Below are 114789 nucleotides of genomic sequence, written 5' to 3'. Positions count from 1 at the left end.
GCATCGACACCGCGACCTTCAAAAAACTGCCCTGGTACACTGAATGCCTCAACTGGCGCATTCCACGTCACCGACAACATATATTGCTTACCTTGCAGCAAGCCGCCCGAACCATAATGGCGCCCTGGATTAGTACGCGAGCGCCCGTCATTGGCATACAGCTTGCCATGACCGTGGGTAAATACTTCATCAAAATATTTTTTAAGCGTCCAAGGCGGCCCCATCCACCATGCGGGCATTTGGTAAATAATCAGATCGGCAGCCAGAATCTTAGCGACTTCTTCATCCAGATCGTAACCCGCTTCCAGTTGGGTCAGCGCTACTTCATGACCTTGCTCCAGCAAAGTTTGCTGTGCCAGCAGGGTTAATGAGTCATTAAGTCGTCCTGCTGAATGCGCCATTTCTTTTGCCGCATTGATGATTAGAATATTGGACATCTCAGGCCCCTTAGTCGATTGAATGCAAACAGCATATCGATTCGGGGTGAGAAAACGTAGTAAATATCCCCATTATGGCGGTGTAATTATCACCACTGGGCAAATCTGGCCGAAGGGGGAAAAGCACGGCGCAATACCTGCACCAGTATTGCCTTGTAATCACCGCTGAGTAATATGGCCAAGGCTATACCCCTAGTCTTGAAAGAAGCTACTCGGCGCAATACCGAATTGTCGTTTGAACATGGCGCTGAAGGCACTCGGGCTGCTATAACCGCAATCGAGCGCGACATCCAGCACTCGCTCTCCCAGTGCAAGGCGTTCCAAAGCATTAAGCAAACGAGCTTGGCGACGCCAGTCACCCAAGGTCATCCCAGTGGCTTTGGCAAACCGTCGCTGGAGCGTACGCGCATCAACGCCTACCTCCGCCGCCCAATCTTCGGTCGTGCGGCTATCATCTGGCGCGGCGAGCAAGGCTCGGCCAATATGGGCCAGCAGCGGGTCATTTGGCATTGGCAATTGCAGTGGCAGCGTTTCCAGCGTTTTCACCTCATTGAGTAAGAGCTGGGCGATAAGCTGACTGCGGGGCGGAATCGGCTGCTCTTGGTAATCGATGTTAATGGCCGCCAAAATCAATTCACGCATCAACGGTGTAATCGCGAGTACACAACAATGCTCAGGTAACCCACCAATCGCATCGGGGCGTACATATATCGAGCGGACTTCAACGTGACCAATCATTAACACTTCATGCCATACCCCAGGTGGCACCCAGATCCCGCGATTGGGCGGCACGATCCACTGCCCCAGCGGGGTAATGACCCGCATCACACCACTAATCGCGTAGAGCAATTGCGTCACCTCGTGCCAGTGGCGCGGCGTCATGGAGCCGGGCTGGTGGTCGGCGGCCTTGCCGTGTAATAGCGCCCCCTGCATATCACGCAATGGGCCAACTCGTTCAACTAGCATGTCGTTTTCTCGATAGTAGATGCCGGATTTGCGTCAGACAGGCATAGCTTAACGCCATAAGATGAGCTTGTCTTGCGCTAGACGCCGATCAAATTACACAGGAGCATCCACCATGAGTACCGCCGCCACCGTGCGGGCCGCAGTTAGCGATGCAGCCCAGCGCACTCAATATCGCGTGCTAGCTGCCATTAGCTGCGCGCATTTTCTGAATGACATGATGCAATCGCTGATTCTGGCCTTGTATCCGCTGCTCAAAGGCACCTATCACCTGAGTTTTACCCAGCTGGGTTTGCTCACGCTCACCTATCAGTTGGCGGCCTCGATCTTGCAACCGCTAGTTGGGCAATTTACCGATCGCCGCCCGCAACAGCATGCCCTTGTGCTGGGGATGGGTTTTACTTTATCGGGCTTGCTGCTGCTATCGCAAGCCAATACCTTCCCTCTCCTTCTGCTGGCTGCCGCCTTAGTGGGCACGGGTTCATCCATTTTTCACCCTGAAGCATCGCGGATTGCCCGACTGGCTTCAGGCGGGCAGCATGGCTTAGCACAATCCTTATTTCAGGTGGGCGGCAATGCCGGTAGTGCTTGCGGGCCACTGCTGGCCGCGCTGATTGTGATTCCATTGGGGCAAGCTAGCCTAGCTTGGTTCTCGGTGGCGGCCTTAGTGGCCATGGGCGTGTTACGCTGGATTAGCCAGTGGTTTGCCAATCAACAGCCACGCAGCAGTCACAAAAGCAGCCATCACAGCGCACCGTTTTCTCGCCCCAAAACCATGTGGGTAATGGCGGTACTGCTTACCTTGCTGATGACCAAATTTGTCTACATGGCCAGCTTTCAAAGCTACTACACGTTTTACCTAATCGAGCGCTTTGCACTGGCACCACAACAAGCACAATTATTGTTGTTTGTGTTTCTGTTTGCCGTCGCGTTAGGCACCTTGCTGGGCGGGCCAATTGGCGATCGCATCGGGCGCAAGGCAGTCATCTGGTTTTCGATTCTGGGTGCCGCACCATTTGCCATGTTGCTGCCCTATGTTGGCTTAATGGGCACCGTCGCGCTGAGTTTTATCGTGGGCTTGATTATGTCCTCGGCCTTCTCGGCCATGTTGGTCTACGCGCAAGATTTATTGCCGGGTAAAGTTGGCACAGTCGCAGGCCTGTTCTTTGGTTTGGCGTTTGGGATTGCCGGTCTGGGTGCCGCATTAGTGGGGCGCATGACCGATCACTACGGCATTGTGAATGTGTATCAAGTCTTGGCCTACCTGCCTTTACTGGGCATCGTGGCAGGGCTGCTACCCAAAATTAAACATTAATGCACTAAATGCGGGCTTGGCCCGCATTTAGTGCAGAAACGACCGCTCTGCGCCATATCAAGCGGCAACTACGCCTGCATGCGATAATTGCCGCTTCTCGTTACCTAAAGCCAAGCCATTTCAAATACTTGCCAAGGTATTTAACCCCAAGCCAGTATATGATTTGGTTAGCGTGCAATACCCCATGAGCAAACCTAATTACTGCCAACTTACCGAGCAACATCGCCGACAAGCGTATCAAGCGGTTAATGACATTGTCCGTATTGCGATCGGCCATACGCAAGATGAAGCGGCACTGATTATTTATGATACCGAATGCCCGTTGGCACCATTACTGGCAGAGGCGTATCAGGCGACCTTACCGCAAGCTCAGGTGATCGAAATCAGCAGCGTAGATAACGAAACCGTAATGGCGGCATTTGCCGCCCAAGCGGCGGGCACGCTGATTGTACTAATTCAATCGACGCACTTCCGGCTGGATGCTTATCGTTTGCGGGTACAGTTGTTTGCGCAGGGTTTGAAAGTCATTGAACATGTGCATCTATCGCGCATGATCAATGACGAGGCCCCGCATTATATTGCTTCACTAGCGTACGACGCCGACTACTACCGCGGAACTGGCACCGCGCTTCAAGCCAAGATTGCTGGCGCACCTGACGCCAAACTCATCAGCGGCCGCGGCGATGTGCTGCACTATGCCTGCCCGCTAGAGCCCGCCAAACTTAATGTGGGTGATTATCGCGCACTTAAAAATATCGGCGGGCAGTTTCCGATTGGCGAAGTCTTTACCGAGGCCGTCGATCTAACTGCAGTACACGGTCGGGCACAGATCTATGTTTTTGGCGACACCACTTTTCATTGCAATTTCCCGCCGGAGCCAATCACGATCGTGGTAGACGGCGGCCGTATTACCGACGTAGAGAACAGTACACCGGAGTTTGACGCTGTACTGGCACGAATTCGCGAGGTGGAAGGTGAAGTTTGGCTACGAGAATTGGGCTTAGGGCTAAACCGTGCTTTTGATCGCCAGCGCACCGTTAGTGACATTGGTACTTACGAGCGCTTATGCGGTGTGCACCTTTCACTGGGCGCCAAGCATGGTAGCTACAACAAGCCGCAATTCAAACGTAAAGACACCCGCTTTCATATTGATGTATTTATCGATGTCGATGGCGGAGTCATGCTCGGTACCGACAATGTTTACCACGCAGGCCGCTGGCAGCTAGCCCCCTGCAATGCTGCCAATAGTCAGCTCACTACTGCCGCTAAACTGTAGCAAATCAGCAAAGCCCAAAATCCCAGCCATACTGTAGCCAGCGGGTGCCAGCTTACGGCACCCAAGATATTAATCTGGCGAGGAAGGGTTTACTTTGGATACGGCGCTCAGACGAATCGACCGGATTTCCCGTGATCATCCCCATTTAGCGTTCAAGCTAGCGATTCACTTTGCCGATCAGGCTGAGCAAAGTGGTCGCAGCGATTTATTGCTCGATAGCTGCTATGTGCGCTATCTAATCCACGAACGGCGCGGCGAAACCAATCTGATTGCCAATGAGATCGAGGCCGGAATCCAACAAGCCCATCAGTTAGGATTAACCGCCCAAGGGGCGCGTTTATTACAGGCACGTGGACGAATTGCACAAATAGAAGGCCGCTACCAACAAGCCATTGAGGCCTGGATGCAAGCTTTGGAGCTCGCCCACGTTTGTGAAGATTATGCCACCGCCGTGGAAGCCCGCATTGGCTTAGCTCAAGCCAATACCGAGCTTAAAAACCCTGACGAGGGCTATCGCTATTTACTGGCTGCCAAATCCGACGTTGAACATTCTGGCGATGATTATCTCGCTGCCAAATACGCCATCAATCTGGGAGTCAGTGCGATTCAATACGAGCAGTGGGATCGCGCATTAAGCTATTTTCAAACTGGTTTGCACTATTCAATTCAAGGTCATATTCGCGAATACATTGCTGAATCCTACTGGCACCTAGGTCACACTGAAATGGAGCTGGGGCAACTACCGATTGCAGAGCAGCATTTAGCTCAAGCGATAGAGCTAGCGCAAAAATTTCATTATCTGTGGTTAGAAAGCGTATGCCTCGATTCACAGGCCGAGTTATATCAACGGCAAAATAATCCCCGCGCGGAAATCGAATGTCTTTGTCGGGCGTATCGCCTTGCCGAACAAACCGGCTCACTCGCCCGCCAGCTGGATTACGCGATTGACCTTGTCGATGCCAACGAGCGAGAAGGGCAATTTGCTGCCGCATTGCATTGGATGCACATCGAACGGCGGCTCAATACCGAACATTTTCGCCGCAGCCTGGAGCCAGTACATCGCAATATGAAAGCACTGGATATCTCTGAACAAGATGCCCATGAACAATTACTCACGCTGTCTTTACAAGACGATGTGGGGCTTGCACCACTACTCGCCAAGGCCAAACCATTACTAAATGTAGATTGGTTGGGCTTATGGTTTAGCAATCCTTATCTCGATAGCGGCGAACTGGCCGCTGAAGCACCCCCTAGCCAAAATACTGCGCGGCTAATCACCCGGAGTGAATTTCCCGCCAGCCATCGCTTGCTCAATCAACTACTCAGCCCGCTCCCCTTATCGCGCGCCACCTTGCATGAAGCCGCCAGCGAATTTGCCCGTTTATTGGGACATCCGATTTCATCGCTAATGTTTGTGCCAATCCGGCAAGCCAATCGCATCGGCTTACTGCTATTGAGTAATGGTCAGGGCGAAGGACATCACAACTGGTCGCGTGACGATGTATTTCGTGCCAGCCTATTGCAGCAGTTAATCGAGCGCTGGCTGGCTAATGAGGAACGGCAACAATTACAACAAGAAATCGAACGTGGCGAACGAGTCAGTGCTTTGGGCTCGCTGGTTGCAGCGGTCGCCCACGATCTGAATACCCCAACCGGCATCTGCATCACTACGGCCAGCATTTTGGAAAACAATGTCGCCGAGCTGAATGCACAGTTTGAATCCGGCAAAATGGCCAAATCGACGCTAGCGAGCTTCATCGAGCAACAAAGCTCAGCCTGCGACACCATCAATCGCAATTTGCAACGTATCGTTAGCCTGATCGAACGCTTTCGCGATATTCCAAAACAGCAGTATTCCGATCACTGGCAAATGGTTAATCTGGCACAATTAATCAGCGGCTTAAGCCATGAACAAGCGCATTTATTTGCCAAACAAACAATCCAAATCCAGCTACAAGGTGATGACCGCTTACACACCGCAGTGCCCATCATGACCTTGGCACAGATCATCACTCAATTGTTTGAAAATGCCGCCAAACATGCCTTTATTGGCCGGCCAACCGGTACCATCACGCTGGCTTGGGCACGCAAGGCGCAGCAGATTCAATTGAGCTATCAAGATAATGGCTTGGGGATGCCAGCGGATTTGGTCCGGAAAATTTTTGACCCGTTTTTCACCTCGAAATTTGGGCAAGGAACCAATGGTTTGGGGATGACTCGCGTGTATCAATTAATCACCCAACAGATGCATGGTACGGTACGTGTCGAGAGTGAAATGGGGCAGGGGCTAAGTATCAATCTAAGTTGGCCAGAACCCGATAAAACCGAAATTAAGCCGGAATATAGCTGAAATTCACGCATTTTGACTGAAACTACGGAAATACCCGACTGGCAAGCTCGGCTATTTGCCGTATGCTGCCATTTTTTCAGAAGGGGTAGTCGCATGCCAAAACGCCATACTTGGCTAGAGGATGCTCAAGGTCTGTTCTCAGGCGTATTGTTGATGGCACTGGCGATTCAGTTTTTCAAACATGCCGGTTTACTCACCGGCGGGGTGACTGGTTTAGCATTTTTACTGCACTACGCAACGCATTGGGCCTATGGGCTGATTTTCTTTGCCATCAGTATCCCATTTTACGTTTTCGCCTATCGGGTCTTAGGGCGCGAATTCACCTTAAAAACATTCTGTTGTATTGCGCTTTTGTCACTACTCGCCGATTGGCTGCCGCGCTGGATTAGTTTTGCCCAGCTGGATCCCTTATTTGCCAGCGTGATTGGTGGACTGCTTGCTGGCGTGGGTATTTTGATGTTGATTCGCCATAAAGCCAGTTTAGGCGGCGTAACCGTACTAGCCTTATTTACCCAACAACGTTTCGGTTGGCGTGCCGGACATGTGCAACTGGGGTTTGACCTTGCCATTCTGGCCTGCGGGATGGCCATGGTTAGTGGCCCAAAGTTGCTGTACTCAATTATTGGTGCACTGGCACTCAATCTGGTGATTGCAATCAATCACCGCCCTGGCCGTTATATGGGTATGTAAATCACCGGCCGGCCTATACCCAATAAAGGTATGCAGCCAAAACCCAATATTTTCGGAATTAAAGCCAATATACCCATCGAATTATTAGCATCCATAGCTCAAACATCTGCTGCGCGTAGGTTTTAGCTACGTCATTTCGCCACTCGTCAGCTTGCTAGCCAATGCCAATAAGCCATACCAGTGTACGGTATAGCAAGGCAAACCCAATCGCTAAAATCACCGCCTAGGCTATACCCCGATCGGGGGTAAAACGCTAATTTTTGATGCGCAAAATCATCTATGACAAGCAGATTTGCATGGTCTTTACTCAAACCATAAATCAAAAAAAATTGATCCGAGGACATGAAAATGCAGCTATCGATGAAAATGTGCGCACTCCCCATCCTCGCAGGGATGGTCTGCCTACTCTCGTTTGGTATTTTAAGCAGCCTGTTAGGGGCCGAGTTTCAAACCATCTTATTGGCCTTGCTGCCAATAGGCTGGATGTTGATTATTGCGGGTATTTATATTGGTCTGATGTACCTCAGCCAAGTCACGATCCAGCCGATACGCTTTAAACAACATCGACATTAATTATGCCGTGCCCTAGTCAAACAGCCGCCCAGTAAGGCGGCTGTTGCTTTTATTACTCGGCAATCACCCTATTTGCATACATTTTGACGCAACGCATAATCAAACCTTGTTCCAGCCTTGCTATGCACTATTCTGAATAGCAAATCGTCCCCCTATCTTTGGATCTGCGCTATGAAAATCTCGCAAAAATTAATGGCCCTAATTGCCTTGGCCGCACTCGCAATCGTCCTGCTTACCGCAGTGAACTACAGCAAATTTCAAGATGTTCAAATGCGTTCACAAGAAATTAGCGACGATGCGGTACCTTCAGTCGTGCTAATTGGTGAAATCAGCCTAGGTTTTGCCACCGCTCGCCGTGATGTGCTGGGTCACATCATTGAAACCGACACCGAGAAAATGAAGGTTATTGAAGCACAGCTGAACGAAGAAATCACTCAAGTACACACCAAGATTGATGCCTACCGTAAATATGCGGGTAGCGACGCAGGGAAACAAAACATTGCCGAGCTAGAAAAACAATTAGCTACATGGGAAAGCAGCATCAAAGAGGTGATCCACCTTTCGAATGGCGGTAGCCAAGACGCAGCACAAGAAGTTGTTCGCAATAAAGTAACCCCAATTGCAATGAAAGTGTTTGAGCAGCTCAACATTGCAACTAAGCGTAATCTAGAAGGAACCGATGCGGCCAAAGCCGCCATTAACAACTCAATTTCAGCCGCCATCAGTATTTCAGTCGGGCTAGGAATTGCACTAATCATTGCCATCATTGTGATCGGTTTGTTCATTGCTCGCAGCATTACCAACCCGCTCAATGAAATGCGCAGCTTCGTGGTACAACTCGGTAATGACTACGATTTCACTCGCCGCCTGCGGATTCAAAACCGCGATGAAATCGGCGAATCACTGACCGCCCTGAATGGCCTGATTGATACCCTGCAAAATAGTCTGAAACAGCTAAGCCGCATTGGCCGCGATGTCACCGGCACCGCCACGGGCCTCTCCACTGCCAGCCACCAGCTTTCCGCAACTTCACAAGATGTCAGCAGCGCAGCATCGAGCATGGCCGCGGGGTTGAAGAAGTGACCGTCAGCATTAGCCACGTCGCCGATCGTGCCGGTGAATGCGATCGCACCGCACGCGAAGCTGGTCATATGGCAGCCACAGGCGGCTCGGTCATTGAAAGCACCATCACCAGCATTAATCAAATTGCGGATGATGTGCGCAATTCTGCTCAGCAAATTGAATCATTGAAAGAGCGCACCGCCAGCATTAATGCCGTAGTGAATGTGATTAAAGAAATTGCCGATCAAACCAACTTACTGGCGCTTAATGCAGCCATTGAAGCGGCTCGCGCTGGCGAGCTTGGGCGTGGTTTTGCGGTGGTGGCGGACGAAGTGCGCAAACTAGCCGAACGCACCGGCTCTTCAACGCAAGAAATTATTGGCACCGTGAGTGCCATTCAAAATGAAGCGAATGCCACGGTTCACACCATGCAGCAAACCGTACGCCGCGTAGATCTGGGTGTGGAGCAAGCACATGAAGCCAGCGATGCGATTAGCAAAATTCGGCATAACGCCGATCTGGTAGTCGATCAGGTTAGTGAAATTACTAGTTCAATGCGCGAACAAAGCTCGGCTAGTTCGATGATGGCGCAGCAAGTTGAGCGGGTAGCGCAAATGTCGGAAGAAAGTAGTTCAGTCGCGCAGAACACGGCCTCTGAAGGTGCGCGCTTACGGCAACTTAGTCAGGAACTCGATGCGGCGATTACCCGCTACCGCGTCTAAGCGGCCCAATACCTTGCCGCAACAATGCGGCAAGGTATTGGGGAATCAGATTATTCCCCACAACGGCAGTGCGTTTTAAGGTGATTCTTTGTCGTAAGGAAAAGCCGAGATGAGCCAATACGCTGCCGATTATTTGCATAAAGTCATTGCGCTGATCACGCGCGTACACGACGAACAACTCCCCCAACTCAACCAAGCAGCGGTGCATATTGCCGATACCTTGCAGGCCGGTGGCTTGCTGCATGTCTTTGGCAGCGGCCACTCGCAGCTATTGGCCGCCGAGTTGTTCTACCGCGCTGGTGGCTTAGTGCCCGTCAATGCCATCCTCGACTTACCACTCTCTGTGATGCAAGCGGCACGCCGCTCAACCTGGCTAGAACGTGTGCCTGGCTATGCGGCCCAACTATTGCAGGACGAGCCAGTTCGGGCAGGGGATACCCTCATCGTTATTTCCAACTCGGGCCGCAATGCAGTACCGATTGAAATGGCACTGGCGGCGAAAGCACAAGGTGCCACCGTCATTGCCCTGACCTCGCTGAGTTTTTCCCAAAGCATTAGCTCACGGCATAGCAGCGGGCAACGCTTGTTTGAAGTGGCCGATTTGGTGCTCGATAATTACGGCGTTGATGGTGATGCGCTGGTGGCAGTACCCGGTTGTCCGGTTAAAGTGTCGGCCTCATCCACCGCCGTCGGCAGTGCCTTACTGCAAGCCGTGGCTGCCGCTACCGTGGCCGAGCTCGCCGCCCGAGGCATCGAAGCCCCGGTCTGGCAAAGCGCGAATGGCGATGAAGGTGAGGCTCGCAATGCCGCACATTGGCAAGCCATGCATCAGCGTATAAAGCGCTTATAAGCAGCGCGCTTAACTGGCCTCAATTTGGAATATCGGTATGAACTGGCTGTATCTGGCAATTGCCATTATTGCCGAAGTCATCGCGACTTCGGCGCTCAAAGCCACGGCAGGGTTTAGTCGTTTGCTTCCCTCGCTGCTGGTCGTGGCGGGCTATGGCACCGCATTTTATTTCTTATCACTCACCTTGCGCAGTATTCCGCTCGGGATTGCCTATGCCTTATGGTCAGGAGCAGGAATTGTCTTGGTCAGTATGGTGGGGTGGTTTTTTTATCGCCAGCAACTTGATTGGCCTGCGCTGCTGGGCATTGCACTGATTATCAGCGGTGTACTGGTGATTAATTTGTTTTCCCAATCAGCGGGGCACTAATCACCCCATTTGTGAGCCGCGATGACATAAAAAAACCCCGCCATGCGGGGTCTTTTTATGGGTATTGCCATATAAGCCAATTTAAAATTAGCCTACAAGCCAATACTCCATCACCGTTTCTCACTATGCACCGGTGCCTCATTGGCATCTGCAAAGCTCATTTCATGGTTTTTCACAAAACGAGTTTTGTATTTCCAACGATAACCAAACCAGATGGCAAAGAACATTGGAATACCGATATAGGTGGCAATAACGCCGATCCAATCAATATTTCCAGCCATAAATGCCTGATAGTTCTGCCCCAGCATCACCAGCAAACACAAGGCAAAGGCAAACAATGGCCCGTACGGGAAAAACGGCGATTGGTACGGCAATTCTTCCAATGAATGCCCTTGTGCCAAAAAGCCTTGGCGGAATCGGTAGTGGCTGATTGCGATCCCTAGCCAGGCGATAAAGCCGGTCATCCCCGACATATTCAGCAGCCACAAATACACCGTTTTATCTTCACCCAAGGCGGTTAAAAAGCACAACATTCCGACTGCTGTCGTCGCGTACAGCGCATTACGCGGCACGCCGTTATCCGCCAACTTAGCAAATACTTTGGGCGCCAAACCCTGCGCAGCCAAGGTGTAAAGCATCCGCGTTGACGCGTACATCCCCGAGTTACCGGCCGAAATAATCGCCGTCAAAATCACGGCATTCATCAATGCGGCCGCAAATGCTAAACCCGCATTTTGGAATACCAAGGTAAACGGGCTGACGCCAATATCGGCAATATCGTTCTTCAACAGATGCGGATCGGTATAGGGAATCAACATACCAATCAGGAAAATAGCGATCACATAAAACAGCAGGATACGCCAAAACACTTGGCGAATCGCACGGGGAATCGCGCGGTGCGGGTTTTCCGCTTCGCCCGCAGCCACACCGATCAGCTCAGTGCCTTGAAAAGAAAAACCGGCCACCATCATCACACCAATCATGGCGGGCAAACCACCCACAAATGGTGCATCACCAGTAGTGAAGTTATGCCAGCCCGCTTGTTCACCACCGTGCATGATGCCAGCCACCATCAGTAGGCCGGTGACAATAAACACAATCACCGTCACCACTTTGATCAGTGAGCACCAAAACTCAGCCTCGCCAAAGCCACGCACCGAAATGTAATTGAGTGCGAACATCACCGCCAGAAAACCTGCACTCCAATAAATGCCGGGCACATCCGGAAACCAGAACGCCATAATCAATTGCGCCGCCACCAATTCAACGGCAATCGTCACCGCCCAGTTGTACCAATAGTTCCAACCCAGCGCAAAACCAAAGCCAGGGTCAACAAAGCGCGCGCCATAGGTGGCAAACGAGCCAGAGACCGGCATATATGCTGCCAGCTCACCCAGACTGGTCATCAAGAAATACACCATCAAACCAATCAGCAAATACCCTGCCATTGCACCGCCCGGCCCCGCCTGGGCAATGGTCGCGCCCGAGGCGACAAACAGCCCAGTACCGATCGAACCACCAATCGCAATCATGGAAAGATGGCGCGCTTTTAAATTGCGCCGCAAAGTATTCGGAGGAGAAGTTGTACTCATCGTTTTGCTACATCCAGCGATCTGATTAAAAAATGATCAGTCATGATGCCTGAAAAGGCAAAAACTGTCGTTTGTGGCTATCCCCTAGCTGCGCTTGTAAATCATCCATCGGCTAACTATATTGCAAGCCAAACATAAGCTAGCTCTAGTTAATTGATTCAGCTGAATTTTTGGGGATCAGCATGCCATGTCAGGGTTTTCTGCAGAGCGCTTATTGCAACGCCCTCTGCGCGATCACAATGAGCTGGCTGGCTGCGCCAACTAGTGCCCACGCGGCAATAGCTGATCAGCTCACCATTTATACCGAGCATGATCCACCCTATGTCAGCGTAGACGAGCAAGGCAAAATCGGCGGGCTCACTCAACCCCGGCTGGCACGTTTTTTACAAGCCATTCAATTTCCTGCGCAACAGATCAAGATTCAGCCTTGGGTGCGTGCTTACAAAGAAGCCATGAGCCAACCCAATGTGCTGATCTACCCCATCGCTAAAACCCCCGAGCGCGAAGCAAAGCTGACATTTTTGTATCGCCTCTACGATACCAATGTGAATTTTTACCGACTCAATGAGCGCAACGACATACAAGTGAATAATCTGTATGCCGCCAAACGCTACCGTGTCTGTGCCGTACGAGGAGATTATCGCGCTGAATTTTTGCAACAGAACGGCTTTCCTGCCATCGATCTGGCCCCAGACTCCAGCACCAATCTGAAGAAATTCATCGCCGGACGTTGTGATTTAGCGATTCTGAGCGAAGTGGGTATCAAGGCAAAGCTGACGCAACTCAATGAAAAACCAACCCGTGTTCGCATTGCTTACCCTTTACCTGAGCTAGATAGCAATCTGTATATTGCGATCAACAGCAGCACTAAACCGGATATTCTGCGCCAGCTCAAAAAGATAGCGACATCCATTCAGTAAGCTCAGCTATGAGTCGATTATTATCGGCTTGCCTGACATTAAATAGGACAAATAAATAATTAGACTGACGACTTTATTACTTCACCCCACTTACATATTCGACTATCCTGAAGCAGCTCAGGAAATTGCAAACAAATAAGGTTAGTAAATGCCGTTGGACGTCGTGCCCGCTCTGCTCAGAGCTCAAGCCGCCTTTTTAAGCGAAATGCTGGATAGCTCGGTGTGGGCGCAAGCTTTGCATGATCTGATACTACTTAGCGATAGCCAAACAGGCATACTGGCCGAAATCAGCGAAGCCAATAGCGGTGCTTTGCAAATACTGGCAACGCATCGGCCTGAAGGCTCACTCAAGGGCACTGCAACGTCAGGCATCAAGCTAACCGCAGAACAATGGAAAACCCTGAAGCAGCAGCATTACCTGACACTGCCATCGCTGGCCCAAGAGCATGTTCTGATCAATAGTCCAACGACGGATTCAGGCAGTGCAGCAACCCCCTTACATACTACAATTCTGGCCTTGGAACACAAAGGCAAAGTAAGGGGTATCGCCCTGCTTGCCAGCGCAGAAAAGGCTTTAGATGCAATACATCGCCAAGAATTACAGCCGTTATTGCAAACTATCGCCCAATTGATTTTATTCCAGCGCCGCTGCATCGTGCGCCAAGCGATTGATACTGCCCATGATCGGCAGCAAGCGGCATTACGAACCTTGAATCAGATTAACGCGCTAGCACACCAACAAGAGCACGAGCTGCTGATCGAAGCCTTGTGGCTAGCCTGCCAGTATCTGGAAATGCCATTTGGTGCTATCGGTGAAATTATTGGTGATCAGCACCGAATCGCTGTGCAATACTCACCGAATCAGGAGCTGCAGGAAAACGCCCTGTACGATCTAGAGCAAACCTATAGCAGCATTACCTTGGCGAGTGATGATGTACTGGCCATTCGTAAAATGAGCGAGTCACCATGGGCACAGCACCCATGCTTTGCCCGCTTTGGTCTCGAAACCTATCTGGGCGTAACGATCTGGGTCGAAGGTCAGCGCTATGGTGCGCTCAGCTTTTCGTCCCCCGAGCCACACAATCGTGATTTTGATGCGGTCGATTTTGAATTTATTCACTTGTTGGCCCGCTGGGTTGGCGGTGCGCTGGAGCGGGAAAAAACCAGCAATGAGCGTAATGCGCTGATCGAGCGGTTCCAGAAAATCGGTGAAGAAGTCCCCGGCCTGATTTTTCAAACCCGCATGAATCTGGATGGTAGTAGCAGCTATTTATACGCCAGCGCAGGCATTGAAGCCATTTATGGCTTGCGGGCCGAAGATGTGGCAAATGATGCATCCAGAGTGCTCGGGGCAGTTCATCCCGACGATATGGCCGGGGTTGTTACCAGCTATATGCGAGCACTGGAAACCTTAACGCACTGGGATACCGCCTACCGCGTTAACCACCCAACCAAAGGGTTGATTTGGGTGGAAGGGCACGCCAAACCCGAACGCACGCCGGAAGGCGATACCATCTGGTACGGCATTGCCACCGATGTTACCGAGCATAAAATTGCCCAGCAGCAACTTATGCAGGCCAAGCAAGCCGCCGAAGCGGCCAATCAATCCAAAAGCCTGTTTCTGGCCAATATGAGCCATGAAATTCGCACGCCCATCAATGGTGTGCTGGGGATGACGCGCCTGCTGCTCGATACCGATCTCAGCCCGCAGCAGCGCGAATATGCCGAAACCGTACGCTACAGCGGCGATGTCTTACTTAGCGTGATCAACGATATTTTAGATTTTTCTAAGATCGAAGCGGGCCATCTTGCACTGGAATGTATTGATTTTGAGCTGGCAGCCATCTTGCATGAATTAGGCTCGATGATGGCCTTGCGGATCAGGGAAAAAGACTTATTTTACCGAGCCGATATCGCCCCCGACGTGCCGCCGCGCCTGCGCGGTGACCCCGGCCGACTACGGCAGGTACTGCTCAATCTGATTGGCAATGCCGTGAAGTTTACTGATAGCGGTGGCATTACATTGCAGATCAGCGTACTAACCCAGCAAGCGGAGCAGGTCACGCTGCAAGTGAGCGTCCAAGACAGCGGCATCGGTATTCCTGCCGACAAAATTCCGCATTTGTTTACCCGCTTTTATCAACTGGATGACTCGACCTCCCGCCGTTACGGCGGTACCGGCTTGGGCTTGGCCATTTGCCAACAATTGGTCAGCTTAATGGGCGGTGAAATTAGCGTGCGTAGCATTCCGGACGAGGGCGCCGAATTTATTTTCACACTGCCATTGGGCATTGCGGGGCCCGCCGCCGAGCAAGAGAAACCCAGCACCAGCTCGCTGCATACCGAGCGTAGTTACCGAGTGCTACTGGCCGAAGATAATCCGGTGAATCAGCGCGTAGCAGTACGTATGCTGGAAAACTTGGGCTGCCGCGTCCATACCGCCAATAACGGCCGCCACGCGCTTGCGGCGCTCGCTGGAAACGATTTTGATATTGTTTTTATGGATTTGCAGATGCCCGAAATGGATGGCATTGAAGCTACGCGCGCCATCCGTGCCGGCGAAGCCGACCCGCGCAATACGGATATTGCCATTGTCGCGCTAACCGCCAATGCACTGGCCGATGAAAAAGCCCGCTGTTTTGCCGCAGGAATGAATGACTTTCTGGTCAAACCTATTCAACCCGAAGCATTAGCCGGGGCGCTCAAACAATGGGCTTAAGGCCTCGCACTTCAGCGACAGGATCAGCCTAGCCACCGTTTCAAATTCTACTCTCCGCCAAACAGGGAAGATTTTCAGCATGACTCTACAAGAACGTTTAGGCTTTAGCGCCACCGACCGGGTATTGATTGTGCATGCCGACGATATCGGTATGTGTGAAGCCACCGTCAGTGCCTGGCGTGATTTACATGGCGTTAGCAATATGAGCTCGGCCTCTGCAATGGCGCCCTGCCCATGGTTTCCCGCCGCAGTCGAAGCGATCCAAGCAGCAGGTGACAGTGCAGATGTGGGGCTACACCTGACCTTAAATTGCGAATGGCGCAACCGCTATCGCTGGGGCCCGATTACCGGGCTAAATACCCCTGCCCAGTTAAGCGATGCAGCTGGCTATTTCTATCCGCTAGCAGCGGATACCTATAGCAACGCACAGCTTGAGCTCGCCTACGCAGAATTAGCGGCGCAATTACAGCGCGCCCAACAACTGGGCCTGACGCTCAGCCATCTTGATACTCACATGATGACGGCGCTGCATCCAGACCTGTTTGCCCATGTGTGCCGTTTAAGCAAGGAGCATCAATTACCGGTGCTGGTGCCGCACTACCGCGACCCGCAATTGCTGGCCAATGAAAGCAAAATGTCCTTAGCATTGAGCGAACGCACCGCAGCACAAATTGCCGCCGACGCAGAGCACATCAAACCAATTGATGCCTGGGCCGTCTTGCCCTTTGGCCAATATCTTAGCGATGAAGAACGGCTGCTTTGGGCGAGCCAGGTGCTGAAATATTACTTTGCGGCACCGGGTGTTTATGCGCTGATTGGCCACCCGGCTAACGATAGCGAGGAATTACGCGCAATTGCACCCGATTGGCAAACACGCGTTGCAGACCGCCGACTATTTGCCAGCGCTGGGCTGCGTGAGCTGATTGCCCGAGAAGGTTTTCATCTGGTAGGCATGAAAGCGATAGCAGCACTGGCTCGCTAAGGTGCCACGGCGCACATGAATTGTCATCTCCCCTCGCTAAGCTGCGCGGCATTACACCAAAGGAATTGTTATGAATAATATCGCATTGTTATTACAAGGTGGCGGCGCACTAGGCGCGTATGAACTAGGGGTATTGCGCCGTATGCAGCAACAGAGTTTGCTTCCAGTCAGGATGGTAGCAGGGGTATCAATTGGTGCGGTCAATACTGCGGTGTTGGTCGGCAGTAAAAGCGCCGATCCGCTGCCGGCACTGGAAACGCTGTGGCAAAAACTCACCGTGCCGAATATTCCATTTGCACCGCAGATCGTTGAGCAAAATTTATCCCTATTTGGCAACCCGCATATGTCGCGGCTGCGCACCGATGTGTGGAATATGAATCAATGGACTTCGGTCTACTCGGCCGACCCGCTGCGCGAGCTGATCACCGAGTTGGTCGATTTTGACAAACTCAACGACTCGGCCACCATTGTGCAACTGTCGGCGGTGCAAATCGAAAGCGGCGAAATCGCCACTTTTAGCAATCGCGATGGCCAGCGCATCACCATAGATCATGTGATCGCATCACTATCGATTCCACCGATGTTCCCGCCGGTACAAATTGATGGGAAACATTACTGGGATGGCGGCCTGTTTGATAACGCCCCGCTGGGCGCCATGATTAATGGCTTGCCAGCCGACAGTGATGCGCACTTTGTCATCGTCAATTTATTCCCGCTCAAAGGCCAAGTGCCACGCAACCTAACCCAAACCCAAGACCGGATGCTGGAGATTATTTTCTCGAATAAAGTGCTCGGCGATATGGAGCGCATGGCCGATTACAATGGTTTAGCCGAGCTATATTCTGCCTTGGATAACAGCCTGCCAGCCACTTCACCGATTCGCCAGCTTGATGGGTTTAAAGACATTGCGCGGCTACGTATGCTGCTCTCGCCCACCGTGATCACTAATCAAATGCCCGAAGAGCAAAGCACCACGCTGGATTTCTCGCCCAAATCCATCGCCGCACGCATTGAGGCGGGCTACCGCGATGCTTGCCAACACTGGTAATACGCTGCGGCACGCCGCTTAGGTTTGTTTTTCAACCATCACGGATATCAATCATGCACAAAGCACTGAGTGCAATTATGACTGGCTTAATATTCACCGCCTGCAGTCAGACGGCATCGACGGTGAATCGTCCATGCCAGCCAAGTAACGTAGCGGGAGGCTATCGCCTGCAGGAGCAGATTAGCCCTGAAGCCAAACAAGCGATGGAACTCATCCTCAAGCAACTCAATAGCAGCAGCAAGCTAAAGCAAATTTTGGAAGTACGCACGCAAGTCGTGGCTGGCACCAACTACGCGATCAAGTTCGAGCTGGCCAATGGAGAAATCTGGTACGCCATTGTATGGCATGATTTGCAGGGTAATTTCACGCTAAGCCAAGCTGCCAGCCAAACCCCGTTTCCCGCGCTGTGCAATTAAGGCATACCCAGCTGCGGCAAGCGGTGCAGCTGGGGTATTGCCAAATTTCCATCACTCGTACTGCAATTGCAGCTCATACCGACACAGGTATAGCAATTAACTGGCTAGTTTCAAACCCATTACGCCAACTACAATCAAACTTAAACATGCCAAGCGCGTGGCGTTCATGGGATCACCAAACCAGATAATCCCGCCTATCGTCACCCCCACCGCACCCAGACCCGTCCAGATTGCGTATGCAGTACCCGCCGGAATATCGCGCATCGCCCATGACAACAGGCCCATGTTTAAAAACGATAGCAACACTGAGCCCACCATCAACCAACGGTTGGGTGACACTTGCACCAGTTTGAGCGATAAGGCCCAGATAATTTCGGTGAAAACAGCTACAGCTAGAATAAGCCAGCCAGACATCGTAGATCTCCTTTCCGAGTCAACATCGGGCTCGTGAAAAGAGGCTGCCGGAAACCCGCAAGAGGCAGCGGGTGGATTATCAGCGACGCTGCCTTATGCTGCAAGCATGAGGGCTTGGTAAAAATAACGCCCCTAGCGGGGCACCTTAATAACCCAAATTTTTCATACAGACTTCATGATCAGCCGAGGTATGCGCCTGCCCACAGAGACGCTTGGCTTCTTCGTATGAAGTTGATTTGCGCTTATAGCGTTGCTCATCATCCCGGCGCCATTCATTATCATCTCTGCGATGATCTCGATCATATTTATGTTCGCGGCATTCTCGACGGGCACTTTCACTGCGAAACTCACTGCAATCTACATCCCGAGAACGAGCCAAAGCGGCGGTCGACAGGGAAATGCCGATCAGGGCGAGAACGACAAAGTTGCGCATAACGATTACTCCCTTAAATAGGTGAAGTCATCGGCAGTATAGAAGCTAACTTATTGCATGACGATGGTATTGTTCCACTTTAACGCAGCAGTATGACATTGTACCCATGCGTATTGCCGCTACTGCAAACTGGCTTTGAACTCTTGCTCCAGCTGGGCGTACTGGCCATTGGAGTGAATCACATGCAGGCCTTGCTCGAAAATCAGGGCGAGGCGAGCGCCGTCGGGGTGGCTTTTGCTAAAACCAATATAAAACAACGCTTTATTAACCAAACCAACTTCAACAATTCGGTTTTTAAAGGCGGGGGTTTTCTGCATTAGCAATTTTGCGGGCGTGGTATTTACCAGCGCAAATTCAGCCCGCCCTGCCAATAGCTTTTTAAATTGCACCTCATCACTGGGCGAGGCATCTTTTTTGATTTTTGCGTTATTCATAATCAGCGGCGGGTAGGTGTAGCCATTGGTAATGGCCACCGTGTGCCCGGCCAGATCGGCCACTTGCACCGTTCGCGGCTGCGAGCTGCTCAGGGCAAAAATCGATAAGCCTTCGGAAAACAGTGGGGTGCGATGAAAGAAATACTGCGACTGATTTTCTTCATTTTTCTCAATATCAAAACAGCCGACCAGCTCACCGCTGAGGGTCTCTTTTAAACATCGGGTGAAGGGCACTGCGCGAAACTGCACATCAATACCCTGCGTTTGGAACGCGGCAGTAATAATGCGCGGCGCAAAACCGCTGATTTTTTTCTCTCCGGGCTTAAGATAAGAATATGGTGCCCAATCATCTTCGGCCCCCAACGTGATGACCTCACCGGCCCATAATTTGGAGCAGCAAAACACAAGTATGCACAGCCATTTGAGCATGGCGATTACCTTCGTGACCTTTATTTGTTTATATGAAATCGGGCTTGAAGTGCAACGTTGTCAGAATCAGCCAGCAGGCTCAACGGTCATTGGCGCACCAGGCCACAGCGGTATTGATGCGAAATTGGCGAAATGGATAACCCACAACCGATGGGTATTATCTTAAAAACCAAGCTGGACAATACCTACAGCGCAATACCCAGTAGTTATTCACTTTAGTCCAATGTTCAGCTGCTCGCGCGACATGCTAAACGGGCGCGGGAAAGACTTTTATCCCCGCCGCAGGCCCGCCCAGCAGTGCAATTATCCGGCGATCGCCGGGATTGGGTATATTGAGTGCAAGACTGGCACCAAGGAGTAATCATGCCCACCCACCATCCTTGGCTATTGCGCTGCGCGCTCATCCTGCGCCGTTGGCTGCCCGTGTTATATGCAGTGGGGCGTTACCGATCTGGTGGTCATTTTATTTTTCTGGTCGCGAGATGTGGGCGGCATTCTGGCTGTATATCTACACTTTGCCAGTGTCGATGTTAATGAATATCTGGCTGATGCCCGGCGAGTTTCCATTTTTTACCGGCGATTACTTTCTAGCGCACAGTCTGTATTTCGGCTGCGCCGTGCTACTGCTAACGGCCTTACTTTGGCTCATATTGCAACTATGGGTGGGCTTTCTCAGGCGTTGCCCAGCACGCGCCGAGCCGCAATAATGCCCACCATCACACCGCCGGTTAGCATGTCTATTTCACGCAGGATGCCCCATGTCCAACTCGAACCATACGCCAGCCGTGCCGTCATTTGCGCGCGGCAACTTATATGCCAACGCTGCGGCCCCTGCCACGGGCGAACGATTTGAAGCCCTGCATAGCCAAGATGGGCTATTAATTGAACGGATTGTCAGCTCACCACGCATTGCGCATGAAACTTACTGCCAAGCTCATGCGGAATGGGTGCTATTGGCGCAAGGGCAAGCCACGCTGGATATTGCAGGCGATCGCATTACGCTGCACAGTGGCGACTATGTGTATCTACCGGCTCACCTGCCGCATACCGTTACCGAAGTAAGCGATGGGGCCATCTGGTTAGCAATCCATATTGGTATCACACCCTAAGCCTCTGTTGGGCTTGGTTTCGCAGCTATACCCTACGGGTTTAATGTGGAGCAGATCACAGTCAATTGAAAACAACGCTCGGCATTACAAAAAATAACCTTGGCGCGGCCTAGACCTTGAATAATGCAATACTCCAGTCCCCAAGGAATCGAGCATGAAACTCTGGTCTCTCACCTTACTGGCGCTCAGTAGCCTATGCCAAGCCAGTATGTATAAATGCCAACAAAATGGCAGCGTGGTTTACCAAGATCAGCCCTGTGCCAGTGCCGGGCAAACACTAAAAACGACCATCAACGCCAACACCAACAGCGCAACGGTGAACCCCACCGAAATCCGGCAAGCGCCCAGTACCCCCACGGAAGCACTGTATCGCGAGCTAGTTGGTAGCTGGTGTGAAGATACCGAAGGCATGTTCCAGATTCTCAAGGCGCTACAACCCGCTGGTGGCACCTCACCTAGCTATCAGGCGATGCTGAGCAAAACCCAGCGTGAAGACCCTGCGGCCTATGCCGAAATGAAGCCCGTGCCCCTAGTTACGCTGTACGCGAATCACACCGCCCGCGAACCCAATAGCACCGCGCTGCTCAATGTCACTTTTGGCAAGGAAGGCTTTGCCATCGGCAACGAAGGGCTGACTATTTATCGCCACGGCCAGCATTTTTATCGCGGCAGCACGAATTTCATCGCATTCCGCTCAAGCGTTGCACCATCAATAACTAACCGCCTGACTTATGCACGTCATCGAGCAGGGCTATGCTGCCAAGGCCAGCTGGCGTGTGTTCCCACATGGCATTGTGGATAGATGAGCGATGAAAAGACTATTATTTTATTGAGCGGCTTGGCGCTGCTACCTAGCGCCCATGCCCGCACCGTCGGGATATTTACGGGCGCAGGAACATGCAATGGCTGCGGCGAAACAGTGGCTGAATTTTTCCAGCGCCGAAATGACAAAGTCATTTATCTAACCGAAAAAACGCTGAATGCCGCTACGCTGGCACAGATTCAGGTGTATGTGCAGCCGGGCGGCTCGGACGATATCGACGAAACCCTGAACGCACTCTCCACCAGCCAGATTAAGGCCTTGCAGCAGTTTGTGCGCCACGGCGGCAGCTATCTGGGTATTTGCGCAGGCGCGTATCTAGCAGGACGCTACAGTGATAAACAGCGCAAGAAACCCGCCTTTGCACTGATTGGCATCGATGAAGTTGACGCTGAAATCGCTAGCGCGCAAGCCAATCTGCTACCTGTGAATTGGCAAGGCCAAACCCGCTGGCTCTACAATCAGAGCGGCCCGCACCTTGGCAACATGGCGCCTGCTGGGGCTGAAGTATTAGGCCGTTATCAGCGCAGCGGCCGCATTGCAGGGCTGATTAGCTACTATGGTCAAGGCAAAGTGATGCTGCTCGGCCCGCATCTGGAAGCGGGGCGTGATTGGTATCGCGCCGATGGCATTACGCTCAAACACGGCACCGCCGAAGCCAGCTTTGCCCGTTTGCTCGATCGCCTATAGTTCTGCCTGCGATGGCAAAGTCAGCCTCGATCAACCACACCAGTATATTCAGCAAAATCCAGTGGCATATAACATTGAAAGGCATACCTCCCATGGGTTCTTTTACAAATTGCGGATACCAATTCACGGCAGCGGCAGTATCACCGTAAAACAGCAGCCCCGCCCCAGTAGCCCGCTCGTCAATTCGATCGTACCGCCCAAGCGCGCGACAGCCTGCGCCACAATCGCCAGCCCCAAACCTGTGCCAGCCACATCATGCCCGGCGCCGCGATAAAAGCGCTCGAAAATACGGGCTTGATCGGCCTTCGCGATGCCCGGGCCGCTGTCGGCCACCCTCAGCGTGAGATGCTCGCCCGTCTGATTGAGCGTGACTTCAATTTGATCACCATCGTGAATATACAGAACCGCATTATTGAGTAGATTTTGCACAATGGATTGCACAGTATTCGGATCAATCCGCGCCAGCAGCGTATCGGGTGAATCGAGCGATAACTCGATTTGCCGCCCCATCGCCAGTGGCGCGACCCGCGCCAATTCTTTTTGCAGCAAGCTGGCCAGATCAATCTCGTCCAGCGTGGATAAACGGTCATTATCGATGAGATAAGGCCAACAGCTGGGCGATCAGATGCGAGGAGCGTGAAATCGCCAATTCGAGGTTTTTTTCTGCTGCCAGACGTTCAGCAGGCGTAGTGGCCAGCGACAAAACATGCGCCTGCGCTGAAATCACGGCTATCGGGTGCGTAACTCATGGGCGGCATCCTGCACAAAAGCATGTTCACGCTCAATTTTGCTGCGCAATTGATTCAGCAAGCGATCCAACGCGGCCGACAGTGGTTTAAGCTCGGCGTAGGGGCTGCCAAAATTAAGTGGCGTTAGATCATCTTTATCTTTGTGCGCAATCAGATCGGAGAGTTGGCGCAAGGGCAGCAAACCACGCGCAACAACCAGCCAAATAATTACCGCCATAATGGGTAGCGCAATCAGCATCTGGAGCGTCATTTCGGGGATGACCATATTGAGCAACACCAAAGTACTAAACTTGGGGGCCGCCAGCCTTACTTCCCAACGTGCTGTTTTGGCATAAAACACGCGATAGGAATACCCGTTGATTTCGAGATTATAAAACTGGCTCTGCTTGCTCCTTAGTTGCGCGCCACGACCTTCGGGCGACAAATACAGGCTCGCCCCTGCAAATCGTTCAGCTGCAATATCATCACGCTCTGGATATCCGAAGCGCGCAGACCGGTATTGAACATCTCGGAGGCCGTTGCCATCACAATCATGGCCTCGCGCTCGCTCGAGGTCTTGGCCAGCTCAGTGAGCACCGCATTACCATACACCTGCAAGCTGCGATCACGCTCGGCAGGATTGGTCATTTGCCAATAGCCATAGATCGCCAACGCTACCCAGACCGCAGCAAAGGCCAGCAATAACGCCAGCATCACACGCCGAATCAGGCTAGGGCCAAATATTTTAAATAGCGCTTCATGGCAGCAACATATAGCCAACACCGCGCACGTGCGGATGCGCGCGCGCCAATTTTGCGCGTAAATTCGACAGATGAACCTCCAGCGCACCAAAATCCACCGCATCGCCCAGCGGCTCTAGTCGCTGCGCCAACGCGCCCTTGGGCACCACCACCCCAGGCTCGCGCGCCAATTCGAGCAAGAGCTGAAATTCACGCGGCGACAAATCAAGCGGCGCACCATTGAGGCTGGCCAGATGGCGGCGTGGCTCGATTTGCAGCTCGCCCAATTGCCAAATATCGCTGGCCTGCTGCGCATAACGGCGCAACACCGCCCGCATACGGGCGATCAGCTCGGCGGTCGCAAACGGCTTGATGATGAAATCATCAGCCCCGCCATCAAGCCCTGCCAAGCGATCATCCAGCGCCGAACGCGCCGTAATCACAATAATTGGCGTGGCAATCCCCGCCTTGCGCCAACGTTTGAGCAAATCAAACCCAAGGCCATCGGGCAGAGTGAGATCGAGCAAAACGCAGTCAAATTCCATATCCTGCGCACCACGCGGGGCATCGGCAATATTGCGCCGCCACTCACTGCTGATGTCTTCGGCTTTGAGCGCCTGTTGCAGCGCGAACCCCAGATCGAGGTCGTCTTCAATAATCAATATATGCATGCCGTCACTCTACCTGAAGAACCTTAAGCTTTCCTTAAGGTTTGCTTTGTCATACTGCTCACCACGAAATGACTGCGGCATATTCAGCACACGTCTGCGCCTCGGTCAATTAACTACGCAGTGAAGGAGACAGACGATGTGGGGCCTTAACCAGCAAATACCACTGATTGTCGAGCGCGTACTCGCGGCTACGCCCATCAGCCATCCCTTACCGGCTGCACTAAGTGCCAGCCTTGCGAAGCAGACCTCATCCGTCGCAGCAACGCAGCTCCCCCCTCAAACCACTACAGCAGCAAGGATTATTTAATGCGCTATTTTATTGCTTTGTCATTACTTATACTCCACCACACAGCATTGGCCGAGACCAGCAACTCATCCACCGAACAAGGTCTCTCTCGCCTACAAAGCCTATGGGAAGAAGCCAGCGACAGCCAAAACTGGCAAGTGGCGGCCGGCTTGGGGCTAGGCTATGCGCCTGAAATTATGGGCAGCGAAGTCTACAAAGCCAGCCCTTTACCTAGCGTTGAAATTGCCCACCGCTCAGGTTTCTTTCTGGGGACGAGCAAAGGACTAGGCTGGAGCTATGTCGTCAATCCTGATTGGCAAGCCGCCGTATTTATTGGCCTGAGCCCGGAACGCAAAGAAAAAACCAAGCTGACCAACCACAGAACATTCAAAGGCATGGGTGATATCAAAGCAGCCGCCCAAGCGGGGATACTGCTCAATTACAGCATGGCCGATCTAAATCTATCCATGCTCGCCAGCACGGGGCTCGAAAGCAAAAACCGCGGCCAACAAATTACGCTCGGTGCCGACTACACCGTGTATAGCAGCGAGCAATTTGCGTTGATCATCAATGGCGCACTGACCGCCAGCAGTGCCGATTATCAGCAACGCTGGTACGGAGTGAGCACAGCGCAAGCGAAAAACAGTGGCTTTAAGGCCTATCAAGCTGGCAGCGGTCTCACCCAAGGCAGCATGGGACTCATCGGCATTGTGCCGCTGAGCAAAACGCTGCGTCTAATTAACGCCGTTAGCTACAACCAGTTACTGGATAACGCAGCTGATAGCCCGCTGGTGAAAGCCAAAGGCAGCTACGCCATCATGAGCAGCCTGCAATACACCTGGTAAAACATTCGCACGAAGGAACAGCCATGCCATTCTTATTACGTCATGCCCTCACCCGGCTATTGGAGGCCACGCAGCTTGCGTCCAGCGAATCAGTGCAAGCCACCGCGAGCAATGTGCCTGCGGAACCGTTTCAACACCGCAGCCGAGCCTTTGAATTTGAAGCTCCGACCATTGAACAAAGGTTACCGCGGCGCACGAACTCGCGCGTTATTATTCCGCCGATGAATTATCAGCTATAGCCAAGGGCGGGCCATGACGCATTTTCAATGCGAAATGAGCCCGCGCCGCAGGAGCTAATGCCCTGCTGCAGGTAGCCCGCACTGACAATGTCATGTTGAACATGTAAGATCGCGGCAAGCAAAATGCACCGAACTACATCGAGTCGACATAATGGCCTTCATCCTGAGCAAGCAAGAAAAATTCCGCATTAAACTGATTTCGATCTTGCTCTTGCTGATCGGGCTGGCGCTCATCTTTTTCACCGAAGCCTACCCCGTCATTCTGGCTGTAACGCTCTTTCTGCCAGCCGTCATCTCGTTTTTCTATGTAAAACACCTGCTCACCCACAAGGCCGAGCTGTTTAATTTCCACCGTAGCTGCATTGACTACTATTCATCACTAATGAAACTGGGATTGTATTTATTAACGGCGGTGTATTTTGTGCTGGACGTGTATTTCTCCGCCGAAAACATCAACCCTGATCCCATCATCTCAGCCGAAGTCTCGCAGTGGATCAACAAATTTTTGCTAATCTACCTCGCCTCGACGTATCTGGGCATGGATGCCGCGGCGAAGTATTTTATCCGGCGGCATGAAGCGGCAAAACTGAGCACGCAGTAATCGGAAAGCCGTGGCAAACACATTATGTTTCTGCATGTATATGCACACAAACTAACCAAATCATAGCCTCTATAGCAATACCGTCACCAGTATATAAAGTTATCAACGTAAATTTGTACCCACCAAGATCAGTGTACGCACCGAGGCTGACACACCAAAATTACAAAAAAAATTGACCAGACAAATTTTCGCGCAACAAATAATTAAAGATTTGGTAAGCTATCAGCCCGATGATTTGGGTAAGCGCACCTGCGCCCGCCTTATGGTTTTTTACTAGCCCATCCCGTTCAGCCTCTTTTGCTTTGTCCATACCGCTAGCCGCATAGAAAAATGGGCTGAAGATTATTTAACTTCTGCATATTTCGGATTTTGGAGTTACTTGATGTCGTTTTTCCGCCCCACCCTAGTATTAAGTCTGCTGATACCGCTAACGCTAATTGGGTGCGCTCAGCCTAATGGCAAACCACTGATTACTTTTATGAAAAATGCCCAGCCACTATCCGGCAAATGGTATGGGCAAGTGAGCTGTGCCAATGGTGAAACTGACCAGCTAACACTGGATTTAAACGGCATGACCACCGGTAAAATTAGTGGTGCTATCGCAGTGCAAGGGCGGAAAAATAGCGGGCTTTACAGCGTAAACGGTCAGTTTGAACAAGATGGCACGCTGCGCCTAAGCCCAGCGCAATGGCTGCAAAAAACCGGCACCCCATCATCATGGAACCTAAGCGGTAAAGCCGACGATATCAACGCCCCCAGTACCATCCGTGGCAGTATCCCTGAATGCAACGGCACCTTTGAGCTAGCGCGTACTCCTGTGGGAAAAACCAGCAGCGACAAAACTGCCGCGGCCGCCACCAAAACCACCGCAATGGCCGCCGAATCGGCAGAATTGATCCGCTCTATCATCGGCAAACGCGTACAGGTATTCACCGCCGCCGCAGTACCCGCAGATATGCAAGCCATCGCCATCCTGCCGCAATTTGGCTTTACCGAGGTCAAACGCAAAGGCAGCAAAGGCTTCCCTAGCGGCCAGATTTTAGATATTGGCGAGCGTAAAGATGAATACGCCAACTTCACCCGGCTGCATTACGAAGTGGGCAAATTAAATAATGACTACTGGGTGCTGATCTTTAGCAATGAATGGACTTACTCGCCAAAATGGAAAAACATGCAGCCCAGCAAATACGGTGAAATTACCGATCTGGTGAAAATTGGCCCAATTGATATCGAGCGCAACCAATTCTGGCCGATCGCTAGCGTTGGCAATACGTATTGGAATGACAATTTAAACGGCAGCAAGATGCTATTGAATGGCCAATCTTGTGGCATGGATTGCGGCATGTTCGCGGTATTGCCAAAACCAATCATCAAGCGGCCCAAAAAGAAAAACAGCGACATCAACGCCAGCTATCTCTGGGATGCCAAAATGCTCAACGGGCACACTTGGAAACTGAGCCCCAAAGGCAAACTAACACCGATGGTGGCAAATTCGTTCCAAATCATCGATGAAAATATGGACGACATCGATTAATTGCCGCACCCCCCAACAAAACCAGCCCCGCCCAGCGGGGCTTTTTAATTGGTGTATTGAACTGCAAATGAAAGCACTGATCGAGTGAATCGCCTACCCGAGTAAGCGGTAGTTTTGATACCACTGCAGATACTCCCGGCAGCGGCGGCTATTGCGTTGCAAATAAGCTAATTATTTCAATGGCATACTATTTCGACTTCGCTACACCATGTTAGACTGGCTCGCTGAACAATAATCATATTCAACATGGGATAGCACGAAATGAAAAACCTTATACTTGCATCAGTATTCGCAGCAACGGCATTTGCAGCTAATGCACAGGTCACTGAACTAGTTACCAATGGCAATTTTGAAACCGGCAACTTTACTGGCTGGACAAAGTCAGGCAACACTAGCTTGTCGGATGTTATTTCTAATACAACCACGTCGAATCATACTTTCCTGTGGCGTAGTGGTGCGACAGGCTCTCCTGCCTATATCAGCCAGAATTTGAACACCCAGATCGGTGGCAAATACACATTATCGTTTGATATTTTCAGCGCAGGCACTTCAGCTGTTAAATTCGATGCGTTTTTCAATGGTGCTTCGGTCTACAGTTTCAGCAATATTAGCCAAGCTTGGACTCATGTGGTGATTAATAACTTGCAATCAACCAAGCCCTTAACAGAGCTGAAATTTGGCTCACGTAATGATCCAAGTTTTACACGCCTTGATAACGTGAGTGTCGTTGCTGCCGTACCAGAGCCAGAAACTTACGCTTTAATGGGTATCGGTCTGATCGGCTTAATGGCTAGTCGCCGCCGTAAAAATAAGTAATACCGCGCATTTACCAAAACAAACCCGTTCTGCTTCAACAAAGCGAACGGGTTTATTTTTGCGCGGGTAAAACAGAGTATCAATAGCGGCTTTTGGTGCGCCTTTGTCTGTACGGTATTGCCTCCGCGAATTAAATATCCACTCGCAGAGGCATTACCTAGGAACAATTTGAAGCGATTAATACTGAATGTGGGTTGGAATACCGAACTTATAAGCACGCAGCAGCGGTGACGGGCGGCAGAGATCGCCATTACATAACCAAACACTCAGATAATTGCCTTTGGCTTGCTCACTCGTCAACCGAGTCGAAGCTGCGACAACGCCCCCTTTCACCGAGCTAAAGCTAGCCACCACAGTACCTGGCGCCACTGAGCAGCTTTGATCTGCATTACGCGCAATGATGGGCGGAGGCGGTGGCATCACTGCCGGCACAGACATTAAATAGGGCCCTTGCTGGCTTGCCACCACTTTACCGTCTAGATGGATTTCCCAACGTTCGGTGCGCGGTGGCACCATATTGGCGGGTTGCTCGCCTTCGATGCTTAAAGTGCTAGTGCACGCGTCGGTAGCACGATACACATACTGCACCGGGTAAATATACGAGCCTAAATCCACAGAAACATCCATTTCACCGCTGGTTTGCTTTGTGACCTTCGCGGTAAATTGCACTGGGCGATTTGCGCTAACGGGCGCAACACCCTTGTCTTCCCACGGACTGCCGGCTTGATCGGGCTGATTATTTTGTGTCCACCAGCGCGCTTGATACAGACGATCATTCCAGATGACCAAGTCACCCGCGTTATACACTTTGCTACGGCTCCATACCTGTGGGCCAGACAATGCAGATTGTGCCTCCCATGCGCCCCATGCTTGGCCCGGCATTTCATTTTGCGTCCACCACTTCGCCTTGTAACTAACACCTTCAAAGCTCACGATATCGCCCAGATTGTAAATCGCAGACGCGCTCCAAGCCGCCGGGGCGGGTGTGCTGGCTACGCCATACACTTTATCGGTATCTGCATTATTGAGCGCAGCAAGGGTTGCGGTATTGCTAAAGTAGGTCGGGGTAACAGGGCAGCCACCCGGAAGTGTCGGCGTAGGCGTTGCTGTAACGATAGGGAGAGGCGTAGGCGTAATGGTTGAAGTAGTAGATTGTGGCGCTGGGGTTGGAGTGATGGTAACTGGCGTGGGGCTTGGTGAGGGTGGCGTGTTTACATCTGGGTTCACTGTCGGCAACTTACCATCCAGACCGGCGGGTAAGGTTGGGGCCGGATAGGGGGCGTAACAGGCTTGGGCCACTTGGCCGGTAAATACCGCACCAAAACAAAGCATTAGCAAAGAAAGTTTCATCGTCTACTCCATCCTGCATGAATTATTGAGCTGCACCTATCTTGGTGCAATCGCTGCGACGCAGCGTTTCAAACTATCAAGCAGTTAGTCAGCAATGGTCAATCTCGCGGATATGTTTGTCGCATAAATTAGTAAGCCGAGCCGATAGCGCGTGGCCATGGATTAGCCCGCTGCGCAAGCGGTAAACCGGCGGTTTCGCCCGCCGGACGACGTGACGGGCGACAGGGGATTAAAGCCCCAGATCACCGAGCGTGGAAAAAATAAGCATGGGTATACCCACCAAGCCCAATTCAGCAAAAGTCTTCAGAGCAACACCATGGCATGTATATACCGCCATCGTCGGGCTGCGCGGTTTCCCCTGTCATCAAGCCGAGCGAGGAACAAGCGGCAAGGGAATTCGGCGGGCTCTGTTTTGTTAAAGCCCGCCGCCTTGCCGATTGTCCGCAGCGAGGGCATTTTGCGTAGCAAAACTTGATGAGGGGTCGCCTTTGGGGTGAAGGGGTATTTGGCGAAGCAAATACCCCTTCCCGTCTGCGCGGCGGCACGCGCACCCAAACCCCGCGGCGCACAGCCGCCAATCCCGCTCAAACGCAAAACCACCGCACGCCATACCGTGATCATTCGAACAGGGTATACCTGCCAAATCCAATCTAAAAACAATCTTCAGAGCAACACCACGGCATGTATTTACCACGATGGTCGGTCTGGGGCTTGAATTCCCGTGTAGCGAAAACCGGGAGACGAACGGGTTTATCGTTTGGCTCACGACGAAGCAAGGGCAGCGCGGAGCGCTTTTCGCCCGGGTCGCCTTCTTTTGCTCACTTTTCTTGGCGAAGCAAGAAAAGTGAGTGCCGCGGCGCACAGCCGCCAATCCCGTTAAAACACAAGACCACCCACCACATTCGAGCGCCGATAACACGACATACGCAAACCCCAAAAAAAGAAGATTTAAGCGTAGGGCGGGTTAGCTGAAGGCGTAACCCGCCAATCAGTATGGAGATGTTGAACGGTCAAAGAGGGGAGTGGTTACACAGGCGGCAGTTTAGCTCGGGTTGATAAAACCAACCCGCCCTACAAGGCTGCTCCGCACACAAGCATGCGATAGTTTTTTGGAAAAAAAGTACAGGAATGTTAAAGTGAAGCTAGTTACTAGGGTGTGCAAGCATACTTATGCATATTTTATGTAAGCGCTTATTGCAAGAAATAACATTCTTGAATCATGATTTACTTAGAGGCCATTTATGAGAATCAACTTAGAAAATATAGGACCACTAAAAAATATTTCTATTGATCTGGCCAACTTAACTGTAATTGCTGGGGAAAATGACTCCGGGAAAAGCACGATTGGGAAAGTCTTATTCGCAATCACACAAGCATATAATAATTATCCTAATGCACTACGCAGTCAGCTACAGAACAATATAAAACACAGATTAAGCAGCATACTCATTCAACTGCGGCGAAATTTTGATTTACGCGAAAAACCAGAACTCTTGGAGTTAATGCGCCCATCTTTTCAAAGGGTCATCGAAAGGAATTTTGATGATGGCGTTTACGAACTAAAACAAACACTAGAGCAATTGAAAAACGACCACCCTGAAAAACATGACCTGCTTGAACACTTACAAAAACGAGCTTTAACTTTAGAAACGGAAGTCCGTAACGCAATAGAAAAAGACAAGATGATTTTCAGCCTTATTCATCAACTACTGAAATCTGAGTTTAATCAAGAAGTTTCTCGTAAAGAAAGCAATAAGCAATCATTCATTTCCATACAAGACGGCGCAACTAAAGTACTAGAAATGGGTTTTGACGACCATGATTTTTACTCTGGGATAAGCGTTGGAGAAATTGGATTTACTGATTCCACACTAGTGGATGGACCATCAATACTTCAGTATTACAACCTTATTGGCTCATTCGATATTGAAGACAATAGATTCCCATATCACCTCAATGACTTGGCTATTAAACTAAGAGGTGGAGCATTTGAAATATCGGGAATTAGGCCCGCAGTAGATAATGATTTAGGTGATATTTATAAAGGGAAAGTCATATTCGACAAGAGTGAACGCGACTTTTTCCTACTTAAGGGCGGACAGAGGATCAAGTCATCGAACATTGCAAGCGGGATCAAAGCCCTTGGAATTATTGATATCTTGATTGACAGAGGAAATGTTGCAGACAACAGCTTATTAATTTTAGACGAACCAGAAACAAACTTACATCCAAAATGGCAAGTGGAACTAGCAAAGACAATATGCCAATTAACAGAGTTAGGCGCAAACATCCTAGTGACAACACACAGCCCCTACATGCTAGAAGCATTGAAGGTTTTTTCAGAGAAAGGAAAAAAACCAGCTAGATTTTACTCAGTACATAAAGACCAGCAGAATGATGTAAATTTTGTAGACTGCACTAATGACATTTCAATAATAATTAATGAGCTATCCGAACCTTTAATAAATATCTTGAGAATGGACGATGAGTTTTAATTACGCCAATGCAATATATCAAGAGTTATTGTCTGTTTATCCAGATGCCATGCAGAGCATATCTACAATTAGTAAGAACACTTCAGATGATAGGGAGTTTATCCTATCAGACGAAATTGCATTCAACTTTGACATAATAACCAATCAGGCACCGGCGCACCCCAATTGCAAAGAAAAAACACCTGATGCACTTTTTTGCAAAGACGATATCTTATACTTTGTCGAATTCAAAGAAGCAAAAGCGGATAAGCATGATATCCGCCTAAAAATCCATGAGGCTGTTATTGCTCTATACCACTTTGCAAGCAACAGAGGAATTATTGACAAAGAAAACTTCATTAAACTGAAAATAAGGTATGCAATTATCATGCGAAGTCCTATTACAAAGGGCACCCCGCATCCATCTATTCTAAATACTCTTGAGTTAACATCAACTCATTTCAACTTAAAAAATATGGAAGGCTTTTTGATCGAAAAAACCAAGGTTGCATTTGTTGGTGCATCAATTCTTGATTTATTAAGCAACATAAGCTCAGGCACGATAAAATCAATTCAGCTTAAAAGCCCTGACCAAACAACAGTAGAGCAATTTATATTGAACCCCCAATAAAAAGCCCCGCATCCGCGGGGCTTTTTACATAGGTATGACTACCAAACCTTCATCTAACAGTGCCTCACGCCACATACCCCAAATTCGGCGCCAAATCCCGCTCGGCCTGAGCCAAGCTCACCCCACGCCGCTGGGCATAATCTTCCACCTGATCCAGCGTCACTTTCCCCACGCCAAAATAGCGTGATTCTGGATGGCTGAAGTAGAAGCCGCTGACTGCTGCGGTCGGCAGCATCGCGTAGCCTTCGGTTAGCGTCATGCCGATGTTCGGTGCGTTCAACACCTTAAACAATTCCACTTTTGGCGTGTGATCTGGGCAGGCTGGGTAGCCGGGGGCTGGGCGGATGCCGACGTATTTCTCGTCGATCAGCTCGTCGTTACTCAAATTTTCACCGCCCGCATAGCCCCACAGCTCGGTGCGGACGCGGTGGTGCATGTGCTCGGCGAAGGCCTCGGCGAAACGGTCGGCCAGTGATTTGAGCAAGATCGCGCTGTAGTCGTCGTTGGCGTCTTCAAACGCTTTGACTGGCGCGTCGATGCCGATGCCGCCGGTGACGGCAAAGGCGCCGATGTAGTCTTTGATGCCGGTTTCTTTTGGCGCGATAAAGTCGGCCAAACACCAGTTGGGTTTCACATCGCCGGTTTTCGGCTTCGGTAGCTGCTGGCGCAGATTGTGCCATGTCATCGCGACTTCACCGGTAGCCGGATCATACAGCTCGATGTCGTCGTGATTGACACTATTGGCCGGGAAGAAGCCAATCACGCCGGCGGCGGCGATCCATTTTTCGTCGACGATCTTTTTCAACATTGCTTGCGCGTCGGCGTACAGATGGCGGGCGGCTTCGCCGACCACTTCATCTTGCAAGATCGCCGGATAGCGGCCATGCAATTCCCAGCTTTGGAAGAACGGTGTCCAGTCGATAAATGGCTCGATGTCTTCGAGTTTATAGTCGGTATATTCACGCACACCAACAAAGCTCGGAGCTGGCGGCGTATACGTCGCCCAATCGGGCGCGAACTTGTTGGCACGCGCTTCTTCAAGGCTGACGAGTTTGGTGCGATCTTTGCTCTCGAAAATCTCACGCGCCTTGGCGTATTCGGCTTTTACTTCGGCCACAAAAGCGGGTTTCAGATCATCGCTGAGCAAGTTCGAACACACGCCGACGGCACGGCTGGCGTCGGGGACGTAGATGACTTGATCGTTCTGATAATGCGGCTCGATTTTCACCGCGGTGTGCACTTTCGATGTCGTCGCGCCGCCGATCAGCAGCGGGATATCAAAGCCCTGGCGCTGCATTTCTTTGGCGACGTGGCTCATTTCTTCCAGACTAGGCGTAATCAGGCCCGATAGACCGATGATGTCGGCTTTGACCTCGCGGGCTTTGTCCAAAATCGTCTGGCACGGCACCATCACGCCCAAGTCGTGCACTTGGTAGTTATTACAACGCAGCACGACGCCGACGATGTTTTTACCGATGTCGTGCACGTCGCCTTTCACCGTCGCCATGATAATCACGCCTTTGGCGGGCTCGTCTTGCAGGCCCATGGCGATTTTTTCGGCCTCGATAAACGGCTCCAGATGCGCGACGGCGGCTTTCATCACGCGCGCGGCCTTCACCACCTGCGGCAAGAACATTTTACCTGCACCGAATAGATCACCCACGACGTTCATGCCGTTCATGAGATGACCTTCGATGACGTGAATCGGGCGCTCGACGCTGGTACGCGCTTCTTCGGTGTCGTCGACGATGTAGGTCGTAATGCCCTTCACCAGCGAGTGCGTAATGCGCTCTTGCAACGGTAGTTCGCGCCAAGCGAGGTCTTCACCCTTGGCAACATTGGCGTCGCCTTTGAATGATTCGGCCAGCGTGATCAAGGCTTCGGTGGCGGCGAGCGCGTCATCTGTTTGCATCAGCACGACCGATTCAATCGCATCGCGCAGCACGACCGGTACGTCGTCGTAGTTTTCCAGCGCACCGGCGTTGACGATACCCATCGTCATGCCTTGCTTGATTGCGTGGTAAAGGAACACGGCGTGGATCGCCTCGCGCACCTTGTTATTGCCACGGAAACTAAACGACACGTTCGATACACCGCCGCTGACTTTGGCGTGCGGCAGGTTTTTGGTAATCCAGCCCGTCGCTTCGATAAAGTCGAGGCCATAACGCGCGTGCTCGTCGATACCGGTGGCCACGGCGAAAATATTCGGGTCGAAAATAATATCGGCCGGGTTAAAGCCGATTTCATCAACGAGGATGCGGTAGGATTTTTCGCAAATCTCGACTTTACGTGCGTAGGTGTCGGCCTGACCGACTTCGTCGAACGCCATCACAATCACGGCGGCGCCGTACATTTTCAGCAAGCGCGCGTGGTGTTTGAATTGCTCCACGCCCTCTTTCATCGAAATCGAGTTCACGATGCATTTGCCCTGCACGCATTTCAGACCGGCTTCGATCACGTCCCATTTCGATGAGTCGATCATGATCGGCACGCGGCTGATGTCGGGCTCGGCGGCGATCAGGTTCAGGAAGGTCGTCATCGCCTTGGTGGCGTCGAGCATGCCTTCGTCCATATTGATGTCGATCACTTGCGCGCCGTTTACCACCTGCTGGCGCGCCACGTCGAGCGCGGCGCTGTAGTCACCCGCCAAAATCAAACGCGCAAAAGCTTTCGATCCGGTGACGTTGGTTCGCTCGCCGACGTTGACAAACAAATCCTTGTCGCCGATGTTGAACGGCTCCAAGCCAGATAAACGGCATTTGGGCTCGATCTCTGGCAGTTTGCGCGGCGGTAGATCTTTGACTGCGGCGTACATCGCGGCGATGTGCGCTGGCGTCGTACCGCAACAGCCGCCCAAAATATTGACCAAGCCCGATTCGACCCATTCGCGTACTTGCGGCGCCATGTCTTCGGGCAGCAAATCGTAGCCCGTCGGCGCGAGCGGATTCGGTAAACCGGCGTTGGCGTGCACTGACACGAAGCAATCCGAAATGCGGCTCATCTCTTCGACGTAAGGGCGCAGCAGATCAGGGCCCAGCGCGCAGTTTAAGCCGAAGGAAATCGGGTCGGCGTGGCGCAGCGAGTTGTAAAAAGCTTCGGTCGTCTGGCCGGTGAGCGTACGGCCCGATTGATCGGTAATCGTGCCGGAAATCATGATCGGCAACTCTTCCTGATCAGGATGCTCGGCGAAGTAGCGCTTGATCGCGAAAACGGCTGCTTTGGCGTTTAGCGTGTCGAAAATCGTCTCGACCAGCAGAATATCGGCGCCACCTTTCACGAGGCCGTCGATGGCTTCTAGGTAGGCAGTCACCAGCTCGTCAAACGTGACATTGCGGTAGCCGGGGTCGTTCACATCGGGCGAAATCGAGCAGGTACGGCTGGTGGGGCCGAGTACACCCGCACAGAAGCGGGGTTTGCTCGGGTCTTTGGCCGTTTGCGCGACGCACAGGTCTTTCACCAATTTGGCTGCGGCGAAGTTCAGCTCCCACACCAGCTCTTGCATTTCGTAATCGGCCATCGCTGGCGCGGTACCGTTAAAACTGTTGGTCTCGATAATGTCGGCGCCAGCGTCGAGGTATTGCTGGTGGATTTCGGCAATGATTTGCGGCTGAGTCAGCACCAGCAAATCGTTATTGCCTTTCACATCGGTATGCCAATCGGCAAAACGCTCGCCACGGTATTGCGCTTCGGTCAGCTTGTATTGCTGAATCATCGTGCCCATGCCGCCGTCGAGCATCAGAATTTTTTCAGACAGCAGTTTTTTCAGGTGTTCGGTGCGGGTCATGGTGTATCCAGTTTTGATTCAGATAGGCTAAGCAGCTCGCGATTTTATCACGCCCAGCCGCAGATGCCGCACATCCAATTTTTGCGCCAAATTGGTACTACTTTGACGCTGATCATAAAACCAATCGATAGCAATGAACTTTACAGTGTGACTTATTTACTAAGTCATCAAATCTTAACAAACTCCCTTTACTGCAAGTCACATCTGGAAGATTTATGCTGTCGAACCTAGCCACCCGCACCAAATTATTCATACTCAGTGGTATTTTGTTATTGCTGATGGCGTTACAAATTGGCTTTGCACTATTGGAGCTCAATCAGACTGGCCAAAACATTGATACCTTGATCGGGGATCGCCAACCCAAGATCGAGCAGCAAAATGGCATTATCCAAAACACCTTGCTGATCGGCATGTTATTGCGTGAAGCGGTAATGGACCAAAATAGCGGCGAAATTGAAGAAAATATCCGCCAAATCGGCGAGCTGCGCGCCGACAGCACCAAGCGCATCGCGTATCTGCAAGAAAATAGCAGCAGTGCAGAAAGCAAAGCGTTGCTGACTGAGATTGAAACAGCACGTGCGCCATTAGCTCCGTTGTATGACAAACTATTTGCGATGGTACGCGCCAATCAAGATGCCGAAGCCACCGAGCTGATGCGGGCTGAATACGACCCCGCGTATAAAAATTTCCAGCTCAAAGTGCAAGCAATGATGGATTCGCAAAAAAATAAAATGCGCCAAACCAGCGTGGAAACACAGCAGAGCTTCACTTTTACCCGCACGCTCATGCTCACCAGCGGCGTATTGGCCACGGTGCTGGGGCTGATTGCCGCCACCTGGATCGCGCGCTCGATCAGCCATCCGCTCAGTAACGCGCTACGCGAGGCTGAGCGTATTGCGCAGGGCGATCTACGCACCAACCCTGAGTTGCAACAAATTCGTGGAAGCGACGAACCAAGCCGCCTGTTGCAGGCATTGCAGCAAATGCGAGCCAGCCTGCATGAAATGACCACGCTGATTCAGCAAAATGCGCAAGAGGTCAATCGTGCGGCACGTGGGCTGGCTGATTCGGCACAAGAAGTTGCCAGCAGCGCACAAAGCCAGTCAGCAGCCACCAGCGGTGCGGCCGCAACGCTGGAGCAGCTTACCGTGAGTATTCATCACGTCGCAGACAGCGCCGAAAATGCCGCCGAGCAAGCACGCACGGCAGGTGAAACAGCCTTGCTGGGCGGCAAATTTGTAGTTAAATCCTCGGGCCAGATGAATACCGTGGGTGAACATATCAGCCAATCAGCCACCCAAATGGCTGGGCTGGAAAATGAAATGGGCGAGATCGGTAAAATGGCAACCATCATCCGCGAGGTCGCCGATCAAACCAATTTACTGGCACTCAATGCCGCCATCGAAGCGGCACGCGCAGGCGAAACCGGCCGCGGTTTTGCAGTAGTGGCCGATGAAGTCCGCAAGCTGGCCGAGCGCACCACCAAATCAGCGCACGAAATTAGCGCCATGATCGGACGAATCCAGCAAGGCAGCGCGACCGTGAACGAATTTATGCACCAAAGTGTGCAAAGCGTGCAGCAAGCGACGGTGAGCTCGGATTCAGCCGCGATGGCAATGCAAGAAATCGAGGGCAATGCTGATGCCGTGGTAACGGCGGTGAGCCAGATTAGTAACTCGCTGAATGAGCAAAAACTGGCAGGGCAGGATTTGGCAGCCCGGATGGAACAAGTATCGCAAATGGCCGAAGAAAACGGTGGCACAGTCCAGCATCTGGCGCATACCGCCACCCAGCTATCCGAACTTGCCACGCAATTGCAAACTGCGGTTGGACGCTTCCGCGTTTAAGCCAACCATCCGCGCGTGCTGGTCAAGCTAACTTGGCTAGCACGCGGCTCATGATGAACACGAACAGCATAAAAAATAGGCACCGTGCATTAAAGTTCCGTAGAAAATTACCAGATGAATGAGGCACTTGTTAATTTTTTGCGCGCCAGCTCGGCGTTAGGATAAAGCGATCTAAAATTATCCTGCACGAGGCCGTTATGCACATCTCCCGAATCAAATCGGCGAGCTATAGCCATATCAGCCGCCCTAGTACGGCTAATTCATCGCGCCAAACCAGCAGTAGTGATAGCCATGGTTTATGGCGTGAAGATATTCAGCAAACATTGCAGCACATGGCCACGCAGCAGCCCAGCTACTCAGCTCGACCCGCCGCCATGGCACAACAAGCCATTGCTGAAGTTTTTGCCCGCGCCAGCATTAGCACTACCCAGAGCAATCTGAAACGCGATACCAGGCCAGCACTCACCAGCAGTAATACCGAGCAGCGAAATGCCCAGCGTTTAGCAGCCTATCAGCCAGAGCCAGCTGCGCAAAACACAGGTAGCCGACTCGCTATTGCGGCGTAATACGCGCCATTAATCGGAAAATATAAAAGCTATATTGATCAATGATTTAATCGTAGTGACTACCCATGCTAGGATTAAATCACTCACTTACGGTTGCAGATGATCATGAACATCAACTCCAGTAGTAGTCTTACCACCAGCAGCGCCCCTGCCAGCAATGCGGTTGTGGTAAATGTTTCCGAGCTACAAAAACAAGCCCAGCAACAGCGCACGCAAACCTTAGAGCAAGTTAAGCCCGTTGCCGAGCAGGTGTATATCTCGCAACAAGCGCAAAAACAGCTGGAAACTTACCAACGCAGCGCCAACAATGCCGCACAGCAAACTAGCACCCCGGACAACACCAGTAACACCCAGGCCACCAGTGCTGAGCAAGCAGTCGATACGGTAAAAACCCTGCAAAAGCGCCAAACCGTTGCGGCGATTGCATCCTATGCGCAGCAGCAGGCGCAAGCCAGCCCAGCAGAAACGAAACCTACAGCAGAGCCGAACCGGCCAGCCGCAAGCAATTCAATCAGCATTACTGCGTAATCGGCTCATTAGCCGCAACACCGCCGCAGGCTTCGGATATAGACTGGCAAATAAAAACGGCGCAATGCGCCGTTTTTATTTAGGTATCTGATTCAAGCCCTAATAAATGCTGGCTTTCATAGCTATACCCGAGAAACTATCAAACGCGGTATAGCGCAATTGCTTGATCTAGCTCCTTGCCCAGCGACCCCAAGCGGTTACTTTCCTGCGCGGTGCTTGCGGCGGCTGAGCTGCTTTCTTCCGACATCTGTGCCACGCGCTCAACCTGCTGCGCCAAGACCATACTGGCAGAGCTTTGCTCACGCATGGCATTCGAAATTTCGCTCACCTGATGAACCACCGAATCGGCACTTTGCCGAATATCCGCAATAGCCACACTGGCCTGATGGGCGTGATGCACGCCTTCATCCACCTGCTGCACCGTGTGCTGCATGGTATGCACGGTATTATTGGCTTCATTTTGAATCGCGCTGACAGTGCTAATAATTTCCTGTGTCGAGTTTGCGGTGCGCTCAGCCAGCTTGCGCACCTCATCGGCCACTACGGCAAAACCACGGCCTAAATCACCAGCCCGCGCCGCTTCAATCGCGGCGTTCAGCGCCAGCAGATTGGTTTGATCGGCAATATCCTTAATCACATTCACAATGGTGTTGATATTGGCAGTGCGATCTTTGAGCGACGCAATTTGCGTGGCAGAAGTGCGTACTTGATCGGCAATTTGATTAATACTGGCAATGGTACTTTCGATCACCTCGCCACCGGTAGCGGCCAAACGCCCAGCTTCACGGGCGGTGTGATCACATTCCTGCGCCCGATCGGCCACATGACCAATACTCACCGTAACTTGCTCAATCCCTGCGGCCATTGACGAGGCCGATGAACTCACCCCACTGGAAGCCTGTGACATGGTCTGGCTGGTACTGGCCAAACCTGTTACCGAGCTAGATACCTCGCCACCAACCCGATTTAATTTGCGCAAACTGGTTTGCAAGGTATCCAGTAATTCGTTTAACGATTTTAGCGAAGCCCCCACTTCATCATTGCTATTGGCTTCCAGTCGCCGCGTGAAATCGTTATCGCTGGCCAAACGATGCAGAAAATCTTGTAGCTGGGTTAATGGCACCGTCACACTGCGCCCCACCAGCCAGCCAATCGCGCCAATCGCGGCCAGCAGCAATACACCAACAATCACACTGGCACTGATGGTTGACTGAATGTCGTCAGTGACTTTATCGCCTGCCTCATCAGAAAGGCGTTGTTTATCTTTTTCCAGCTGCGCCATCGCGGCGTACACCTTGGCCGCTTGTGGGGCGCATTTTTCGCGGATTAATTGCTCGGCCTGCGCCACATCATTGGCAGCGGACACCTGTAAAATTTTGGCAGTCCAAGGCCGCCACGTATCGATTTCCTGCTTCAAGGTTGCCACGTCTGCTTTGTCGGTATCCGTTAGCGCCGCTGCTTCCGAGCTAGCCACACTCTCGTCAAGCAACTTCACATAGGCTTGAAACTCGGCCTCGACCTTTTGTTTGGCGGCGGCATCCGACTGCACAATATGAAACAACACTGCATAGCGGGCCTGTGCAAAGCTGCGCTGCATATCGCTCATTTCTACTAAGCCGGGAACCACCCTTTCTGTAATGCCAATCGCTTCCTGTTTGACATGGCTAGTTTTGTAATAAGTAATCCCGGTTAGCAGCACAATGGCTAATGCTGCCAAGGCCACTAAGGCCATCATTTTATGAGCAATTTTCATTTGGAACTCCATCACAGGCCGAGTTGGTGCAATACGTGCTTACCAGTTAGCTTTCATGAGAGCAGATAATTTTGAGCGTTTCTGACTAAATCTAGCCTGCAATAACGGCAAAATCTACTAAAACCCTAATTTATTTATGGGATTAAAGGATGCGCACGCGCAATGATTTTGACGGCGGAAGACGCATTTTAAGAGCGAAAAACAAAAAAAGAGCAGGCTAAACGCCTGCTCTTTTTGCCCAACAATATGGGTATATTCATACCAACAACATATAACAATGACTGGATGGCAATACCCTACACCATTTCCATCGCTTGAATTGCGGTCAGGGCGATCGTGAACACAATATCGTCCACCAATGCGCCACGCGACAAATCGTTTACCGGTTTGCGCAAACCTTGCAGCATCGGGCCAACCGACACAACGTTAGCGCTGCGCTGCACCGCCTTGTAGGTGGTATTGCCGGTATTCAAATCTGGGAATACAAACACCGTTGCTTGGCCGGCCACTTGGCTACCCGGCGCTTTTTGCTGACCCACTTCAAACACCGACGCGGCATCGTATTGCAATGGGCCGTCGATCGTGAGTTGTGGATTGCGGGCTTTGGCAATCTCAGTGGCGGTACGCACTTTATCGACATCCGCACCCGTACCAGATTGGCCGGTTGAGTAGCTGATCATCGCCACTTTGGGGTCAATACCAAATGCCTTAGCAGAGTAGGCACTTTGCGCGGCGATTTCGGCCAATTGCTCGGCGCTCGGGTTAGGATTCACCGCACAATCACCGTACACCAACACTTGCTCTGGCATCAGCATGAAGAATACTGACGATACAATCGAGCTGCCCGGCGCGGTTTTGATCAACTGCAAGGCTGGACGAATCGTATTGGCGGTGGTGTGGATCGCCCCCGATACCAGACCATCAACCTCATCAATCGCCAGCATCATCGTGCCAAGTACGACGTTATCTTCCAGCTGGCGCAATGCTTGGATCTCGGTCAAACCTTTTGATTTACGCAACTCAACCATCGGTGCCACATAGCGCGCACGGATTTCTTCGGGGTCCATAATCTGCAAGCTAGGCGGAATCGTCACACCTTGAGTCGCCGCTACGGCTTCAATCGTGGCGCGATTACCCAGCAAGATACATTGGGCAATGCCTTTTTCTTCACAGACAATCGCCGCGCAAATGGTGCGTGGTTCTTCGCCTTCGGGCAGCACAATCCGCTTGTTGGCCGAGCGTGCTTTCTGAATCAGTTGGTAGCGGAACGCTGGCGGGCTCAAATGCTGTACGCCTTTGGTATTCACCCCCACCATTAAGCCTTCGACATCCAATTGCTCGGCTACCGCATTCATCACGCGGCTCATGCGGTCTTTGTCATCAGCAGGCACCGCGGTTGGCACCTGACTAATCGCCAGCGCCGTACCAAAACTATCACCATCAGAACGCAACACGGGCAAACCAGTGTGGAATGCCATTTGGGTGAATTCACGCACCGTGTCATTCAAATGGGTATTGTGTGTCAGCACCAAACCGGCCAGTTGCACGCCATTACTGGCCGCCAGTGCTGTCGCCAGAATGACATCATCACGATCACCCGAGCTCACAATCAAGGCACCCGGTTGCAGACGACGAATTACTTCAGGCACAGCTCGTGCGGCAACCACAGTTTCGGTAACGCGGCGTTTGCTCAACTCGCCCTTAATTACCACTTCTGCATTCAAATGCAGTGCCACATCCATGGTACGCGGCGCCAGCAAATGCGGGTCAAACTCAATCACGCCCCAGATTGGCAAATCGCCAATCGCAGCCTTCATTGCATCGCTGTCGAAATTCACGGGCGCTTTATTGAAAATCACGCCCCCCACTTGTACGCCTTCATTACGAAATTGACGCTCGGCTACTTTGACTTCTTCGGCCACATTGCGTGCGCTGGCATCGGTCACCAAAATTACTGTCGCTTGTAAACCCAAGGCCATTTGAGTGTTGAGCTGAGTGGTAAACGGGTTGGCTGGATCGGGGTGTAAGCCCTCGACCACCAAAACATCCGCTCCAGCTCCAGCGGTCATACTCATGGTGACGATTTCTTCGAGCAAATCATCGGTTTCATCAATAGATACTTGCTCAATTGCATAATTGGCAGGCAAGGCATCAGGCACATCCAGCTGGCAAATCCGGCGGGCAAAATGGCTAGAACGCTCGATTTCACTGGCGGTCTGGTCTTGGGCAACCGGTTTTACAAACCCTACTTTCAAGCTCTGGTTTTGCAGGCAGCGCACCACGCCCAATGTCACCGAGGTCAGGCCCACATTGTGTCGGGTTGGCGCAATAAAAAAGGTTTGCATGATTAATATCCACTTCGTTGAGCATACATGCCGCTACTATAAACAATCTGCGTGCAGTGCAGCATGACAAAACTCTAAAAACCCCGAGAAAAATGCCTGAATGGAAATATTACCGTGGCATTGTTTGGCAATGTACCAGACACATTCGGCAGGGCTAGGCAAAATGTCTATGCTCAAATGAACTCTGCTTGGAAATCGACCGCATGACCGCAACGCAAGCCACTTACATCTGCATCGAACAACACGGGGACGAGCAGCAAATGCAGCTGCAGTTCGGCCCTATTCCATCTCCCGGCTGCGGTGAGGTGCTGTTACGCCAAACGGCCATTGGCGTAAACTTTATCGATACCTATCATCGCTCGGGTTTGTACCCGCTGGCATTGCCCAGTGGCCTAGGCATGGAAGCCTGCGGGCTTGTCGAAACGCTAGGTGCTGGCGTTAATGACCTGAAAATTGGTGATCGCGTCGCTTATGCGGGCGGGACGGTTGGGGCGTATACCACCCACCGTATCATGCCAGAGAGCAAGCTGGTTCTAGTTCCTGACTCCATACCCGACAATATGGCTGCAGCAACCTTGCTACGCGGAATGACAGCACAGTATTTATTGAAACAGACTTTCCCCGTTGCAGCTGGGCAGACCATTCTGGTGCATGCCGCAGCGGGTGGCGTTGGGCAAATTTTATGTCAATGGGCGCAAAGCCTAGGGGCGAAAGTCATCGGCACAGTTGGCGGCTCAAGCAAAATGGCGTTGGCGCAACAGTGGTGCGACTGGGTGCTCGACTACAATAATACGGACTGGGTTGCCCAAGTGCGTGAAATTACCCAGCAGCAAGGAGTACCCGTGGTGTATGACGGCGTTGGGGCGGCGACGTTCCTGCCTTCACTCGATTGCCTGGCACCACGTGGCTTGATGGTGAGCTTTGGGAACGCATCGGGTGCAGTGGACGCCTTCAATTTAGGTCTTTTGGCCAGCAAAGGCTCACTCTTTGTCACCCGTCCCACCTTAGGGCATTACACCAGCAACCGCGCGGCTTTATTGGCTTGTGCCAATGATTATTTTGCCGCACTCGAAGCGGGTCTGGTTAAACCGGAAATCGGCCAGCGCTATGCCCTAAGCGAAGCGGCGCAAGCCCACCGAGACTTAGCTGCACGTAAAACCACCGGAGCTACGGTGCTGATCCCATGACCCATCTCGTCTATTTACATGGATTTCTCTCCAGCCCGCTCTCCGAAAAAGCACAGCAGACTATCCGCTGGATGGCGGAGCAAGGCTTATCAGAACAATTGATCTGCCCACAGATCCCGATGCATCCGCAAGCTGCCATTGCTTTGCTGCGTGAATTGCTTGAGCCGCTGCAGGGTGATTTTTGTGTAGTGGGTAGCTCATTGGGTGGCTTTTTTGCGACCTGGGCGGTGGAAGAATATGGTGGTCGAGCCGTGTTGATTAATCCCGCGGTTCAGCCATACGCCTTGATTAATCAATACCTTGGCCCGCAACAAAACTATCAGACCGGTGAAATACACGTGATTGATGCGTCGTTTGCGCACGATTTGCGCGCTTTCGAGCGCCAACCTACGCAAGTTGCACGCTATTGGCTATTATCGCAAACAGCCGATGAAGTATTGGATTATCGGGCTGCGGTAGACTATTACCAAGGATGCCTGCAAACCATCGAGCCGGGTGGCGATCACAGTTTTATTGGCTTTGAACGCTGGCTACCTGCCATTTGGGCCTTTGCGAATCAGCATACTGACTTTCTAGCGAGAAAATAAAATATGACCACACCCCAGAGTGGCATTTTGCCTGCCGCCTCCAGCAATGGTTTGTTTATGCTATTTCGTCGCCGACTCGGACGCCGCGCCGATCAAGCTTGCAAGCAGTGGCTGGCACAATGGCCGGAGCAAGTTGCCCAGCTAGCCAGCGCTAACCCAGATGCCCAATTTGTAGCGGCACTAGGTTTTGGCGCTGATTTGTGGCCCGAGCTGTATGGCTTGGATAAACCCGCTAAATTACGCGCTTTCCCGCGCATAGCTGGCGCTATCCATCCAGCACCAGCCACTCAATGCGACATGATTTTGCACTTACGGGCTGAGCGCTTTGATGTCCTGTACGAATGTGCTGATCAATTCACTCAGGCAATGGGAGAATGGTTTGATGCGATCGAGACCATTCATGGGTTTCGCTACCGTGACCAACGTGACCTGACGGGTTTTGTGGATGGCACTGAAAACCCAGAACAGGCAGAGCGCGCCAGCGTCGCCCTTGTTGGCGCAGAAGACCCGACCTGGATTGGTGGCAGCTATCTACACATTCAACGCTATGTACACCGCATGGAAAGCTGGAACAAGCTGCCAGTCAAACAACAGGAGGCGGTGATTGGCCGCACCAAAGAAAGCGATGAAGAGCTAGCTGACGATGACAAACCACTCACCGCACACATTAGTCGGGTGGTCATTGAAGAAGACGGCGAAGAGCTGCAGATTTTGCGCCAATCCCTGCCCTATGGCTCACCCAGCGGCGATAAAGGTTTGTACTTTACGTCCTACTGCAAAACGCCCGATATTTTTGAAAAAATGCTGGCCCGGATGGTGGCACCTACCGCAGATGGCCGAGTTGACCATCTGCTGAACTATAGCCGCGCCGTAACGGGTGCCGCTTTTTTTGTACCCAGTGTTGATGCGCTCAAACGCCTCGGGGATGGTGCTTAAATCGGCGAACTAAACAGCCGCTCGGCATAGAGACCTTCGGGAAAGACATTTCGCCACCACAGACCTTTGGTGTAGAAGTCTTCATTACGGGTACAACGCTCGGCAACTGCATTAAAAAAGCGGCTATTTTGCCCAGTCTGCCGCGCTAAGCTGGCAGGCAAGCAAAATAGCGGCTTCTGATCTAACTCATCGGCGATTGCTTGCGACTGCCCCGAGTGGCTGGACCATACATACAGTGGCACATCACCCCGCAAACGCTGCTCAGGGCCGCTAAGCTCGGTTTTGAATGCCAGCGTACCGCGCTGATCTAATTCGAACATCGATTTGGGTAAAATCTGCCGCTGTACAAATTCTTCATTCAAGGCGGGTTTATGGTCACCAAACACCACCAAAATCACATTGCGTTTCCGCTGCTTGGCCGCTTGCTGCAAACCTCGGCTAAAGGCAAGTAAATCATCAATGGCCAGCGCCAGACGCTGCTGATATTGCCCAATACCGCTATCGCTCCCGTTAGGAATAAACGGGCCATGCGTTGATACCGTCACCAGAAACATCATCTGTTTCTGGTTTTTGGCTGCAGCCCGATATTGCGCCAGCGCCACATCGTACATCGCGGCATCTTTTGGCCAGCCCGCCTTGCGATTCCAGACCATTTTGTCGACAAAGCGGGTTTGCTCAAAACCAAATTTAGGATAGACATCCGCGCGATGATAAAAGGAGCCGAAGTAGTTATGCATCCCCGTGGTTAAATAGCCGGCCTGCTTCAACTCACTGACCAAAGTAGAGCTGTGCTGATCGTAACGGGATGAGAAATTCTGAAAATCAATCCCTGGCAGCGCCAGCGAAGATAAGCCCGTGAGCGCCTCAAACTCGGCATCTGCAGTGCCCCCACCATATACCGGGCTCACCGCCCGCGCAGCCACAAAGCCCTGTGCGCTCAATTGGCTCATTGAGGTAACTAATTTGTCGTCTGCGCTGGAATAACACGATTCACACATCACCACGACAATATCGGCATCACTACTCTGTGCCAGCGGTGGCAACTGGCGGCTATAGAAATCATGCTCACCACTTTTTGGCAAATGCATGGTTTCGGCACTCAGAACTAAATGCCCCAAAATACCGTTTTGGCGTACATTTTCGCGAAAGTTATAAAACACATAATTGGTGCTAAGGGTTTTACTGAGCACCGCTTGTGATTGCGCCGCGTATTGGCCAGTGCTATCAAATTGCACACCCACAATGCCGCACAACATTAAACCCGGAGCAAGGCGCTTGGCTTTAAAACGCGGGCGAAACCAAATACCCAGCCCGATAGCGCAAATCAGGCCGAGCACGCACAAAATAATATCGATATCTATATAAGACGTTAGCGCCAAACCTTGGCCGACTTCCAGCAAATCACGCCCTAATAAAGGCTCGCCAGTCGCCTTATTTTTGACATAGCTGACGTTATACAACAAGGCTTCGAGGCTCAACGCCGCCCAGACGGAAGCCCAGCGATTGAGCAGCATCGCAAAAAAGAAAAACAGCAGCGCTGAAAACCCAAGCCGCGGAATATTCCAGTGTCCATCTACAAAATAGCGGCCGGCAATCAACAATAAGGGGATCGCAACGATGGGAAACCATCGTTCGAACAAAGGCTTAGACCACTTCACGCGCGTACGAACTCAAGCAAAACCGCGATTATGAACGATTTATGATGGTGCTGCAGCCCTACAAATACCGAGCTGATATGCGGACAGGCTAGCCGCACATACCCTGACACCGTATTGCCATACAAGATCTCACTAAAATAGCCTACAACAAGATACCCGCTTGTTAATGCTTGAAGCGTAATGATTGTGGATAGGGATAGAAGTCTTCCACTATGCCTTGTTTGATTCTGGCTTTGCAGTCTTGCCAAAACTTCGGGCTTAGTAAATCGGCATGATAACGATTGAATGCCGAACGGACATCGGGCCGGGTGAGGAGGAAATTGCCAAACTCTTCCGGATAAACTTCATTTTTATTGCCACTAAACCAAGTCTCGCCACTCATCTCAAACTCGGGTGAGGGCGGCGGTGGGATACGGCGAAAATCGCAATCCGTCATGTACTCGATCTCGTCGTAATCATAAAACACCACTCGGCCCGCGTGCGTCACACCAAAATTTTTGAACAACATATCGCCGGGGAAAATATTGGCAATCGCCAGCTCACGCAAGGCATTACCATAATCGCGGATCACCGCTTCGACCGCATCGCCTTGGCGGTTTTGAATGTATAAATTCAATGGTTTCATGCGGCATTCAATAAACAAATGCCGGATCACAATGCTGTCACCATCTTCTTCGATCGCATTGGGAGCCAACTCACGCAATTCGGCCAATACGTCTTCGGCAAAACGCGCCCGAGGTAGTGCCACATCAGAAAATTCCAATGAATCGGCCATCCGCCCTACCCGATCATGTTGCTTCACCAGCAAATATTTGGCTCGTACGGTGGCGTGATCGACTTCTTTCGGTGGTGCAAATACATCTTTAATAATTTTGAACACATAGGGGAACGAAGGCAGCGTGAATACACTCATCACCATGCCTTTGGTGCCGGGCGCAAAAACAAATTGATCAGACGAATGTCTTAAATGATGAAATAGCTCGCGGTAAAACATGGTTTTACCCTGCTTACCCAAGCCCAACATGGTGTACAACTCAGCGCGTGATTTGTTGGGCAGCATATTGTGCAGAAACTGCACATACGCCGATGGCACCTCCATATCGACCAAAAAATAGGCACGTGACAGCGAAAATAAATGCCGAATATGCGCGGCTTTAAATAAAGCCGCATCAATAAATAGCTGCCCGTGTTCATTGCGACAGATCGGTAGCGTAAAAGGAATTTTCTTGCGCCCGTAGGTGGCTTGCCCGATCAGATATGCGGCTTTATTGCGATAAAACGGCGATGCCAACACCTGAATGTAGCTATTGAATTTGGCTTTAGGGGTTTTACCCAAATGCTGGCGCAACGCCACCAACACCCGCCGCACATCACGCGCCAAATTCACAAATGGCAATGTAAACCCAAAATCAGTAATGATCTGAGCTACAGTCGCAGCCAAACCAGCTTCATTAGGATAGTAGGTTCGAAACGCCGGGCCATCCGATTCGATGTACTCGGTTGAGACTGCTGGCCGGTAAAAAATAAAATCGTTGTGAAAATAGGTGCGATGCAGGATCCGGCAGCAGACAGAGTTAAAAAATGTCTCGGCTAACTCCATCTGATGGTGATTGACCAATAAGCCAATGTATTGCTGCTTGACCTTTTGCCACACACTATCGGGTAAGGACTCCGCATTAAAATCATCTTTGAGCCGCTGTACACATTCTTTGACCCGTAAATCGTAAAAGGCGATCCGATCCCGCACCAAGTTTTGCTGGGCGTGAATATTAGCGGCCTCAAAATTGGTTTGCGCAGCCCGGCTCGCCTCACGAAATAAGGCATAGTGGTGATTAAAGCCTTCCAGCAAGGTTTGAGCGATGGCATGGCCAAGCTCCAGATCATTTTGGACAAGCGGCGCATTCATAGTGGTTCTCGCAATGATGTTTCTACCAGTGTAGGCAGAACACGTAAATTTGCTGCATTGCGATGAAATGCTTGGGCATTTTTAACTGGGAAAAAAGTTGTAATTGAGGGTATCTGCTGCCAGCATATAAATATTGCTTCGGGTGGGGACACCATGTCTGCTCGCATAGGCTTATCAGGGCTGGTTAGTGGCCTATTTGTGCTCAGTATCGCGCTACTGATCTGGCAACACTTTGGCATGAATAAATCGCTACTGATCGATGTAAACACCACCCTACCAATTAGCACTTCGGATGATCGTTTTGACGGTGGTGGCTCGATCGCAATGGTGCGCAAAACCGAGCAATCGCTGCAGCTGAACTGCCAAATGAGCGAGAAATACGAATGGCCTTATTGCGAAATCGGTATTCTACTCAGCCCAGCCCCCAACGGCATCGATCTACGCAGCTTTGACAATATCCGCATGAAGCTAAGCTATAAAGGGCCAGGCAAACATCGAGTACGGCTGTTTCTACGCAATTACAACCCTGCCTACAGTACGCTCAAAGAAAGCACTTCTTGGAAACTGAACGAGATCCAATTTATCGTCGAAGACGGTGTGGATTTATCCTTGCCATTGCATAAATTTAACGTCGCTTCTTGGTGGCTGGCTGATAAAAATATTCCACTGGATCACTACGGCGTGGATCTAAGTAATGTGCCGCTGATGATTATTTCCACAGGTGGCAATAAGGAAGCGGGCTCGCACCAGATTGATGTGGAATACATCGAGTTTCAAGGCAAAACGATTCGGCGCGAAGATCTGCTGATGGGCATTCTGGTTTTGTGGAGCGTGCTGGCCATTGGCGTGCTAATCAATATGCTCTACCAACTACACCAACGGCTCAATTTGATTCGCAGCGAAGCGTCGCAATTGGTCGTGGCCAACGCGTCACTTAAAGAAGAAAAACAACGTATCACCGATCAGGCCAAGCTTGATCCGCTCACGCAGGTGCGCAATCGCTCTGGAATACGCAACGACATTGCCCGTGAAATGGCCAATGCCACGGAGTTCTCACCCCTATCGATGATTATTTGCGATATTGACCATTTCAAAGCAATCAACGATACCTTTGGTCATGGCGTAGGCGATGAAGTCCTAATGAAATTTGCCAAAACGCTCAGCAGCCACGTGCGGCACGGTGATTATGTAGTGCGCTGGGGCGGAGAAGAATTCGTCTTATTCCTGCCGCACACCAAACCGGAACAAGCACTGCAAATCGCCGAAAACCTGCGGCAAACCATTGAAGAAAGTCGCTGGCCATCCAAAACTACGCTCACCGCCAGCTTTGGTGTCGCCGTGATTGGCCCCGAAGGGTTTAGCAAAGCCATGGAAGCGGCTGATATGGCGTTATATGCAGCCAAAAAAGCTGGCCGGAACCGGGTTGAGCTGGCCAAACCTTAGCGCTCAGCGCGCTTAGCAGCTTACGCTCCCCAAGGCGGCGCCAAAGTCTTACAATACGCAGCTTGTTGAATAAACACCAACCACGGAACCTTCATGCTACGTATCACCGAACTCAAACTGCCGCTCGATCACACCGAGGCAGAGCTTAAAACCGCCATTGCCAAATATCTGGGGATTGCCGAGGCCGATATCGCGTCTTATCTGGTTTACAAACGCAGCTTTGACGCACGCAAAAGCCAGATGCAATTGGCTTACATCATTGATTTGGATATTGGTGGTCTTGAGAAAAAGCTGCTCACCAAGTTTAAAGACGACAGCCACGTCCTGCCTACGCCCGATACCAACTATCACTTTGTCACCCAAGCGCCAGCCCAACTGAGCCATCGCCCGATCGTCGTTGGCTTTGGCCCGTGCGGCATCTTTGCGGCGCTGATTTTGGCACAAATGGGTTTCAAACCGATCGTGTTAGAGCGCGGCAAGAAGGTGCGCGAGCGCACGCAGGATACTTGGGGTCTGTGGCGCAAAAACACGCTCAACCCCGAATCGAATGTGCAATTTGGTGAAGGCGGTGCCGGGACATTCTCCGACGGTAAGCTGTATAGCCAGATTAAAGACCCGCGCCATTTGGGCCGCAAAGTGCTCACCGAGTTTGTGAAAGCCGGCGCGCCGGAGGAAATCCTCTACATCGCCAAGCCACACATCGGTACGTTCAAACTGGTCGGCATGGTCGAAAAAATGCGCGCCGAGATCGAATCGCTCGGCGGCGAGATTCGCTTTCAACAGCGCGTGGATGATTTGATTTTGGAAGATACGCCCGACGGTAACAAACAAATTCGCGGCGTACGCGTCACCGAATTGGGCGTTGAAGGCCATCCGAGCAGTGAAATCCTCAGCGAACATGTGGTAATTGCACTCGGCCACAGCGCGCGCGATAGCTTTGCGATGATGCACGAGCGCGGCGTGTTTATGGAAGCCAAACCGTTCTCGGTCGGTTTCCGGATCGAGCACCCACAATCCTTGATCGACAAAGCCCGTTGGGGCAAATACGCGGGGCACCCTATTTTGGGTGCCGCCGATTACAAACTCGTTCATCACGCCGCCAATGGCCGTGCGGTGTACAGCTTCTGTATGTGTCCGGGCGGCACGGTGGTGGCGGCCACTAGTGAAGAAGGCCGCGTCGTCACCAACGGCATGAGCCAATACTCGCGCAACGAGCGCAATGCCAACTCCGGCATGGTAGTGAGCATCAACCCAAACGATTACCCTGGCGGCGCTATGGCGGGGATCGAATTCCAGCGCGCACTGGAAAGCCATGCTTATGTACTGGGCGGCGGTAATTACAATGCACCTGCGCAGCTGGTTGGGGATTTCTTGGCTGGCCGCGCATCGAAAGATGTTGGCAGCGTCGAGCCATCGTACAAACCGGGCGTGAACTGGACCGATCTGGCCAGCGCCCTGCCCGATTACGCCATCACCGCAATGCGCGAAGCGCTGCCTGAATTCGGCAAGAAAATCCGTGGCTACGATATGCACGACGCAGTGCTGACTGGCGTAGAAACGCGCACTTCATCCCCCTTGCGCATCACGCGTGGTGACGATTGCCAATCGCTGAATGTGCGCGGGCTTTATCCAGCCGGTGAAGGCGCAGGCTACGCGGGCGGAATTTTGTCAGCGGGCGTCGATGGCATCAAGGTTGCCGAAGCCTTGGCGATGGATATGCTGAGCTAGGGTATAAACCCCACAGCATTGCAGAGCAATGCGTCAGACACAATACAATGGCGGGTATATCCCGCCATTTTTTATTCCTACTTTTAAAAAATGAAAGTAATCATATAAATGCGAAAAACATGCCAGAAATAGCCGTACCTTTTGGCACAATTCACAGCATGTAAAATTAGATGGAACTTTTTCACAAACTACGTAGTAATGTTATTTTTCCACATGACGCTGTTATTTCCTAAGCGTAATCTTCAATCATCGAAAGCAATAAAAATCGATTTTTGAAATCAATTAAATTACTACATAGGTGAACAAAATGTCATTACCAAATACACTTGGTTTTAGTTTGATTAATATTGCAGTTGCAACTGCAATTGGCTTTACCTCAATCACCGCAGGTGCTGCCAATAACGAATTTAAATATTTAAACGGCACGACGGCGAGCAGCACCCATAGTGAACTGGAATCACGAGGGTATAGCAAAATTCATAATGAGTTGAATAACAACCAAAACCAAGTTATTTGGTGGAATGCCGAACAAAAAGACTGTGTCGTGACTAATGAGAAATTCAGCAAAACCACGTCCATTTATGATGTATCAAAAAACGATTGCGACCCGTATATCACCAGCAAATCAAGTATTAGCCCAGTAGTAGGCCTACTCGCAGGCGCAGCTGCCATTGCCGGCATTGCAGCCATTGCCAATCATAATAAGCATAAACAGCAAGATCGCGAAAAAGAAGCCCGTAACAATGAAGAATATGATCAAGGCTACAATGATGGTCGCAATAATTATCATCGCTACGGCTCTCATTCTGATGCCTACAATAATGGCTACGAGGCTGCCCGCAATGAGCGAAATGATTCATATAACCGCTACAGCGATAATGGCTACAATCATCACAATAATAGTTTCCACAATTACGGCAGCAATCAACGCTACATCAAAGTTTCCGATTTAAATAATATCCGTGCCTCATCGGGTGAACAGGAATTAATAGATCGCGGTTTTCATGAAATTGATGGCAATAAAGGCTGGCGCAGCAGTAGTGTGTTATGGGTGAATGATGATGCACAGGAATGCGTGAGCGTCACCACCAAAGACGGGCGCTTCCAGATGCCCATTGTGGTGGGAATGAATCAATGTTCATAAGCGCCATTGGCACACCATGTGCAGCTTGATCCAAGGCAAATCACAAACCCAGTTCGGTTAGCCATTACTCAACCAGACCGAATAAATGATGATTATTTATCGCAGCTCCCTCCACCATTTACCTAATTTACGGATAGGAAGAACCTCATGTTAAAACCACTCCTGATGTCATGCTGTGCACTACTCATTGCCGGTACAGCCCAAGCCGCAATCCCCACGATGAATTACACGTGCCCAACCGGGATTGAGCTGCACGTTGCCGACGGTGGCTATGCCTTTATCAATGGCAAAAAGGCCAAAATTAAAGTGATGAATGAAAATTATTTTGAAGTAAGTGGGCAAGGCGTGGGTATCGCCGTAGCCAGCAACCCCGACGGCTCGCGCATTGTGAGCTATACCGGCAAGCATGGCGCCAACGGCATGTGCTCTGAAGCCAAGTTGAATCAACAGGCCGCTGCAACTCCAGCCCCCAAAAAGACCACCGCCTTACCCAAAAATATGAGCGCCTATTGCAAAGGCGAAGCCGCTGAGCAATTTAATACCAAGCCCATCTATATTCAGACTAGCAAAGCCTTTACCACCGCCAATGGCTATGCAATGAAGGGCACCGGTGATTTAGGCAATCAAGGCAAAAAACCCTTCCAGTGCAATTTTGATCAGAATGGCAAACTGCTGAATGTGCAATCACTGGTCAATGAAGGTCGCCTATAAGGCGGGTATCTTTGTTTAGATCAATGCTTAAATAAGCTTGCAAGGCATACAGCGATAGGTATATCCCGCCGTTGTATGCGCTAGCTAGCACTAACCCGCTTTTCGGCATTAGAGCGCGGATTCCAAATCGGCAAATAACAGATTGAAAAACGTGCGAGGTTGCTGTCGAACTGAATGCGCAAAGGTAAACCAAGTTTGCGCCTCTAAATGCCCTTCGATCACTTGATATTGCGCCTTGCATACCAGCAGCAACAACGACAGCGTACGGAGCAAGGCATATAGCATGTAAAGCACGATCAGTAGCGTAGCCAGATTGGCATACCACTCATCCGCCCAATGCAGTTGGCCGTAGAGACCATACAGCAGGCCGCCGTGCGCAGCTAATTTCAATCCGACCAAGGTCAGTAAGCGCTTCTGTAACTGTATAGGAGAGGCAAACCAAGCATTTTTAAATGCTTGCTGTTGTTCGTGCAGCACCCCAACCGAAGTCAGAAAATACGCACGCAAGCCCTCGGTTTCAGATACCGCAATGCCTTTTTGTTTCCAACCTGCGATCAGCATCCCGACCAGCATAGGCAACACAAATAGAAACACCACTTCATGCATGATGATTACGCTGGGCCCAAAAAACGTCAGCAGCAGCGCCAACACAAACCGCAGCTGCCAACTCGCGAGCCAGCGCCCCGGTATCTGTATAAAAAACATTTCATACCCCTCAATGAGCAATACTATTGCGAACGCAGCCAATACTGCGCAGAAATAGCAAAGTAATAGTTGGGATAATCGAAGTAAAGCTGAACAGCCATCGGAGAAAAAAGGGCAACAAAAAAGCCGCTCAACGTTTTATCGTTTGGCGGCTTGATTGATTGGCAGGGGAAGAAGGATTCGAACCTTCGCATGTCGGAATCAAAATCCGATGCCTTAACCAACTTGGCGACTCCCCTACTTAGGCTGCGCATTGTATACGCCATTTTTCAGCTTGGCAAGCACTTTTTCAAATTTATTTGCTGAGCGTTATTTTGCTTGGTAGCGCGTTGGGTCAGCTACGCCAGCAGCGGCAAAACCAGCGGCGCGCAAACGGCATGCGTCACACACACCACACGCTTCACCGGCATCGTTCGCTTGGTAGCAGGTCGTGGTGAGGCTGTAATCAACGCCCAGTTTCAAACCTTCGGCAACAATTTGCGCCTTGCTCAACCGAATCAGCGGCGTATGGATATGCAAGGCCGAGCCTTCAACGCCGACCTTGGTCGCCAAACGCGCCATCGCTTGAAACGCCGAAATGTATTCGGGGCGGCAATCAGGGTAGCCGGAATAATCAACCGCATTCACGCCAATATAAATATCATCGGCTTTCAGCACTTCGGACCACGCCAGCGCGTACGACAACAGCACCGTATTGCGCGCGGGTACATAGGTCACGGGGATTTCATCATCCATCGCGCCATTTACTGGCACGGCGATATTGGCATCGGTCAGCGCCGAGCCACCAAAAGCAGCCAGATCAATTTTGATCACGCGATGCTCAACTGCGCCGAGCGACTGAGCGACACGCTTAGCCGCTTCTAGTTCGGCATTGTGGCGCTGGCCATAATCAAACGACAGCGCGTAGCAATCAAAGCCCGCCGCTTTAGCCATCGCCAAACAGGTAGCTGAATCGAGCCCACCGGATAATAAAATAATCGCTTTTTTGTTCATCACAAACTCCACATGGGGTATATCAACACAAGATAGGATAAAGATAGGCCGAAGATTTATACCCCCGGTTTTTCACCCCAGAGTAATTTATGTAACTGCACTTGCACCCGCACCGGCAGCTTGTCGGCGATCACCCAGTCGGCCAGATCGACGGGTTTCAGGCTTTCCCACACCGGAGAGAAAATCACCGGCGCTTTCTCATTTAAGCGATGCTCGCGCACATAATCGCGCGCCCATTCGTAATCGCTGCGATCAACCAGTACAAATTTGATTTCATCATGCTCGGTCACTGCGTCAACATTGGCCCACAGCATATTGCCCATTTCGCCTGATTTGGGCGTTTTAATATCCAAGATGCGCGACACGCGCGGGTCGACGCAATCAATGGGTTGGCCGCCGCCGGTTTCGGTGCTGACGCTGTAGCCGGCATCGCACAGGCGTTTGAATAGCAGATGAACCGGCTTTTGCGCCAATGGCTCGCCGCCGGTGACACAGACGGTTTTACAGCCGTAGCTCTCAATCTGCGCCATGATCTCGTCCAAAGTCATGGTTTTACCGCCGGTGAACGCATACGCGCTATCGCAGTAGGTACAACGCATCGGACAACCAGTCAGACGGACAAACACCGTCGGCAGGCCGATTCGGCTGGTTTCGCCTTGCAGCGAGTGGAATATTTCGGTGATACGCAACGCTTCGCGCATAAGGGCTTTCCTTTCCAGAAGAACAGTCTGGGGGATCAATAAAAATGGCACCGCACCTATCATAAGGCCACGATGCCCGAGCGCACTCGAGCCGAGCTCGTGCTAACAATGGGGCTATTTTATACCGCCCGGCCATAGAGATACAGGCAGGATTACCCGCAAATAGAGCGTAGCGGTACTTTTACACTTGCAGTGCTGATGCCTTCGGCATTAAATAATCGGTTGCCCGCAAGCCCCATCAGTCGCTGACTAAGCAAAGGTATATACACCCAAGCCAGTCAGCAAAAAGCATTAAGAGATATACCCATGAATGCCATCCCAAGCCCCGCTGCTGTGCCACACCATAACCGCTTTGCGGGCTGGATTTTGTTGCTTGCAGCACTCACCGCGCTGGGGCCCTTATCGATCGATATGTATTTGCCGGGTCTGCCTGCGATTGCCAGTGGCCTGCACGCCGATGACGGTACGGTACAGCTCACCTTGGCGAGCTACTTTATCGGCTTGGCACTAGGGCAGATTTTATACGGCCCGCTTTCAGATCATTTTGGCCGCAAACCGCCGCTGCTCATCGGGCTAGGCGTGTATTTGCTGGCCTCAATCGGCTGCGCGCTGGCCACCAGCATTGAGGCCTTGATTGCGCTGCGCTTTATCCAAGCGCTGGGCGGCTGCGCCGGCATGGTGATTGCCCGTGCCGTGGTGCGTGATCGCTGCGAGCCACGGATGGCCGCGCAAGTGTATTCATCCTTGGTATTGGTGATGGGGATCGCACCAATTCTCGCGCCGCTGCTGGGTAGCTGGGTGGTCGGTGTGAGCAGCTGGCGGGCGATTTTTGGCTTGCTGGCGGTATTTGCGCTGCTCTGCCTGATCGCAATGCATTATCTGCTGCCCGAATCGCGTCCGGCCAAACAAGACCAACGTTTTCATCTCGGCGGCATCCTAATGGCCTATCGTGAGCTGCTGCGTGACCGCCATTTTATGGGCTATGCACTGACCGGTGGCTTGGCCGTCGCTGGCTTATTTGCCTATATCACCGGTTCGCCGATTGTGATGATGAAGGTGTATGGCCTGAGCCCAACGCAATACAGCCTGACCTTTGGCAGTATTGCCGCGTGTTACATCATCGCCAGCCAGTTTAATGCGCGAGCGCTACGAAGCCGCTCGATTGATCAATTATTGCAGCGCTCAACGCTAACGCTGGCACTGGCCAGCGGGGTGTTGCTGCTCACCAGCTTGCTGACCCAGCCGCCATTTTGGCTACTGGTCGGCTGCATTTATCTGTATCTAATGTCGCTAGGCTTTGCTGCGCCCAACTCCACGGCCGGCGCACTGGCGCATCATGGCGCGCAAGCAGGGCTGGCCTCGGCCTTAATGGGCACGATGCAATTTAGCATTGCAACCGTAGCCGGCATTCTGATGGGCATCTGGCACGACGGCAGCAGCCTGCCGCTGGCGAGCACCTTGGCATTTTGTGGCATAGGTGCCTGGCTGGCTTATCGAGTGGTAGCTATCAAGCTGGATGGCGGGGTATCTCACTAAGCGACTATTAAATTATCGATTTGAGGCATATACCCTCAATAGCAGGGTATTGAAGAGACTAAAAATACAATCGAATCCTTGGCTCGGCCTATGGTTGTGTATTCAAGACACAGTGGAACTGCGCCATGCCATCAATAGTTAGCAATTCCGGGGTATATTTGATGTAAGTAATTGGATTACTCACCATTCAGATGTGGAGCTAGACCATGAATACAACATCAACTGCCCCATTCGAGCCCTTGCGCCGTCTACTGCGATTTCCCCCGATTCAAATTGCCGTGATGTACTTCAGCTTGATGTTTGTCCATTTAGCCGGCATCGTTTTTATGCAAACGTTTGGGCAGTCACCCATCACCCGTCTTGCGAGTGCCATTCCGATCGTCGCCAACTTGCTTCTGGTCTACTGCAGCCTGACTTATTGGCTGGAGCGCAGAGCGTTGCAGGAATTAGCACTGGCCAAGCTGGGACGTGAATTATTGATCGGCCTATTACTGGGCTTTGGCCTACATTCATTGTGCGTGTTGATCGCCGCTTTGCTCGGCGTGTATCAGTTTGGCGGGCTCGATAGCTGGTCGAATTTAATGCCTTCTGCTGCGGCATTTTCAGTGCCGCTATTTGAAGAGCTCGCATTCCGTGGCGCGATTTTCCTCGTGCTGGAACGCGTACTCGGCAGTTGGTTAGCATTGGCCATTTCGTCGCTGATTTTTGGCCTTGTCCATCTTGCTAACGCAGGTGAGTCTTTTGCGGGGATTGCATCCATTGTGCTGATTTTTGGCCCCATGCTCGCCGCACCGCTGATGTTAACGCGCTGCCTCTGGATGGGGATCGGGCTGCATATGGCGTGGAACTACACGATGGGTAAAGTCTTTTCTGGCGCCATTTCGGGCGGAGAGCCCGCGGCAGGCTTATTCAAAATCACCGTTCAAGGGCCAGAGTATCTCACTGGCGGCTCGGCGGGCATGGAAGGCTCGTGGATTGCGATGATAGTGTGCCTGCTGGCAACGCTAGCTATGCTTAGTTTAACGGTACGCCGAGGGCTAATTCAGCCCCCTAGCTGGCGCAGACAAGATTAAGTCAATCCTCAGCTGTTTACGCCCAAATAAAAAGACCGCCTCAGCGGTCTTTTTATTTGGGAATACAATCCACAAATTAGTTAGGCATTTTTCTTTATTACTCGATAAATCAAATGCAGCAACATGGCTCCAAATACCGCGCCAATTATTCCCGATTTTGTACTTTGCGCACCAAAAACATTAAATATTAAATGCCCCAACCAGCTACCAGCAATACCGATCAGACAAGTCATACACCAACCAGCAGTATCTCGACCGGGCAGCAATATTTTAGCAATAACACCAATCAATAAGCCTATTACGATTGCACTCAATACACCAAATAGGCCACCAAACATATACGTCATATTGTCCATGATTTACTCCTTAAGAATGATATTAATATTCAAACCACATCATAATAGGTACCGCACCTACGAGAATCAGAATCTGCAACACGGGGATAAGCATAATCACAATTGGGCTTTGTGGGTCCGGATGTATATACACAGCATCAAACAACATGATTGGCTCAATAATTATTGCGATCAGTATTGCAATTGACCATGGAATAAATGACTTATTCTTTCTACGATTCAAGACCTTCAGCCAAATTGCCATCACGACATTAGGTGCCCATAACATTGCAGTGATCGTCAGCCATGCTAATCCATCCCTAACCCCCATCTCACTGACTAAATAAAATGATATGAATGTACTAATTGCAATGAATACATATGAGAAGACTAAAATGCATTGTCGGCATCGAATCCTCGCCAATTCACTATCTTTATGCATTTTCATCACCTGCTTTATTATTCAGCAATTGATTTCATTTCATTAGCGATGATTTCTGCCAATGGACCTAATACAATCTGAATATTCTCTTTGTTAAGTTTAATAACACCTGCTGCGCCTAATGCTTTAATCCGGGCTTCATCAATGATATTGATGTCACGTACCATCAAGCGTAGGCGGGTAATACAAGCATCTATCTGCAGCAAATTCGCCCGGCCACCTAGCGCAGCCAGATACGCTTTTGCCAATGCCGTTTTATCATTGCTCACCGGGGCAGCCGGGGCGGCTTCTTCATCTTCGCGCCCCGGTGTTTTCAGATTGAAACGCTGGATCGCAAAGCGGAAAGAAACATAATAAATGCCAAAAAACACCAGCCCTTGCAGTAGCAACATATACCAGCCGGTTGCCAGCGGATTTTGGCTAGAGAGCAGCAAATCCACAAAACCGGCACTAAAACCAAACCCAGCCATCCAGTGCATACTTGCAGCGATATACAGCGACAAACCGGTGAGTACCGCATGCAAGACATATAGTTGCGGGGCGGCAAACATAAAGGCAAATTCGAGCGGCTCTGTAATCCCAGTAAAAATCGCCGACAGCGCAGCTGTAGCCATCAAAGCACCGACTTTGGCACGATTTTCCGGTTTGGCGGTTTGGTAAATGGCCAATGCCGCACCAGGCAAACCAAACATCATGATCGGGAAGAAGCCCGCCTGATACATCCCGGTAACCCCAGGAATGGCGCGGCCTTCCGCAATGGCACGGGCACCGCCCAAGAAGTTGGGGATATCGTTAATCCCTGCTACATCAAACCAGAACACCGGATAAAACGCGTGATGCAAACCAATTGGGATCAGCAAGCGATTAATCAAACCAAATAAGCCCGCCCCAAGCGCACCAAGACCACTAATCTGCTTACCCACACTAACAAGGCTCGCAAATAAGCAAGGCCATAGCACCAGCAATGGTATAGCCAGAAAAATCATGGCCACGGAGACCAAAATGGGAACTAAACGTTTACCCGAGAAAAAGGCGAGTGCTTTGGGTAGCTCAAGGCTGCCATAGCGGTTGTACAACACCGAGGCGATCACACCACAAAGAATCCCAATAAACTGATTATTGATCTTCGCAAAGGCTGGTGACACCTGCTCCAAGGGCAGACCCTGAATTGTGGCAACCGCCTTCGGACTGAGCAGGGTGGTTAAGACCAAAAACCCAACCATCCCCGCCATGGCAGCAGCACCATCCTTGTCTTTCGACATGCCATAAGCCACGCCTGCGGCAAATAAAATGCTCATATTGCCAATAATTGCACCACCGGCATTACTGAGAATCCCGGTTAACTGATGCGCGCCAGGGGCAGTTGACTCCAACCAATAGCCAATCCCCATTAAAATCGCCGCCGCAGGCAGTGTAGCCACTGGCAACATCAGCGCACGCCCGATTCTTTGCATATATCCAATGATATTCATGATGTTTAACCTCACACGAAATCCATCATTTCATCCGCTGGTACCAATCAGCACAGAACGGGCGCTAAACAATACCAGTAGCGACTAAAGTTAACGCTGACACAAGCGACTCAAGTTGCGTCCAGAGGCAGGATTCAGCGGCGTGCTATTGATTCGGTTTACGATATGCACCATTTCTGGCTCATTGGTGAGGTAATACGCGCCCACCCCAGCTAGCCAACGAGCCTCATGATTTTGACAGTCCACTTCGTAGGTACTGATCGTGATAAAGCGCTTGCCATTAAAATCACGCGTAACCGCCCAGTCTTCTACTTCTACGCCGTTACCACGCAAATCCACCAAGCGGACAAATTCATTCGCACTAATTTGCTGCATATCGTTTTCAATGCTGCGCGTATTAAATGTTTGTCCTGGGTAATACTGCATTGCAGATGCCGCCACGGAAATGATTGCGAAAAACCCGCCAATGACTAGTCGTTTCATGATTTTTTCTCCATGTATTAAAAATTGACAACGACATAGTATTCCCACAGACAATACATATCAATACATTAAATACGTTTATTGCATGTAAATAATTCATAAACGCATAAATAGGGACGTAAAAAAACTGCCTTCGCAGCACCTACGAAGGCAGTTTGATCGTCAAATCAGCAGTGTGCGCACCCACAATGCATCGGTTTACTTAAGCAGGCCTCCGCGCCAGAAAACACGCCCGATTACATGTACATTTGCCTGACGTGGCAGTTGAATATCAAAATATTGACTTCGATCTGGATTATCAGGCGCCAATATAATCAGCGACTCACTGAGCAAAACGCGGCGAATCATCACCACACCATCCATTTGCAATGCAAAAATCTCACCCGCCACCAATTGTGTAGAGGAAGCATCGATCAATACCACATCGCCCTTATAAATAGTCGGCTCCATTGAACGGTGCAACGCGATTGCACCCACAATTTGCGCAGCATCTAAACCAAGCCCAGCACAAAGATGCTGTGAAATTGGGTATTTTTCGGGTCGATAGTGCAACCGAGCATCTTCTATCCGCTCAATAATCGGCACCTGTAGCAAAATTTGCTCTGCCGTTGAGAAGACTGTTTGTTCAGTGGGCCCCCGCTCGAACTGCTCGGTGCTTAAGCCTAAAGCAGCGATGATTTTGCGCATGGTGCCTGTGCGTGGTGAACTAGTCTCCCCAGAGACAATACGATGTATGGTTGGTTGTGGCACGCCTGCGCGCTCACCCAACTGGCCTTGGCTTAAACCAAAATATTGCATCCATTGCTGTAAACGTAGCTGATTATCCATTCGTGACCACTCCAACCCAATCATTCCCAAATATTAATACATTTTTGCATTGAACGTGCAAACAGATTGATCATAACTACAGCGTCAATGCGAGTTAAGGTACTACTTTTGCACCAAAATTCTGCTGAATTGGCATTTTTACCCAGTTCAGAGGGAAAGATTACCGTGAAATACCTATGGCATAGGCGTAGATTTGCAATACGTTCAATACATTTGGAGATCAGAAAATGTCATTTCTAACTGCAATCAAACGCTGCCTACAGCAGTATGCCGTCTTCAATGGCCGTGCCAGCCGTGCCGAATTTTGGTGGTGGATGCTATTTCAAACGCTGTGTTACCTAGCAATTACACTCAGTTTGGGCCAAGGAATGGGTAGCTCTTTGCTATTACTCACCCTGCTCCTCCCAAGCCTAGCGGTTGGAATACGAAGACTTCATGACATTGGCCGTTCAGGTAAATGGGTTTTAATCGGTTTAATCCCCGTTGTAGGTTGGTGCGCCATGTTGTACTGGCACACCCGCCCCAGTGACACGGATAACCAATTTGGTCCCGTGCCCCTGTTTGTCTAAGCTAGGCGACCAAGCGGCGAGATATATCGCAGCTTGGCCTCAAGAAATTCGCGTGTTTGTTATACGCCAGCAGGAAAAGTCAAAATGCTCATCGGATTGGTTTTTTTCGCAATTGTTGCAGTATTACTGATGATTTCTTCTATCAGTATTTACTTGCTTATTACCACCGCCAGTACTTTATCAAAGAGCGCGTGGGTCAAACTCACTGCAATGATTGTGCTATTGGTCACTATCTTTGACTAATTGAGCCCCATTACGGGCAATTAAATTCTATAGGCATATTCGTCAAAGCCTTATCCAAATAGCCTTTAGTGGACATACCCCAAATACTTCGCTCATAAAAAAGGATCGCCAGCGCGATCCTTTTTCATTGAACACAAATTAATTTGGCGCCGCTAACGCTTTTTTTGCTTTTGCAGCCGCTTCCGATTGTGGATAGCGTTCCAGAATATTGATCAGATAATTGCGTGAGCCTTTTTTATCACCCGTTGTCGCGGCAACCGAAGCCAAGCCGAGCAGCGCATCAGGCGCCTTGGCGTCGTCAGGCGCATTTTCCACCACGTTTTTAAACGCAATATTGGCCGATTTATAATCTTTGCTGAAGGCATAATTCATGCCCATCCAATACTGTGCAGCAGGCATTTTGTCACTATTGGGATAGTCAGCCACAAATTTTGCCCACGCGGTGCTGGCATCTTTGAATTTTTTATTCTGTACCAATGCTACTGCGGCATCAAAGCTATCTTGCTCGCTGAGTTTAGCTTCTTGCTTGGCTTCCGCCTTGGCCTGCTCAATGGTGCGCAAACGAGCATCCAGATCGATATACAGGTCTTTCTGGCGCTTCACCGCTTCATCCAAATTAAATTGCAACACCTCATTGGCACCGCGTAATTTGGCGATTTCCTCTTTTTGCGCATCAAGCTGGCGCACCAGATCGAGCATGCGAGCCTTACTGGCTTCCAGTTGCTCTAGGCGCTGGGTATTTTGCTGTTGCAGCGTTTGTACGCTGGCGGCCAAGTCTGCCACCTGTTTGCGGGCCACATCATCATCAAATAAACCCGCCTGGGCATGCGTTGCCATCCCGGCAAAAACAAAAGCAATTAGTGCGATTTTCATTTGTTTCATCATCAACATCTCAATGGTATTGAAATACAAACCCCGCAACGGCGGGGTTTGGGGATGGCTACACGAGCCGCACAGTGACAAAGCCACTTAGCGAGCCTGCAATGCGCTTCCCAGATAAAGGAAGAGCGTAGGCAGTCCGCTAAAACTAGGCAAGCAACTTATTTGCTTTGTTCGCCGTTATACACAATATCGGCACGGCGATTACGTTCCCATGCCTCATCAGTATCACCATTTTCCAGTGGACGCTCTTCGCCAAAGCTCACTGCTTCGATCTGGTTTTCGTTCACACCCAAAGCCAGCAACAATTTAGCCACAGCGTCAGCACGTTTCTGACCTAGCGCCAAATTGTATTCGGCGGTACCACGGTTATCGGTATTGCCTTGCAAGATGATCTTGTAATCACGGTTTTCGACCAAGAATTTCGCATGCGCTTGTACCATCGCATCGTAATCGCTCTTCACAGTGAATGAGTCAAAATCAAAGTACACGCGACGTTGCGACAAAACGTTGTTTGGATCAGTCAAACGTGGATCTAGCTTCACACCAGTGGTGCCAGTCGTATCTACAGTTTTGATTTCGCTACCCGTGCTCGCTACGCTGCTGGCGTTTTTACCGGCGTTTGGGTCAACCACAGGTGCCGGAGTGCTGGCACACGCGGCCAATAGGGCAGTCATCAGGACACTGAGGGCAATCTTTTTCATGAGTTCTCTCCGTTTATTAACAAACACAAATTAGTCTCAACGCAACATCGGGCCCCACGCAGGCTGACGCACTTCGCCACCCTGAGCTTTCAGGCGCTGCTTCACACGGCCATCGGCCGATACAATCGCCAAAGTGCCACGACGACCCACATCAGTTTCATACAGAATCATCTGGCTATTGGGCGCAAACGATGGCGAATCATCGGCATTGGTATCAGTAAGCACCATGCTCTGACGAGTAGCCAGATCCATAATGGCCACACGATAGCCATTGCTACGCGTGATATACGTCATCGAACGACCATCGGGCGAAATCTTGCCACTGGCGTTATACGCACCAGAATTGGTCATTCGCACCGCCTCACCACCATTGATAGACTGGCGATAAATCTGCGGGCTACCACCACGGTCGGACGTAAAGATAAGAGTCCGACCATCGGAAAGGAAAGAAGGTTCCGTGTTAATTTCACCACTTTGCGTTACTCGGCGTGGATTACTACCATCCGCGTTCACCACGTAAATCTGGCTGCCCAGATCTTTACTCAATACTACGGCTAGTTGTTTACCATCAGGTGACCATGCAGGAGATGAGTTACTACCTTTAAAATTGGCCGCTTCAATGCGTTTACCAGTAGCCAATTCATGCACATAGACAATTGGCTTTTCTTTTTCAAACGACACATAAGCCAGCTTGCCACCATCGGGAGACCATTTGGGTGACATAATCGGTTGCCGTGAGGCCAGCACGGTTTGCGCACCATAGCCATCCGAATCAGCCACCTGTAATTGGTAGCGACCTGGCGTTTTCAACACATAGGCAATGCGCGAGGCAAACGCACCCGTTTTACCGGTGAGCTTGGCGTAAATCATATCGGCGATTTGATGCGCCAAACGGCGAGTTTGGCTAGCATTGCCGCGTTTTTCAAACGCAATCAATTCCTGCTTGGTCGCCAGATCGACCAACCAGAAGCGCACTGTCACTTGATTGCCATCGGGAATCACTTGGCCAACCAACGCGGTTTGTGCGCCTTTGGCTTGCAGGGCAGGGTAGTTGATCTCACCACTGGAAAATGGCTGTGGCGCTACATCACCGGCGGCAATGACCTTGAATAAGCCACTATTGCCCAGATCGGTACTCACGACAGGGGTAATTGCCTGCGCTAAGCCAATTTCATTCTGAAACGGGATAATGGCAATCGGGTATTGCTGGCTGCCCGAGGTGACAATCTCAAGCTGAATATCCGCTTTGGCCGCGCCACTAACTAGTAGCAAAGTCGCCATCACTTGGCAGATCAACTTCACGAATTTCATCGTTTATCCTCAATCATCAATTCTTTTGTTTGATATCCAATCTAAAGCTGCGCAACTCACCAGTGAATGTTTGGCCATCTGGTAAGCGCGGGAATGGATTCACACTCAAAATGGCACGACGCGCGGCATCATCCCAAGCCTTATTCCCACTGGAAGAAACCAACTCCAATTGCGACTCCAAAATACTGCCATCTGGCAATAACACAACTCGATACACGGCTTGGCTGGTGCCTTTTGGCCCGTTGTAAACCATGCGTGAATCAATCAAATTAATGAGCCTGCTGTAATAGTCTTTGAGTGCGGCACCATTCGCGCCCGAGCCTTTGCCCGGCCCGCTATTACCAACTGCATTTGGGTTAGTGCCAGTACCGCCAGGCTTCCCACCAGCCACAGGCTTGGTATTACTGTTTGTCTTGCTAGAAATCGCATTATCCAGCGACAGCAAATCTTGCATTTCGCTGTTTTTCTTCGGCGCAGCCGTTGCTTTGACTTTAGGCGCGACAGTTGGCTTGGCGGCTGGCGCACTCGTTGCCTTCGGTGCTGCTGTTGCCTTTGGCGTAGCTTTCGGTGTCGCGGTTGGCACCGGCGTGACTTTTGGCGTTGCCGTTGGTTTTACCGTCGGTTTGGGCGTGGTCTTCACTTTTTCGGTAGCAATATCCACTTTTTCCGGCACAACTTCAGGCTTTGGCGGCTCAAGCTTCACTGGTTTTTGTTTCACTGGCTCAGGCTGTACTTGCTCGGGCGCAGAGGGCGGCGGGCCGCCCCACAGCTCAACCACCACCGGTTTGGGCTTTTGGGTTTTCCACTGCACCGACAACAACAGCGCCCCTGCCAAAATCACATGCATCAGCACGGCCAGTACAAATGACAAGCCGCGTTTTTCTGCGTGAGCGGGGTTTTGCTTGGGATTCATTATTTAGGCTGCACCATCAAACCAACGCGGGCGATATTGGCGCGCTGTAATTCATCCATCGTCTGCACAACGACTTCATATTTGACATTTTTATCGGCCGAAATGATCACCGGGCGCTCGGTTTCAGCCCCCATTTTGGCTTTGATCGCGGCCACCAGCGCCGCCACATTGGCTTGCGCTTCGGCCTTGCTACCCGGCGCATCAAGCAAGCCAAATGCACCTTCGGCTGAAATCTCGACCGTCAGTGGTTTGGCGGCGACTTCGATATTGGATTTCCCTACGCTGGGCAGATTGATCACCGATGGCTGCATCATCGGCGCAGCCACCATAAAGATCACCAACAGCACCAGCATCACGTCGATATAGGGAACGACATTAATCTCGCTTTTGGCGCGACGAGGGCGACGATTACGCATACCGCCGCCTTAACGCACTTGGCGTTGCAAAACGTTGGAAAATTCTTCGATAAAGGTATCAAAGCGGTTTGCCAAACGATCTACGTCATAGGCAAAACGGTTGTACGCCACTACCGCCGGAATCGCGGCAAACAGACCAATTGCCGTGGCCACCAAGGCTTCAGCAATATGCGGCGCAACGGTCGCCAACGTGGCTTGGCCGACATTACCCAAGCCCTTGAACGCGTACATAATGCCCCACACGGTACCAAACAGACCAATATAGGGGCTCACCGAACCAACCGAAGCCAAAAAGGCATTGTGTTTATCAAGGAAATCCAGTTCGCGCTGGCAAGAGGCGCGCATCGCCCGGCGCGTGCCTTCCATCACATCGGATAATTCCATGCCGCCTTTTTGGCGCAATTTCAAAAACTCGCCAAAACCGGCTTCAAAAATTTTTTCCATGCCGATGCTGCGGCTGCGTTTTACATGTTCGTACAAACCATTCAAATCCGAACCACTCCAGAAGCGGTCTTCAAATTCTTCGGTATGTTTCTTCGCGTTTGCCAAGGTGAAGTGCTTGCTGAAAATATGCCACCAAGACATAAACGACAGCGCCATCAAAATCACCATCACCATCTGCACGACGAAACTTGCTTGCATCACCAAGCTAATAATCGACATATCTTGTACGCCAGCGCTGACATCCACGGGAAATACTCCAAAAAATAAATGCTGTAAGTAGGAAAACCTTAAGCGATAAAAGTTCAGCTAGTGTGAAAAGCCCCGCACATCGATGCGTTGCCAAAGTCATTGAATAGCTATTGTGCATAAAAAATGCCCCGATCGGGGCATTTGGATTCGATTTTGTATGAAATTACCATTCATTCATCGGTTTTGGGCGCGTTTAGACCAAAATGCGCATACGCCCCCAATGTCGCCATCCGGCCGCGTGGAGTACGCTGCATCAGGCCTTGCTGAATCAAGTAGGGCTCAACGACTTCCTCAATCGTATCTGTTGATTCACCAATCGCCGCGCCGACGTTATCCAGCCCCACTGGGCCACCGCCGAACTTTTCCAAAATGGCCAACAACAACTTGCGATCCATCACATCGAGCCCAGCATGATCAACGTCGAGCATTTGTAGCGCCGCATCTGCCACTTCGCGCGTCACTACACCATCGTGCTTGACCTCGGCAAAGTCGCGTACACGGCGCAGCAAGCGGTTGGCAATCCGTGGTGTGCCGCGCGAGCGGCGGGCAATTTCAAACGCGCCATCATCGGCCATTTCGACATTCAGCAAACCAGCAGAACGACTCACGATGCGGGTTAATTCTTCGGGGGTATAAAATTCTAAGCGCGCGACGATACCGAAACGATCCCGCAGCGGATTAGTCAACATACCTGCCCTAGTCGTCGCGCCGACCAAGGTGAATGGCGGCAGATCAAGCTTCACCGAGCGCGCCGCTGGGCCTTCGCCGATCATGATATCAAGCTGAAAATCTTCCAGCGCAGGGTATAAAATCTCTTCGACCACCGGTGAAAGCCGATGAATTTCGTCGATAAATAGCACATCGTGCGGCTCTAAATTAGTCAGCAGCGCCGCCAGATCACCAGCTCGCTCCAAAACAGGTCCAGAGGTTTGACGTAAATTCACACCCAATTCGCGCGCAATAATATGCGCCAGCGTGGTTTTTCCTAGCCCAGGCGGGCCAAATAGCAGCACATGATCGAGCGCCTCACCGCGTTTTTTCGCCGCCTCAATAAAAATCTCCAACTGCCCGCGCGCCTTCATTTGCCCAACATATTCGTCGAGCAACTTCGGCCGCAGCGCGCGCTCAAGCTGCTCTTCATTATTCGAGAGCTTTTGTGCCGTGATCAGGCGATCAGGCGGTGGGGCAGAAAATAGCGAATCGGTTTCGATCATGGTGTATATCCATATACTGCAGCATGTATTTAACCACAGTCATTTAATGCATTGAGCTACAGACCAATACCCTTAGCCTTTCGCCAGCGATTTCAACGCTATCCGAATCCCGTCGCTCACCGATGCATCGGCAGGTAGCGTTTTCATCGCCAGATTGGCTTCGCGCTCGTTATAGCCCAAGGCCAGCAAGGCATTGAGAATATCACTACGATCATCGGGCGTGGTGGCCAGCGGTAATTCGCCGGGCATCGAGACCAAACCGCCGGTGGCGAGCTTGCCGCGTAATTCGAGCGCCAAACGCTCGGCGGTTTTCTTGCCAATCCCCGGCACGGCCGAGAGGCGTTTGATGTCTTCACTGGCGACCGCCAGTGCCAACTCGTCAGCTGTCATGCCCGACAGAATCGCCAGCGCGATTTTGGCGCCGATACCCGACACCTTAATCAAGGTGCGAAAGCTATTGCGCTCTTCACGCGTCGCAAAGCCGTAGAGCAGCTGCGCATCTTCACGCACGACCAAATGGGTAAACAGGGTTGTCGCTTCGCCCAGATGAGGCAACACATAAAAAGTGCTCATTGGCACATCCACCTCGTAGCCAACGCCACCGACGTCGAGCAGGATTTGCGGTGGCTGTTTTTCAAGCAGTTTGCCAGTGAGACGACCAATCATAATGAAGCTCTGCGCCTAGCGCCAAAGTGAACGAACGTACAGTATAACGGCTTTGTGGGGCGAAAATCAAAATCGTCTGTGCACTACGGCATAATCAGCGCAAGCGCAGGACAAGCAACAAATACATAGCCATGTATACAGATAGAAGCCAATTTATACATTACCCACAGGCAAATACCCCTAGGCCATCCGACCGCGTTTCATCGACATTCGATATGCCGCCAGTTGTTTAGCCGCACCGCCCTGATGCTGGGCGTGGGTGAGGGCGACACCGAGCGCATCAGCCGCATCGGCCTGCGGCACGCCCGACAGGCGCAAATGCCGTTGCACCATCAGCCCGACTTGCTCTTTATCCGCATGGCCATTGCCAACGACGGCCTGTTTGACTTGCAGCGCGGTGTAGTCAGTCACTGGTAACCCCGCCAGCACCAAAGCCGCCACCGCTGCGCCGCGTGCTTGGCCCAGCATCAAGGTTGCCGCGGGGTTCACATTGACGAAAACCTGCTCGATCGCGGACTCATCTGGTTTATAAGTTGCAACAATCTGTGCGATACCATCAAGGATAATCTTGATCCGCCCCGCCAACGGGCCGCCCTGCGTTTTAATACAACCCGAGGCGACATAAATGCGGTTTTGCCCGACCACATCAATCACCCCAAAGCCAGTGGTGCGCGAGCCGGGGTCGATGCCGAGAATGCGCACTAGTTGGACTCCAACTGCTGACGCTCAAACGTCCACGTGCGCGTGATCACTAATATTTTGGAGGGCTTGCCAGTAGCATCAAGCATATCTGGTGGCAGCTTGGGGAAAGGTGCGGACATTTTTAGAATCTGCAACGCAGCGGCATCTAGTTGCGGGTTGCCAGACGATTGATCAATTTGTGAGCTACGCATCGTGCCATCGGCATCAATTTCCACCATCACGCGCAATCGGCCATAAAGCTTATTACCGTCAGCATCAACCGGATAGGCCATCGTGCCGACACGCTCGATTTTCTGGCGCCAACCATCCATATACATTGCCACGCTGGTTTGTTTTGCGTTCACCCCCACAAAAGTTTTACGCGGTTTACTTTGGTATGCGTGGTTTTGCTGAGCGATTTGTGCTGCTTTTAGCGCTAATTCCTGTGATTTATCCACTGGGGCATGATTAGCACACGCAAGTAAAAGCAAGGGCAGTACTAATAGTGCGGCTCGCAACATCGCTTAATCGCTTGTCAGCTGCTGACGCTCAAAGGTCCACGTACGCGTAATGACCAACACCGTCGCGGGTTTGCCAGTGGAGTCGAGCATATCAGGCGGCAGCTTGGAGAAGGGCGCGGACATTTTCAAAATCCGCAGCGCGGCGGCATCCAGCTGTGGGTTACCTGATGATTTATCAATCTGTGAGCTGCGCATCGTGCCATCGGCATCGATTTCTACTGTCACGCGCAATTGACCGTAGATCTTCTTGCCGTCGGCATCGACTGGATAGGCCATCGTGCCTACACGCTCGATCTTTTGGCGCCAGCCGTCCATATACATGGCTACGCTGGTTTGCTTGGCGCGCGCACCGACAAAGGCTTTGCGTGGTTTGCTCTGGTATTCATGATTTTGTTTGGCAATCTGGGCGGCCAAACCGGCAATTTCTTGCTGCTTGCGAACTTGCTCTTTGAGATCTTCAACATCCAGCGGCTGGCCATCAGGGCTTTGTTGGACGTTTTTACTATCCGTGTTGGCTTTGGTGCTGGATTTGAGCTGTGTCATCAACTGATTGCTCTGGTCTTCAAGCTTTTTCAGTTTAGATTCAACTTGCTCAAGTTCCACATCGGCTTGCTTGGATTTGGAAGGCAAGGGCGATTTAACACGGTGATCGGGCGCATCAGTATTGCCGCCACCATCAAGATCAGCTTGCGCTTCAACTTCGGCATTGGCAGGCCGAGTCGTGGTTTTTTGATTGACCAGCACAATATCCAGCGGCTGCTTGGACATAAATTGGCGCGGGTCAGGCAACACAAATTTGATGCCAAATATGGGAAAGGCGTGCGCAATCAGCGATAAGGCCATCGCCGCAGCCATAAAACGTTGCCCCCGATCCATCTTTCGCATCCCAACTGAATTTGCACAATCGCGCGAGTGTAGCACAGCAGCGATTGGCACCGATGTTGAGCACGCGAAAGGCAGCAGGTGGAGTAGAATAGAACACACTCACAGCACGGAATTGATGATTATGCGCAACACTCTGATGGTTTTAGCTTTGCTCTGTTCTGCGTCAGTATTTGCCGCCGATGACGGCGCTAAAGTAGCGGCAAAATACAATTGTCTGGGTTGTCATTCTGTAGAACAAAAAATTGTTGGGCCCGCCTACAAAGAGGTCGCCAAACGCTACAAAGGCCAGAAAGATGCCGAAGCGATGCTGATGGCGGAAGTACGCAAAGGCTTGCCTGGTGGCAAATGGGGGCAGATTCCCATGCCGGCTCAGCAAATTGAAGAGAAGGATTTACGCGTCATTATTCGCTGGGTTTTGGCCCAATAAGACGCTAGATTTAATATGATTGTCACGCAGCCGTATTGCATTGCCCGGCGTAGTTGATTAAGCTGCGTGCCCTATTGGGTTGCTTATTTTGTAAGCGACCAACATTGTCAAAAAGCGAGAATAATCATGGCAAAACTCACGGAACAAGACATCCGGGACTGGAAAGGCCCCGAAGATGACTACATGAACGCGGATCACCTCGAGTTCTTCCGCGAGCGTCTAATTCAAATGAAAGCCGAGTTGGTTGCCAACGCCAGCCAAACGACTAGTCATTTGCAAGAGCAAGAAGCAACGCCAGATCCTGCTGACCGCGCCACGCTGGAAGAGGAATACGCACTAGAGCTGCGCACACGTGATCGTGAACGCAAACTATTGCTGAAGATCGATTCAACTTTGCGCAAAATCGCCGAAGAAAACTACGGTTACTGTGAAGACACTGGCGAACCAATTGGCCTGCCACGTCTGCTAGCGCGCCCAACGGCATCCTTGTCGCTAGAAGCGCAAGAGCGTCGCGAACGTCAGAAAAAACAGTACGCGGATTAATCTGCCGCGCATGGATCAATCTGATCAGGCTACACGCGCTGCCGCGCGCGATTTAATCGGCAAAACCCGCGCTCGCATTACACCAGCGCGGGTTGATATTTTGGCGACCCTGCTGGGCGCACAGCGCCCTTTGTCGCATCTTGATATCCAGCAATTACTTGAACCTAGCCTAGACCGCGTTACCGTTTATCGGGTGCTCGATTGGCTGACCGCCGAAAATTTGGCGCACAAATTATCCGGTGATGACCGAGTATGGCGCTTTTCTGCCGCCAAGGCGCCACATCATCACGCCCACTTCCACTGTCAGCAATGCGGGCGCTTTTATTGCCTCGAAGACATCACCACCGATCTACCGATGGCGCTCCCCAAGCTATTTAGTGCCGATAGCGTCGAAATTACTGTTAAAGGCATCTGCGCCAGCTGTAAAACCGCTTAATTCGTCTGCAAAGCCATTTCCAACACCATTTTTGCCCCACGTCGCTTGCCGCCAAACGCTTTAGACGATAATCTCTTCCCTTTAAAGAATATACAGGCAATCTCTGATTGCACTTAGCCGGCAGGGAAGATCATGCATTACCAAACCGACGACGTACGCATCCGCGAAATCAAAGAGTTACTACCACCCGTGGCAGTAATCGAAAAATATCCAGTGAATGAAACTGCGTCGACCTCGGTGTTTGAGACGCGTCAGGCGATTCACCGAATGCTCACTGGTAATGACGACCGTCTGCTGGTCATCATTGGCCCCTGTTCTATTCACGACCCCAAATCGGCGCTGGAATATGGCGAACGCCTGCTTAAATTGCGTGCGCAATACAAAGACCAGCTAGAAGTCGTGATGCGCGTGTATTTCGAAAAACCGCGTACCACCGTGGGCTGGAAAGGTCTGATTAACGACCCGTTCCTCAATGGCAGCTTCAATATCAACGAAGGCCTGCGTATTGCGCGCAAACTGCTGGTTGATCTGAACAACACCGGCATGCCAACGGCTGGCGAGTTTCTCGATATGATCACGCCACAATACGTGGCCGATTTGATGAGCTGGGGCGCCATTGGCGCGCGCACCACCGAATCTCAAGTGCACCGCGAGCTGGCCTCTGGTTTGTCTTGCCCAGTCGGCTTTAAAAACGGCACCGATGGCAATTTGAAAATTGCGTTTGATGCGATCAAATCTGCTGGCCAGCCACACCACTTCTTGTCGGTGACCAAGTACGGTCACTCGGCGATTGTAGCTACTGGCGGCAACCCAGATTGCCACGTGATTTTACGCGGCGGCAAAGAGCCGAACTACGACGAAACACATGTACGCGCAGCTAGCGCCGACTTAGCGGCAGCCGGTCTGGCCAAGAAAATCATGATCGACTTTAGCCACGCGAATAGCCGCAAAGATTTCCGTCGCCAGATGGAAGTGTGCGCCGATACCTGCGCCCAAGTATCCAGCGGTAATGATGCGATCTTTGGCGTAATGGTTGAAAGCCACTTGGTGGAAGGTCGTCAGGATGATGGCGCAGGTAAAGAATTGTGCTACGGCCAATCAATTACCGACGCATGTATTGGCTGGGATGATACCGAGAAACTGCTCGCCGATCTGGCCAACGCCGTAGCCACTCGCCGCGCACTGAGCAAACTTTAAGCACGGATTACTCTGTTGGCAAAGCAATGCCGCAGCCAAATCAGCCGGAATTCACATCTGTGATTCCGGCTTTTTTTCGCTTTTACTCAAAGGGTATGTGCACAGAAAGCTCACACAAAAAGCGCTAACAGCACATACCCACTAATCACCTTATCATCTATCGTGAAAACTCACCCGATACACGCTCCAATTTCTAAACCAATCGGCCAGTTGCTAATTTGTATCCGTCTACTCATTGCAGCCCTAGTGCTAAGCTGGGTCAGCCAGCAAGCACAGGCACAAACGCCGCCGACTCAAGCTACGATTTATGTCGTCAATAATGGCTGGCATACCGGCCTGATTGTGCCAGCAGCGTCGTTTAAACTGCGCTTTCCAGCACTACAACATCGCTTTGGCAACGCCAATTATTTTGAAATCGGCTGGGGTGATAAAGGCTTTTATCAAGCAAAGGAAATTACGGCCAGTATTACGCTCAAAGCCATGCTCGGCCTCTCCGGCTCGATTATGCATTTTGTGGGGCTCACAGATACCCCCGGTGCGTATTTATCTAAAGAGCAGATCAAACCTATTTGTCTTAGCAATACCCAGCTAGATCAGCTCAATCAGGCGATTGGCGACAGCCTCGCCTTGAACGAACAACACGACGTACAGCCGCTCGGGCCGGGGCTGTATGGTGATAGCGAATTTTATGCAGCCGTCGGCAACTATTACCTGCTGAACACCTGCAATAGCTGGACGGCACAGCGGCTAGCCCGCGCGGGGCTGCCAATCTGGAGCCGCTTTAAACTCACTGCTGCCAGCGTCATGAATGCGATTGGCGATCTGCCGGCGCAGTGCCAAGCCGAGTAGGCTAGCCCTGCGACAAGCCTTTGATTTACGCCGCTACGGCCTCTGGGTCATCTGCGGCAACACCCCACACTGGGAATGGGTCAGGATAGTTGCCCCAGTTGTTTTCTGCCAATTCGGCATCGGTCAGCAGGCAAGTATTTAGCTTCGATTTAAGCTGATCTTCGTTCATTTCTATGCCAATAAACACGATTTGCTGCTTACGGTCGCCAAAATCATCATCCCAACCATCAGCAATTGCGTCGAGCGCATCGTCGTCTTGCGGCCAATGCTCTTTCGGTACGCTGGCCCACCAATAGCCGCCCGCACCATGGCGGCATGCTCCACCAGCTTGTGACCAACTACCGGCAAAACTCGGGCGGGTGGCCAGCCAGAAAAAGCCTTTTGAGCGCAATACGCCATCCCATTCACTGTGGATCAAATCCCAAAAACGTTGTGGGTGCAGCGGACGGCGTGCATTCCAGACAAAACTGCTAATGCCATATTCTTCGGTTTCCGGAAGTTTTGCAGAAGGCTCACCACGCAATTCGGCCAGCCAGCCCGGTGCGTTGGCGGCTTCGTCAAAGTCAAAACGGCCGGTTCCCAAAATCGCATTCAGTGGCACTTCGCCGTTTTCGGCCACCAATTGCACCGCGCGCGGATTGAGCGCTGCCAAAATACTTTGCAATTGTTCCAACAGCTCGGCGCTGACCAGATCGGGCTTGCTAATCACCAACACATCGCAAAATTCGACTTGCTCAACCAGCAAATCAACCACGGTGCGATCATCTTCTTCACCAGCGGTTTCGCCGCGCTCAGCCAGTAAATCGCCGGTGGCATAGTCACGCAAAAAGTTAAACGCATCGACCACCGTCACCATCGTATCGAGCTGCGCCAGATCGGATAGCGATTGGCCTTGCTCGTCGCGGAAGGTAAAGGTCTCGGCCACCGGTAGCGGCTCGGCAATACCGGTGGATTCGATCAGCAGGTAATCAAAGCGGTCTTCTTTGGCCAAACGCGCCACTTCTTCGAGCAAATCCTCGCGCAGCGTGCAGCAAATACAGCCATTGCTCATTTCGACTAGGCGTTCTTCACCACGCGCAAAGCCGCCCTGATGGATCAGCTCGCCATCGATATTCACGTCTGACAGATCATTCACAATCACCGCGACACGCAAACCGGCGCGGTTTTTCAGCACATGATTCATCAAGGTGGTTTTACCTGCGCCCAGAAAGCCGGATAAAACGGTGACAGGTAGTTTTTTCATGCTACGGCTCCGACCAAAAAGCCAATAGCATAGACAATTGCAACACAGTTGCGCAACTGTGTTGCAAATATTGTTATAAAAAACGGCCAATTCAATATTGAATTTAGCCGTTTTTAACTACAAATAGCTGCTTTAAACTACTTTTAACTCATTTAAGCAGCAACTGCACTCAGTTGAGCACGAGCAGCGGCTAGTGCAGGATCACGCACCTCAGGCCCCATGGCCAAGCCTTCCGCCGAAATAACACGAATATCCGTAATGCCCAAAAAGCCCAGCAAAATGCGCAGATATTCAACGTGGGCAACACCAGTTGCTGTACCTGCATGCTGGCCACCTGCGGTAGCAACAATCACTGCGCGCTTACCACCTGCCAAGCCTTCTGGGCCATTGGCGCCATATTTGAATGTCACACCTGCCACGCTAATCATATCGATCCACGCTTTAAGTTGGCTAGGGATCGAGAAGTTATACATTGGCGCGCCAATCACCAGCACGTCAGCCGCCAGAAACTCAGCCATCACCGTCTCGGCAATGCTGACCTGATGCGCTTGCTGGGCATTGCGTTCTTGCGCTGGCGTGCCTTTGGCGGCCAACAATGAGCCATCCAGATGTACGGTAGCCGAGCTAGTCACATCGCGGTAAGTCACACTGGCGTTTGGTTCAGCCAAACGAATGCTTTCTACTACTTCTTTAGTCAGTTGGCGCGAAACAGAGTGGTCACCCAAAATGCTGGAGTCGATATGGAGCAAGTTCATGATGCAATCCTTTGTGGCTGAATGTTTTGATGTATGCATCTTATATTTGGCGCAAAATAGCGACTAGACTGCAAAATTAGGAAGGATTGTTCTACTGATGACACCAATCAGCGCAGACTTTAATGATTATGTGTATTTCGCTCAGGTGATTGAATTTGGCGGCTTTTCCGCGGCGGCACGACAATTGGGTATTCCCAAATCGCGGCTGTCACGCCGGATTGCCGGTCTGGAAGAGCGCCTTGGGGTGCGCTTGCTTCAGCGCAGCACGCGCAAGCTAACACTCACCGATGTCGGGCAAAAATTCCTTGGCCACTGTCAGGCTTTGCTGCGCGAAGCCGAAGCCGCTGAATGCGTGGTGGCCAGCCAGCGCGCCGAGCCAGCAGGGCGGGTACGGTTAAGCGTACCGCCCGCGATGATGGATAGTTTGGTAGAAATTTTGCAGCAATTTATTGTGCAGCACCCCAAAGTAGTGCTCGAAATTATTTCAACCACCCGGCGAGTCGATTTATTGGAAGAAGGCATCGATGTTGCTTTGCGGGTGCGCGCTACTGATGATGAAGATTTGCAATGGGCCACTCGCCGCTTGCGCCCCACGCAGGCCAAGCTGGTCGCCAGCCCGGCGCTGGTGGCACAATTGGGTGGGATTAGTACACCGGGCGCACTGGCACTGGCACCGGCTCTGGGCATGGTAGGAGCAGATCAGCGCATTCATTGGCGGCTGGTGAATGCCAGTGGCGAAGCACGGGAATTCGTTTTACCGCCGCGCTTATCGACCGAAAGTTTTGCTTTGCGCCGCCAAGCTGCACTAGCTGACTTAGGGGTGACCATGCTACCGGATGATTATGTTGCTGCGGATTTAGCCAGCGGCAGCCTAGTCGAAGTGCTACCCGACTGGCGCTTTCCGTTTAGCCATGTGCAGGCAGTGTACGCCAGCCAGCGGGGTTTATCGCCCGCCGTGCGGGCATTACTTGATGCCTTGGTTGCGGCGTTAGGCTAGGTATATTAATACAACGCAACTGTATTAATATTTACAGCAATATACCCTCAACGCACTAAGCACTACACACGCGATTACGGCCACTGTTTTTGGCCTGATACAGCAATTGATCTGCGCGCTCGCACAGCTGATGCGCGCCTTCGGCAGGTAGCTGCTCAGCAACCCCAAAACTGGCGCTGATTTGAAAACACTGCTCGCGGCATTGAAAACTCAACTCGCCAATCTCCAAGCGCAGGCGCTCGGCAATCTGGTGCGCAGTCGCCAGATCGGTTTTGGGCAAAATCAGTAAAAACTCTTCACCGCCGTAGCGGGCGACCCAATCGCTTTCGCTGCGCAAACTTTGCCGCAATACTTCACCCACCTTGGCTAACACGTCATCGCCCGCTTTATGGCCATACTTATCATTCACCTGCTTGAAAAAATCCACATCACAGAAAATCACGGACAGCGGCTGCTGACTTTCGCTGCTGGCCATACGTTCAAGCTGCTCGTTCAGATAATGCCGGTTGTAACAACCCGTGAGCGGGTCGGTGATAGATAACAATTGAATCGACTGCATGGCTTGCTCTAGCTGCGCGGTGCGCTCAGCCACCAATTGATCAAGGTGATGAATATGCCGCCCCAGCTCGGTTTGCAACATATCGAAACCCGCCACCACCAGATCAATTTCATTCGGCACCACATGCTCGCGGTCGGTTAGATGCAAGGGGGTGAGTAATTTTTGCGCATCCAGTTCGCGGGCAAATGCGGCAATTTCTTTCAAGGGCTTGCGCAAATGCCGCCGCAAAATCAAGCGCACCAGCTGGCAAATTAATAAGGTCAGCAGGGCATAGCCAAACACACTCAGCCCAATCTGGAACACCAGCATTTTGTAAAAATTGGCGGTATCGGCATATACAAATAAATCGCCCAACACCTGACTGGTAGTACCTGGCTCGTACAACACAAAATGGTGCGGCGGCAAACCTGCCGTGGTCGCTTGATGCCCATAGGAAAACTTGCGCCCTGATGTTAGCTCTAGCCGAACAAAGGCGATGGCATCATTCGATTCAACCATGCTGTGCAGCTGGGTTTCGATGCTTTTAGGCTCAATATCCCAGACGCTAATCGCCAATTGCGGAACATACACCGCGGCAATCACATTTAACGTATCGTTAAACTGATGCTCACTCATCCGGTACAGGCTAAAGGCACGAATAGAGCCGATCAATAGCGCGCACACAACCGAAACCCAGACAATTTTGCGGATCAATAAACGGGTAATGGATTGAAACCGTTCAAAACGCATCGCTATTTCAGCCAAGATTGCAGGGTAAATGGGTAATGCAATAGCGCGGGATGATGCCAGCGGCTATAGCGCCGAAAATCAATACTGCCAAAGTTTTGCGCGCCAAAACGGCGTTGATATTGGCGCGCTAATTCGGGCGTAATCAACCCAAACATCGGCGCCTCCATCTCAAGCCCTTCACCCGCAAAATCCCTACCGTGTAAATAATCATAGATCAGCACCAAACTCCAGGCGCCCGCCATGAAGTGTCCACCCGCCAGCGCGCTTAAACGACCATCCCCAATCGCTTGCATCGCCTCTGGGGAAGTATTAAACGCACTGAATACGGCCGTTTTCCCCACCACACCACCACGTGCCTGCCAACTTTGCATCGCGCCAAACGCCATAATATCGCTACCGCTCCAGATCAATCTGGCTTCAGGGTAACGCTCATACAGCCAACTGCTTTGCTCTGTTGCTTTGGCTAATTGCCAATTGGCGTACACCATTTGGCGCAGCACCGCATCGCTGCTTTCTGCCACCGCCCGCTGCAAGCCGCGATTGCGCCGAATCGAGCTAGGCGTGGAACGATCGCCAGCCAGCGCAATCACCTGCAATCGCCCATCGCCCCCCTGCAAGCCCGCCCGACGCCCTTGCGCCAGCAATTGCTTCGCCACCAGATAGCCCGCTACTTCTGCATCGGGCACCAAGGAGCCTAGCCAATTCGGATATTTGCCCCGTGGCTCGCCACCCCGTTTACGCTCATCGGCGGTATATAAAGTGCTATACGCCATAAAACAGTGCGTGCGGGTATTGGCAAATATTTGCAGCAGCTCCGGCCCCGTACCCTGATCATTGCTAAAAATCACCACATCCGGCTGTTGCGCCGCAGGCCGGGCGGCTAGAAGGCGAGCAATCTCCAACGCCCGCAGCGGGCTGCGCTCGGCATAGCTCACCTCCAGCTTAAACCCCAATTGCAGCGCCGCCGCCTGCATCGCCGAGCTGGAGGTTTGCCAAAACAATTCATCGTGTTTGCCCGGGTTGATAAACGTCACCGACACCGCCCACGCGCTTGCCGCAACCAGCCAGGCGGCCATACACAAAGCGAGAAAACGGCAGGAAAAATTCGCCACGGATCATTACTCGAGCAATTGAAATAGGATTGTTTTTAGTATGGTCAATAAAACGCACATCACCAGCCACACCATCACACAACACGACTAAATGACAGCACAGCGATGTATTGCCGATAAAAATACCCAGCAAAACAACGCCATAGCGGTATTTATGCCACGCTTTTTGTGCGCGCAAACACTAAACTAAGGCGCTTCGCAGCGGGGTCATCCCCGTGTCATCCATTTCTGCGAGAGTAGCCTTATGCAAAGCATCATCAACATTAGCTGGGTATCGATCTGCGATACGCTAGTTAGCCTTAGCGCCGCATTTATACTGGGCGGCATCGTCGGCCTAGAACGCCAAGTACGCCAACGTACGGCGGGACTGCGCACCAATGTGCTGGTGTGCGTGGGTGCGGCGATCTTTGTCGACATTGCCATGCGCTATCACCAACTACACGGCGGCTCGCCCAGCCCGATGCAAGTGATTGCCTACGTCGTCTCCGGCGTCGGCTTTCTGGGTGCGGGCGCGATCATGCGCGAAGAAGGCAATGTACGCGGCATCAACACCGCCGCCACGCTATGGGGCTCGGCCGCCATTGGCTGCGCCGCGGGCGCCGATATGATCATCGAAGCCATCCTCGCCACCGCCTTTGTGCTGGCCGCCAACACACTGCTGCGCCCGATGGTCAACCGCATCAACCGCCAACCACTCGACACCGAAGTGGAGGCCAGCTACACCGTACACATCATTGGCCCACGAGAACTACGCCGCGAGCTGCTGGCGCAAATCAAACTCGCCTGCGCCGCCGCCAAAATACCGCTACACGACATCGACATCGCCCCATTTGACGGCGACGAAATCGAAATCGAAGCCGTACTGCTACCCACCTCACTCGATAGCGTGGAGCTAGATCAACTGGTCGAAACCTTGCGGCTAGAACCGCAAGTGAAACAGGCATTCTGGAGCGTCAGCACAATGGAATAATGGCGCAGGCAAGCCGCTAAGCAAACCATGGCCGGTTATAGCGGATGACGGGGTATATGGCCATAAGCCATTACCCCAGCAAGCTAAATACATATACCACCGCACGGGCAATGGCGCTCATTATGCATCGTGGTATTGGCCTGCTGGCGCAGGCGGTGAACCGGCCGTTTTTCTCTCCAAACGAACAAATCCGGTTTTATGCGGCTACGCCGCGAGATTTGAAAGCGCGTTCCGCCGCGCAGACGGGTAGGGGGCTTTGCTTCTCCAAAGCCCCCTACCCCCCAAAAGAGCCCCGATCGACGCGAAACCCCGTCCGTCCGGCAATTGGCAAGGCAACGCGGCAAACTCGCGTTGCGCTACCGTCGCAACGCTCAAACAGCCGCGTTTTAAAACCCCGCCAACCACCTCCCGAACGGCGCGTCTCCACGGGGAATTCGTTCTAATTGGCAAGAGGGTATATCTACATAAGCCAGTACAGAAAACAATTTCAGGGCAACACCAAGGCAGGTATATATCGCGATGGTCGGTGTGGAGCTTGAATTCCCGTGTAGCGAAAACCGCAGCAAGGAGGGAGACAAACGGACGTATCGTTTGGCTCACGAGGCGGCAAGGGCAGCGCGGAGCGCTTTTCGCCCGGGTCGCCTTCTCTTGCTTACTTCTCTTGGCGAAGCAAGAGAAGTAAGTGCCGCGGCGCACAGCCGCCAATCACAGCCAAATCACAAATTCTGGCAAAGAAAAATGGTAGAGCCATGCAAAATGGGTAGATTGATAAGTGCGTCCAATTTCGCAACACGACTCGTGCCTTGAGCTATCAATTAGTTAGATTTACCTAAGAAAACTTCAGGTACTGTCGGCGCTCCACACCAAGATGCGATGGAATTGTATTTCCGCGCAATCCCTTGTAGGCAAACTAATCCATCAGATGCTTTTTCGAACAAATTTGCGAGTGCACTCCCTGTTTCATTAGCCTCTGTGATCACATCACGAATTTTTCTCAGACCAGAAGAATTCTTAATTTCGTTTTTATCATCACTTCTGCTTAACAGTTCTTGAGTTGCATCTTCAAGATCACGGAGTCGTAATTCGAGCTCAGGTTCAGTTTGCGTAAGCGACGCAAGGTATTGGATGCTCTCAGAAATATCCTCAAGCTCTCGCGTAATAACAGCGGTCTGATTTGATTGCTCACTATGATTCGAAAGAGTAATAACTGGCGATGCTGTAACGTGAATTATTGGCGCACTTTTCTGTGTGAATGCATGTCCAATTAGCTGTTTCAGCGTCTCAATTTCCTGATTTTTATGTTGCAAAATTTCATTTTTATTCTCAATTCGAGCTTGCGCTATTCGCAATTCTGCTTTTAACTCGAGAATTTGCAGCTTTGTATCAAGGAGTATCTCTGGAGATGCTTCACCCCGAACGATTAGTTCATAGTCATAGAGTGCCCTTTCAATAATATCCCTATTCCCAGTCTCTGATTCAACAATCATTCGTACAGTATCACCATCCTGCTCAATCCGAACCTTTGCATTTTCGTTAGGATATTTTTCGCGAAGAATCGTGCCAAAATAGCTAAGTATCCCTAATCCTGCTTGGTGATACTCAGGTGGGAACTCGATTGCTCTATTAATGACGATGCGCTGATCTGCCCGTGATTTTTCAGACGGTAACTCACATAATTCGATATTACTCGCTTCGAGACTCACCCCTAAAATTAGAAAAGGAGCGCCATGAGATAAGGGAGCTATCGCTTTTAAATCCTTGGCATTGCGCTCAAATTCACTTGGAAACCCATTACTTTGACCGAATAGTGCATCACTGCATTCTTTGAGTGGCATTAAGGCGATAGGGATATCAATCACGCCTTCTCGATATGCCAGCGGGGTAGCAGTGAACAACCAACGATTCAGGCTTTCTCGCCTAAAATATAGCGATGCCGAAATGCGGTTTAGTATGTAACCAAGTTTATGTCTATAAGACCAGTGTGAATTTTTGCTGAGATTAAGATTACTACAATCCTCCCACTCTGAAACCTCCAAGGCCTTGGTGAAACAAAGCTGCATCTTCTGCTGCAATTCCAATTTCCCATTATTTTTTAAGAAACCTTGAATCTCAGTTTGTCGTATTTTTTCAATTGTTAATGTCTCAATCGCACTTACAAGTGATTCATATACTACTGAACGGGCAATAAGTTGATTCCAAGCATCACCATAACTAATTACTTTATTAATATACATTAAATTCAAGCCTGAAAAATAATGGGTTATAGGATATAAAAATACATTAGGTATTAATAAGACGCATGACTCAAAGCTTTAGGCGAGCTGCATATATAGATAATGATTATCCGCACAATTATCAAAAGTCATTCACTGCCGCCAACCCGCGATTCACCACTTCCATACACTGCTTCTCATCCAGAATCGTCTCAATCGATCCCTGCTTATCAAAGCACTTGCATGAAGTACGCTTCGCATTGGTCGCGCAGCCACTAATATTCGCCAAACGCTGCTTGCGCTTGGCATCCGCAGCGTTTTGTTTCATTCGTTTGTCGTTATCATCGAGCAGTTTTTCAAATGCCTTGGCCGTGCCTTCATTGATGCCATTGGCAAAACCACGCCCAGCCTCGCGGGTGGTTTGCTCGACTACGCCAGCGTGGCTGCTGGCCATCGCCAGTAGTGCAATCAGAAATAGGATTTTTCTCATTTTGCGATCCAGACTTGGTTTAAAGGGTATATCGCTAAAGGCCACATCTAAAATCGACCACCGCTCTATACCCTCCGACGTATTTTTGCCCTGATACCGTGCTGTTATCGTACCGATCCAACTACCGTCTGTCAGTAAAATTTACGGCAGTTTCATGTTTTTCTTAAGCCGGATCAATGATTTGCTTTCAATGCAATCAGCAGACAATCTTTAGCTTGGCGCAAAACAAGCCAAACATCCGCGCTCTACAATCAACGCATCCCCATCTTGCTGGCGACGGCCACCATGCCTCATTTGATTTCCGATCTTGAATCCGCCATCTCCGCCGCCACTGGCGCGCTGTTTCACGTGAAGCAACAGCGCAGCGTGGGTGGTGGCTGTATTAATCAGGCATTGGTGCTTAGCGACGCCACCGACCCAAGGCGGCAGTATTTTGTGAAGACCAATCGCGCGGCGCTGCATGGCATGTTTGTCGCCGAGGCGGCGGGGCTGGTGGCGTTGGGGCAGGGGATGCGCGTACCGCAGCCGATTGCGCATGGGGTGAGCGGCACGACGGCGTGGCTGGTGTTGGAATATTTGCCGCTGTCGGGCTCGCCCGACCCTGCGGCAATGGGTGCTGCTTTGGCGCGCGTACATCGAATTTCACCGGCGGGCGCGCCGCGCTTTGGCTGGGAGATTGATAACACCATTGGCAGCACGCCGCAGAGTAATCGCTGGCATGAAAGCTGGATCGATTTCTGGCGCGAGGAACGCTTGTTGCCGCAGTTCGAACTGGCGCGGCAGAACGGCTGCGATTTTGGCGCGGCGGGCACGAAGCTACTCGACAAAATCCCGGAGTTTTTCCGCGACTACACGCCGCAGCCGAGCTTGCTGCATGGTGATTTGTGGGGCGGCAATGCGGCGGGGCTGGCGGATGGGATACCGGTGATTTTTGACCCTGCCTGCTATTTTGGCGATCGCGAATGCGACTTAGCGATGACCGAACTATTCGGCGGCTTCGGCCCACGCTTTCTGGCCGCCTATCACGCCTTGTGGCCGATTGATGCAGGCTACGCGCAACGTAAAACGTTGTATAACTTGTATCACATCATCAACCACGTGAATTTATTCGGCAGTGGCTACGAGGGGCAGGCGCGGCAGATGATCGCTAGCCTGTTGCGCGGACTGGATTAATCCATCGCTTTGGGCACAAATCGAATGCGTTTCAGCTTGGGCGCATCCCATACAAAGTAGGAAATACCGCGTAGCGCCTTATCTTCATTCGGCATGCCGCGCACCACCAGCAAGCGGCTATCAGGGTAAAACTCAACCGCTTCCTGATTGGGAAACGTGTCAGAATCCACGCCTATCATATCCAGCCACTGCAACTGCGGTGGGTGGTAAACCCGCCCAGTGCGCACATCTACGAAGAAATATTCCACGCACGCCGTACCGCATCCCGCAACAATCAGTGCATAGTGTCCGGCGAAATTAACCCCCGTCTCAGCCACGCGTATCCGTATCATGGTGCGAAATCGCCTTGCGCGTTCAGTGCTTTTCACATCTGGCCGCGCGATGCGGCCGTGATATATCGGCGAGACCGCATAATTTTTAAACAGCGGCGCATCGCTTGGCACATCTTGCTGGGTGATCATATAGGCAGGCGTTTCATCATCGGCCACTACGGCACTGTTCACGTCTTCCGCTAATACCAAACTACTGGCAATGAGTAATACCGCGCCAAATAATCGGCTGATTAGCGCGGAATAGGGCATTGAATTTTGGGTTGCCATGTCCAGCTTTTTCCTTGTTCTTGCAAAAAGATTTGCTGCGTTTTGCTCTGTGCAGCAGGGGATATGCAGGAAAGCTGCGCCGTCAGCACTTTATTACTCACCCAGCGCGGCGCTTCCAAAGTGGCGATCATCTGGCCTTGAGCGTTGCTTAGAAACGAATAGCCACTCCATAATTTTTGTCCGCTGCGGCTATAAACATGCCATTGCTCGCCATCCAAACCCGAGGGCTGCTCGCTGGCAAAATAGCGGCTTGTATCAGGCGATAAAGTCACTTGCTGCCCTGCCGATAGAGTCTTGCCAGTTTGCGCATCAAACAACACACCGCTGTACAAACCGCCCCCGCTGCTGGCGATCAGATGCAAACCGCTAGGCTGATGCGTGCCGCAGTAAAGAAAAACTTCGCCATCATCCAGCGGATCATCGTAGGGCGGCTTGTCCTGCCACGTTTTTACCCCGCCAGCCCAACGCAATTGCAGCTTATGCGGCGCAATGCGCTGCACCTGTCCGCTCGGCGCTTGTTTGATTTGCTGGGTATCTCGCCCATTCGGATGCTCACAACGCAACACAAGTGGAGCGTCCTGAGCACTGGCCACGGCCGTGATCAGAAGCGAGCAGAATACCAGTTGGCAATTCTTCATTTTGTCTTTCATCGACTAAAACCATGGGTATATCTATCAAGCCATTTTGCAGTAAAGCTCACAACGCAATACCAATAAAGGTATCTATACCTTGCTCTGATTATGCGGGTTGAGCGCTAATCTGCCGCTTGATTTGCTGCACAATGCTTTGGTCTGTGATGTGTTCATCATCGAGCAGCAGCATGATTTTGCTAATAATCTCGGCGCTGCGGGCGTCGCTTTCCTCAAACGGCAGACGGATTTTGTTCAGTGCTTGCGACCAATCTGGGATCACGCATAGATATGCACCGGGCTCGATATGGATATGCGCGCTGGCCAGATTGATGCGGTAATTGGCCAGTTTGCCCTGCACATGCACATATCGCTCATCGAGCCGTAATCGCTCGCCACCCAAAGCAGGTGCCAATGCTTGTAGCAGTGCATGCCGCGCTTGCACTGTTTCAGCAGAGGTAAATTCATGGGTGTCATTGACAATCGCCCGCGCCAGCAGCAAATCCAAATCACGCATCGCTTCGCTAAATAGCACCGGTGGCACACTGGTGATGGGCACAATCTCACCGTGCAGCTTGAACACCACCTCGCGCGTTTCTAGCTCGGGCATTTCGGTAAAGTAATGGTACTGAAAGTCAAAATCGATATGCGCGCTATAGCCCTGACCCAGCTTGCGCAGATGTTCGGCATCTTCGTTGTAACCGGTAGGTCGCCAGCCACGTTGGCGGAAAATACCCGCGGCAATATGGGTACGAATCCAGCGGGATGCATAGCGCTGCGACACCGTACCGGCCTCGATTTCCGCTGGGGTTGGCACATACAGCGCGCGGAAAATCTGCTGGATCGGTTGCACCAATTGCAATGCCACCGCATGTTGCTGCCAGGCCGCTAAGGTACCCGCTTGCAGCCATTCAAGTGGATGCGCCAAACGCAGACCACCCACAATGTCATAAAAGTCGTTTAAGCCGGATAATTGGCCCAACTGATACAGGCCACACTGGCCAGCGTCGTCCACCCAAACCAGCTTGCTGATTAAATCGTATAGCACTGGGTGTAAACGCGCGGTTTCGAGCTGCTCGGCTGAAAAGCGGGTTTGCTGTACCAGATGCTCATCCAGTACAGAGCGAAAACGGCGGCGCTGTTCTTTGAGCGTATCCCACGCCTCTTTTAGCGCGATCCAATCGGGGTGTTTTTTAATCGCGGCAGGTGGGCTGGCCAACTGTTTGCCCTTGGCATTGTGGACAATAATCGCCGAATTGTCGCCATCTAGCCGGATTTGCGCTTGATAATCACCGATCGCGCACGGCGTAAAAAACGCCTGCAAGGCTTGCCCCTGCTGGCTTTCCATTTCCCACTCTAATTCGCCCAAGCTATGATAGCCCGCATTAGCTGCCAGATTGGCCAGCCCAATTTGCACTGATTCGCGCTGATTACTGCAGCGCTCAGTACCGTACTTGCTCGCGAGCTGATGCAGCTCTTTGAGCAGCACATAGCGCTGCAAGCAATCGGTATCACCCAGTAATGGCAATACACCGAGCGCCTGAATCGCGATATGCGCGTGTTTATTGATGGCAGATTTCTCAATGACTTTGCGGTTTTTATCACATAGCGCACCAATCAACTTAGCCAGATCCACCGAGAGCAGATTGGCGCTAAGTAATTCCCAATCCTCATCTGGCAAGGCCTGCAAAGCTTGTCGCAGCGCCGCCAGATCACCGCGAGGCTCTTCTGCGGCCTGATCAAGCCCTAATTGCCGACACTGGCGAGCCAAATCAATTAAATGCGCTTTACCTAGCGCAGGCAGCAATACATTTTGTGCGCCAAAACCACTCCAACTGGCCATCTCCAGCAAAGCGTGCAATACCAACTCCGGATAGCGCGCTAACTGCGCCACAGCCGCTGCAATTTCGTCTGTGTCGCGGGGCATGGCAGGGCACAGCAAACCCGCCGATTGATACGGCTGCAATAAGGCGGCGATTTCATCCTTACCCAGCGACACATCGAGCAATTGCGCATCACAATGGCGTAAAATCTGCAAATAGCAGCGATATCCAGCAACCCTGGTTGAAGCTACAGGCTGGTAATCGTCAAAATGCCAGATCAATTTGCGCTGTAACGGCTCGGCAAGCAACAATTCAAACAGTGCTTCGCGCAGCGGCAACATCGCCGCAGGCCACTGCTCTCGCTGCCAGCTTAATAACTCGTACGGGGCAAACGCAGGCCAGCGCTGACAAAACGCCACCAACTGAGCCGCATTAATCCATTCTTCGCACACCGCCATTACCAGCAGCCGACGTTTCAAATATTCTTGCTTTTCATCCATCGGTACAGGCAAGCACAGACCTTGGGTGTGCGGCTGCCATAAACCATCGTCATCAAAACACAGCTGTCCGGCCAGATATTGCTCGCAGAGCGCTTTACCGTACTCGCCTTCCGGCAATGCGGCCCGATGGTAATAATCGACCTGACCGTAGGACAAATCGACCAACTGACAAGCCAGCACATGGGCAACCCAGCTCGCTGGTGGGCTATAGCCAAATTCGTCCGGGCTTGCCAAGACTCTAAACGCATAGCGCTGCTGCATTTCCAGCAATAAAGCCAGCCGATCAAAGCGGGTTTCGTCGAAATCGTGCGTGGGCCCGCTGGCATTGGCATAGGCCGGGTGATCCGCACGTAAAGTGCTATAACCCTGCATCACCGAGCACAACCAGCGAAACGTACCATCGGCACCCAGCTCGGTATCCAAGGCTTGCCACCAAGCGCGCACGCGCTCTACCTGCCAAGTTTCATCGCCATAAGCCAGCTCGTGGTGCAGATCAGCCCACAGGCGAAATTCGGCATTTAGCTCAGGGTGAGCCGAACGAAATTGGGCATACTGCGCGTCAACATCAAGTACCGCGGCAGTAATTTGTGCGACTTGCGGCCAGTGTTGGCGCAAGTATGGATAGGTAGGCTGCGGCATCTTAACCACCTTTTAACGGGATTAAACGGACAAAACGAATCGCGCTATAGGGCGACAATGGAATGATTGTGGTTTCATCGAGAATCTGCTGATCACCGACCAGCAATAAAAAACGGCGGCGGCGAAAGGCGTCTAGGGCCAAATTCACCGCGCTCGTTGAGTCAGGCTCGCTACTTGCAACCGGCAAAGCAATGCGGCCATCCTGCTGCATACGCGCAATATCGGTTTCACGAAGATATTGCCGTGCGATTTGGGACAACACATCCGCGTGCTCACGCTGCGCGGCGAGCAGCCTACATTGCTCAAGCACGGTGCGGGTGATTAATTCGCGCGCGCTAATTTGGTCTTCGAGCCAGGGAATTTCGATATTGCTGCTCGCTTGGCTGGCAAGCGTAGATTGGAATTCAATTTGCAGATTTGACATGCAAGGTGAGCCCACATTTTCAAGCCGACCAGTATAGCATTGTCAAATTTTAGTCAGACAAAAGTCAGCCTTTGCAGACTGACTGCTCGCGGCACTTGGTGAGCCAAATCACACTCGCACTCAAACCAATTTACGCATAAAAAAACGGGGGCAAGCCCCCGTTATACCGTCAATTGCGTTTATACGCTGGCCACAGTAAAACGCTGTTGAATGTGTTTTGGCATTTCAATTTCATCAACAATGGCCACCGCCAAATCGGCGACCGAAATACCGGCAGGTTGCTCGCCAGCAAACAGAACATCATCGCCGCCTAAGCGGTATTGGCCGCTACGCTCACCCGGAGCAAGGAATACAGGGGGAGAGACAAAACGCCATTTCAGGCTAGTTTCGCTGCGCAGCAGGTTGAGTGCTTCGCGTGCGCCCAATGCGCCTTCTTTCCACTCAGCAGGAAATTCAGGCGTGTCGATCAACTGCAATCCCGGAGCGATAAACAAGCTACCCGCACCGCCGACTTCCAGAAAATCAGCAACACCAGCTTGCTTCACGCCCGCAACAATGGCGTTGTGGCCTTGTAAAAACAGCGCCTGAATATCGGGCTTGCCCCAGCCGGGGTTAAAGGCCGATATCACCGCATCGTGGCCCGCTACCGCAGCGGCGATATCGGCGGCGTCGTAGGCATTGCTGGCACGCGCAGTCACATTGGCCAGCGCGGGCACTTTGGCGACGTTCGTTACCAGCGCGGTCACGTGGTGGCCGCGGTTAGCGAGTTCTTGCAAGATGGCAGAGCCGACAAAACCTGTTGCACCGATCAGAGCGATTTTCATGATGTATTCCTTTGCAGTAATGAATGATTTGAAAGTGACTTCATCATAATCGCTTGCTTTCTAGCTGATAATCCGCCAAAAATGGCATTCATTAGTTAGTAAAACTTAACAATAGGTGTGTAATGGATGCTTTGCGGCGGATGGCCATTTTTGCGCGGGTGGTGGAACTGGGCTCGATGAATGCCGCGGCGAAGGCGCTGGGGATGACGCCATCGGCGGTGAGCCAGCATTTGAGTAAGCTCGAAGCACAGCATAATGTGACTTTGCTGCACCGTACCACGCGCAAGTTGACACTCACCGAGGCTGGAGCAGTGTTTTATCAGGGGTGCGCCGACATGCTGGCGGCGGCGCAATTGGCCGAGCAGCGTATTACCGAGCTACGCGATGCGCCAGTGGGTGAGTTGCGGCTGTCAGCACCGACAGGATTTGCCGGCCCCTTGATTAGTCAGGCGCTAGCGCCATTGCTGAAATTACACCCCAAGCTGTCGTTGCGACTGTTTTTTCACGATGAAATGATCGATCTGGTGAGTAACCGTATTGATCTGGCGCTACGGGCGGGCGAGCTGAAAGACTCCAGCCTCATTGCACGCCATTTGACCGACTGGCCCAATGTACTGGTCGCCGCACCACAATATTTGGCGCGCCAAGCTGCAATTAATCATCCCAAGCAATTGAGCGAGCTAGATTGGATAGCCATCGAAGCCGGGCGCAGTGATTATGCTTTTTTTCACCCCAACGGCGAGGTCGCAAAACCGCCGATTACACCACGTGTGATCAGCAATAATATTGTCTCCGCCCGCGAATTTGTGTTGGCAGGCATGGGCTTGGCAATCCAGCCCGAGCCGGAAGTGCGCACGGCGATCAATGAAGGCCGACTGATGGTGGTATTGCCGGAATGGCGCTTACCCAGTATTGCGATTTACGCTGTTACGCCCCGCCGTGAGGCTCAACCCGCCAAGGTGCGCTATGCCATCGATGCCTTAAAAGCACAATTAGCGCTGTAATAAGCACCCACCGTTAGATCGCTCACAGCTTATCCACAGATTTTATCCACAAGGCTTAACCACCCGCGCCAGCCCAGTGCCGCATCCCAAGCTTCCATTGCCAGTGCAGTGTATACAAGGCACTAGCAGCGATCAGGCTCATTAATGCGAGCGTGCTCCAGAAGTTGGCGTTACGCAGCAACGCCAGACTAGGCCACCAAACAATGCCAGCCAAGGGCAAAGCCATAAAGGCATAGCGTGCCAGCTTGGGAAATAGCTCAAGCGGATAGCGCGACATATCGGTGAGCTTGCCGACAGTCACCTGCATGGCAAATGATTCACCAAACCAGAAACAGCTAGAAACCGCCATCATATTAACAGATAGCAACACAATCGCCGCCAATGGCAACATAATCGTGAATTTTAGCCAGAACAGCCAATCGCTTAAATACGGTGTATTCCACAACCCAAACACACAATAAGCCAAGCCGGTAAACAAACAAATAAAACCCTGCGGGTGGAATTTTTCCAGCATCAGCAACAAGAGCGGATGACCGGGGCGGGTGTAAAAACGAGTGAAATTACCATTTTTAAGCCATACCTCAACCCAATACATCGCGTTAAAACAACTACTTTGCGGGGCAAAAATAGTAAATACAAAGCCCTGCATAAAAATTAATTCCCCACGCGTCCAGCCCAGCACCGCCCCCGATGCACCCAACATAAAGTACACGGTGAGCATGCTGGCGAGCGAAGTCGAGATCACGCCGAGCATAATCAGGCCAAAATCGGCGCGATTTTCCAATTTTGCAACTGCATCGGCGCGCGCCATACGCAGGTAGGCGGTGGCAAAAGTCATACTACCCTTCCTGTGGATAAGTTTGTGGGCAAGTCATTAACAAGCTGTGAGCCTAGTGTGGGCCTGTGCTGTATAAGTGGTGGGCAAGTCGGTATAAATCATCTCGCGCTAGGCTCGTTTGGCGTTTTCGTAAAATCGAACCCATTTGGATTTTCCCGCACCATGACGCGTTCTGGGGCAGGGTGCACCTGAAATCCAAATTGCTCATACAAGCCATGCGCATCACCCGTTTGCAAAAAACAACGAGATACATGCTTTAGTATTGGCTCAGAGAGCAATCTAGCAATCATGTGCTTGGATATACCCCTAGCTCGATACGCTTCATCAACATACACATCAGCCAAATAGGCAAAACGAACCGTGTCGCTCATCACCCGCGCATAGCCGACCTGCACACCATCAATAAACGCGCCGATGACCACCGTTGAGGCACGAGCCGCTTGCTCAACATAAAACTGGCTAATCCCCGGCGACCAATAGCTGCCCGCCAACCACTCCGTAATGCGCGGCCAGTCCAAGGTGGATAAGTCGGAGCTGAAAGTTAAATCAGGCGCGCTCATTGAATTACTCAGCCATAGCAAGGTTAAATAGTGAGGGCCATTGCGCAATAATGCGTTCAGCCGCTTGATCGGGCTGGTGCTGCTCAGTGTCAATCAATAGCCAGTCATTGGGCCATGGAAATTGGCCCAAACTTTGATCTTGGTAATTGCTTGCAGCATATTCCAAATAGCTACGTGCCCACTCAACATCACGTTTGGCAGGTTTCATTTGCAAGCGTTGCGGCGTACCTTCGCGCGCAAGCCGCGTGGATAAATCGGCGCTCAACTCAACGAAGCGGACTCGGCGCCCGTGCGAGAGAAATAATTCTCGCAACTCGGCTATCCGCTCACCATCTTCCGCCACATTAAACGCCCAGACAAAAGTGAAAATCACGCCAGGGTGCAGCGGTTCGGCCAGCGCCGCGCGAAACAGACGCAGGCGCAAATCCCAAGTCAGCTCTTGAAACTGCGGATGATCCCAACCCAAGAGCTGGGCTACGGGATCGGTCGTTAAATGGTTATGAAACAGGCGATAACCCGTTTTTTCTGCCAAAGCCTGCCCGACGCTGGCCTTGCCGACCGCCCCCGGGCCAAAAATTACGACTAAATCAGCCATGCCTTAATCCCCAATCCGCTGCCAAATTTCATATTCAACTTGTCGCCCCCCCTCAAAACGGCGGTTGTGCCATATATCTCCGACGATTTGGTATTCAAATTCGTAGGTCTGCCCCACCATAGGCGCATAGGAAGCCAACTCTGGATGCTCACGGTAGTGCTGTTCATCACGCGTATAAGGCCCGCTGGCAGAGGCATAAAACCCACCATTTTTCAGCGTGAGGAACATAAAATGCTGTTCTGTAATCACTTTGCGAGCTCGCAGGGCGCTCATATCGTAAACTTCGACCGCCTGCCCCGGCTCACCACATTCACCCGACAGCAATTCCCATACACCAATAAATGGATTATTCATAACAAAGTCCTCTTAATATTTGCGGGCATACACCATGAATACACGGTGCGGAATGTGAAGTGGATCGGCGCTGAATTCTCGCGTCAAAATAGCGGCCAGCTCATGGTCAAATTGCGCCACAGCATCAGGGCTGAGGCTCGCGGCCACGCCTGCACTGGCTCGAATTCGCCCCCGCCATGCTTCGTGGCTGTAAACCACAGGTGAATCAAACGCAAACGACTCAAGACCGACAAAGCCAGCCTGCGATAAGTCCGATAAGTCGGCAAAGTGCGTCACATGCACGCCCGTACCACCGGCACCTTGCCAGCGCGGGTTGTGCTGCAAAATCAACGCTTCGGTCGCCGCCACCACATTGCCCGGCAAGGGCAACCAGTCAAAATGGGCAATTGCCATCAGCCCACCACGACGCAATACCCGATACGCCTCTTGCGCGGCCTTGCTGCGATCGAACCAATGCCAACATTGCCCCGCACTGACCGCATCGCAACTTTCATCCGCAAAAGGCAGCGCTTCAGCCCGACCCGTTTGATACGACACCACCACACCAACCTGTTGATCGAGCAAGCGCGCCTGCTCCAGCATTGCGGCAGCTGGGTCAACACCATTGACCTGAGCCCCACGCAAGGCAAAACCCCGCGCCAAAGTCCCCGTTCCGGTGCCAATATCCAGTATCCGCTGGCTCGGCAGGCCAAGCCCAACGGCGGCGGCGCGCGCAAAAAATGCTTCGGGAAAGCCTACTCGATGCTGGCGATAATCTTGTGCGGTTTTGCCAAAATCAATGTTCATTGCGATACCTTTTAAGCACCAAAAATCACCAGCTTGCGCTGGATTATGCGGCTGGCGGCTTGTGCAGCCAGTACAAATACGACGGCCCATACGGCTTGAATCATCAATGGGCTTAGTTCACTGCTTTGCCCGGTGAGGTAAGCCACTGGGGTATTAAAAAAATGTGCAAACGGTAGCCAATGCAAGATGGTTTGCAGGCCAGCAGGCAGAAAAGCCAAGGGGATCAGCGCTCCCCCTAAGAACTGCACCACAACGTCTTTGCTGGCGGTAATACCCCATAAATCGGTGGCAATAAAGCCCGCCAAGCCCACCACAAAGTCGATGCAAAACAGCAAAACAAAGGACAAGGCAATTGATGCAAGTGCCAGCAGCCATGAGCTAGGGCTCAAGCGCAAACCCGCCCATAGCAAAAAAACGCCAAAGGCAGGCAGAAAATAGGCCGCTTGCGCCAACACGCGGCCTAGCGACAATGCAGCATGCCGCAGGGGTAGCGAAACAGGTTGCGTCAAGGCAGTTGCCACTTCGCCCGAGCGAATTTCGCGCGCCAAGCGCCAGTCGCCAAAGGCTTGCAGTACGGCAAATAGTGTTTGTGCGGTGGTGACGTGCAGCAACGCGCTGGGAAAATTCATCCCTGCGCGGCTAGCATCACCCGCGTACAAGGCCTGCCACAGGTAATACAGCAACCACATGCCCAGCAGATAACCCAGGGTGAGTATGGCTCTGCCACGCTTATCTGTAGCAACAATGCGGGCATTACCCCATGCTAAAGCCGCGCTCGCTTTCAATCGATGCTTCATACCGTGACATCCTCCGCTGCATCGGCGCGCAGGTTTTTGCCGACATAAAAGCCGTGCAGCAGGTCTTCAAAGCTTTGCTCCACCGGCTTAATTTCATGCACGGTAAATGGTGCAAGCGTCTTGACCAAATCAGCGAAGGGCAGGGCTTCATCCTGACGCGCGATTTCTAGCCAGTCGCCATTGCTACGTACCGGCAAGGCAGCGGGATGAGCCGAGAGCACTTCATTCGCGGCAGCCACTTGGCTGGCATCAATGCGCGCGGCCCACCAGCGCCCATCGCCTGCATGGGCGCGAAAATCGCTTAAACTACCGTCAAAACGCAGCGTTCCATGGTCGATCAGCAGCAAACGGCGGGTAAGTCGCTCGATATCACCGACATCGTGTGAGGTAATCAGCACCGTCGTTCCGGCTTCCTGATTGAGCTTGCGAATCAGCGCGCGCATGCGTGATTTCATTTCCAGATCAAGGCCAATAGTAGGTTCATCCAGAAAAACTACTTCAGGCGCATGTACAAATGCAGCCGCAATTTCACATAGCATGCGCTGTCCAAGGCTAAGCGTACGAGCCGGGCGATCCCAGAATTCATCCATGCCACCGTCGGCACGAAACAATTTGAGCTGCTGCTGGTACACCGCATCAGGCACGTCAAATAGCGCCTGCAAAATAGAAAACGAATCGCGTACCGGTAGGTCTTGCCACAATTGCGAACGCTGGCCGAAAACCACGCCAATCCGCTTGACGTATTGCTGGCGTTGTCGCATCGGGTCAAAGCCCGCCACGGTAACGCGACCACTGGAGGGCGCCAGTATGCCGGTGAGCATTTTGATGGTGGTCGATTTGCCCGCGCCATTCGGGCCGACCAAGGCAACACATTCACCACGGGCGATCGCAAAATTGACGTCACTTACCGACTTGTTTTCGTTGTACTGAGCTTGCACAAGCTGGGTAAAGCGCTCACGCCAGCTTTTCGCAGCGCGTGGAGTTTTATAAATACGGCTTAAGTTTTCGGCTTGAATTAACATGCATAACTCACTTATTTTTTTGGGCGACACTGCGATAGCGCACCACGAGTGCGACGGTCGTTAGCACGCAGAGCAATGTCGCGCTGGATGAAATCAATAAAGGCCAACCTTGATGATTGATTTCCCACTGAATCACTGCATAAAACAACGCAAATACCGATGAAAGCGTCCAAACTAGCCAAGTACGCAAAGAAATATCCACGGCAGAACGTGTTTGAATCAATTTCCGCCATTGCGGCACGTAGCCGGTCAGCGACATCAGCGGCACACACATCTGCATGATATTGGCGGTGTGAATGAGCAAGGAATCAAGCACAGTCATCCCCTTGCGAGCAGGCAATAATGCCGCCAAATTCAGCGAAACATTTGTCTGCACTTACTAAATTGGCAAACTTTGCGTTAAACCATGCCTCGTCGTACCAAGCCAGATTCCGGCTATGCTTGGCATCGTCCCACAGCGAAAAAAACCAGCGGCGCGCGGCAAAGCCTTCGGGGGCCGCGTAGTGCTGCAAATAGGTTTCGAGCAAATTTAATTCAGGGGCGACATCCGCCAAATGGAAAATATCTTGCTCGCGATGGCGAAAAGCCACATCGCACGGGTCGAGTGCGGCGAGCAGCTCGCCGCTGTGCGCGTCAAACAGGAAATTACCTGCGTGCGGGTCGTCATGCACCAAGCTCGATGACATCCCCGCCAAGGGTGCTAGCAAGCGCGTACGTTCTTGCCAGAGCAGGGCAAAAGCCCGTTTTTGTGGCAGGGTAAAAGGAGACGCTTCGCTTTGCACATACTGATGCAGCGGCAGCGTCCAGGCCTCAAACGCAGTAAGAAAATCAGTGGCAAACCGCCCATCGGGCAACTCGAAACCGCGCGGATCAGTTACCGCGTGCCAGCCAAGCAGTACGTCGACCACTTGCTGCGCAGTTTGCAGAGGATGACGCCACGGTTTGGCTACATCCCACGGGGCAATGCCGGGCAAGCGCTTGAGCATCAGCAGCTCAAGCGCTTTGCCTGCCACGACAATTTGCTGTTGCAATAGCACTTGCGGCATCGCCAGCTTGGTATGCGCTTGCAAGCGCGTAAGCCCCGCAATTTCATGCGCGCTACGCCCCGGCTGCCAGCCAAACTTGATCACCACATCACCGGCAGCGCCAGTCAGGATGACTGCATGCCCATAAAAGCCAGCAATTTCTTGAACCAATTGGGCTTTTTGTGCGTAATGCGCTTGGTAACAGCTTAGCGCCGCATGCGCATAGACCGAGACATCAACTGACATAGGCTTACCATAATCTGAACTCATGCCTTCATTTAATCAGCTTGCTTCCCCATTTGGAATGTCCGAAGATGTCGCTTTATTTGTCCAAAAATCACATTAATTCATCATGGCGCTGATCTACTACGAACGATTTGATTGTGATGACAAGGGCTGGAATCGTTTAGTCGGCGCCCATGTATTTCATAAAGCTTCACACCCTCCCATGCGTGAGAAAGGCATTTTCATGTGCGGCGTTTCCGAGGCGCGGGGCAAAAGTGAAATTGAGCGCATTGATGCCAATTTCCATGTCCTGCTGTTTTGTCTAAATGGCACCGGGGAGTTTTTCGAAGGTGAGCAAACCTGGCCATTCAAAGCAGGACAAATGGGCGTTCAGCCGGCCCGAGGTCAGCGTGGCTTTCGCCGCACCGGTAAAGCGCCCTTGTTAATGGCTTGGCTCCTCTTGTACAACGATGTGCGCTGGGCGCACCTGATCCAACCGCATTGCTATGTCCGTGATAGCGATGCTGGCTGGGAAATACACGATGCCCTATCCCTGTATCAGCGCGAAGCGCTTCGCCATAATGAAGGGCAGAGCTATACCCTAGTTATGCCCGCATTAGAAATGTTGAGCCTGCAATTAGAGCGCGCCGTCGGCACGGCAGATACCCGCTTAGGTTGGCCACAACAATTGCACGCCTTATTTAGCGAGGTGGCCAAGGCGCCCGAACGCGAATGGCCGGTTGAGCAATTGGCCCAACAATTGCAAATTACACCGGCGCATTTACATCGCTTGTGTCTAACCCATTTAGGCATGGCACCGGGCCAGCATGTGGTTGCGCTGCGCATGCAACATGCCCGCACGCTGTTAATGGCGGGCGTTCCAGTCGGCCAAGTCGCCAGCCAAGTGGGTTATCAGGAAGTGGCCAGTTTTTCACGCCGCTTTCGCCAGCACTTTGGTTTACCGCCCAGCCAAGTTAGAAATTAGCTGGGTATTTACCCTCAAACCATAGAAAATAAAACACTCAAAGCAATACCCCGCAAGAGCGCTGATTTGCGCTAGAATCTCGCCCCCGCCGCAGGGCTACAGCAATTGCCGGATTTTCGCTAAGGTAATTAACTCTTGGCGTGCAAAGTCGAGCACAGTGTCCTCATCAATGATGGCAGAGCCACTCAAACGACTTAAATCCAGCCCGAGTTTGGCGGCAAGCGTAGCCGCAGCGGGGCTGACTGCTAACAATGGGCTTGGGTTAGCGGGGGCGCTGATGGTTACAGCCAGTGGCTCGGGCGCCGAATCAACCTCGGCAGCCAATAACCAATCCGCAGTGGGCTTCTCGGCGATTTCCATCAACAACAATAAATCATTGCTGTTCACAAAATCGCCATGCTCAACCATCAAACTGGTGACTTGGCCTTCGTCGGGTGCATAAACGGGCCATTCTTGATCGGCGGCGAGCAGGGTGATCAGCAAACTGTCGGCGTGCACTGCCTGCCCCGGTTTCACGTGAAACACGGCCACCTCGGCGGCTTCGGGCAACTCAGGGGCGCAGATCAGGTGCGTGGTATAGCTAATTGTCATTATTTACGATCCAAATAGTATCCAAGCATTGATATTCGCCAATAAGATATGTTGCAACGCAAACTAGACTATGCTGCATTCGCAGTCTAATAGTATCAATTAAATAAAGCGCAGCAGGCAAGGCGGTTCACTGTTCTGCTGCGATTTCCCATGAATTTAGGAGTTATCCATGAGCGATCTGGTCTTAGTCATTAATGCAGGTTCTTCTAGCATCAAGTTTTCTTTATTTGAAACCGCTGGCGCAGCAGATCCGCAAGTGCTCTTCAAGGGGCAAATGGAAGGCCTTTACGTGGAGCCTAAATTCACGGCAAAAGACGCTGCAGACCAAAAAGTAGCCGATGAAGTTCTGCCTGCTGATGTGCCTAAAAACCACGATCACGCGTTGCGTCACATGCTAGCTTGGCTTGAGCAACGTTTGGGTGGCCGTGAGATTAAAGTCGTTGGCCATCGTGTAGTGCACGGCGGCACGCAATATTCTAAACCTGAACTGGTGACTCCAGCGCTGATCGCCGGCCTAGAAGCGCTCATCCCATTGGCACCATTGCACGAGCCGCACAACATTGCGCCGATCAAGATCTTGCAAGACATTCTGCCCAATGCCGCACAAGTCACCTGCTTTGACACGGCGTTTCATACCACTCAGCCCGAGCTGAACCAGCTTTTTGCGCTGCCGTATGAATTTGCGCAAAAAGAAGGCATTCGCCGCTATGGCTTCCATGGCTTGTCTTACGAATACATCGCGAGCGTACTCCCTCAAATCGATACCCGTGCCGCCGAAGGCCGCACAGTAGTCGCTCACTTGGGCAATGGCTCATCAATGTCGGCATTGCTGGGCTGCGAATGTCAGGCCACCACCATGGGCTTTACGGCGCTGGAAGGTCTGCCAATGGGAACTCGCTGTGGCAGCATCGATGGCGGCGTCTTGCTGCACCTGATGAACCATCTGAAAATGGATGCCAAACAGATCGAAACGCTGCTGTACAAAGAATCAGGTTTACTCGGCCTGTCTGGTGGCATTTCTAGCGATATGCGCGCCTTGCAGGCTTCGGATGAGCCGTTGGCCAAATTTGCGATTGATTATTTTGCCCGCCGTATTGTGCGTGAAACCGCTTCTCTGGCTGCGGCAATTGGTGGCCTTGATTGCCTGGTATTCACCGCAGGGATTGGCGAAAACGATGCATTGACGCGCGCGCTGGTATGTCATCAACTGCGCTGGTTAGGCGTAGAGATCGACGAAGCTGCCAATGCCGTACGTTCTGGCGAACCACGTCGCATCAGCCTCGCTGACAGCAAAGTGGCTGTGTATGTGATTCCAACTAATGAAGAATTGATGATTGCCCGTCAAGCACTGGCAACCATCTAAAACCCACGCGAGTATCCCTAACCGCTGTGCGATCAATGATCGGCAGCGGTTTTTTTATTGCCATTAACACTCGGCGAGCAGACTTTCTTCATGCAGGCTTAATACTGGCAATGAAAAATATCCGCAAGCCTAAAGCGAGCTGCTAGCATTAGGGCAATTTGCCATTACCCTAGGTACACCATGCAAGAACAGGATGTTATTGTCGATTTAGCCATCGAGCCACGCAGCCTACCAACTACTCGTGGCTGGGATTGGATTGTGCAGGCATTTGCTTTATTCCGCCGCGCACCAACTGCGTGGGTCGGCCTAACCGGCCTTTTTGTTGTGTTGATGTTAGGTCTGAGCTTCATCCCCATTTTGGGCGGTTTTATTAGCACCTTAATCGGCCCCATTCTGTTAGGCGGCCTCACTGTCGCCGCGCACAATACAGCCTTGGGCGATAAGCCCAAAATCACCGATCTATTTGTGTGCTTTAAGTTTCGCACCATTGATTTAATTAAGGTTGGTGCGTATTACATGCTGGGCACTATGGCGTTGTTGTTTGTGTTTTCAGGCATCGTTGGTGCACTAGAGTGGCTAGGTTTGATTCAAGCCTTGCCCGAACAGATTACTTCATTCGACCAAGTGAGTCAGCTGTGGCCTTTAGGCGTAGTGATTCTGCTGTGTTTTATGCTGGTGTATAGCGCGTATTTCTATGCTCCGGCACTAGTGGTACTGGCTGAAATGAGTGCAACCGAAGCGATGAAAATGTCTTGCCTGGCATTTTGGCGCAATTGGTCACCCATTTTGATGATGTCACTACTGGGTGCCTTATTACTGATGCTGTTGATGCTGCCATTCTTTCTAGGGCTGATAATCGGGCTACCAGTGGCACTGATTACTAGCTATGTCTGCTATGTCGATGTATTTTCTAACCCAAACTCAACAGGAGAGCCGCTGTGACCGAAAGCCCATTCAAAGGCAAAACAGGAATTAAGCGTGTATTTAATGCTTTGGGCTATTCAATTGATGGCTTGATTGCCGGCTGGCAAAATGAAGCGGCATTTCGTCAGGTGCTGCTATTGGCCGTAGCGGGTATCCCAATTGCCCTTTTCTTACCCGTCCCCATTTGGGGTAAAGCCTTGCTAATTGGCAGCCATCTGGCCTGTGTGATCGTTGAATTACTCAACTCCGCAGTAGAGGCTGCAGTGGATCACACCTCGCTGGAAAAACACCATCTAGCGAAACGGGCAAAGGATCTGGGCAGCGCGGCACAATTGATTGGCCTAATTAACCTCACCGCCATGTGGGTATTAGTTTTACTAGCGTAAACCCATAAAAGCCAAAGGCCACAGGTATCGCCCTGTGGCCTTTTTTATTTGCTACTTACCTAGCAATACCATGCAGGGTATGGCCATTATAGTTAATGGCGGCGAATGTCATCCTCGATATCAGCCAACAAAATCTTCAAGGCGGCATCTGACACCATCACTTCGAGCAAACACAGCACCAGCGAGCCCACCATCAGAATCAAGCTACCAATAAATAAGATCTGCGCCCAGTCGGCATGAGACACCGAAATCAAAACCATCGATACAATGCACAGCAGCAGGCTACTGATTCCAAATGCCTGCATATAACGAATCAGCCAAACACGCATTTTCAGGTTGTTTAGCTGACGCAGGATATTTTCGTGGGGGTTGGCTCGGTGGTGCTCATATAGCTGGCGAATAATGCCTGAAATAGCCAAGAAGCGATTGGTGTACGCCAACATCAGAAGCGAAATCGCTGGAAACAGCAATGAGGGAGTGTTAATGCTGAAGTTATCCATCATGGCCTTTCTTGAATTCTTTAATCACATGCTGCTGCCGACGGCTAACTGGTAAACGCTCAGGTACATCGCGTAAAACGACCACCCAATGCCCATCGCCACCATTAATCGTCGCGCGCTCGAATCCTGCAATACTATCGCGGGACACCAAACAATTTCGGTGTATTCGCACAAACTTTGATCCAAATTCATCTTCAAGTTTGGTGAGCGAATCTTCAAGTAAATATTCACGATCATGCGTGCGCAGCGTGATGTATTTCTGCTCCGCTTTCAAAAAACGAGCCTCAGAAACGGGGATCAAATGCACTCGACCACGCTCGGAAACACTAAAGTGGCTGCGCGCACCATCATTGGCAGCCGTTTCTGCTGCAACTTCATTGCTTCCATGGCGCAATTCAAGCACACGCTTTAATGCAGCCTGCAGTCGCTCGACACGAATCGGTTTAAGCAGATAATCCACTGCCCGCACATCAAAAGCAGCGACACCATAATCCTCAAACGCAGTGGCAAAAATCACCGCCGGCGGCTTGGATAAATTGAGCAATTTGCGCGCCACTTCAATGCCGCTCATTTGCGGCATTTGGATATCTAAAATCACCACATCAATTTCGTGCTCAGTGATCTGTGGTAGTGCCGTCATCCCATTGGTGGCCGTACCAACCACGACGTGGGGACACTCTTGCGCGCAATCGCTAAGTAAGTCCTGTAGCCGCATTAAAGCCGGCAATTCATCATCAACTAAAAATAGGCGCAACGGTTTGTTCATTCTTTAGCTCCCGATAAGGCAGCACGATATGTATTTGATAATAGTCGTTTCCACGCTGAATGCTTAAATTTGCCTCTGCATCAAAATACAGCAGCAATCTTTCTCGCACATTATCTTGGGCCATACCATTGCCGATTCTCTGTACTGCAGTGTCGATAATCGGATTGCGGATATCGATATGCACCTCATTGCGCGACTGGAAGATATTGATATGGATCGTGCCCGTTTCAATACTTGGCTCAATACCATGGTAGACGGCATTTTCTAAAAGTGGCTGTAAAATCAACGGTGGAATCGATGCCTTTGCCGGCATTTTTTCGATATGCCACTCAACATGTAGCCGCTCACCCAGCCTTACCTTCTCAATCTCCAGATAGCCACGCGCAAGCTCCACTTCCCGTTGCAAGGTCGATAAAGAAGACTGCGTCCCCATGGCGACCCGGAATAATTCAGACAGATTTTGCAACAGATGTTCAGCAAGTTTTGGCTGACTACGGATTAAAGATAGCACCGCATTCAAACTATTAAAGAAAAAATGCGGCCGAATCCGCGCTTGCAGTGCAACTAAACGCGCCTCAGCAAGCCGAGGCGACAGGGTTTTGAGCCATAGCTGGTAGTGCCACAACATGAAGGTGGTTCCCATCAAAACCAGCACCAGCATTTGTCCAAGATGAGGTTGCAAATCAATAAACAACAAACTGGAAAACCCGCGAAAGACCAGCACAGTCCACAACAGCACAATGGCATAAACCATAGCCACACTGCGGTTAAAGGGCCAGCTGCGCAGTTGTGGAGCAAACACGGCCAGGCATGCCATTGCCCCCATCAAAATCGGCTCGACCCAGAATGCAGCATCGGTAAGGCGGCCACTCCACTCCGACCAGTCGCGAATGGCAGCCACCACGTACAGCAGCATACCCAGATGTACCAGTATCAAAGCGCGAAAAATCACCCCAAAGTTGCGAAAATCAGGCATAAGTGGCGTATTTTGTTCCATCTTTTTCGAGCATCCTTCACAAACCTGCATAAACTGAAAAATCAGCATAGCACTTGCTAAGGTCAAACATGTCATTGGCGGTTTTGTATTCGCGTGCTTTAGACGGTATGCAGGCTCAATTGGTCAGTGTGGAGGTACATCTCGCCAATGGGCTCCCTGCGTTTAATTTAGTAGGCTTGGCGGATTGTAGTGGCACACTGAATTTGGCCACCTGATTAGAGGTGCTATGCTGCACCTCGTAAGCAATTAGGTGACTCAATGAACAACAAAACCAGACCCACATTCACGCCTGAATTTCGCCTCGAATGCGCGCAGCTTGTGCTCGAGAAAGGCTATTCCGTTCGACAAGCCGCTCAGGCAATGAACGTCGGTAAATCGACCATGGATAAATGGGTACGACAATTGCGCGAAGAGCGCGCCGGTGTGATGCCCAAGGCGATGCCAATGACGCCAGACCAACTCAGAATCCGTGAATTAGAAAAGCGCCTCAAGCAGGTCGAGCTTGAGAAAGAAATATTAAAAAAGGCTACCGCTCTCTTGATGTCGGACTCGCTGAACAATTCACGATAATTGCTCAGCTCAAGCAGAGCTACGCTGTGGCACAGTTGTGTCGTACGTTTGAAGTCCATCGCAGCAGCTTTAAAGCCTGGAAGCACACTAAGCCAATTAGGCCAGAGCAGGTACAGCGCTTAAGCAAAGTACGTGAGTTGTTTAACGCCAGCAATGGCTCAGCGGGCTCGCGCAGCATTGCGACTATGGCCAGTGCACAAGGTGTCCAGATGAGTCGTTATCTGGCGGCCAAGTGCATGAAGCAGCTTGGGTTTAGCAGTTGCCAGCAGCCTAGTCATGCGTACAAAAAGACGGGGGGCGAGCACATTGAAGTGCCCAATGTGTTGGCACGACAGTTTGCCGTGGTCGAACCCAACCAAGTGTGGTGCGGCGATGTGACCTATATCTGGCTTGGTAATCGGTGGGCGTATCTGGCGGTGGTGATGGATTTGTTCGCCAGAAAACCCATCGGCTGGGCGATGTCGCTCTCGCCAGATAGCGATTTAACCTGCAAAGCGCTCAGCCATGCGTTTGAATCCCGAGGCCGGCCTAAAGGGCTCATGTTCCATTCTGACCAAGGTAGCCATTACACCAGCATCAAGTTCAGGCAATTATTATGGCGATGCCAGATTCAGCAAAGCATGAGCCGACGCGGCAACTGCTGGGATAACAGCCCAATGGAACGCTTCTTCCGAAGCTTAAAAACGGAATGGGTACCAGAGGTCGGCTACAGCTCATTTGTGCAAGCTGAGCGGGAAATATTGGACTACATGCTGGGCTACTACAGCCAGCTGAGGCCACACCACCATAACGGTGGTTTGCCGCCCAACGAGGCTGAGCGCAGTTATTGGCTTGGCTATAACAATGTGGCCAAAATTAGTTGACCACTACAAAGTGACTTTGGATAATCCTGGCTTAATTGAAAAACCGGACCTTTCCATTTAGCAGGTATTTGGTCATATGAAGATGGAAATGTTGTCGGCGCTGCTAGTACCCCTATGTTTACAAAACAGAAGACTAAATTCACACACGAAATTTTTAACTTCACTTTGATCTCCTTATCCATTTTACCCCGTCACACACTTTCATATAGCTTGCTTTACTTGAATTTATATTAGGACAAAAGCATGAAAAAGGAAGTCAATACTTTTTATGATTTTGTGATGGAAGCAAATTAAGCACTTGTTAAAAATGAAAGCTCAATCAACAAATACTGATAACCATCTGCACTCTTTACATAGGTAGTAGAGATTCTTATTTGCAAAAAACATTCGTTAAATAGGTCTATTTGCAGATAAACTCCGTTTTTACAGGCGGAAGTATTCCGCAGCCCGGTGAAATATCGCTGGCTCATCATGGAATTTTGTTTCTCGATGAGCTTCCAGAGTTTGATCGCAAAGTGCTTGAAGTGCTGCGTGAACCCTTAGAAAACGGCAAGATCCATATTTCCCGAGCAGCACAGCAGGCCGAGTTTCCAGCACAATTTCAGTTAGTAGCAGCCATGAACCCTTGCCCGTGTGGCTATCTGGGTCACCCTAAAAAGGCCTGTCGCTGCACGCCGGAGCAAGTTGCCCGCTATCGGGGGCGAATTTCTGGCCCATTACTTGATCGCATCGATATGGTGGTTGAAGTGGGGGCGCTCAGTGATGAGGTGTTACTGAGCCGCGAGCCGGGCGAGCCCAGCCTGCCTGTGCGGCAACGGGTGTTTCTTGCACGACAAAAGCAAATACAGCGCCAAGCACGCCATAATGCCGCGCTACCTAGCTCTGCAATTGATGAGCATTGTCAGCCAGATCCTGCAGGGCTGGCATTGCTACAGAAGGCGGTCAATAAACTCGCATGGTCGGCGCGGGCCTATCATCGAGTGCTACGCCTAGCACGTACCGTCGCGGATCTAGCTGGTAGTGATCAGATCGAAAGTCGCCATATTTCTGAAGCTATACAGTATCGGCGCGGGATTGAATAATTTTTAGTAGTTTTAGTAGCCCAGCAACGATCGCTCTGATGGCTGTAATAAATTGACAAAATCTGCAGCTGGCATTGGTTTAGCCAGATAATAGCCTTGCAACTGGTGACAATCCAAACTAGCTAGAAATTGTGCTTCCGCCTCGTTTTCTACCCCTTCAGCAATCAATTGCAGCTCCAGATTAAGGGCAATCCCAATAATGGCGCGCACAATCGCTGCATTGCTGTGATTATCCGGCAAGCCCCGCACAAAGCTTTGGTCAATTTTTAAATAATCGAGCGGAAACGCGTGCAAATAACCCAGATTGGAATAGCCAGTACCAAAATCGTCGAGCGCCAAACTAAACCCGGCCTGATGCAAGGCATTGAGCGTTGCAGTCACATCCTCGTCGGCTTTCATTAGCAGTGTTTCAGTGATTTCTAACTCAATGCAGGATGCCGGCAGCTGGTGCTGGTTGACGACCGCTAGCAATTCATCGACGAGATGACGACCAAACTGGCGCGGCGATAAATTAATGGCCAAGCGCTCCAAACCCAAACCCTGATGTCGCCACTGAGCCATCTGTTGGCACGCGGCATTAAACACCCATATCCCTATTTGCACGATCAAGCCGGACTCTTCAGCGAATGGAATAAACTCACCAGGAGGGACTAAACCGCGTTGCGGATGCCGCCAGCGAATCAACGCCTCCGCGCCACAAATTTGGCCTGTTTGTGCATTCACTTGTGGCTGATAATGCAGCTCAAATTCGTCCCGTGCTAGGGCATGATGTAAATCTGTGGTGAGCTTGATGCGCGCCAGAGAACGCTGATTCATATCACTGGAGTAAAACAGCATCGCCTGTCGGCCTTGTTTCGCTCGATGCATGGCGACGGCGGCTAAATTAATGAGCTTATCGGCATCGCGCCCATCATCGGGAAACACACTCATGCCAATGTGGGCTTTGATTACAATTTCTTCCTGCTGTACGTAATAGGGCTCAGCCACCGTGGCTAAAATTCGCTCGGCCACAATCGCGGCATCTTCGCGCTGGCGAATATCAAATAAACCGATGCAGAACTCATCCCCCCCAAACCGTGACAAAACATCCTCATCCCGCAGGCAGCTCCGAATGCGTTCAGCCACCACCACCAAAATCTGATCACCACCACGGTGGGTGAATGAATCATTCATGGCCTTGAAGCCTGCAATGTTAAAGCACAGCAATGCACCACTACGTTGCTGGCGACGAGCTTCGCTCAGCGCTTGTTCGAGCAAAGAAAATAAATGACTGCGATTTGGCAACTTGGTTAGTGTATCGAAATAGGCCAAGCGGAAAATCTGTTCTTCGGCCGCTTTACGTTCGCTCAAATCGGCCATCACGGCAAAATAATGCTGCAGCTTATTTTGTCGACCATGCACAGCACTGAGCGTTAACCACGCAGGGAAAGCCTCGCCATTCGCACGGCGCGACCACAGTTCGCCCTCCCAATGCCCAGTACTGGCAAGATGCGCATCAATGCTCTGGGCGGTGGCCGTTTTTTTACCCACTTCCTGCTCCAGAAAATAGGGTACTTTGCCGATTATTTTGGGTAATTTATCGCCAATTAGCCGCAAATACGCGGGATTACATTCGATTAAATGACGGGATTCATCGGTAATCACAATGGCATCGGGTGTATGGCGAAAGACCGAAGCCAGCAAGCGCGAACGCACCTGATCGGCGATCTGGCTGCTTATATCATGCAAAAACCCGATCATGCGCAGCGGTTTTCCTGCTTCATCCCGCACCAGATTCAGATGAATTTGCACCCAAAAATCACGCCCATCTTTGTGGCGCCGCTTCACTTCCAGCGTGGTTTGCCCTTGCGTTAAAACGCGGTTGAATAATTCAATATCGTTATCTGTTTCATCTGCGTAGAGCATCAGGACATGTCGCCCCAATACTTCTTCACTAGGATAGCCAAATAAGCGTTCTGCGCCGCCATTCCAGCCTGTGATATAGCCCTCTAGATCGAGTGCAATTAACGATGCATTGATATCGCCCAGAATCCGGATGGCCGGCTCGAGCTCGTTCTGGCTCATTGATGAAAACTCTCCGCCAGAGAAACAACCCAACGATGTACCTCAAGCTCTGATTTCACCCAAATTGCTTCGGCATGCAGTGGCCGCACACTCCAGCGGGTGTCATCGCAGTATGTCTCCATAAACACTGTCTGCATTAGTGCCTCGCCCAATACCCCCTCGTTGTGCAACAAGGCCGTACTCATTTTTTCATTTAATGGCAAGCTTGCGATCAGTTCGGGCAAGGGTTTTTGGAACAATCGATCAAGTAGGGACAACATACCCAGCAGAAAGGCCGATTCTGGCGAGGCATTTAACCAACCGTGCTCCGCCCACGACTCTAGGCGTCGCGCTCGAAACAAGGCCGCTAGCAACAGTGGCGCCATGCTGGCCGAATCGCCAAATTGTTCGGCATACATCAGTAACTGCACCCATCGCTGAAGTTGAGCCCGCCCCAACACGGTGATGGCGTGGCGAATACTGCCAATCTCCACTCGTGAACGCATCCCCACCGAATTAACCAAGCGTAATAAGCGAAAAGTTAAATCCGGTGCCCGACTAAAGACTCGTTCCAGCACATGTGTTTCAGCATCAGCCGCCACCAATGCAATGAGCTCCAATAGCTCCGGCTTGGCTGGTGCTGATTGTGCCACTCCGCCCTGCGCAAACCAGCCTCCGCAGGCATAGGCATGCGGAGGCACGCGCAACCAATCCTCTTGGCGATTGATCTCTAGTACTAATTCATTGTCTGCAACGGGGGAGAGTAACGGCCATGCTGGCCGCGCTAATTGGGCATCGATCAACTGCGGCCATGGGGTGGCGGTAGTTTGTTCATGCAATAAATCATGCAGATATTGCAGCTGGCTGATCGAGCCACGCGCCAGCGTCGCTTTCCAGTGATGATCTTGGTTCCACAACGGGGAGAGTTGAAGTAATTGCATGCCAGCGTGCTCGAAAAGGGCTGCTCTTAAATTAGACCTTGCTACAGCTGGCAGCAAGGCTTAAAGCGGCAAATCACATCTGAATGGCAAACTTGCTGCAACACACTGCACCAGATACATTAACGGGTATGCATCGGAAATCATTAATTAATGATTGTTTTCAGCCAATACCCCTGCTATATATGCCTGCATTTGCTGCTGGCTACGCTCAGCAGCCTGTTTTAACCAGCCCATAAAATGGTGCAATTTCACACTCCCATCCAAGCGGGGCGGCCAAACCAGCCAATAACGATTGGGATGCGGTGTAATCACGCCACCGACCAGCCGCAACTCCCCCGCCAGCAATAGATTCAGCACAATCGATAGTCGGGTTAGCGTCACGCCTTGCCCCAATCGCACAGCTTGCAACGCAAGGTTATTATCATTGCAAAACAAGGCAAAATTGGGCGTCCAATCCCCTAGTTCAGCGGCTTTGCTCCAGCTACTCCATTTTTCCAAGGTACCGATAATTCGTGCTTGTTTCACCTCGGCGGCAGTTTGCGGCAAATTGTCCAGTTGCGGGGCAGCAACCACGACTAAATAATCATCCAGCAAATGTTCGGTTTTAAGCCCTTCCCAATCACCTGCGCCCATCCGAATGGCCAAATCCAGTTGCCCCAGATTAAGGTCATCAAATGCGAGGCTCGCGCGAAGATCGATGCGATATTGCGGAAATTGCGCCTGAAATTCAGGCAAACGAGCAATCAGCCAACCAAGGCCGAACGAAGGCATCGTAGTTAGCTTGATTTCATTGGGCTTAGGACGCGCCCGCACCATACGCGTTGCTTCGGCCATATCATTAAGCGCCATGCGAATTTCCAACGCGTAATGGCGGCCATCTTCCGTGAGCACCAATTTACGCCCGCTGCGCTCGAACAAGGGCAGCCCCAAATATTCTTCCAAGGCATGTAGTTGGTGACTGATCGCACTGTGCGTTACCGACAAGGCATCTGCCGCTTTCACCACGCTACCAAGGCGGCTAACCGCCTCAAAAGCACGTAATGCGGGTAAGGGTGGTAAGGGATTCATAACCGCCTTATGTGAAATAAATTCACATTTTTAGATAAAAAACGTCAGTAAAGATAGCTTAAATATTCGATATAGTGAATGCAAATGACATAGGATATAAAAATGAAAACTGAACACTTACAGCTTTTTGTTGATAGCAACTACATTAGCCCATATGCCATGTCAGCCTTTGTTGGGCTCACTGTCAAGCAATTGCCCTTTAGCCTCCACCCTGTCGATTTGGAAGTTGGCGCTCAACATGCAGCCCAATTTGCATTTGAATCGCTATCGGCACGCGTACCACTGCTTAAGCACGGCGATTTTTGCTTGAGTGAATCGTCTGCGATTACCGAATATCTGGATGAAAACTGGGAAGGAACATCGCTATATCCAAACAATGTCCAGCAAAAAGCCCGCGCTCGGCAGATCCAAGCCTGGTTACGCAGCGATCTGCTACCTATCCGCAACGAACGCTCAACCGAAGTAGTGTTTATTAAACCTAGCAATCAGCCATTGAGTGAGTCAGCACAGCAGGCCGCCAAAAAGCTGTTTGCCGCAGCAGAACAATTAATCACCGACGAGGGTGGCCCGCTATTTGGCGATTGGTGCATCGCAGATGTTGATCTGGCTTTGATGCTCAAACGCCTGATCAACAATGGTGATGCAGTCCCCGCCAAACTCGTTCGCTATGCCGAGCAACAATGGCAACATCCTGCCATCGTTCAATGGCTGCAACTACAAGATAAAAACTAAAGGCTCAAATTTTTCAGACATGAATTGATGCCAACACATATCACCAGTCTTTAGCTTGCAAAGGAACAATCATGTATCAACTATTTATTGGCTATCAAAACTACTCATCTTGGTCGCTACGGCCTTGGCTTTTGCTCAAACACTTCAATATCCCGTTCGCGCAAACGGTGGTGCCTGTCGATGGCAAAGGGGTTAATGCAACGCATCGGGTGTATTCCGATAATGGCCTAGTACCTTGTTTGCACGATGGTGACTTTAGGGTATGGGATACTTTGGCAATTTGTGATTACCTTGCAGAGCAATACCCCCAAATGTGGCCAGCAAATCGTCAAGCGCGTGCACGCGCACGCAGTATTTGCGCGGAAATGCATTCAGGGTTTACAGCGTTGCGTAGTCAACTCCCCATGAATGTCCGCTTACGCGCTAAAGGTAAAGAAAATACCCCGGAAGTCGCTGCTGATTTAAACCGGATTTTTGTCATCTGGCGCAATGCGCGCGAAATAGCCTCCCACAATCAGGTTGCGGGGGATTATTTATTTGGTGAATTCTCGATCGCCGATGCCATGTATGCCCCGGTAATCTGGCGTTTGTACTGCTATGGTGTCCAGTTACCCGCGGATATTCAGTATTATGTTGACACGATGCTCGCACACCCCGGCATGCAGGAATGGGAGCAAGCGGCGTTGCAAGAAGGTGCTTATTTGCCCCACGATGCATTGATCGAGCAAT

117 protein-coding genes, 1 tRNA gene and 3 pseudogenes (2 of these 121 running past the window's edge) are annotated in these 114789 nt (G+C 51.4%); 57 read left to right on the top strand and 64 right to left on the bottom strand.

Translation table 11 applies throughout. From position 1 onward, the window contains the following. Window positions 1-437, bottom strand: the 5' portion of a protein-coding gene (locus HZU75_RS08550) for an NAD(P)H-dependent oxidoreductase (protein WP_180305687.1). The gene continues 169 nt to the left of window position 1, outside the view; only the first 437 of its 606 coding nucleotides appear in the window; the start codon lies at window positions 435-437; the stop codon falls past the left edge of the window. A gap of 192 nt (window positions 438-629) precedes the next feature. Next, on the bottom strand, window positions 630-1403 hold the full coding sequence (locus HZU75_RS08545) for an AraC family transcriptional regulator (RefSeq protein WP_180305686.1): 774 nt from the start codon (window positions 1401-1403) through the stop codon (window positions 630-632). Between the two features lie 112 nt (window positions 1404-1515). On the opposite strand from HZU75_RS08545, the gene HZU75_RS08540 reads away from it, so the two are divergent. From HZU75_RS08540 to HZU75_RS08500, 9 genes are all read left to right on the top strand, one after another. Beyond that, on the top strand, window positions 1516-2715 hold the full coding sequence (locus tag HZU75_RS08540) for an MFS transporter (RefSeq protein WP_180305685.1): 1200 nt from the start codon (window positions 1516-1518) through the stop codon (window positions 2713-2715). A 184-nt stretch (window positions 2716-2899) separates the two neighbouring features. Continuing rightward, entirely contained in the window at window positions 2900-3991 is a 1092-nt protein-coding gene (locus HZU75_RS08535; protein ID WP_180305684.1) for a hypothetical protein, read from the top strand. Between the two features lie 94 nt (window positions 3992-4085). Then, a complete protein-coding gene (locus tag HZU75_RS08530) occupies window positions 4086-6341 on the top strand; it encodes an ATP-binding protein (RefSeq protein WP_180305683.1) in 2256 nt (751 codons plus the stop codon). Window positions 6342-6434: 93 nt separating this feature from the next. Further along, complete coding sequence (locus HZU75_RS08525; RefSeq protein ID WP_180305682.1) at window positions 6435-7031, top strand: YitT family protein; 597 nt, start codon at window positions 6435-6437, stop codon at window positions 7029-7031. 342 nt (window positions 7032-7373) lie between these two features. Next, window positions 7374-7604, top strand: coding sequence for a hypothetical protein (locus tag HZU75_RS08520; RefSeq protein WP_180305681.1), 231 nt, complete (start codon window positions 7374-7376; stop codon window positions 7602-7604). Window positions 7605-7775: 171 nt separating this feature from the next. Then, the gene (locus HZU75_RS08515) at window positions 7776-8687 is read left to right on the top strand and encodes an MCP four helix bundle domain-containing protein (protein ID WP_180305680.1); all 912 of its coding nucleotides are present in this window, start codon (window positions 7776-7778) and stop codon (window positions 8685-8687) included. Next, window positions 8684-9388, top strand: coding sequence for a methyl-accepting chemotaxis protein (locus HZU75_RS08510; RefSeq protein ID WP_228028005.1), 705 nt, complete (start codon window positions 8684-8686; stop codon window positions 9386-9388). Before HZU75_RS08515 ends, HZU75_RS08510 begins: the two co-directional genes overlap by 4 nt. Before the next feature lie 109 nt (window positions 9389-9497). Next, window positions 9498-10238, top strand: coding sequence for a sugar isomerase domain-containing protein (locus HZU75_RS08505; protein WP_180305679.1), 741 nt, complete (start codon window positions 9498-9500; stop codon window positions 10236-10238). Window positions 10239-10275: 37 nt separating this feature from the next. Then, on the top strand, window positions 10276-10605 hold the full coding sequence (locus HZU75_RS08500; RefSeq protein WP_180305678.1) for a DMT family transporter: 330 nt from the start codon (window positions 10276-10278) through the stop codon (window positions 10603-10605). 110 nt (window positions 10606-10715) lie between these two features. On the opposite strand, the gene HZU75_RS08495 is transcribed toward HZU75_RS08500, so the two are convergent. After that, window positions 10716-12197 carry an amino acid permease gene (locus tag HZU75_RS08495; protein WP_180305677.1) on the bottom strand — a complete coding sequence of 494 codons (1482 nt, stop codon included), beginning with the start codon at window positions 12195-12197 and terminating at the stop codon, window positions 10716-10718. Between the two features lie 239 nt (window positions 12198-12436). Here HZU75_RS08495 and HZU75_RS08490 point away from each other — a divergent pair, with 239 nt between their 5' ends. The 5 genes from HZU75_RS08490 to HZU75_RS08470 all read left to right on the top strand — a co-directional run bounded on the left by HZU75_RS08490 (window position 12437) and on the right by HZU75_RS08470 (window position 18282). Further along, window positions 12437-13117, top strand: a complete 681-nt coding sequence (locus tag HZU75_RS08490; protein WP_180305676.1) for a substrate-binding periplasmic protein — start codon at window positions 12437-12439, stop codon at window positions 13115-13117. A 148-nt stretch (window positions 13118-13265) separates the two neighbouring features. Further along, the gene (locus HZU75_RS08485) at window positions 13266-15836 is read left to right on the top strand and encodes an ATP-binding protein (RefSeq protein ID WP_180305675.1); all 2571 of its coding nucleotides are present in this window, start codon (window positions 13266-13268) and stop codon (window positions 15834-15836) included. A gap of 79 nt (window positions 15837-15915) precedes the next feature. Beyond that, on the top strand, window positions 15916-16818 hold the full coding sequence (locus HZU75_RS08480; RefSeq protein WP_180305674.1) for a ChbG/HpnK family deacetylase: 903 nt from the start codon (window positions 15916-15918) through the stop codon (window positions 16816-16818). 70 nt (window positions 16819-16888) lie between these two features. Continuing rightward, complete coding sequence (locus HZU75_RS08475) at window positions 16889-17866, top strand: patatin-like phospholipase family protein (RefSeq protein ID WP_180305673.1); 978 nt, start codon at window positions 16889-16891, stop codon at window positions 17864-17866. Window positions 17867-17919: 53 nt separating this feature from the next. Next, on the top strand, window positions 17920-18282 hold the full coding sequence (locus HZU75_RS08470; RefSeq protein ID WP_180305672.1) for a cystatin domain-containing protein: 363 nt from the start codon (window positions 17920-17922) through the stop codon (window positions 18280-18282). A gap of 96 nt (window positions 18283-18378) precedes the next feature. On the opposite strand, the gene HZU75_RS08465 is transcribed toward HZU75_RS08470, so the two are convergent. From HZU75_RS08465 to HZU75_RS08455, 3 genes are all read right to left on the bottom strand, one after another. Next, window positions 18379-18696, bottom strand: coding sequence for a DMT family transporter (locus tag HZU75_RS08465; protein WP_180305671.1), 318 nt, complete (start codon window positions 18694-18696; stop codon window positions 18379-18381). A 145-nt stretch (window positions 18697-18841) separates the two neighbouring features. Beyond that, a complete protein-coding gene (locus HZU75_RS08460; RefSeq protein ID WP_180305670.1) occupies window positions 18842-19129 on the bottom strand; it encodes a hypothetical protein in 288 nt (95 codons plus the stop codon). Between the two features lie 119 nt (window positions 19130-19248). Beyond that, on the bottom strand, window positions 19249-19992 hold the full coding sequence (locus HZU75_RS08455; protein ID WP_180305669.1) for a substrate-binding periplasmic protein: 744 nt from the start codon (window positions 19990-19992) through the stop codon (window positions 19249-19251). A gap of 332 nt (window positions 19993-20324) precedes the next feature. On the opposite strand from HZU75_RS08455, the gene HZU75_RS08450 reads away from it, so the two are divergent. The 4 genes from HZU75_RS08450 to HZU75_RS08435 all read left to right on the top strand — a co-directional run bounded on the left by HZU75_RS08450 (window position 20325) and on the right by HZU75_RS08435 (window position 22611). Then, the gene (locus HZU75_RS08450; protein ID WP_180305668.1) at window positions 20325-20699 is read left to right on the top strand and encodes a hypothetical protein; all 375 of its coding nucleotides are present in this window, start codon (window positions 20325-20327) and stop codon (window positions 20697-20699) included. Between the two features lie 51 nt (window positions 20700-20750). Further along, a complete protein-coding gene (locus HZU75_RS08445; protein WP_180305667.1) occupies window positions 20751-21101 on the top strand; it encodes a cupin domain-containing protein in 351 nt (116 codons plus the stop codon). A 154-nt stretch (window positions 21102-21255) separates the two neighbouring features. After that, on the top strand, window positions 21256-21903 hold the full coding sequence (locus tag HZU75_RS08440) for a DUF4124 domain-containing protein (protein WP_180305666.1): 648 nt from the start codon (window positions 21256-21258) through the stop codon (window positions 21901-21903). Beyond that, the gene (locus HZU75_RS08435) at window positions 21904-22611 is read left to right on the top strand and encodes a BPL-N domain-containing protein (RefSeq protein WP_180305665.1); all 708 of its coding nucleotides are present in this window, start codon (window positions 21904-21906) and stop codon (window positions 22609-22611) included. It abuts the gene before it with no gap. 123 nt (window positions 22612-22734) lie between these two features. Here the strand turns inward: HZU75_RS08435 and HZU75_RS08430 are convergent, their stop codons facing one another. From HZU75_RS08430 to HZU75_RS08415, 4 genes are all read right to left on the bottom strand, one after another. Further along, window positions 22735-23160, bottom strand: coding sequence for a sensor histidine kinase (locus tag HZU75_RS08430; protein WP_180305664.1), 426 nt, complete (start codon window positions 23158-23160; stop codon window positions 22735-22737). Window positions 23161-23340: 180 nt separating this feature from the next. After that, the gene (locus HZU75_RS08425) at window positions 23341-23784 is read right to left on the bottom strand and encodes a hypothetical protein (RefSeq protein ID WP_180305663.1); all 444 of its coding nucleotides are present in this window, start codon (window positions 23782-23784) and stop codon (window positions 23341-23343) included. Beyond that, window positions 23754-24053, bottom strand: a complete 300-nt coding sequence (locus HZU75_RS08420) for a hypothetical protein (protein ID WP_180305662.1) — start codon at window positions 24051-24053, stop codon at window positions 23754-23756. The genes HZU75_RS08425 and HZU75_RS08420 overlap by 31 nt, the downstream gene beginning before the upstream one ends. Before the next feature lie 43 nt (window positions 24054-24096). Next, window positions 24097-24750 carry a response regulator gene (locus HZU75_RS08415; protein ID WP_180305661.1) on the bottom strand — a complete coding sequence of 218 codons (654 nt, stop codon included), beginning with the start codon at window positions 24748-24750 and terminating at the stop codon, window positions 24097-24099. Between the two features lie 136 nt (window positions 24751-24886). On the opposite strand from HZU75_RS08415, the gene HZU75_RS08410 reads away from it, so the two are divergent. From HZU75_RS08410 to HZU75_RS17845, 6 genes and pseudogenes are all read left to right on the top strand, one after another. Continuing rightward, window positions 24887-25057 carry a hypothetical protein gene (locus HZU75_RS08410; RefSeq protein WP_180305660.1) on the top strand — a complete coding sequence of 57 codons (171 nt, stop codon included), beginning with the start codon at window positions 24887-24889 and terminating at the stop codon, window positions 25055-25057. Beyond that, window positions 25057-25881 carry a MipA/OmpV family protein gene (locus HZU75_RS08405; protein ID WP_180305659.1) on the top strand — a complete coding sequence of 275 codons (825 nt, stop codon included), beginning with the start codon at window positions 25057-25059 and terminating at the stop codon, window positions 25879-25881. Before HZU75_RS08410 ends, HZU75_RS08405 begins: the two co-directional genes overlap by 1 nt. A gap of 23 nt (window positions 25882-25904) precedes the next feature. Beyond that, the gene (locus HZU75_RS08400) at window positions 25905-26120 is read left to right on the top strand and encodes a hypothetical protein (protein ID WP_180305658.1); all 216 of its coding nucleotides are present in this window, start codon (window positions 25905-25907) and stop codon (window positions 26118-26120) included. 151 nt (window positions 26121-26271) lie between these two features. Further along, window positions 26272-26721 (top strand): hypothetical protein, encoded by a 450-nt coding sequence (locus HZU75_RS08395; RefSeq protein ID WP_180308671.1) that lies wholly within the window; start codon window positions 26272-26274, stop codon window positions 26719-26721. A 382-nt stretch (window positions 26722-27103) separates the two neighbouring features. Beyond that, window positions 27104-28255 (top strand): hypothetical protein, encoded by a 1152-nt coding sequence (locus HZU75_RS08390; RefSeq protein ID WP_180308670.1) that lies wholly within the window; start codon window positions 27104-27106, stop codon window positions 28253-28255. Between the two features lie 705 nt (window positions 28256-28960). Further along, window positions 28961-29071: pseudogene (locus tag HZU75_RS17845) on the top strand (PEP-CTERM sorting domain-containing protein); the annotation flags it as partial. Between the two features lie 177 nt (window positions 29072-29248). On the opposite strand, the gene HZU75_RS08380 reads toward HZU75_RS17845, so the two are convergent. Further along, window positions 29249-30421 carry a carbohydrate-binding protein gene (locus tag HZU75_RS08380; RefSeq protein ID WP_180308668.1) on the bottom strand — a complete coding sequence of 391 codons (1173 nt, stop codon included), beginning with the start codon at window positions 30419-30421 and terminating at the stop codon, window positions 29249-29251. A 1241-nt stretch (window positions 30422-31662) separates the two neighbouring features. Between HZU75_RS08380 and HZU75_RS08375 the strand changes: the two genes are divergently transcribed. Both HZU75_RS08375 and HZU75_RS08370 read left to right on the top strand, forming a co-directional pair. Beyond that, the gene (locus HZU75_RS08375; RefSeq protein WP_180308667.1) at window positions 31663-32916 is read left to right on the top strand and encodes an AAA family ATPase; all 1254 of its coding nucleotides are present in this window, start codon (window positions 31663-31665) and stop codon (window positions 32914-32916) included. Then, window positions 32906-33526, top strand: coding sequence for a hypothetical protein (locus HZU75_RS08370; RefSeq protein WP_180308666.1), 621 nt, complete (start codon window positions 32906-32908; stop codon window positions 33524-33526). The genes HZU75_RS08375 and HZU75_RS08370 overlap by 11 nt, the downstream gene beginning before the upstream one ends. Before the next feature lie 64 nt (window positions 33527-33590). On the opposite strand, the gene metH is transcribed toward HZU75_RS08370, so the two are convergent. Further along, window positions 33591-37310 (bottom strand): methionine synthase, encoded by a 3720-nt coding sequence (gene metH / locus HZU75_RS08365; RefSeq protein WP_180308665.1) that lies wholly within the window; start codon window positions 37308-37310, stop codon window positions 33591-33593. A 215-nt stretch (window positions 37311-37525) separates the two neighbouring features. Here metH and HZU75_RS08360 point away from each other — a divergent pair, with 215 nt between their 5' ends. From HZU75_RS08360 to HZU75_RS08350, 3 genes are all read left to right on the top strand, one after another. Further along, window positions 37526-39157, top strand: coding sequence for a methyl-accepting chemotaxis protein (locus tag HZU75_RS08360; RefSeq protein ID WP_180308664.1), 1632 nt, complete (start codon window positions 37526-37528; stop codon window positions 39155-39157). Between the two features lie 197 nt (window positions 39158-39354). Then, window positions 39355-39723, top strand: coding sequence for a hypothetical protein (locus HZU75_RS08355; RefSeq protein ID WP_180308663.1), 369 nt, complete (start codon window positions 39355-39357; stop codon window positions 39721-39723). Window positions 39724-39828: 105 nt separating this feature from the next. Next, window positions 39829-40251, top strand: coding sequence for a hypothetical protein (locus HZU75_RS08350; protein WP_180308662.1), 423 nt, complete (start codon window positions 39829-39831; stop codon window positions 40249-40251). A 139-nt stretch (window positions 40252-40390) separates the two neighbouring features. Here HZU75_RS08350 and HZU75_RS08345 read toward each other — a convergent pair whose 3' ends face one another. Together HZU75_RS08345 and pta are read right to left on the bottom strand one after the other, a co-directional pair. Further along, window positions 40391-42004 (bottom strand): methyl-accepting chemotaxis protein, encoded by a 1614-nt coding sequence (locus HZU75_RS08345; RefSeq protein ID WP_180308661.1) that lies wholly within the window; start codon window positions 42002-42004, stop codon window positions 40391-40393. 296 nt (window positions 42005-42300) lie between these two features. Further along, entirely contained in the window at window positions 42301-44349 is a 2049-nt protein-coding gene (pta, locus tag HZU75_RS08340; RefSeq protein ID WP_180308660.1) for a phosphate acetyltransferase, read from the bottom strand. Between the two features lie 203 nt (window positions 44350-44552). On the opposite strand from pta, the gene HZU75_RS08335 reads away from it, so the two are divergent. From HZU75_RS08335 to HZU75_RS08325, 3 genes are read left to right on the top strand one after another with little or no spacing between them, the layout of a single operon-like run. Next, window positions 44553-45536 (top strand): quinone oxidoreductase family protein, encoded by a 984-nt coding sequence (locus tag HZU75_RS08335; RefSeq protein ID WP_180308659.1) that lies wholly within the window; start codon window positions 44553-44555, stop codon window positions 45534-45536. Then, on the top strand, window positions 45533-46123 hold the full coding sequence (locus HZU75_RS08330; protein WP_180308658.1) for a YqiA/YcfP family alpha/beta fold hydrolase: 591 nt from the start codon (window positions 45533-45535) through the stop codon (window positions 46121-46123). Before HZU75_RS08335 ends, HZU75_RS08330 begins: the two co-directional genes overlap by 4 nt. A 3-nt stretch (window positions 46124-46126) precedes the next feature. After that, entirely contained in the window at window positions 46127-47059 is a 933-nt protein-coding gene (locus tag HZU75_RS08325) for a Dyp-type peroxidase (protein WP_180308657.1), read from the top strand. On the opposite strand, the gene HZU75_RS08320 is transcribed toward HZU75_RS08325, so the two are convergent. Next, entirely contained in the window at window positions 47056-48717 is a 1662-nt protein-coding gene (locus HZU75_RS08320; protein WP_180308656.1) for an LTA synthase family protein, read from the bottom strand. The two genes, HZU75_RS08325 and HZU75_RS08320, sit on opposite strands and share 4 nt — an antisense overlap. Window positions 48718-48880: 163 nt before the next feature. Continuing rightward, window positions 48881-50623 (bottom strand): bifunctional isocitrate dehydrogenase kinase/phosphatase, encoded by a 1743-nt coding sequence (aceK, locus tag HZU75_RS08315; RefSeq protein ID WP_180308655.1) that lies wholly within the window; start codon window positions 50621-50623, stop codon window positions 48881-48883. Between the two features lie 153 nt (window positions 50624-50776). On the opposite strand from aceK, the gene HZU75_RS08310 reads away from it, so the two are divergent. The 4 genes from HZU75_RS08310 (at window position 50777) to HZU75_RS17415 (ending at window position 55649) form a co-directional block, all read left to right on the top strand. Further along, window positions 50777-52066 (top strand): GGDEF domain-containing protein, encoded by a 1290-nt coding sequence (locus HZU75_RS08310; RefSeq protein WP_180308654.1) that lies wholly within the window; start codon window positions 50777-50779, stop codon window positions 52064-52066. A 93-nt stretch (window positions 52067-52159) separates the two neighbouring features. After that, window positions 52160-53794 (top strand): NAD(P)/FAD-dependent oxidoreductase, encoded by a 1635-nt coding sequence (locus tag HZU75_RS08305; RefSeq protein ID WP_180308653.1) that lies wholly within the window; start codon window positions 52160-52162, stop codon window positions 53792-53794. Between the two features lie 307 nt (window positions 53795-54101). Further along, the gene (locus HZU75_RS08300; protein WP_180308652.1) at window positions 54102-54938 is read left to right on the top strand and encodes a hypothetical protein; all 837 of its coding nucleotides are present in this window, start codon (window positions 54102-54104) and stop codon (window positions 54936-54938) included. Window positions 54939-55085: 147 nt separating this feature from the next. Next, entirely contained in the window at window positions 55086-55649 is a 564-nt protein-coding gene (locus HZU75_RS17415; RefSeq protein WP_228028244.1) for a YsaB family lipoprotein, read from the top strand. 108 nt (window positions 55650-55757) lie between these two features. On the opposite strand, the gene HZU75_RS08290 is transcribed toward HZU75_RS17415, so the two are convergent. The 4 genes from HZU75_RS08290 to queE all read right to left on the bottom strand — a co-directional run bounded on the left by HZU75_RS08290 (window position 55758) and on the right by queE (window position 58048). Continuing rightward, entirely contained in the window at window positions 55758-56354 is a 597-nt protein-coding gene (locus tag HZU75_RS08290) for a hypothetical protein (protein ID WP_180308651.1), read from the bottom strand. A 162-nt stretch (window positions 56355-56516) separates the two neighbouring features. Then, window positions 56517-56593 (bottom strand) — tRNA-Gln (locus HZU75_RS08285). Window positions 56594-56663: 70 nt separating this feature from the next. Beyond that, window positions 56664-57347, bottom strand: coding sequence for a 7-cyano-7-deazaguanine synthase QueC (queC, locus tag HZU75_RS08280; RefSeq protein ID WP_180308650.1), 684 nt, complete (start codon window positions 57345-57347; stop codon window positions 56664-56666). Between the two features lie 56 nt (window positions 57348-57403). Further along, on the bottom strand, window positions 57404-58048 hold the full coding sequence (gene queE / locus HZU75_RS08275) for a 7-carboxy-7-deazaguanine synthase QueE (RefSeq protein ID WP_180308649.1): 645 nt from the start codon (window positions 58046-58048) through the stop codon (window positions 57404-57406). A gap of 306 nt (window positions 58049-58354) precedes the next feature. Between queE and HZU75_RS08270 the strand changes: the two genes are divergently transcribed. Beyond that, window positions 58355-59584, top strand: a complete 1230-nt coding sequence (locus HZU75_RS08270; protein WP_228028243.1) for a multidrug effflux MFS transporter — start codon at window positions 58355-58357, stop codon at window positions 59582-59584. 206 nt (window positions 59585-59790) lie between these two features. Continuing rightward, the gene (locus HZU75_RS08265) at window positions 59791-60657 is read left to right on the top strand and encodes a CPBP family intramembrane glutamic endopeptidase (protein WP_180308648.1); all 867 of its coding nucleotides are present in this window, start codon (window positions 59791-59793) and stop codon (window positions 60655-60657) included. Between the two features lie 80 nt (window positions 60658-60737). On the opposite strand, the gene HZU75_RS08260 is transcribed toward HZU75_RS08265, so the two are convergent. The 5 genes from HZU75_RS08260 to HZU75_RS08240 form a co-directional block, all read right to left on the bottom strand. Continuing rightward, a complete protein-coding gene (locus HZU75_RS08260) occupies window positions 60738-61013 on the bottom strand; it encodes a GlsB/YeaQ/YmgE family stress response membrane protein (protein ID WP_228028242.1) in 276 nt (91 codons plus the stop codon). Between the two features lie 22 nt (window positions 61014-61035). Continuing rightward, a complete protein-coding gene (locus HZU75_RS08255; protein WP_180308647.1) occupies window positions 61036-61434 on the bottom strand; it encodes a hypothetical protein in 399 nt (132 codons plus the stop codon). A gap of 17 nt (window positions 61435-61451) precedes the next feature. Continuing rightward, window positions 61452-62906: an N-acetylglucosamine-specific PTS transporter subunit IIBC gene (gene nagE, locus HZU75_RS08250; protein ID WP_180308646.1), complete on the bottom strand. Its 1455-nt coding sequence runs from the start codon at window positions 62904-62906 to the stop codon at window positions 61452-61454. Window positions 62907-62996: 90 nt separating this feature from the next. Beyond that, window positions 62997-63389, bottom strand: coding sequence for a hypothetical protein (locus tag HZU75_RS08245; RefSeq protein WP_180308645.1), 393 nt, complete (start codon window positions 63387-63389; stop codon window positions 62997-62999). Between the two features lie 198 nt (window positions 63390-63587). Further along, window positions 63588-64217 (bottom strand): LexA family transcriptional regulator, encoded by a 630-nt coding sequence (locus tag HZU75_RS08240; protein WP_180308644.1) that lies wholly within the window; start codon window positions 64215-64217, stop codon window positions 63588-63590. A gap of 227 nt (window positions 64218-64444) precedes the next feature. Here HZU75_RS08240 and HZU75_RS08235 point away from each other — a divergent pair, with 227 nt between their 5' ends. Further along, complete coding sequence (locus HZU75_RS08235; protein WP_180308643.1) at window positions 64445-64786, top strand: DUF805 domain-containing protein; 342 nt, start codon at window positions 64445-64447, stop codon at window positions 64784-64786. A 381-nt stretch (window positions 64787-65167) separates the two neighbouring features. Here the strand turns inward: HZU75_RS08235 and ybgF are convergent, their stop codons facing one another. The 11 genes from ybgF to HZU75_RS08180 form a co-directional block, all read right to left on the bottom strand. Next, the gene (gene ybgF, locus HZU75_RS08230) at window positions 65168-65914 is read right to left on the bottom strand and encodes a tol-pal system protein YbgF (protein ID WP_228028241.1); all 747 of its coding nucleotides are present in this window, start codon (window positions 65912-65914) and stop codon (window positions 65168-65170) included. Between the two features lie 155 nt (window positions 65915-66069). Then, on the bottom strand, window positions 66070-66612 hold the full coding sequence (pal, locus tag HZU75_RS08225; RefSeq protein ID WP_180308641.1) for a peptidoglycan-associated lipoprotein Pal: 543 nt from the start codon (window positions 66610-66612) through the stop codon (window positions 66070-66072). 36 nt (window positions 66613-66648) lie between these two features. Beyond that, window positions 66649-67923 carry a Tol-Pal system beta propeller repeat protein TolB gene (gene tolB, locus HZU75_RS08220; protein WP_180308640.1) on the bottom strand — a complete coding sequence of 425 codons (1275 nt, stop codon included), beginning with the start codon at window positions 67921-67923 and terminating at the stop codon, window positions 66649-66651. 16 nt (window positions 67924-67939) lie between these two features. Next, complete coding sequence (locus HZU75_RS08215) at window positions 67940-68836, bottom strand: cell envelope integrity TolA family protein (RefSeq protein ID WP_180308639.1); 897 nt, start codon at window positions 68834-68836, stop codon at window positions 67940-67942. Continuing rightward, window positions 68836-69252, bottom strand: a complete 417-nt coding sequence (gene tolR / locus HZU75_RS08210) for a protein TolR (RefSeq protein WP_180308638.1) — start codon at window positions 69250-69252, stop codon at window positions 68836-68838. The genes HZU75_RS08215 and tolR overlap by 1 nt, the downstream gene beginning before the upstream one ends. Window positions 69253-69261: 9 nt before the next feature. Beyond that, complete coding sequence (tolQ, locus tag HZU75_RS08205) at window positions 69262-69942, bottom strand: protein TolQ (protein ID WP_444542038.1); 681 nt, start codon at window positions 69940-69942, stop codon at window positions 69262-69264. A 173-nt stretch (window positions 69943-70115) separates the two neighbouring features. After that, a complete protein-coding gene (gene ruvB / locus HZU75_RS08200) occupies window positions 70116-71159 on the bottom strand; it encodes a Holliday junction branch migration DNA helicase RuvB (protein ID WP_180308637.1) in 1044 nt (347 codons plus the stop codon). A gap of 72 nt (window positions 71160-71231) precedes the next feature. After that, window positions 71232-71825, bottom strand: coding sequence for a Holliday junction branch migration protein RuvA (gene ruvA / locus HZU75_RS08195; RefSeq protein WP_180308636.1), 594 nt, complete (start codon window positions 71823-71825; stop codon window positions 71232-71234). A 180-nt stretch (window positions 71826-72005) separates the two neighbouring features. Next, window positions 72006-72527, bottom strand: coding sequence for a crossover junction endodeoxyribonuclease RuvC (ruvC, locus tag HZU75_RS08190; protein ID WP_180308635.1), 522 nt, complete (start codon window positions 72525-72527; stop codon window positions 72006-72008). Continuing rightward, entirely contained in the window at window positions 72527-72964 is a 438-nt protein-coding gene (locus HZU75_RS08185) for an energy transducer TonB (RefSeq protein ID WP_180308634.1), read from the bottom strand. The genes ruvC and HZU75_RS08185 overlap by 1 nt, the downstream gene beginning before the upstream one ends. A 66-nt stretch (window positions 72965-73030) precedes the next feature. Then, entirely contained in the window at window positions 73031-73903 is an 873-nt protein-coding gene (locus HZU75_RS08180; RefSeq protein ID WP_180308633.1) for an energy transducer TonB, read from the bottom strand. 130 nt (window positions 73904-74033) lie between these two features. Here HZU75_RS08180 and HZU75_RS08175 point away from each other — a divergent pair, with 130 nt between their 5' ends. From HZU75_RS08175 to HZU75_RS08155, 5 genes are all read left to right on the top strand, one after another. Next, window positions 74034-74339, top strand: a complete 306-nt coding sequence (locus HZU75_RS08175; protein ID WP_180308632.1) for a c-type cytochrome — start codon at window positions 74034-74036, stop codon at window positions 74337-74339. Window positions 74340-74465: 126 nt separating this feature from the next. Continuing rightward, the gene (dksA, locus tag HZU75_RS08170) at window positions 74466-74882 is read left to right on the top strand and encodes an RNA polymerase-binding protein DksA (RefSeq protein ID WP_180308631.1); all 417 of its coding nucleotides are present in this window, start codon (window positions 74466-74468) and stop codon (window positions 74880-74882) included. Window positions 74883-74892: 10 nt separating this feature from the next. Next, window positions 74893-75318, top strand: a complete 426-nt coding sequence (locus HZU75_RS08165; protein ID WP_180308630.1) for a Fur family transcriptional regulator — start codon at window positions 74893-74895, stop codon at window positions 75316-75318. A gap of 132 nt (window positions 75319-75450) precedes the next feature. Next, window positions 75451-76515, top strand: coding sequence for a 3-deoxy-7-phosphoheptulonate synthase AroG (gene aroG, locus HZU75_RS08160; protein WP_180308629.1), 1065 nt, complete (start codon window positions 75451-75453; stop codon window positions 76513-76515). Between the two features lie 162 nt (window positions 76516-76677). Further along, window positions 76678-77364 carry a TIGR02117 family protein gene (locus tag HZU75_RS08155; RefSeq protein ID WP_228028240.1) on the top strand — a complete coding sequence of 229 codons (687 nt, stop codon included), beginning with the start codon at window positions 76678-76680 and terminating at the stop codon, window positions 77362-77364. A gap of 25 nt (window positions 77365-77389) precedes the next feature. Here the strand turns inward: HZU75_RS08155 and zigA are convergent, their stop codons facing one another. Then, window positions 77390-78607 carry a zinc metallochaperone GTPase ZigA gene (zigA, locus tag HZU75_RS08150; protein ID WP_180308627.1) on the bottom strand — a complete coding sequence of 406 codons (1218 nt, stop codon included), beginning with the start codon at window positions 78605-78607 and terminating at the stop codon, window positions 77390-77392. 152 nt (window positions 78608-78759) lie between these two features. After that, window positions 78760-79362 (bottom strand): FMN-dependent NADH-azoreductase, encoded by a 603-nt coding sequence (locus tag HZU75_RS08145; RefSeq protein WP_180308626.1) that lies wholly within the window; start codon window positions 79360-79362, stop codon window positions 78760-78762. A gap of 97 nt (window positions 79363-79459) precedes the next feature. On the opposite strand from HZU75_RS08145, the gene HZU75_RS08140 reads away from it, so the two are divergent. Next, window positions 79460-80359 carry a LysR substrate-binding domain-containing protein gene (locus HZU75_RS08140; RefSeq protein ID WP_180308625.1) on the top strand — a complete coding sequence of 300 codons (900 nt, stop codon included), beginning with the start codon at window positions 79460-79462 and terminating at the stop codon, window positions 80357-80359. Between the two features lie 55 nt (window positions 80360-80414). Here the strand turns inward: HZU75_RS08140 and HZU75_RS08135 are convergent, their stop codons facing one another. Genes HZU75_RS08135 through HZU75_RS08125 form a run of 3 tightly spaced genes read right to left on the bottom strand, consistent with a single transcriptional unit; the run spans window position 80415 to window position 82937 of the window. Beyond that, complete coding sequence (locus HZU75_RS08135) at window positions 80415-81647, bottom strand: GGDEF domain-containing protein (RefSeq protein WP_180308624.1); 1233 nt, start codon at window positions 81645-81647, stop codon at window positions 80415-80417. A 2-nt stretch (window positions 81648-81649) separates the two neighbouring features. Continuing rightward, window positions 81650-82723 (bottom strand): ABC transporter substrate-binding protein, encoded by a 1074-nt coding sequence (locus tag HZU75_RS08130; RefSeq protein ID WP_180308623.1) that lies wholly within the window; start codon window positions 82721-82723, stop codon window positions 81650-81652. Next, window positions 82650-82937 carry a hypothetical protein gene (locus HZU75_RS08125; RefSeq protein ID WP_180308622.1) on the bottom strand — a complete coding sequence of 96 codons (288 nt, stop codon included), beginning with the start codon at window positions 82935-82937 and terminating at the stop codon, window positions 82650-82652. The genes HZU75_RS08130 and HZU75_RS08125 overlap by 74 nt, the downstream gene beginning before the upstream one ends. A gap of 66 nt (window positions 82938-83003) precedes the next feature. Between HZU75_RS08125 and HZU75_RS08120 the strand changes: the two genes are divergently transcribed. Further along, entirely contained in the window at window positions 83004-83729 is a 726-nt protein-coding gene (locus HZU75_RS08120) for an MgtC/SapB family protein (RefSeq protein ID WP_180308621.1), read from the top strand. Window positions 83730-84544: 815 nt separating this feature from the next. Here the strand turns inward: HZU75_RS08120 and HZU75_RS08115 are convergent. Together HZU75_RS08115 and HZU75_RS08110 are read right to left on the bottom strand one after the other, a co-directional pair. After that, window positions 84545-85963: a hypothetical protein gene (locus HZU75_RS08115; RefSeq protein ID WP_180308620.1), complete on the bottom strand. Its 1419-nt coding sequence runs from the start codon at window positions 85961-85963 to the stop codon at window positions 84545-84547. Between the two features lie 121 nt (window positions 85964-86084). Beyond that, entirely contained in the window at window positions 86085-86432 is a 348-nt protein-coding gene (locus HZU75_RS08110) for a hypothetical protein (RefSeq protein ID WP_180308619.1), read from the bottom strand. A 285-nt stretch (window positions 86433-86717) separates the two neighbouring features. Between HZU75_RS08110 and HZU75_RS08105 the strand changes: the two genes are divergently transcribed. Continuing rightward, window positions 86718-87605 carry a fructosamine kinase family protein gene (locus HZU75_RS08105; protein WP_180308618.1) on the top strand — a complete coding sequence of 296 codons (888 nt, stop codon included), beginning with the start codon at window positions 86718-86720 and terminating at the stop codon, window positions 87603-87605. Here the strand turns inward: HZU75_RS08105 and HZU75_RS08100 are convergent. From HZU75_RS08100 to HZU75_RS08080, 5 genes are all read right to left on the bottom strand, one after another. After that, window positions 87602-88204 (bottom strand): hypothetical protein, encoded by a 603-nt coding sequence (locus HZU75_RS08100; protein ID WP_180308617.1) that lies wholly within the window; start codon window positions 88202-88204, stop codon window positions 87602-87604. The genes HZU75_RS08105 and HZU75_RS08100 overlap by 4 nt on opposite strands. Continuing rightward, complete coding sequence (locus tag HZU75_RS08095; protein ID WP_180308616.1) at window positions 88168-88854, bottom strand: hypothetical protein; 687 nt, start codon at window positions 88852-88854, stop codon at window positions 88168-88170. Before HZU75_RS08095 ends, HZU75_RS08100 begins: the two co-directional genes overlap by 37 nt. An 88-nt stretch (window positions 88855-88942) precedes the next feature. Beyond that, entirely contained in the window at window positions 88943-91795 is a 2853-nt protein-coding gene (locus HZU75_RS08090; protein ID WP_180308615.1) for a DUF4132 domain-containing protein, read from the bottom strand. 1 nt (window position 91796) lies between these two features. Further along, window positions 91797-92219 carry a hypothetical protein gene (locus HZU75_RS08085; protein WP_180308614.1) on the bottom strand — a complete coding sequence of 141 codons (423 nt, stop codon included), beginning with the start codon at window positions 92217-92219 and terminating at the stop codon, window positions 91797-91799. Between the two features lie 179 nt (window positions 92220-92398). Beyond that, window positions 92399-93043 carry an NAD(P)-dependent oxidoreductase gene (locus HZU75_RS08080; protein WP_180308613.1) on the bottom strand — a complete coding sequence of 215 codons (645 nt, stop codon included), beginning with the start codon at window positions 93041-93043 and terminating at the stop codon, window positions 92399-92401. Window positions 93044-93165: 122 nt separating this feature from the next. Here HZU75_RS08080 and HZU75_RS08075 point away from each other — a divergent pair, with 122 nt between their 5' ends. After that, complete coding sequence (locus HZU75_RS08075) at window positions 93166-94047, top strand: LysR family transcriptional regulator (RefSeq protein ID WP_180308612.1); 882 nt, start codon at window positions 93166-93168, stop codon at window positions 94045-94047. A 55-nt stretch (window positions 94048-94102) separates the two neighbouring features. Here HZU75_RS08075 and HZU75_RS08070 read toward each other — a convergent pair whose 3' ends face one another. From HZU75_RS08070 to HZU75_RS08030, 9 genes are all read right to left on the bottom strand, one after another. Next, window positions 94103-94885, bottom strand: coding sequence for an ABC-2 family transporter protein (locus tag HZU75_RS08070; RefSeq protein ID WP_180308611.1), 783 nt, complete (start codon window positions 94883-94885; stop codon window positions 94103-94105). Window positions 94886-94983: 98 nt separating this feature from the next. Continuing rightward, window positions 94984-95445: a GNAT family N-acetyltransferase gene (locus HZU75_RS08065; RefSeq protein ID WP_180308610.1), complete on the bottom strand. Its 462-nt coding sequence runs from the start codon at window positions 95443-95445 to the stop codon at window positions 94984-94986. 4 nt (window positions 95446-95449) lie between these two features. Continuing rightward, the gene (locus HZU75_RS08060; RefSeq protein WP_180308609.1) at window positions 95450-96040 is read right to left on the bottom strand and encodes a P-loop nucleotide/nucleoside kinase family protein; all 591 of its coding nucleotides are present in this window, start codon (window positions 96038-96040) and stop codon (window positions 95450-95452) included. Between the two features lie 3 nt (window positions 96041-96043). Next, window positions 96044-96394, bottom strand: a complete 351-nt coding sequence (locus tag HZU75_RS08055) for a hypothetical protein (RefSeq protein WP_180308608.1) — start codon at window positions 96392-96394, stop codon at window positions 96044-96046. A 12-nt stretch (window positions 96395-96406) separates the two neighbouring features. Continuing rightward, window positions 96407-97180, bottom strand: coding sequence for a class I SAM-dependent methyltransferase (locus tag HZU75_RS08050; protein WP_180308607.1), 774 nt, complete (start codon window positions 97178-97180; stop codon window positions 96407-96409). 11 nt (window positions 97181-97191) lie between these two features. Next, on the bottom strand, window positions 97192-97977 hold the full coding sequence (locus HZU75_RS08045) for an ABC transporter permease (RefSeq protein ID WP_180308606.1): 786 nt from the start codon (window positions 97975-97977) through the stop codon (window positions 97192-97194). Then, window positions 97974-98999, bottom strand: coding sequence for an ABC transporter ATP-binding protein (locus tag HZU75_RS08040; RefSeq protein ID WP_180308605.1), 1026 nt, complete (start codon window positions 98997-98999; stop codon window positions 97974-97976). The genes HZU75_RS08045 and HZU75_RS08040 overlap by 4 nt, the downstream gene beginning before the upstream one ends. A gap of 7 nt (window positions 99000-99006) precedes the next feature. Then, window positions 99007-99315 carry a PQ-loop domain-containing transporter gene (locus tag HZU75_RS08035; protein WP_180308604.1) on the bottom strand — a complete coding sequence of 103 codons (309 nt, stop codon included), beginning with the start codon at window positions 99313-99315 and terminating at the stop codon, window positions 99007-99009. Next, on the bottom strand, window positions 99308-100270 hold the full coding sequence (locus HZU75_RS08030; protein ID WP_180308603.1) for a phosphotransferase: 963 nt from the start codon (window positions 100268-100270) through the stop codon (window positions 99308-99310). Before HZU75_RS08030 ends, HZU75_RS08035 begins: the two co-directional genes overlap by 8 nt. Window positions 100271-100376: 106 nt before the next feature. Here HZU75_RS08030 and HZU75_RS08025 point away from each other — a divergent pair, with 106 nt between their 5' ends. Continuing rightward, window positions 100377-101234, top strand: coding sequence for a helix-turn-helix transcriptional regulator (locus HZU75_RS08025; protein WP_180308602.1), 858 nt, complete (start codon window positions 100377-100379; stop codon window positions 101232-101234). Window positions 101235-101330: 96 nt separating this feature from the next. On the opposite strand, the gene HZU75_RS08020 is transcribed toward HZU75_RS08025, so the two are convergent. Next, entirely contained in the window at window positions 101331-101825 is a 495-nt protein-coding gene (locus tag HZU75_RS08020) for a biotin/lipoyl-containing protein (protein ID WP_180308601.1), read from the bottom strand. Window positions 101826-101994: 169 nt separating this feature from the next. Between HZU75_RS08020 and HZU75_RS08015 the strand changes: the two genes are divergently transcribed. The 3 genes from HZU75_RS08015 (at window position 101995) to HZU75_RS08005 (ending at window position 104498) form a co-directional block, all read left to right on the top strand. Further along, window positions 101995-103188, top strand: coding sequence for an acetate/propionate family kinase (locus HZU75_RS08015; RefSeq protein ID WP_180308600.1), 1194 nt, complete (start codon window positions 101995-101997; stop codon window positions 103186-103188). Window positions 103189-103368: 180 nt separating this feature from the next. Then, window positions 103369-104130 (top strand): BPSS1780 family membrane protein, encoded by a 762-nt coding sequence (locus HZU75_RS08010; protein ID WP_180308599.1) that lies wholly within the window; start codon window positions 103369-103371, stop codon window positions 104128-104130. After that, window positions 104127-104498, top strand: coding sequence for a diacylglycerol kinase (locus tag HZU75_RS08005; RefSeq protein WP_180308598.1), 372 nt, complete (start codon window positions 104127-104129; stop codon window positions 104496-104498). Before HZU75_RS08010 ends, HZU75_RS08005 begins: the two co-directional genes overlap by 4 nt. Window positions 104499-104590: 92 nt before the next feature. Here HZU75_RS08005 and HZU75_RS08000 read toward each other — a convergent pair whose 3' ends face one another. The 3 genes from HZU75_RS08000 to HZU75_RS07990 are packed head-to-tail and all read right to left on the bottom strand — an operon-like array spanning window position 104591 to window position 106761. Further along, complete coding sequence (locus HZU75_RS08000) at window positions 104591-105001, bottom strand: DUF2721 domain-containing protein (RefSeq protein ID WP_228028239.1); 411 nt, start codon at window positions 104999-105001, stop codon at window positions 104591-104593. Next, entirely contained in the window at window positions 104991-105764 is a 774-nt protein-coding gene (locus HZU75_RS07995) for a LytR/AlgR family response regulator transcription factor (RefSeq protein WP_180308597.1), read from the bottom strand. The genes HZU75_RS08000 and HZU75_RS07995 overlap by 11 nt, the downstream gene beginning before the upstream one ends. After that, on the bottom strand, window positions 105733-106761 hold the full coding sequence (locus tag HZU75_RS07990) for a sensor histidine kinase (protein WP_180308596.1): 1029 nt from the start codon (window positions 106759-106761) through the stop codon (window positions 105733-105735). The genes HZU75_RS07995 and HZU75_RS07990 overlap by 32 nt, the downstream gene beginning before the upstream one ends. A gap of 68 nt (window positions 106762-106829) precedes the next feature. Between HZU75_RS07990 and HZU75_RS17410 the strand changes: the two are divergent. The 3 genes and pseudogenes from HZU75_RS17410 to HZU75_RS07980 form a co-directional block, all read left to right on the top strand. Beyond that, window positions 106830-106946: pseudogene (locus HZU75_RS17410) on the top strand (magnesium chelatase domain-containing protein); the annotation flags it as partial. Window positions 106947-107019: 73 nt separating this feature from the next. Further along, window positions 107020-108194 (top strand): IS3 family transposase gene (locus HZU75_RS07985; protein WP_373279616.1). Its coding sequence is split into 2 segments (ribosomal slippage): window positions 107020-107287 and window positions 107287-108194, totalling 1176 coding nucleotides; the frame shifts between segments, so codons are not numbered across the junction. 428 nt (window positions 108195-108622) lie between these two features. Continuing rightward, a pseudogene (locus HZU75_RS07980) lies at window positions 108623-109276 on the top strand (ATP-binding protein); the annotation flags it as partial. Between the two features lie 12 nt (window positions 109277-109288). On the opposite strand, the gene HZU75_RS07975 reads toward HZU75_RS07980, so the two are convergent. The 3 genes from HZU75_RS07975 to HZU75_RS07965 all read right to left on the bottom strand — a co-directional run bounded on the left by HZU75_RS07975 (window position 109289) and on the right by HZU75_RS07965 (window position 113328). Continuing rightward, window positions 109289-111340, bottom strand: coding sequence for a putative bifunctional diguanylate cyclase/phosphodiesterase (locus tag HZU75_RS07975; protein WP_180308594.1), 2052 nt, complete (start codon window positions 111338-111340; stop codon window positions 109289-109291). Then, window positions 111337-112260 carry an EAL and HDOD domain-containing protein gene (locus tag HZU75_RS07970; RefSeq protein ID WP_180308593.1) on the bottom strand — a complete coding sequence of 308 codons (924 nt, stop codon included), beginning with the start codon at window positions 112258-112260 and terminating at the stop codon, window positions 111337-111339. Before HZU75_RS07970 ends, HZU75_RS07975 begins: the two co-directional genes overlap by 4 nt. A gap of 147 nt (window positions 112261-112407) precedes the next feature. After that, window positions 112408-113328, bottom strand: coding sequence for a LysR substrate-binding domain-containing protein (locus HZU75_RS07965; protein WP_180308592.1), 921 nt, complete (start codon window positions 113326-113328; stop codon window positions 112408-112410). Window positions 113329-113430: 102 nt separating this feature from the next. Between HZU75_RS07965 and yfcF the strand changes: the two genes are divergently transcribed. Both yfcF and HZU75_RS07955 read left to right on the top strand, forming a co-directional pair. Further along, window positions 113431-114060: a glutathione transferase gene (gene yfcF / locus HZU75_RS07960; RefSeq protein ID WP_180308591.1), complete on the top strand. Its 630-nt coding sequence runs from the start codon at window positions 113431-113433 to the stop codon at window positions 114058-114060. Between the two features lie 71 nt (window positions 114061-114131). After that, window positions 114132-114789: the 5' portion of a glutathione S-transferase family protein gene (locus HZU75_RS07955; RefSeq protein WP_180308590.1), read on the top strand. It continues 20 nt past the right edge of the window; only the first 658 of its 678 coding nucleotides appear in the window; it begins with the start codon at window positions 114132-114134; its stop codon lies beyond the right edge, outside the window.

It is taken from the genome of Chitinibacter fontanus, from assembly GCF_013423785.1.
Lineage (GTDB): Bacteria > Pseudomonadota > Gammaproteobacteria > Burkholderiales > Chitinibacteraceae > Chitinibacter > Chitinibacter fontanus.
The sequence above is the reverse complement of the archived record's forward strand: the minus strand, read 5'-3'. Positions and strand labels throughout refer to the sequence as shown.

Coding starts and splice junctions, on each gene's coding strand:
- HZU75_RS08545 (WP_180305686.1), bottom strand. CDS start 1,403: ATGCTAGTTGAACGAGTTGGCCCATTGCGTGATATGCAGGGGGCGCTA.
- HZU75_RS08540 (WP_180305685.1), top strand. CDS start 1,516: ATGAGTACCGCCGCCACCGTGCGGGCCGCAGTTAGCGATGCAGCCCAG.
- HZU75_RS08535 (WP_180305684.1), top strand. CDS start 2,900: ATGAGCAAACCTAATTACTGCCAACTTACCGAGCAACATCGCCGACAA.
- HZU75_RS08525 (WP_180305682.1), top strand. CDS start 6,435: ATGCCAAAACGCCATACTTGGCTAGAGGATGCTCAAGGTCTGTTCTCA.
- HZU75_RS08520 (WP_180305681.1), top strand. CDS start 7,374: ATGAAAATGCAGCTATCGATGAAAATGTGCGCACTCCCCATCCTCGCA.
- HZU75_RS08515 (WP_180305680.1), top strand. CDS start 7,776: ATGAAAATCTCGCAAAAATTAATGGCCCTAATTGCCTTGGCCGCACTC.
- HZU75_RS08505 (WP_180305679.1), top strand. CDS start 9,498: ATGAGCCAATACGCTGCCGATTATTTGCATAAAGTCATTGCGCTGATC.
- HZU75_RS08500 (WP_180305678.1), top strand. CDS start 10,276: ATGAACTGGCTGTATCTGGCAATTGCCATTATTGCCGAAGTCATCGCG.
- HZU75_RS08495 (WP_180305677.1), bottom strand. CDS start 12,197: ATGAGTACAACTTCTCCTCCGAATACTTTGCGGCGCAATTTAAAAGCG.
- HZU75_RS08490 (WP_180305676.1), top strand. CDS start 12,437: ATGAGCTGGCTGGCTGCGCCAACTAGTGCCCACGCGGCAATAGCTGAT.
- HZU75_RS08485 (WP_180305675.1), top strand. CDS start 13,266: ATGCCGTTGGACGTCGTGCCCGCTCTGCTCAGAGCTCAAGCCGCCTTT.
- HZU75_RS08480 (WP_180305674.1), top strand. CDS start 15,916: ATGACTCTACAAGAACGTTTAGGCTTTAGCGCCACCGACCGGGTATTG.
- HZU75_RS08475 (WP_180305673.1), top strand. CDS start 16,889: ATGAATAATATCGCATTGTTATTACAAGGTGGCGGCGCACTAGGCGCG.
- HZU75_RS08470 (WP_180305672.1), top strand. CDS start 17,920: ATGCACAAAGCACTGAGTGCAATTATGACTGGCTTAATATTCACCGCC.
- HZU75_RS08465 (WP_180305671.1), bottom strand. CDS start 18,696: ATGTCTGGCTGGCTTATTCTAGCTGTAGCTGTTTTCACCGAAATTATC.
- HZU75_RS08460 (WP_180305670.1), bottom strand. CDS start 19,129: ATGCGCAACTTTGTCGTTCTCGCCCTGATCGGCATTTCCCTGTCGACC.
- HZU75_RS08455 (WP_180305669.1), bottom strand. CDS start 19,992: ATGCTCAAATGGCTGTGCATACTTGTGTTTTGCTGCTCCAAATTATGG.
- HZU75_RS08445 (WP_180305667.1), top strand. CDS start 20,751: ATGTCCAACTCGAACCATACGCCAGCCGTGCCGTCATTTGCGCGCGGC.
- HZU75_RS08440 (WP_180305666.1), top strand. CDS start 21,256: ATGAAACTCTGGTCTCTCACCTTACTGGCGCTCAGTAGCCTATGCCAA.
- HZU75_RS08435 (WP_180305665.1), top strand. CDS start 21,904: ATGAGCGATGAAAAGACTATTATTTTATTGAGCGGCTTGGCGCTGCTA.
- HZU75_RS08420 (WP_180305662.1), bottom strand. CDS start 24,053: ATGCTGGCGTTATTGCTGGCCTTTGCTGCGGTCTGGGTAGCGTTGGCG.
- HZU75_RS08415 (WP_180305661.1), bottom strand. CDS start 24,750: ATGCATATATTGATTATTGAAGACGACCTCGATCTGGGGTTCGCGCTG.
- HZU75_RS08410 (WP_180305660.1), top strand. CDS start 24,887: ATGTGGGGCCTTAACCAGCAAATACCACTGATTGTCGAGCGCGTACTC.
- HZU75_RS08405 (WP_180305659.1), top strand. CDS start 25,057: ATGCGCTATTTTATTGCTTTGTCATTACTTATACTCCACCACACAGCA.
- HZU75_RS08400 (WP_180305658.1), top strand. CDS start 25,905: ATGCCATTCTTATTACGTCATGCCCTCACCCGGCTATTGGAGGCCACG.
- HZU75_RS08395 (WP_180308671.1), top strand. CDS start 26,272: ATGGCCTTCATCCTGAGCAAGCAAGAAAAATTCCGCATTAAACTGATT.
- HZU75_RS08390 (WP_180308670.1), top strand. CDS start 27,104: ATGTCGTTTTTCCGCCCCACCCTAGTATTAAGTCTGCTGATACCGCTA.
- HZU75_RS08380 (WP_180308668.1), bottom strand. CDS start 30,421: ATGAAACTTTCTTTGCTAATGCTTTGTTTTGGTGCGGTATTTACCGGC.
- HZU75_RS08375 (WP_180308667.1), top strand. CDS start 31,663: ATGAGAATCAACTTAGAAAATATAGGACCACTAAAAAATATTTCTATT.
- HZU75_RS08370 (WP_180308666.1), top strand. CDS start 32,906: ATGAGTTTTAATTACGCCAATGCAATATATCAAGAGTTATTGTCTGTT.
- metH (WP_180308665.1), bottom strand. CDS start 37,310: ATGACCCGCACCGAACACCTGAAAAAACTGCTGTCTGAAAAAATTCTG.
- HZU75_RS08360 (WP_180308664.1), top strand. CDS start 37,526: ATGCTGTCGAACCTAGCCACCCGCACCAAATTATTCATACTCAGTGGT.
- HZU75_RS08355 (WP_180308663.1), top strand. CDS start 39,355: ATGCACATCTCCCGAATCAAATCGGCGAGCTATAGCCATATCAGCCGC.
- HZU75_RS08350 (WP_180308662.1), top strand. CDS start 39,829: ATGAACATCAACTCCAGTAGTAGTCTTACCACCAGCAGCGCCCCTGCC.
- HZU75_RS08345 (WP_180308661.1), bottom strand. CDS start 42,004: ATGAAAATTGCTCATAAAATGATGGCCTTAGTGGCCTTGGCAGCATTA.
- pta (WP_180308660.1), bottom strand. CDS start 44,349: ATGCAAACCTTTTTTATTGCGCCAACCCGACACAATGTGGGCCTGACC.
- HZU75_RS08335 (WP_180308659.1), top strand. CDS start 44,553: ATGACCGCAACGCAAGCCACTTACATCTGCATCGAACAACACGGGGAC.
- HZU75_RS08330 (WP_180308658.1), top strand. CDS start 45,533: ATGACCCATCTCGTCTATTTACATGGATTTCTCTCCAGCCCGCTCTCC.
- HZU75_RS08325 (WP_180308657.1), top strand. CDS start 46,127: ATGACCACACCCCAGAGTGGCATTTTGCCTGCCGCCTCCAGCAATGGT.
- aceK (WP_180308655.1), bottom strand. CDS start 50,623: ATGAATGCGCCGCTTGTCCAAAATGATCTGGAGCTTGGCCATGCCATC.
- HZU75_RS08310 (WP_180308654.1), top strand. CDS start 50,777: ATGTCTGCTCGCATAGGCTTATCAGGGCTGGTTAGTGGCCTATTTGTG.
- HZU75_RS08305 (WP_180308653.1), top strand. CDS start 52,160: ATGCTACGTATCACCGAACTCAAACTGCCGCTCGATCACACCGAGGCA.
- HZU75_RS08300 (WP_180308652.1), top strand. CDS start 54,102: ATGTCATTACCAAATACACTTGGTTTTAGTTTGATTAATATTGCAGTT.
- HZU75_RS17415 (WP_228028244.1), top strand. CDS start 55,086: ATGTTAAAACCACTCCTGATGTCATGCTGTGCACTACTCATTGCCGGT.
- HZU75_RS08290 (WP_180308651.1), bottom strand. CDS start 56,354: ATGTTTTTTATACAGATACCGGGGCGCTGGCTCGCGAGTTGGCAGCTG.
- queC (WP_180308650.1), bottom strand. CDS start 57,347: ATGAACAAAAAAGCGATTATTTTATTATCCGGTGGGCTCGATTCAGCT.
- queE (WP_180308649.1), bottom strand. CDS start 58,048: ATGCGCGAAGCGTTGCGTATCACCGAAATATTCCACTCGCTGCAAGGC.
- HZU75_RS08270 (WP_228028243.1), top strand. CDS start 58,355: ATGAATGCCATCCCAAGCCCCGCTGCTGTGCCACACCATAACCGCTTT.
- HZU75_RS08265 (WP_180308648.1), top strand. CDS start 59,791: ATGAATACAACATCAACTGCCCCATTCGAGCCCTTGCGCCGTCTACTG.
- HZU75_RS08260 (WP_228028242.1), bottom strand. CDS start 61,013: ATGGACAATATGACGTATATGTTTGGTGGCCTATTTGGTGTATTGAGT.
- HZU75_RS08255 (WP_180308647.1), bottom strand. CDS start 61,434: ATGCATAAAGATAGTGAATTGGCGAGGATTCGATGCCGACAATGCATT.
- nagE (WP_180308646.1), bottom strand. CDS start 62,906: ATGAATATCATTGGATATATGCAAAGAATCGGGCGTGCGCTGATGTTG.
- HZU75_RS08245 (WP_180308645.1), bottom strand. CDS start 63,389: ATGAAACGACTAGTCATTGGCGGGTTTTTCGCAATCATTTCCGTGGCG.
- HZU75_RS08240 (WP_180308644.1), bottom strand. CDS start 64,217: ATGGATAATCAGCTACGTTTACAGCAATGGATGCAATATTTTGGTTTA.
- HZU75_RS08235 (WP_180308643.1), top strand. CDS start 64,445: ATGTCATTTCTAACTGCAATCAAACGCTGCCTACAGCAGTATGCCGTC.
- ybgF (WP_228028241.1), bottom strand. CDS start 65,914: ATGATGAAACAAATGAAAATCGCACTAATTGCTTTTGTTTTTGCCGGG.
- pal (WP_180308641.1), bottom strand. CDS start 66,612: ATGAAAAAGATTGCCCTCAGTGTCCTGATGACTGCCCTATTGGCCGCG.
- tolB (WP_180308640.1), bottom strand. CDS start 67,923: ATGAAATTCGTGAAGTTGATCTGCCAAGTGATGGCGACTTTGCTACTA.
- HZU75_RS08215 (WP_180308639.1), bottom strand. CDS start 68,836: ATGAATCCCAAGCAAAACCCCGCTCACGCAGAAAAACGCGGCTTGTCA.
- tolR (WP_180308638.1), bottom strand. CDS start 69,252: ATGCGTAATCGTCGCCCTCGTCGCGCCAAAAGCGAGATTAATGTCGTT.
- ruvB (WP_180308637.1), bottom strand. CDS start 71,159: ATGATCGAAACCGATTCGCTATTTTCTGCCCCACCGCCTGATCGCCTG.
- ruvA (WP_180308636.1), bottom strand. CDS start 71,825: ATGATTGGTCGTCTCACTGGCAAACTGCTTGAAAAACAGCCACCGCAA.
- HZU75_RS08180 (WP_180308633.1), bottom strand. CDS start 73,903: ATGGATCGGGGGCAACGTTTTATGGCTGCGGCGATGGCCTTATCGCTG.
- HZU75_RS08175 (WP_180308632.1), top strand. CDS start 74,034: ATGCGCAACACTCTGATGGTTTTAGCTTTGCTCTGTTCTGCGTCAGTA.
- dksA (WP_180308631.1), top strand. CDS start 74,466: ATGGCAAAACTCACGGAACAAGACATCCGGGACTGGAAAGGCCCCGAA.
- HZU75_RS08165 (WP_180308630.1), top strand. CDS start 74,893: ATGGATCAATCTGATCAGGCTACACGCGCTGCCGCGCGCGATTTAATC.
- aroG (WP_180308629.1), top strand. CDS start 75,451: ATGCATTACCAAACCGACGACGTACGCATCCGCGAAATCAAAGAGTTA.
- zigA (WP_180308627.1), bottom strand. CDS start 78,607: ATGAAAAAACTACCTGTCACCGTTTTATCCGGCTTTCTGGGCGCAGGT.
- HZU75_RS08145 (WP_180308626.1), bottom strand. CDS start 79,362: ATGAACTTGCTCCATATCGACTCCAGCATTTTGGGTGACCACTCTGTT.
- HZU75_RS08140 (WP_180308625.1), top strand. CDS start 79,460: ATGACACCAATCAGCGCAGACTTTAATGATTATGTGTATTTCGCTCAG.
- HZU75_RS08135 (WP_180308624.1), bottom strand. CDS start 81,647: ATGCGTTTTGAACGGTTTCAATCCATTACCCGTTTATTGATCCGCAAA.
- HZU75_RS08130 (WP_180308623.1), bottom strand. CDS start 82,723: ATGGCCGCCTGGCTGGTTGCGGCAAGCGCGTGGGCGGTGTCGGTGACG.
- HZU75_RS08120 (WP_180308621.1), top strand. CDS start 83,004: ATGCAAAGCATCATCAACATTAGCTGGGTATCGATCTGCGATACGCTA.
- HZU75_RS08115 (WP_180308620.1), bottom strand. CDS start 85,963: ATGTATATTAATAAAGTAATTAGTTATGGTGATGCTTGGAATCAACTT.
- HZU75_RS08110 (WP_180308619.1), bottom strand. CDS start 86,432: ATGAGAAAAATCCTATTTCTGATTGCACTACTGGCGATGGCCAGCAGC.
- HZU75_RS08105 (WP_180308618.1), top strand. CDS start 86,718: ATGCCTCATTTGATTTCCGATCTTGAATCCGCCATCTCCGCCGCCACT.
- HZU75_RS08100 (WP_180308617.1), bottom strand. CDS start 88,204: ATGGCAACCCAAAATTCAATGCCCTATTCCGCGCTAATCAGCCGATTA.
- HZU75_RS08095 (WP_180308616.1), bottom strand. CDS start 88,854: ATGAAAGACAAAATGAAGAATTGCCAACTGGTATTCTGCTCGCTTCTG.
- HZU75_RS08090 (WP_180308615.1), bottom strand. CDS start 91,795: ATGCCGCAGCCTACCTATCCATACTTGCGCCAACACTGGCCGCAAGTC.
- HZU75_RS08085 (WP_180308614.1), bottom strand. CDS start 92,219: ATGTCAAATCTGCAAATTGAATTCCAATCTACGCTTGCCAGCCAAGCG.
- HZU75_RS08080 (WP_180308613.1), bottom strand. CDS start 93,043: ATGAAAATCGCTCTGATCGGTGCAACAGGTTTTGTCGGCTCTGCCATC.
- HZU75_RS08075 (WP_180308612.1), top strand. CDS start 93,166: ATGGATGCTTTGCGGCGGATGGCCATTTTTGCGCGGGTGGTGGAACTG.
- HZU75_RS08070 (WP_180308611.1), bottom strand. CDS start 94,885: ATGACTTTTGCCACCGCCTACCTGCGTATGGCGCGCGCCGATGCAGTT.
- HZU75_RS08065 (WP_180308610.1), bottom strand. CDS start 95,445: ATGAGCGCGCCTGATTTAACTTTCAGCTCCGACTTATCCACCTTGGAC.
- HZU75_RS08060 (WP_180308609.1), bottom strand. CDS start 96,040: ATGGCTGATTTAGTCGTAATTTTTGGCCCGGGGGCGGTCGGCAAGGCC.
- HZU75_RS08055 (WP_180308608.1), bottom strand. CDS start 96,394: ATGAATAATCCATTTATTGGTGTATGGGAATTGCTGTCGGGTGAATGT.
- HZU75_RS08050 (WP_180308607.1), bottom strand. CDS start 97,180: ATGAACATTGATTTTGGCAAAACCGCACAAGATTATCGCCAGCATCGA.
- HZU75_RS08045 (WP_180308606.1), bottom strand. CDS start 97,977: ATGAAGCATCGATTGAAAGCGAGCGCGGCTTTAGCATGGGGTAATGCC.
- HZU75_RS08040 (WP_180308605.1), bottom strand. CDS start 98,999: ATGTTAATTCAAGCCGAAAACTTAAGCCGTATTTATAAAACTCCACGC.
- HZU75_RS08030 (WP_180308603.1), bottom strand. CDS start 100,270: ATGTCAGTTGATGTCTCGGTCTATGCGCATGCGGCGCTAAGCTGTTAC.
- HZU75_RS08025 (WP_180308602.1), top strand. CDS start 100,377: ATGGCGCTGATCTACTACGAACGATTTGATTGTGATGACAAGGGCTGG.
- HZU75_RS08020 (WP_180308601.1), bottom strand. CDS start 101,825: ATGACAATTAGCTATACCACGCACCTGATCTGCGCCCCTGAGTTGCCC.
- HZU75_RS08015 (WP_180308600.1), top strand. CDS start 101,995: ATGAGCGATCTGGTCTTAGTCATTAATGCAGGTTCTTCTAGCATCAAG.
- HZU75_RS08010 (WP_180308599.1), top strand. CDS start 103,369: ATGCAAGAACAGGATGTTATTGTCGATTTAGCCATCGAGCCACGCAGC.
- HZU75_RS08000 (WP_228028239.1), bottom strand. CDS start 105,001: ATGATGGATAACTTCAGCATTAACACTCCCTCATTGCTGTTTCCAGCG.
- HZU75_RS07995 (WP_180308597.1), bottom strand. CDS start 105,764: ATGAACAAACCGTTGCGCCTATTTTTAGTTGATGATGAATTGCCGGCT.
- HZU75_RS07990 (WP_180308596.1), bottom strand. CDS start 106,761: ATGGAACAAAATACGCCACTTATGCCTGATTTTCGCAACTTTGGGGTG.
- HZU75_RS07975 (WP_180308594.1), bottom strand. CDS start 111,340: ATGAGCCAGAACGAGCTCGAGCCGGCCATCCGGATTCTGGGCGATATC.
- HZU75_RS07970 (WP_180308593.1), bottom strand. CDS start 112,260: ATGCAATTACTTCAACTCTCCCCGTTGTGGAACCAAGATCATCACTGG.
- HZU75_RS07965 (WP_180308592.1), bottom strand. CDS start 113,328: ATGAATCCCTTACCACCCTTACCCGCATTACGTGCTTTTGAGGCGGTT.
- yfcF (WP_180308591.1), top strand. CDS start 113,431: ATGAAAACTGAACACTTACAGCTTTTTGTTGATAGCAACTACATTAGC.